The organism is Streptomyces sp. NPDC057702 (assembly GCF_042799315.1).
Lineage (GTDB): Bacteria > Actinomycetota > Actinomycetes > Streptomycetales > Streptomycetaceae > Streptomyces.
Genome location: NZ_JBHVJC010000008.1, coordinates 1 through 115,343, shown reverse-complemented (window position 1 = coordinate 115,343; position 115,343 = coordinate 1). Strand labels below are relative to the sequence as shown.

At 73.4% G+C, this 115,343-nt stretch carries 68 protein-coding genes, 1 rRNA gene, 1 pseudogene and 1 riboswitch (1 of these 71 running past the window's edge); of the genes and pseudogenes, 28 read left to right on the top strand and 42 right to left on the bottom strand.

Features of this window, described 5'->3' with window-relative positions; translation table 11 throughout:
• From ACFVFR_RS08095 to ACFVFR_RS08055, 9 genes and pseudogenes are all read left to right on the top strand, one after another.
• A protein-coding gene (locus ACFVFR_RS08095) for a type I polyketide synthase (RefSeq protein ID WP_383698855.1) crosses the window boundary here: on the top strand, positions 1–1,388 show its final stretch. It extends 3,994 nt beyond the left edge of the window; the window shows 1,388 of its 5,382 coding nt (coding positions 3,995–5,382); the start codon falls outside the window, past its left edge; it ends in the stop codon at positions 1,386–1,388.
• A gap of 46 nt (positions 1,389–1,434) precedes the next feature.
• A pseudogene (locus ACFVFR_RS08090) lies at positions 1,435–7,962 on the top strand (type I polyketide synthase); the annotation flags it as partial.
• Positions 7,963–7,987: 25 nt separating this feature from the next.
• On the top strand, positions 7,988–13,852 hold the full coding sequence (locus ACFVFR_RS08085) for a type I polyketide synthase (RefSeq protein WP_383698854.1): 5,865 nt from the start codon (positions 7,988–7,990) through the stop codon (positions 13,850–13,852).
• Positions 13,853–13,932: 80 nt separating this feature from the next.
• Positions 13,933–21,342: a type I polyketide synthase gene (locus tag ACFVFR_RS08080; RefSeq protein WP_383698853.1), complete on the top strand. Its 7,410-nt coding sequence runs from the start codon at positions 13,933–13,935 to the stop codon at positions 21,340–21,342.
• A 91-nt stretch (positions 21,343–21,433) separates the two neighbouring features.
• Complete coding sequence (locus ACFVFR_RS08075) at positions 21,434–22,123, top strand: class I SAM-dependent methyltransferase (RefSeq protein WP_383698852.1); 690 nt, start codon at positions 21,434–21,436, stop codon at positions 22,121–22,123.
• 128 nt (positions 22,124–22,251) lie between these two features.
• Entirely contained in the window at positions 22,252–22,764 is a 513-nt protein-coding gene (locus ACFVFR_RS08070; RefSeq protein ID WP_383698851.1) for an SRPBCC family protein, read from the top strand.
• A 98-nt stretch (positions 22,765–22,862) separates the two neighbouring features.
• Positions 22,863–24,704, top strand: coding sequence for an asparagine synthase (glutamine-hydrolyzing) (asnB, locus tag ACFVFR_RS08065; protein ID WP_383698850.1), 1,842 nt, complete (start codon positions 22,863–22,865; stop codon positions 24,702–24,704).
• Positions 24,705–24,717: 13 nt separating this feature from the next.
• On the top strand, positions 24,718–25,491 hold the full coding sequence (ubiG, locus tag ACFVFR_RS08060; RefSeq protein WP_383698849.1) for a bifunctional 2-polyprenyl-6-hydroxyphenol methylase/3-demethylubiquinol 3-O-methyltransferase UbiG: 774 nt from the start codon (positions 24,718–24,720) through the stop codon (positions 25,489–25,491).
• Between the two features lie 74 nt (positions 25,492–25,565).
• Entirely contained in the window at positions 25,566–27,314 is a 1,749-nt protein-coding gene (locus tag ACFVFR_RS08055; protein WP_383698848.1) for an FAD-dependent monooxygenase, read from the top strand.
• Positions 27,315–27,499: 185 nt separating this feature from the next.
• On the opposite strand, the gene ACFVFR_RS08050 is transcribed toward ACFVFR_RS08055, so the two are convergent.
• The 3 genes from ACFVFR_RS08050 to ACFVFR_RS08040 all read right to left on the bottom strand — a co-directional run bounded on the left by ACFVFR_RS08050 (position 27,500) and on the right by ACFVFR_RS08040 (position 30,108).
• Positions 27,500–28,855, bottom strand: coding sequence for a vanadium-dependent haloperoxidase (locus ACFVFR_RS08050; protein WP_383698847.1), 1,356 nt, complete (start codon positions 28,853–28,855; stop codon positions 27,500–27,502).
• 176 nt (positions 28,856–29,031) lie between these two features.
• Positions 29,032–29,616 (bottom strand): hypothetical protein, encoded by a 585-nt coding sequence (locus ACFVFR_RS08045; protein ID WP_383698846.1) that lies wholly within the window; start codon positions 29,614–29,616, stop codon positions 29,032–29,034.
• 9 nt (positions 29,617–29,625) lie between these two features.
• A complete protein-coding gene (locus ACFVFR_RS08040; protein WP_383698845.1) occupies positions 29,626–30,108 on the bottom strand; it encodes a papain-like cysteine protease family protein in 483 nt (160 codons plus the stop codon).
• A gap of 585 nt (positions 30,109–30,693) precedes the next feature.
• On the opposite strand from ACFVFR_RS08040, the gene ACFVFR_RS08035 reads away from it, so the two are divergent.
• Complete coding sequence (locus ACFVFR_RS08035; RefSeq protein WP_383698844.1) at positions 30,694–32,187, top strand: FAD/NAD(P)-binding protein; 1,494 nt, start codon at positions 30,694–30,696, stop codon at positions 32,185–32,187.
• A gap of 368 nt (positions 32,188–32,555) precedes the next feature.
• Complete coding sequence (locus ACFVFR_RS08030) at positions 32,556–33,110, top strand: hypothetical protein (RefSeq protein WP_383698843.1); 555 nt, start codon at positions 32,556–32,558, stop codon at positions 33,108–33,110.
• A gap of 74 nt (positions 33,111–33,184) precedes the next feature.
• Here ACFVFR_RS08030 and ACFVFR_RS08025 read toward each other — a convergent pair whose 3' ends face one another.
• The 16 genes from ACFVFR_RS08025 to eccD form a co-directional block, all read right to left on the bottom strand.
• Positions 33,185–34,093, bottom strand: a complete 909-nt coding sequence (locus ACFVFR_RS08025; protein ID WP_383698842.1) for a class I SAM-dependent methyltransferase — start codon at positions 34,091–34,093, stop codon at positions 33,185–33,187.
• Between the two features lie 197 nt (positions 34,094–34,290).
• The gene (locus ACFVFR_RS08020; protein WP_383698841.1) at positions 34,291–35,385 is read right to left on the bottom strand and encodes an NAD(P)-dependent alcohol dehydrogenase; all 1,095 of its coding nucleotides are present in this window, start codon (positions 35,383–35,385) and stop codon (positions 34,291–34,293) included.
• Positions 35,382–36,785 (bottom strand): aldehyde dehydrogenase family protein, encoded by a 1,404-nt coding sequence (locus ACFVFR_RS08015; protein ID WP_383698840.1) that lies wholly within the window; start codon positions 36,783–36,785, stop codon positions 35,382–35,384. Before ACFVFR_RS08015 ends, ACFVFR_RS08020 begins: the two co-directional genes overlap by 4 nt.
• Positions 36,786–36,793: 8 nt before the next feature.
• A complete protein-coding gene (locus ACFVFR_RS08010; RefSeq protein WP_383698839.1) occupies positions 36,794–37,546 on the bottom strand; it encodes a (5-formylfuran-3-yl)methyl phosphate synthase in 753 nt (250 codons plus the stop codon).
• A gap of 282 nt (positions 37,547–37,828) precedes the next feature.
• Positions 37,829–39,094: a ricin-type beta-trefoil lectin domain protein gene (locus ACFVFR_RS08005; protein ID WP_383698838.1), complete on the bottom strand. Its 1,266-nt coding sequence runs from the start codon at positions 39,092–39,094 to the stop codon at positions 37,829–37,831.
• 255 nt (positions 39,095–39,349) lie between these two features.
• Positions 39,350–40,522, bottom strand: a complete 1,173-nt coding sequence (locus ACFVFR_RS08000) for an RICIN domain-containing protein (protein ID WP_383698837.1) — start codon at positions 40,520–40,522, stop codon at positions 39,350–39,352.
• Positions 40,523–40,823: 301 nt separating this feature from the next.
• Positions 40,824–44,546 carry a hypothetical protein gene (locus ACFVFR_RS07995; protein WP_383698836.1) on the bottom strand — a complete coding sequence of 1,241 codons (3,723 nt, stop codon included), beginning with the start codon at positions 44,544–44,546 and terminating at the stop codon, positions 40,824–40,826.
• Positions 44,547–44,815: 269 nt separating this feature from the next.
• Positions 44,816–57,787, bottom strand: a complete 12,972-nt coding sequence (locus tag ACFVFR_RS07990) for a hypothetical protein (protein ID WP_383698835.1) — start codon at positions 57,785–57,787, stop codon at positions 44,816–44,818.
• A complete protein-coding gene (locus tag ACFVFR_RS07985; protein ID WP_383698834.1) occupies positions 57,788–58,150 on the bottom strand; it encodes a hypothetical protein in 363 nt (120 codons plus the stop codon). It abuts the gene before it with no gap.
• Positions 58,147–58,656 carry a YbaB/EbfC family nucleoid-associated protein gene (locus ACFVFR_RS07980; protein WP_383698833.1) on the bottom strand — a complete coding sequence of 170 codons (510 nt, stop codon included), beginning with the start codon at positions 58,654–58,656 and terminating at the stop codon, positions 58,147–58,149. The genes ACFVFR_RS07985 and ACFVFR_RS07980 overlap by 4 nt, the downstream gene beginning before the upstream one ends.
• Positions 58,653–62,030, bottom strand: a complete 3,378-nt coding sequence (locus tag ACFVFR_RS07975) for an AAWKG family protein (RefSeq protein WP_383698832.1) — start codon at positions 62,028–62,030, stop codon at positions 58,653–58,655. The genes ACFVFR_RS07980 and ACFVFR_RS07975 overlap by 4 nt, the downstream gene beginning before the upstream one ends.
• A gap of 2 nt (positions 62,031–62,032) precedes the next feature.
• On the bottom strand, positions 62,033–62,503 hold the full coding sequence (locus tag ACFVFR_RS07970) for a type VII secretion system-associated protein (RefSeq protein WP_383698831.1): 471 nt from the start codon (positions 62,501–62,503) through the stop codon (positions 62,033–62,035).
• Between the two features lie 91 nt (positions 62,504–62,594).
• Entirely contained in the window at positions 62,595–62,915 is a 321-nt protein-coding gene (locus tag ACFVFR_RS07965) for a WXG100 family type VII secretion target (RefSeq protein WP_383698830.1), read from the bottom strand.
• 100 nt (positions 62,916–63,015) lie between these two features.
• Positions 63,016–63,351 carry a hypothetical protein gene (locus ACFVFR_RS07960; RefSeq protein ID WP_383698829.1) on the bottom strand — a complete coding sequence of 112 codons (336 nt, stop codon included), beginning with the start codon at positions 63,349–63,351 and terminating at the stop codon, positions 63,016–63,018.
• 147 nt (positions 63,352–63,498) lie between these two features.
• Positions 63,499–64,995 carry a type VII secretion protein EccB gene (gene eccB, locus ACFVFR_RS07955; RefSeq protein ID WP_383698828.1) on the bottom strand — a complete coding sequence of 499 codons (1,497 nt, stop codon included), beginning with the start codon at positions 64,993–64,995 and terminating at the stop codon, positions 63,499–63,501.
• A 182-nt stretch (positions 64,996–65,177) separates the two neighbouring features.
• Positions 65,178–66,575, bottom strand: coding sequence for a type VII secretion integral membrane protein EccD (eccD, locus tag ACFVFR_RS07950; protein ID WP_383698827.1), 1,398 nt, complete (start codon positions 66,573–66,575; stop codon positions 65,178–65,180).
• Positions 66,576–66,959: 384 nt separating this feature from the next.
• Here eccD and eccCa point away from each other — a divergent pair, with 384 nt between their 5' ends.
• Entirely contained in the window at positions 66,960–70,925 is a 3,966-nt protein-coding gene (eccCa, locus tag ACFVFR_RS07945) for a type VII secretion protein EccCa (RefSeq protein ID WP_383698930.1), read from the top strand.
• Positions 70,926–71,062: 137 nt separating this feature from the next.
• Here eccCa and ACFVFR_RS07940 read toward each other — a convergent pair whose 3' ends face one another.
• Complete coding sequence (locus tag ACFVFR_RS07940; RefSeq protein ID WP_383698826.1) at positions 71,063–72,256, bottom strand: S8 family serine peptidase; 1,194 nt, start codon at positions 72,254–72,256, stop codon at positions 71,063–71,065.
• 187 nt (positions 72,257–72,443) lie between these two features.
• On the opposite strand from ACFVFR_RS07940, the gene ACFVFR_RS07935 reads away from it, so the two are divergent.
• The 6 genes from ACFVFR_RS07935 (at position 72,444) to ACFVFR_RS07910 (ending at position 80,815) form a co-directional block, all read left to right on the top strand.
• Complete coding sequence (locus tag ACFVFR_RS07935) at positions 72,444–75,731, top strand: right-handed parallel beta-helix repeat-containing protein (RefSeq protein ID WP_383698825.1); 3,288 nt, start codon at positions 72,444–72,446, stop codon at positions 75,729–75,731.
• 82 nt (positions 75,732–75,813) lie between these two features.
• Positions 75,814–76,539 carry a leucine-rich repeat domain-containing protein gene (locus ACFVFR_RS07930; protein ID WP_383698824.1) on the top strand — a complete coding sequence of 242 codons (726 nt, stop codon included), beginning with the start codon at positions 75,814–75,816 and terminating at the stop codon, positions 76,537–76,539.
• Between the two features lie 78 nt (positions 76,540–76,617).
• The gene (locus ACFVFR_RS07925; protein ID WP_383698823.1) at positions 76,618–76,947 is read left to right on the top strand and encodes a hypothetical protein; all 330 of its coding nucleotides are present in this window, start codon (positions 76,618–76,620) and stop codon (positions 76,945–76,947) included.
• Positions 76,948–77,086: 139 nt separating this feature from the next.
• A complete protein-coding gene (locus ACFVFR_RS07920) occupies positions 77,087–77,827 on the top strand; it encodes a class I SAM-dependent DNA methyltransferase (protein WP_383698822.1) in 741 nt (246 codons plus the stop codon).
• Positions 77,828–77,996: 169 nt separating this feature from the next.
• Positions 77,997–80,327 carry a prolyl oligopeptidase family serine peptidase gene (locus tag ACFVFR_RS07915; protein ID WP_383698821.1) on the top strand — a complete coding sequence of 777 codons (2,331 nt, stop codon included), beginning with the start codon at positions 77,997–77,999 and terminating at the stop codon, positions 80,325–80,327.
• Positions 80,328–80,389: 62 nt separating this feature from the next.
• Complete coding sequence (locus tag ACFVFR_RS07910) at positions 80,390–80,815, top strand: Rieske (2Fe-2S) protein (protein ID WP_383698820.1); 426 nt, start codon at positions 80,390–80,392, stop codon at positions 80,813–80,815.
• 830 nt (positions 80,816–81,645) lie between these two features.
• Here the strand turns inward: ACFVFR_RS07910 and ACFVFR_RS07905 are convergent.
• A complete protein-coding gene (locus tag ACFVFR_RS07905; RefSeq protein ID WP_383698819.1) occupies positions 81,646–82,563 on the bottom strand; it encodes a LysR family transcriptional regulator in 918 nt (305 codons plus the stop codon).
• A gap of 413 nt (positions 82,564–82,976) precedes the next feature.
• Between ACFVFR_RS07905 and ACFVFR_RS07900 the strand changes: the two genes are divergently transcribed.
• Entirely contained in the window at positions 82,977–84,077 is a 1,101-nt protein-coding gene (locus ACFVFR_RS07900; protein WP_383698929.1) for a DMT family transporter, read from the top strand.
• Here ACFVFR_RS07900 and ACFVFR_RS07895 read toward each other — a convergent pair.
• Positions 84,068–85,399 (bottom strand): aminotransferase class I/II-fold pyridoxal phosphate-dependent enzyme, encoded by a 1,332-nt coding sequence (locus tag ACFVFR_RS07895; RefSeq protein WP_383698818.1) that lies wholly within the window; start codon positions 85,397–85,399, stop codon positions 84,068–84,070. The two genes, ACFVFR_RS07900 and ACFVFR_RS07895, sit on opposite strands and share 10 nt — an antisense overlap.
• A 35-nt stretch (positions 85,400–85,434) precedes the next feature.
• On the opposite strand from ACFVFR_RS07895, the gene ACFVFR_RS07890 reads away from it, so the two are divergent.
• A complete protein-coding gene (locus ACFVFR_RS07890) occupies positions 85,435–86,205 on the top strand; it encodes a pyridoxamine 5'-phosphate oxidase family protein (RefSeq protein ID WP_383698817.1) in 771 nt (256 codons plus the stop codon).
• 133 nt (positions 86,206–86,338) lie between these two features.
• Here ACFVFR_RS07890 and ACFVFR_RS07885 read toward each other — a convergent pair whose 3' ends face one another.
• The 4 genes from ACFVFR_RS07885 to ACFVFR_RS07870 all read right to left on the bottom strand — a co-directional run bounded on the left by ACFVFR_RS07885 (position 86,339) and on the right by ACFVFR_RS07870 (position 90,104).
• A complete protein-coding gene (locus ACFVFR_RS07885; protein ID WP_383698816.1) occupies positions 86,339–87,313 on the bottom strand; it encodes a DMT family transporter in 975 nt (324 codons plus the stop codon).
• A 170-nt stretch (positions 87,314–87,483) separates the two neighbouring features.
• Entirely contained in the window at positions 87,484–88,545 is a 1,062-nt protein-coding gene (locus tag ACFVFR_RS07880; protein WP_383698815.1) for an EamA family transporter, read from the bottom strand.
• A 12-nt stretch (positions 88,546–88,557) separates the two neighbouring features.
• Positions 88,558–89,178, bottom strand: coding sequence for a peptidase (locus ACFVFR_RS07875; RefSeq protein WP_383698814.1), 621 nt, complete (start codon positions 89,176–89,178; stop codon positions 88,558–88,560).
• 323 nt (positions 89,179–89,501) lie between these two features.
• Entirely contained in the window at positions 89,502–90,104 is a 603-nt protein-coding gene (locus ACFVFR_RS07870) for a PadR family transcriptional regulator (protein ID WP_383698813.1), read from the bottom strand.
• Positions 90,105–90,416: 312 nt separating this feature from the next.
• Here ACFVFR_RS07870 and ACFVFR_RS07865 point away from each other — a divergent pair, with 312 nt between their 5' ends.
• Positions 90,417–91,394 (top strand): threonine/serine dehydratase, encoded by a 978-nt coding sequence (locus ACFVFR_RS07865; protein WP_383698812.1) that lies wholly within the window; start codon positions 90,417–90,419, stop codon positions 91,392–91,394.
• A 272-nt stretch (positions 91,395–91,666) separates the two neighbouring features.
• Entirely contained in the window at positions 91,667–92,089 is a 423-nt protein-coding gene (locus ACFVFR_RS07860) for a VOC family protein (protein WP_383698811.1), read from the top strand.
• 105 nt (positions 92,090–92,194) lie between these two features.
• Here ACFVFR_RS07860 and ACFVFR_RS07855 read toward each other — a convergent pair whose 3' ends face one another.
• Positions 92,195–93,199, bottom strand: a complete 1,005-nt coding sequence (locus tag ACFVFR_RS07855) for a MerR family transcriptional regulator (protein ID WP_383698810.1) — start codon at positions 93,197–93,199, stop codon at positions 92,195–92,197.
• Between the two features lie 6 nt (positions 93,200–93,205).
• Positions 93,206–93,892, bottom strand: coding sequence for a HEAT repeat domain-containing protein (locus ACFVFR_RS07850; protein ID WP_383698809.1), 687 nt, complete (start codon positions 93,890–93,892; stop codon positions 93,206–93,208).
• A gap of 527 nt (positions 93,893–94,419) precedes the next feature.
• Between ACFVFR_RS07850 and ACFVFR_RS07845 the strand changes: the two genes are divergently transcribed.
• The 3 genes from ACFVFR_RS07845 (at position 94,420) to ACFVFR_RS07835 (ending at position 96,604) form a co-directional block, all read left to right on the top strand.
• Positions 94,420–94,677, top strand: a complete 258-nt coding sequence (locus ACFVFR_RS07845; protein WP_383698808.1) for a hypothetical protein — start codon at positions 94,420–94,422, stop codon at positions 94,675–94,677.
• Positions 94,678–94,909: 232 nt separating this feature from the next.
• Complete coding sequence (locus ACFVFR_RS07840; protein WP_383698807.1) at positions 94,910–95,569, top strand: class I SAM-dependent methyltransferase; 660 nt, start codon at positions 94,910–94,912, stop codon at positions 95,567–95,569.
• A 189-nt stretch (positions 95,570–95,758) separates the two neighbouring features.
• A complete protein-coding gene (locus ACFVFR_RS07835) occupies positions 95,759–96,604 on the top strand; it encodes a PhzF family phenazine biosynthesis protein (protein WP_383698806.1) in 846 nt (281 codons plus the stop codon).
• Here the strand turns inward: ACFVFR_RS07835 and ACFVFR_RS07830 are convergent.
• Positions 96,582–97,379: a CPBP family intramembrane glutamic endopeptidase gene (locus ACFVFR_RS07830; RefSeq protein WP_383698928.1), complete on the bottom strand. Its 798-nt coding sequence runs from the start codon at positions 97,377–97,379 to the stop codon at positions 96,582–96,584. The two genes, ACFVFR_RS07835 and ACFVFR_RS07830, sit on opposite strands and share 23 nt — an antisense overlap.
• A gap of 409 nt (positions 97,380–97,788) precedes the next feature.
• On the bottom strand, positions 97,789–99,291 hold the full coding sequence (locus ACFVFR_RS07825; protein ID WP_383698805.1) for a glutamate-cysteine ligase family protein: 1,503 nt from the start codon (positions 99,289–99,291) through the stop codon (positions 97,789–97,791).
• A gap of 505 nt (positions 99,292–99,796) precedes the next feature.
• Here ACFVFR_RS07825 and ACFVFR_RS07820 point away from each other — a divergent pair.
• Together ACFVFR_RS07820 and ACFVFR_RS07815 are read left to right on the top strand one after the other, a co-directional pair.
• A complete protein-coding gene (locus tag ACFVFR_RS07820) occupies positions 99,797–100,393 on the top strand; it encodes a hypothetical protein (RefSeq protein ID WP_383698804.1) in 597 nt (198 codons plus the stop codon).
• A gap of 309 nt (positions 100,394–100,702) precedes the next feature.
• Positions 100,703–100,909, top strand: coding sequence for a DUF5999 family protein (locus ACFVFR_RS07815; protein ID WP_383698803.1), 207 nt, complete (start codon positions 100,703–100,705; stop codon positions 100,907–100,909).
• A 219-nt stretch (positions 100,910–101,128) separates the two neighbouring features.
• Here ACFVFR_RS07815 and gcvP read toward each other — a convergent pair whose 3' ends face one another.
• Positions 101,129–104,014: an aminomethyl-transferring glycine dehydrogenase gene (gene gcvP, locus ACFVFR_RS07810; RefSeq protein WP_383698802.1), complete on the bottom strand. Its 2,886-nt coding sequence runs from the start codon at positions 104,012–104,014 to the stop codon at positions 101,129–101,131.
• 184 nt (positions 104,015–104,198) lie between these two features.
• Positions 104,199–104,297, bottom strand: a riboswitch (glycine riboswitch).
• Between the two features lie 121 nt (positions 104,298–104,418).
• Between gcvP and ACFVFR_RS07805 the strand changes: the two genes are divergently transcribed.
• Positions 104,419–104,829 carry a PRC-barrel domain-containing protein gene (locus tag ACFVFR_RS07805; protein WP_383698801.1) on the top strand — a complete coding sequence of 137 codons (411 nt, stop codon included), beginning with the start codon at positions 104,419–104,421 and terminating at the stop codon, positions 104,827–104,829.
• Here the strand turns inward: ACFVFR_RS07805 and ACFVFR_RS07800 are convergent.
• The 11 genes from ACFVFR_RS07800 to rrf all read right to left on the bottom strand — a co-directional run.
• The gene (locus ACFVFR_RS07800; RefSeq protein WP_383698800.1) at positions 104,812–106,305 is read right to left on the bottom strand and encodes a DNA polymerase IV; all 1,494 of its coding nucleotides are present in this window, start codon (positions 106,303–106,305) and stop codon (positions 104,812–104,814) included. The genes ACFVFR_RS07805 and ACFVFR_RS07800 overlap by 18 nt on opposite strands.
• A 35-nt stretch (positions 106,306–106,340) precedes the next feature.
• Positions 106,341–106,955 carry a MerR family transcriptional regulator gene (locus ACFVFR_RS07795; RefSeq protein WP_383698799.1) on the bottom strand — a complete coding sequence of 205 codons (615 nt, stop codon included), beginning with the start codon at positions 106,953–106,955 and terminating at the stop codon, positions 106,341–106,343.
• Positions 106,956–107,123: 168 nt separating this feature from the next.
• Positions 107,124–107,597: a bifunctional nuclease family protein gene (locus tag ACFVFR_RS07790; protein ID WP_014044725.1), complete on the bottom strand. Its 474-nt coding sequence runs from the start codon at positions 107,595–107,597 to the stop codon at positions 107,124–107,126.
• A gap of 54 nt (positions 107,598–107,651) precedes the next feature.
• Positions 107,652–108,392 (bottom strand): MerR family transcriptional regulator, encoded by a 741-nt coding sequence (locus ACFVFR_RS07785; RefSeq protein ID WP_383698798.1) that lies wholly within the window; start codon positions 108,390–108,392, stop codon positions 107,652–107,654.
• A gap of 26 nt (positions 108,393–108,418) precedes the next feature.
• On the bottom strand, positions 108,419–109,228 hold the full coding sequence (locus tag ACFVFR_RS07780; protein ID WP_383698927.1) for an FHA domain-containing protein: 810 nt from the start codon (positions 109,226–109,228) through the stop codon (positions 108,419–108,421).
• A 151-nt stretch (positions 109,229–109,379) separates the two neighbouring features.
• Positions 109,380–110,396: a DUF881 domain-containing protein gene (locus ACFVFR_RS07775; protein WP_383698797.1), complete on the bottom strand. Its 1,017-nt coding sequence runs from the start codon at positions 110,394–110,396 to the stop codon at positions 109,380–109,382.
• A gap of 5 nt (positions 110,397–110,401) precedes the next feature.
• Positions 110,402–110,734, bottom strand: coding sequence for a small basic family protein (locus tag ACFVFR_RS07770; protein ID WP_176165418.1), 333 nt, complete (start codon positions 110,732–110,734; stop codon positions 110,402–110,404).
• On the bottom strand, positions 110,731–111,660 hold the full coding sequence (locus ACFVFR_RS07765) for a DUF881 domain-containing protein (protein WP_383698796.1): 930 nt from the start codon (positions 111,658–111,660) through the stop codon (positions 110,731–110,733). Before ACFVFR_RS07765 ends, ACFVFR_RS07770 begins: the two co-directional genes overlap by 4 nt.
• Positions 111,661–111,823: 163 nt before the next feature.
• Entirely contained in the window at positions 111,824–114,319 is a 2,496-nt protein-coding gene (locus ACFVFR_RS07760; RefSeq protein ID WP_383698795.1) for a sugar phosphate nucleotidyltransferase, read from the bottom strand.
• Positions 114,320–114,435: 116 nt separating this feature from the next.
• Positions 114,436–115,044, bottom strand: a complete 609-nt coding sequence (locus tag ACFVFR_RS07755; protein WP_383698794.1) for a CDP-alcohol phosphatidyltransferase family protein — start codon at positions 115,042–115,044, stop codon at positions 114,436–114,438.
• 201 nt (positions 115,045–115,245) lie between these two features.
• A 5S ribosomal RNA gene (rrf, locus tag ACFVFR_RS07750) occupies positions 115,246–115,343 on the bottom strand; the annotation flags it as partial.

Genomic DNA, 115,343 nt, shown 5'->3' with positions numbered 1-115,343 from the left:
TCAGCCGGCGCGGGGAGCGGGCACCCGGGGCGCCGGCCCTGGCGGCCGAGTTGGTCGCGCTGGGAGCGGAGGTCGCGTTCGCCGCGTGTGACGTGGCCGACCGGGACGCCCTGGCCGCCGTGGTGGGCGCGATGCCCGCCGGGCAGCAGCTGACGGGCGTGGTGCACGCGGCCGGCGTCGTCGACGACGGCTTGGTGGCGACGCTGACACCGGAGCGGTTCGCGGCGGTGGCGCGGCCCAAGCTGGACGCGGCCTGGCATCTGCACGAGCTGACGGCCGATCTGGACCTGCGCGAGTTCGTGCTGTTCTCCTCCGCCTCCGGACTCTTCGGGCCAGCGGGCCAGGCGGGTTACGCGGCGGCCAACGCCTGCCTGGACGCCCTCGCCCGACACCGCCGCGCCCAGGGCCTGCCGGGCCTGTCCCTGGCCTGGGGCCTGTGGGCTGAGCGCAGCGAGCTGACCGGCGGGTTGACCCAGCGCGAACTGGAGCGCATGGGCCGCGACGGGGTCCGGGCCCTGGCCACCGCGGACGCGCTCGACCTCTTCGACCGGGCCCGGCGAGTGAGCGACGAGCCGGTGCTGGTCCCGCTGCGCCTGGACGGCGAGCGACTTCGGGAGCGCGGCGCGAGCCGCCGGATCGCGCCGCTGCTGGCCGAGCTGGCCGCGTCGTTCACACCACCCGTGGCGACCGACCCGACCACCTTCGGCCCGACCACCACCAGCCCGGCCGTCGACCGCCCGGCCACTTCGGGTGCGGCCCCCTCCGACTCCACCGCGCCACCCACCGCGACAGCCCTACCGGCTGGGGACGCCGAACCCGCGCCACTCGTGGCCGGCGCCGCGCATCCCGCCGGGCACCGGTTGCGGGCCATGCCTGAGCAGGAGCGGCTACGGGCCCTGACCAGCCTGGTGCTCACCCAGGCGGCGGTGGCACTCGGCGAGGCGTCGGAAGGCGGGATCGACCCGGACCTCGGCTTCGTCGACCTGGGCTTCGACTCCCTGGCCAGCCTCGATCTCCAGGCGGCGCTGCACGAGGAGACCGGCGTGGAGCTGCCCAGCACGCTGATCTACGACCACCCCAACGCCACCGCGCTGGCCGCCCATCTGTGTGCCGAGCTGGGCGCGCGGCAGGACACCACCGAGGTCGCGCCGGCGCTGGCCGAACTGGATCGCCTGGAGGCGTTCCTCACGCCGTTCGCCGCCGACGCCGAGGCGCGCGGGTCGATCGCCCACCGGCTGCGCGACCTGCTGTCCCGCTGGGCGGACGCGCCACGGGAGACAACGGACAAGCCCGACCTGGCGGCGGCCAGCGATGACGAACTCTTCGCCGCTCTCGACCAGTTGCGCGGCTCCGACCGCGACACTCCCCCGAACCCGAACCGGCTTTAGGAGCAGGCGCAAAGTGTCACAGGAAGAGAAGTTTCGCGAGCATCTGCGCTGGGCCACGGCCGAACTCACCGAGTCCCGGCGGCGGGTGGCCGAGTTGGAGGAAGCCGACCGAGAGCCACTGGCCATCGTCGGGATGAGCTGCCGGTTCCCCGGTGGCGTCGACACCCCGGAGGAGCTGTGGGACCTGGTGTCCACGGGCCGGGACGCCATCGGCGTACCGCCGGCGGAGCGCGGCTGGCAGCTGGCGGACTTCTACGACCCGGACGGGGCGCGGCCCGGCACGTCGTACGTGTGTGAGGGTGGCTTCCTGGAGGGCGCGACCGGGTTCGACCCGGCGTTCTTCGACATCAGCCCACGCGAGGCGCTGGCGATGGACCCGCAGCAACGCCTGCTCCTGGAGACCGCGTGGGAGGCGTTCGAGCGGGCGGGCATCGTCCCGGCGACGCTGCGCGGCTCCCGGGTGGGTGTCTTCGCCGGGCTGATGTACCACGACTACGCCACGCGCCTGGGTGACGAGGTGGACGAGTCCGTCGCCGGGTTCCTGGGCAGCGGCACCGCTGCCAGCGTCGCCTCGGGCCGGGTCGCCTACGTGCTCGGTCTGGAGGGGCCGGCGGTCACGCTGGACACGGCGTGCTCGTCATCGCTGGTCGCGCTGCATCTGGCGGCACAGGCCGTACGCCGGGGTGACTGTGCCATGGCGCTGGCGGGCGGGGTGACGGTGATGGCCACGCCGACCACCTTCGTGGAGTTCAGCCGCCAGGGCGGCCTGGCCAGGGACGGCCGTTGCAAGTCGTTCGCGGCCTCGGCCGACGGCACCGCCTGGGGCGAGGGCGCGGGCATGCTGCTCATCGAGCGACTGTCTGACGCCCGCCGGGCGGGCCGCCCGGTGCTCGCCGTACTCCGTGGGTCGTCGGTCAACCAGGATGGTGCGAGCAGCGGCCTGTCCGCCCCCAACGGCCCCTCGCAACAGCGCGTCATCCGGCAGGCGCTCGACGCGGCCGGCCTCTCCCCCGACCTGGTCGACGCGGTGGAGGCGCACGGTACGGGTACGACGCTGGGTGACCCGATCGAGGCCCAGGCGCTGCTGGCCACCTACGGCCAGGGCCGGGCGGACGACCGGCCACTGTGGCTGGGCTCGCTGAAGTCCAACATCGGGCACACCCAGGCCGCCGCCGGGGTCGGCGGGGTCATCAAGATGGTGCAGGCCATGCGCCACGGCGTCCTGCCACCCACCCTGCACGTCGACCAACCCACACCCCACGTCGACTGGGCCAGCGGCGCCGTACGCCTGCTCACCGAAGAGCGGGAGTGGCCGGAGACCGGCCGTCCGCGCCGGGCCGGCGTCTCCTCGTTCGGCGTCAGCGGCACCAACGCCCACGTCATCCTGGAGCAGGCCCCGGACCGCGAAGCGGAGCCGGCAACGGAGCCGGCCGGTGCGCAGGCTCCTGAGCCGGATCGGCCCGTGGCCTGGCCGGTGTCCGCCCGCTCGGGCACGGCGCTGCGCGCCACCGCGAGCCGGCTGCGGGACGCCGTGGCGGCCCACCCGGAGTGGTCGCCGGCCGCCGTCGCGCACTCCCTGACGGCAGAACGCTCCACCTTCGAGCACCGCGCCGTCGTCCTCGGCACCGACCGTGCCGCACTCCTCACCGGCCTCGACGCGCTGGCTGAGGGGCGGGAGCACCCGGGTGTGGTGACGGGAGAGGGAAACCACGGCCGCCCCGTCTTCGTCTTCCCCGGCCAGGGCTCCCAGTGGACCGGCATGGCCACCGACCTCCTCGCCACCTCGACCGTCTTCCAACAGTCGATAGTCGAGTGCGAGAACGCCCTCACCCCTTATGTCGACTGGTCGTTGACGGATGTGCTCACCAGCGGCCAACCCATCGAACGCGTCGACATCCTCCAACCCGCACTCTTCGCCATCATGATCTCCCTCGCCAGAGTCTGGCAGTCCCTGGGCGTCCAACCCACCGCCGTCATCGGACACTCCCAAGGCGAAATCCCCGCAGCCGTCATCGCCGGCGCCCTCACCCTCAACGAAGGCGCCCGCATCACCGCCCTACGCAGCCAAGCCATCCACACCACCCTCACCGGCCACGGCACCATGGCCTCACTGTCGCTGACCGCCGAGGCGGCCCAACAACTCCCGGGAGCCTGGGGCGAGCAGCTCCACATCGCCGCGCACAACGGACCCCACACCACCGTCATCGCCGGCGACACCCAAGCCATCGAAACACTCCTCACCCACTGCGAAACACACGACATCCACGCACGACGCATCAACGTCGACTACGCCTCCCACACACCCCACGTCGAAACCATCCAGTCGCAGCTCACCCAGCAACTCGCGGGCCTGAAGCCCACGACGAGCGACATCCCCTTTTACTCCACCACCACCGGCCAATCCCTCGACACCACCCAACTCACAGCCGACTACTGGTACACCAACCTGCGCCAACCCGTCCTCCTCACCCACGCCACCACCACCGCACTCAACAACGCACACACCACCTTCATCGAAATCAGCCCCCACCCCATCCTCACCACCGCACTCCACAACATCACCGAACAAACCAACCAACCCACCACCATCACCGGAACCCTGCGCCGCGACCACGGCACCTGGCTCCAACTCCTCACCCACGCCGCCCACCTCCACACCCACAACACACCCATCAACTGGACCCATCCCGCCCCCGGCCCGATCCACCGGCATCTCGACCTTCCCACCTACCCCTTCCAACGCCAGCCGTACTGGTTGGCGGCCTCGGAGGCGGTCGGGGATGTGCGGTCGGCCGGGTTGGACGCGGCGGGGCATCCGTTGCTGGGTGGGGTGTTGTCGCTGGCGGGTGGGGGCGGTGACACGGTGCTGGTCGGCAGGGTGTCGGTGCGGTCGCAGCCGTGGTTGGCCGACCACGCGGTGTGGGGCACGGTGTTGGTGCCGGGTGCGGCGCTGGTGGAGTTGGCCGTCCGGGCGGGCGACCAGGTCGGGTGTGACGTACTGGAGGAGTTGACGCTCGCGGCGCCGCTGGTCGTCCCCGCCGGGGAGACTGTCCGGTTGCAGCTCACCGTGGGGGCGCCGGAGGAGGGTTCCGGGCGGCGGCCGTTGACGATTCACTCCCGGCCCGAGGAGGCCGAGGCCGATGCGGCGTGGACCCCGCATGCGACCGGCTTTGTCGGTACCGGTGCCGGGCGGCCGGACTGGGATCTGGCGCAGTGGCCGCCGGTCGGTGCGGAGGCGGTGGACCTGGCGGGGTTCTATCCACGGCTGGCCGCGAGCGGGCTCGGCTACGGGCCGGTGTTCCAAGGGGTGCGCGCCCTGTGGCGGCGGGGCGATGACCTGTTCGCCGAGGTGCGGCTGCCCGATGACCAGCGGGAGTCGGCGGGCGGGTTCGGTCTGCACCCGGCGTTGCTGGACGCCGCGTTGCACGGCGCCGCCGACCCCGACGCCCCGGTGCGGCTGCCGTTCGCGTGGAGCGGGGTGCGGCTCTACGCGTCCGGGGCCAGCGCGCTACGGGTGCGGCTGACGGGCGACGGCGCGGGGGGTCTGGCGCTCACGCTGGCCGACGCGGCCGGGGCCCCGGTGGCCGAGGTGGCCTCGCTGGTGGGCCGGGAGGTGACCGAGGAGCAGGTGCGGGCGGCCGGCGTCGATGACCGGGACGCCGCGCTGTGGGTGGACTGGGTGGAGCCGGGTGTGTCAGGTGACACGTCCGAGTCCGGCTCCCCGTGGGCCCTGGTCGGCCCGGACGACCTGGCGCTGGGTGGGGCCCCCGCCGTGGGGCCGGCGCCTGCCGCGTACGCCGATCTGGCCGCGCTGGCCGACTCCGGTGCGGTGCCGGACACGGTGTTGGTGACGTGCGTTGGCTCGGGGGTCGCCGACGCGGGCCTGCCCGACGCGGTGGGGGACGCGGTCGAGCGGGTGTTGGGCCTGGCGCGGGCGTGGCTGGCCGACGAGCGGTTCACCGGCAGGCTGGTGGTGGTGACGCGGGGCGCGGTGGCGGCCGGTGGTGGCGAGCCGGTGCGGGATCTGGCGCACGCGCCGGTGTGGGGGTTGCTGCGGTCGGCACAGACGGAGAACCCGGACCGGTTCGTGCTCGCCGACCTGGACGGGCACGAGGCGTCGCGGGCGGCGCTCGCCGGTGCGCTCGCCTCGGGTGAGCCGCAGTTCGCGCTGCGGGCCGGGCGGCTGTTGGTACCCCGTCTGGTGCGGGACGCCGCCGGGGAGGCGTTGGTGCCCCCGGCGGACGGGGAGCCCTGGCGGCTGGACACCCGGGGCAAGGGCACCCTGGAGAACCTGGCGCTGGTGCCCTACCCGGAGGCCGCCGCGCCGCTGGCGCCCGGGCAGGTGCGGATGGCGGTGCGCGCGGCGGGGATGAACTTCCGGGACGTGCTGTTGGGCCTGGGCATGGTCGATCAGGACGTGATGGGTGGCGAGGCGGCGGGCGTCGTCCTGGAGGTGGCGCCCGATGTGCGGGACCTGTCGCCCGGTGACCGGGTGATGGGCATGGTGCCCGGTTCGTTCGGGCCGGTCGCGGTCGTGGACCGGCGGCTGCTCGTCGCTCTGCCCGCGCGGTGGTCGTACACCGAGGGCGCGTCCGTGCCCATCGCGTTCCTCACGGCCTACTACGGCCTGGTGGAGCTGGCCGGGCTGCGGGCGGGTGAGTCCGTGCTGGTCCACGCGGCGACCGGAGGTGTGGGGCTGGCCGCGCTGCAACTCGCGCGCCACCTGGGTGCCGAGGTGTTCACGACGGCGAGCCCCGCCAAGTGGCCGACGCTGCGGGCCCTGGGCGTGCCGGACGAGCGGATCGCGTCCTCGCGGTCACTGGACTTCGAGGAGCGCACGCGCGCCGCGTCCGGCGGTGTGGACGTGGTGCTGAACTCGCTGGCCAACGCGTACGTGGATGCCTCGCTGCGGCTGCTGAGGGAGGGTGGTCGGTTCGTGGAGATGGGCAAGACCGATGTGCGCGACGCCGCGCGGGTCGCGGCGGACCATCCGGGCCGGTCCTACCTCTGGTTCGACCTGATCGACGCCGGATACGAGCGGATCGGGCGGATGATGGGCGCGCTGATGCCGCTCTTCGAGGCGGGCGCCCTGCGGCCGTTGCCGACGGTCACCTGGGACGTGCGGCGCGGGTTGGACGCGTTCCGCTTCATGAGTCAGGCCCGGCACATCGGCAAGGTGGTCCTGACCATGCCGCCCGCGCCCACCAAGCGGGACGGGACGGTGGTGGTCACCGGTGGTACCGGCGTCCTGGGCGCCCTCATCGCCCGCCACCTGGTCACCCACCACCACGTACGCCACCTCCTCCTCCTCTCCCGACGCGGACCACAAGCACCCAACGCCACCCAACTCCACCACGAACTCACCCAACTCGGCGCCACCACCACCATCACCGCCTGCGACACCAGCAACCCCCACCAACTCACCACCGCCCTCGCATCCATCCCACCCCAACACCCCCTCACCGGCATCATCCACACCGCCGGCGTACTCAACGACGCCCTCCTCACCAACCTCACACCCCAACACACCCACACCGTCCTCCAACCCAAAACCCACACCGCCTGGCACCTCCACCAACTCACCCAACACCACCACCTCGACTTCTTCGTCCTGTTCTCCTCGTCGGCCGCCGTCCTGGGTGGGCCGGGGCAGGGCAACTACGCGGCGGGGAACGCCTTCCTGGACGCGCTGGCGCAACACCGGCGTGACCAGGGGCTGCCGGGTGTGTCGGTGGCGTGGGGGCTGTGGGAGCGGGAGAGCGGGATGACGGGGCACCTGGGCGCCGCCGATCTGACCCGGCTGCGTCGGGCCGGGACGACGCCGCTCACCGACGCCGTGGGGCTCGACCACTTCAGCGCGGCGCTGCGGGCCGACCGGGCCGCGCTGGTGGCGATGGGGTTCGACGCGCGTGCGGCCCGCGAGGCACTCGGGGCGCAGCGCGTGCCGCCGCTGCTGCGGCAGTTGGTGGGCGCGCCCGCGCGGCGGGTGGCCGTCTCCGGGGCGGAGGCGGCGGACGGGGCTCAGGCGCTGGTCCGCCGGCTGGCGGCGGTGCCCGAGGCCGAGCGCGGCCGGTTGCTGCTGGGGCTGGTGCGGGAGCAGACCGCACTCGTGCTGAGTTACGCCTCCGGTGGGGAGGTCGGCCCCGAGCAGGCGTTCAAGCAGCTCGGTGTGGACTCGTTGACGGCGGTGGAGCTGCGTAACCGGCTGGGCGCGGCCACCGGTCTGCGGCTGCCCGCCACGCTCGTCTTCGACCACCCCACGCCGGCCGCGCTGGCCGGGCGGTTGCGTGCGGAGCTGACCGAGGCGCTGGGCGAGCCGGCCGAGGCGGCTGGCGCGGGGGCCGGTGTGGACGCGGTCGACGACGCGGAGATCCGCCGGTTGCTGACCAGCCTCGCGCCGGCCCGACTGCGCGCGGCCGGGCTGCTCGGTGCCCTGCTGGAACTGGCCACGGCCGACCCCGCGCCACCGGTGGACGGATCGGCGGACGGTGTGGCGGCGGACGACCTGGAGTCGATCGACGCGATGGACGCCGACGACCTCATCGGCCTGGCCTTCGGCAGTACCGACCTCTGATCGCGTTCGGACGGTGGAGAAGACGATGACCGCACCACAGACACCCGCTTCACACGAACGCGTCCTGGAGGCGCTGCGGCACTCGGTGAAGGAGAACAAGCGCCTCGAACTGCGCAACCGCGAGCTGACCGAGGCGCGGCACGAGCCGATCGCGATCGTCGGCATGGCCTGCCGCTTCCCCGGCGGCGTGCGCTCGCCCGAGGACTTCTGGCAGTTGCTGAGCGAGGGCCGGGACGCCGTGAGCGAGTTCCCGGCCGAGCGCGGCTGGGACGTCGAGGAGTTGTACGACCCGGACCCGGACCGGCCGGGCCACAGCTACGTGCGGCACGGGGCGTTCCTGCGGGACGCGGAGCGCTTCGACGCCGCGTTCTTCGGGATCAGCCCGCGCGAGGCGCTGGCGATGGACCCGCAGCAACGGCTGCTCCTGGAGACCGCGTGGGAGGTCTTCGAGCGGTCCGGCATCGACCCCGCGTCGGTGCGCGGCAGCCGCACGGGGGTGTTCGTCGGGGCGTCCCCGCTGGGGTACGGGGCCGGCTCGCAGGCCGCTTCGGAGGGTGCGGAGGGCTATCTGCTGACGGGGACGACGGTCAGTGTCGCCTCCGGGCGGCTGGCCTACGCCTTCGGTCTCGAGGGTCCCGCGATGACCGTGGACACCGCGTGCTCCTCGTCGCTGGTGACGCTGCATCTGGCGGCCCAGGCGCTGCGGGCGGGCGAGTGCACGGCGGCGCTGGTGGGTGGGGCCGCGGTGATGGCGGCGCCGCACATGTTCGTGGAGTTCAGCCGGCAGCGCGGGCTGGCGCCGGACGGCCGTTGCAAGGCGTTCGCCAGTGCGGCCGACGGCACGTCCTGGGGCGAGGGGGTCGGGCTGCTGTTGGTCATGCGGCTCGCGGAGGCCCGTCGCGCGGGCCACCGGGTGCTCGCCGTGCTGCGGGGCAGTGCCGTCAACCAGGACGGCGCGTCCAACGGGCTCACCGCGCCCAGTGGTCCGGCGCAGCAGCGGGTCATCCGCCAGGCGCTAGCCGACGCACGCCTGAGCCCCGACGAGGTGGACGCCGTCGAAGCCCACGGCACCGGCACCCGCCTCGGCGACCCCATCGAAGCCCAAGCACTCCTCGCCACCTACGGCCACAACCGACCCACCGACCACCCCCTGTGGCTGGGGTCGGTGAAGTCCAACATCGGGCACACCCAGTTGGCCGCCGGGGTCGCGGGGATCATCAAGACCGTGCTGGCGATGCGGCACGGTGTGCTGCCGCGCACCCTGCACGTGGACACCCCGGCCGCGCGGGTGGACTGGTCGCGGGGCGCGGTGGAGCTGCTCACCGAGGCGCGGCCGTGGCCGACGACCGACCGGCCCCGCCGGGCCGGCGTCTCCTCCTTCGGCATCAGCGGCACCAACGCCCACGTCATCCTCGAAGCGGGGGACCCGGCCGACGGGGACGCGGGCGAGCCGGCCACCGGTCCGGCCGTCACCGGTGCCGGTGTCACACGGCGCGCGGCACTCGCGGACCCCGCGACGGCCGTCACCCCCTGGCCGCTGTCCGCCGCCAGCGCCGAGGCGCTGCGCGCACAGGCCCGTCGGGTGCGGGAGGCCGTCGCCGCGCGTCCGGACTGGGAGCCGGCCGAGGTGGCCTGGTCGCTGGCCACCACCCGGGCCGACCTCGCCCAGCGGGCCGTCGTCGTGGGCACCGGGCGTACGGAGTTGCTCGCCGGGCTCGACGCGCTGGCCCGGGGGGACGCCGCCGCGCACACCGTGCTGGGCGAGGCGACACGCGGTGGCGGCCTCGCGTTCCTGTTCACCGGGCAGGGTTCCCAACGAGCGGGCGCCGGACGGGAGTTGTACCACTCCTTTCCGGTCTTCGCCGAGGCGTTGGACGGGGTCTGCGCCCTGCTGACCGAGCGGACCGGGCTGCCGCTGCGCGAGGCCCTGTTGGCCGACGAGGGCTCGGCCGCCTATCCGGAGCAGACACGACTGCTGCGGCAGACGGCCTGGGCGCAGTGCGCGCTGTTCGCCCTGGAGGTGGCCCTGTTTCGGCTGGTGGAGTCCTGGGGGGTGCGCCCGGACTTCCTGCTCGGCCACTCGGTGGGCGAGCTGGCCGCCGCGCACGTGGCCGGGGTGTTCTCGCTGGAGGACGCGGTGACGGCGGTGGCGGCGCGGGGTCGTCTGATGCAGGAGCTGCCGTCCGGCGGGCTGATGGTGGCCGTGGAGGCCACCGAGGAGGAGGTGGCGACCCTCCTCGCGGAGGGCGACGGGACGGCGGGCATCGCCGCGGTCAACGGTCCGACCTCGGTGGTCGTGTCGGGTGACGCGAGCGGGGTGCGGCAGGTCGCTGACGCGCTGCGCGAGCGGGGCCGGCGCACCAAGGAGCTGAGTGTCAGCCACGCCTTCCACTCGCCGCACATGGACGGCATGGTGGCCGCGTTCCGCGCGGTGATGTCGACGCTGACGGCACACGAGCCGACCGTGCCGCTGATCTCCAACGTGACCGGGGTACCGGTCACCGCGGAGCAGATCCGCTCGGCCGACTACTGGGCGCGCCACGCCCGGGCCGCCGTGCGCTTCCACGACGGCGTCCGCCACCTCACCGGGCAGGGTGTGCGCACCTTCCTGGAGCTCGGGCCCGACAGCGTGCTGTGCGCGATGGCCCGCGACAGCGCCCTGGACGCGCTGGACGCGAGCGCCGACGAGGTCGCCGCGGTGTCGCTGCTGCGCGCCGGCCGGCCGGAGTCGGCGACGGCGCTGTCCGCCCTGGCCACGCTGCACGTGCGCGGACTCGGGTGCGACTGGCGGGCCTGCCTCGGCGACGTCGCCGCGCGTGTCGAGCCGGCGGTACGGGTGGAGCTGCCCACCTACCCCTTCCAGGGCGAGCGCTACTGGCTGCCCCCGCACTCGACCGCCGCCGAACCCGCCGACCTGGGTCTGGACGCCGCCGGGCATCCGCTGCTGGCCGCCGCGCTGGCTCCGGCCGACGGTGACGGCCTGCTACTGACCGGCCGGCTGTCGGTCCGTACGCATCCGTGGCTGGCCGACCACGTCGTCCTGGACACGGTCGTCGTGCCGGGCACCGCCTACCTCGAACTGGCTCTGTACGCGGGACAGTTGACGGGTTGCCCGGGCGTCGACGAGCTGGACCAGGAGAGTCCGCTGATCCTGCCGGCGGACGGCGCGGTGCGGGTGCAGCTCAGTGTGGGCGCGCCCGACGGGGACGGTCGACGGTCGCTGGCCGTGTTCTCCCGTCCGGACGGCGACGACAGTGGGCCCTGGACCCGGCACGCGAGTGGCTTGCTGGCCGCCGCGAGCGCGACCCGGGCCACGGCCGACTCCGCCGGGCTCGACGGGGCCTGGCCGCCGCCGGGCGCCGTGCCCGTGGACATCGCCGACTTCTACCGGACGGTGGCCCTGGACGGGTTCAGCTACGGGCCCTCCTTCCGGGGCCTGCGGGCCGTGTGGCACGCGGGCGAGACCGTCTACGGCGAGGTGGAGCTGCCCGAGGCGCACCGGGCGGAGGCCGCCCACTACGGCGTACACCCCGCCCTGTTGGACGCCGCGCTGCACGCGGGTCTGGTGGGCAACACCGGCGACCAGGTGCTCCTGCCCTTCGCCTGGAACGGTGTACAACGCGCGCGCACCGGTGCCGCCCGGCTGCGCGTACGCCTGACCCCCGTCGGGCCGGACGCGATGTCACTGCTGGTGACCGACGAGGGCGGCGCGCTCGTCGTGGCGGTGGCGGCGCTGCGGGCGCGCCCGGTGTCCCTGGCACAGTTGCGGGCCGCGGCCGGCACCCCCGCCGGGGACGCGTTGTTCCGCGTCGAGTGGACCGCCACCGGGGCGGACGGTGCCGGGCCGGACGTCGCGGACGGGGCGAGTGCGTCGGACTGGGCGCGGGTCGGACCCTACGACCCGCTGGTGGACGCGGTGTCCGAGGAGGCCGGCACCCCGCTCGATCGCTATCCCAGCCTGGCCGCCCTCGCGGAGGCCGTGGCCGAGGGCCGACCGCTGCCGACGACCGTCCTCCTGACCTGCCCGCCCACCGCCGCCGACACCGGCCCCCACGCGGAAGGCACCCTCGCCGTGGACACCCCCGCGGCGGCCCCGGCCGACGCCGGCACACCCAGCGCGGACGTGGTGGACGTAACCCCGTTCACCCCGGCCACCCCCGGCAGGGCCGCTCCCGAGCCCGGCGTTCCCGGGGCGGCCAGGGAGGCGGTGGAGTGGGTCCGTGGCGCGCTCGTCGCCTGGGTGCGGGACACGCTCTTCGCCGACTCCCGACTGGTCGTCCTCACGCGCGACGCGGTGGCCACCGGGCGGGGCGAGGACGTGCCCAACCTGACCCAGGCGCCCGTGTGGGGCCTGGTGCGGGCGGCCCAGGCCGAGCATCCGGGCCGCTTCGTCCTGCTCGACCTCGGCGCGGGCGCGGCCGTCCGCCCCGCGCTGCGCCTGGCCGCCGCCTCCGACGAGCCCCAGCTCGCCGCGCGGCCCGCCGGCCCGCTGGCACCACGGCTGGTCCGGGTGCGGGCCGCCGTCGCGGACCCCGCGTCCGGGCCGCCACGCCTGGGAGACCGCGCCGGGACGGTCCTCGTCACCGGCGGCACGGGCGCCCTCGGCTCGCTGCTCGCCCGCCACCTGGTCGCCGAGCACGGCGTACGGCATCTGCTGCTGCTCACCCGGCGTGGCCCACAAGCCCCCGGGGCCGAGCACCTGACGGCCGAGCTCACCGCCGCCGGGGCGCGGGTGACGGTGGCCGGTTGTGACGCCTCGGACCGCGCGGCGCTGGCCGACGTGTTGGCCGCGATCCCGGCGGAGCGTCCGCTGACCGCGGTCATCCACGCGGCCGGGGTCGTGGACGACGGGGCCCTGGCGGCGCTCACGGGCGAGCGCTTCGACGCCGTGCTGCGGCCGAAGGCCGACGCGGCCTGGTGGCTGCACGACCTCACCCGGGACCTGGAGCTGGACGCGTTCGTCCTGTTCTCCTCGGCGGCTGCCACCCTCGGCGGTGCCGGGCAGGGCAACTACACCGCCGCGAACTCCTTCCTGGACGCCCTGGCCCAGCACCGTGCCGCCCACGGTCTGCGTGCCCTCTCGCTGGCCTGGGGGCCGTGGGAGCAGCGGGCGGGTATGGCGGGCGCGCTGGACGAGGCGGCCCAGCGCCGCATGCGCCGCTCCGGCGTCCTCTCGCTCGCGCCCTCCGACGGGCTCGCCCTCTTCGACACCGCGCTGGCCGGGGACGAGCCGACGCTCCTCCCGGTCCGGCTGAACCTCGCCGCGCTGCGCGGCGCGGCCGACGCCGTGCCACCGCTGCTACGCACCCTGACGGGCTCCCCCACCACACCGGGTGCCGCGACCGACGGCGTGTCGGCCACCGCCGAGTGGCACGAGCGACTGGCCACGGTGGCCGACGAGGAGCGCGAACGCGTCCTGCTCGACCTGGTGCGCGGCACGGTGGCCGCCGTGCTCGGCCACCCGGACGCGACCGCGGTACCGGGCGAACGGGCCTTCAACGACCTCGGGTTCGACTCGCTGACCGCCGTGGAACTACGCAACCGGATCGCCACCCGCACCGGGCTGCGCCTCCCGGCCACGCTGGTCTTCGACCACCCCACGTCCCGCTCGCTGGCCCGCTACCTGGACGGCGCGCTCCCCCGGGAGGGGGCGGCCGACACCGAGCCGGTACTGGCCGAACTCGACCGGTTCGAGGCCGCGCTGGCCACCATCACGCCCGACCACCCGGACCATCCACGGATCGCCACCCGACTGCGCGCCGTCCTGGCCCGCTGGGACAGCGACCGACCGGCCCCCGACGACGCCGCCACCACGGGCGGTGGGCTCGCGGACGACGCGGCCGACGACGAGGTCTTCGACTTCATCACCAACGAACTCGGGATCTCCTGACCGGCCCGAAGCCGCCTCAACCCACCGAATCCCACGCCTTCTCCTGTCCCTCCCGACCTTTCCGAAAGGGTGGCGCCGCCGTGGCGAGCGAGACCGAGGAAAAGCTCCGCTACTTCCTCAAGCGGGTGTCGACCGACCTCCAGGAGACGCGCCGCCGCGTCCAGGAACTGGAGTCCGTCGAGGGCGAGCCGATCGCCGTCGTGGGCATGGCCTGCCGCTACCCCGGCGGCGCCGACACCACGGAGAAGCTGTGGCGCCTCCTCGCGGAGGGCCGGGACACCGCGACCCCCTTCCCCACCGACCGGGGCTGGGACGTGGAGGGGCTGTACGACCCCGATCCGGACCAGCCCGGCACGACGTACGGGCGCGAGGGTTGCTTCATCGACGACGCGGGCCACTTCGACGCGGGCTTCTTCGGTATCGGTCCGCGCGAGGCGCTGTCCATGGACCCGCAGCAGCGACTCCTGCTGGAGACCACCTGGGAGACGTTCGAGCGGGCCGGCATCGACCCGGTCACGCTGCGCGGCAGCAAGACCGGCGTGTTCATGGGCACCGGCCAGCAGGACTACGCCTCACTCGTCCAGCGGGCCACCGAGAACCTGGAGGGCTACCTGCTGTCGGGCGGCGCGGCCAGTGTCATCTCCGGGCGGCTGTCGTACGTGTTCGGGTTGGAGGGCCCGGCCATCACGGTGGACACCGCCTGCTCCTCCTCCCTGGTCGCCCTCCACCTCGCCGCCCAGTCACTGCGACGCGGCGAAAGCACCCTGGCCCTGGCCGGCGGAGCCGCCATCATGGCCGCACCCGGCATGTTCATCGAATTCAGCCGACAACGCGGCCTCTCCCCCGACGGCCGCTGCAAAGCCTTCGCCGCCACCGCCAACGGCACCGGCTGGGGCGAGGGCGTCGGCGTACTCCTCCTCGAACGCCTCACCGACGCACAACACAACGGACACCACGTGTTGGCCGTGGTGCGCGGCTCGGCCGTCAACCAGGACGGCGCCTCCAACGGGCTCACCGCGCCCAACGGCCCGGCACAGCAGCGCGTCATCTGGCAGGCCCTCAGCAACGCCAGGCTCAGCACCGACGACATCGACGCGGTGGAGGCCCACGGCACCGGCACCACCCTGGGCGACCCCATCGAAGCCCAGGCACTCCTGGCCACCTACGGTCAGGACCGGCCCGCTGACCGGCCGTTGTGGCTGGGTTCCGTCAAGTCGAACATCGGTCACACCCAGGCCGCCGCCGGCGTCGCCGGGGTCATCAAGATGATCCTCGCGCTACGCCACGGCGTGCTGCCCAAGACCCTGCACGTGGACGAGCCCACGCCGCACGTCGACTGGGACTCCGGCGCCGTACGCCTCCTGACCGAACAACGCACATGGCCCCACACCGAACACCCCCGCCGAGCCGGCGTCTCCTCCTTCGGCGCCAGCGGCACCAACGCCCACGTCATCCTGGAACAAGCCCCGGAGCCGACCCCGGAGCCCGCCGACGCGTCCGCGACGACCGGCGACGACTACGGCGCGCCGGTGGAGACGGGCGTCGTACCCGTCGTCCTCTCCGCGCGTGGCCGCCGCGCCCTCCGCGCCCAGGCCGCGCGACTCGCCACATACATCGAAGAGCACCCCGACGCCACCCCGCACGCCATCGCCCACACCCTGCTGACAGCACGAGCCACTCTCGAACACCGTGCCGTGCTGCTGGCCCACGACCGTGACCACCTACTGGACGCGCTGCGGGCCCTGGCCAAGGGTGACGAACACCCCAACGTCATCACCGGCAACACCGACCACGCCAAGCCTGTCTTCGTCTTCCCCGGCCAAGGCTCCCAATGGACCGGCATGGCCACCGAACTCCTCGCCACCTCAACCGTCTTCCAACAGTCAATAACCGAGTGCGAGAACGCCCTCACCCCCTACGTCGACTGGTCGTTGACCGACGTACTCACCAGCGGCCAACCCATCGAACGCGTCGACATCGTCCAACCCGCACTCTTCGCCATCATGATCTCCCTGGCCAAGGTGTGGCAGTCACTGGGTGTCCAACCCACCGCCGTCATCGGACACTCCCAAGGCGAAATCCCCGCAGCCGTCATCGCCGGCGCCCTCACCCTCAACGAAGGGGCTCGGGTCACCGCCCTGCGCAGTCAGGCCATCCACACCACCCTCACCGGGCACGGCGCCATGGCCTCACTGTCTCTCACGCCTGAAGCCGCCCAACAACTCCCGGGAGCCTGGGGCGAGCAGCTTCACATCGCCGCGCACAACGGACCTCATAACACCGTCATCGCCGGCGACACCCAAGCCATCGAAACACTCCTCACCCACTGCGAGGAGCGGGAGATCCGCGCCCGCCGTATCAACGTGGACTACGCCTCCCACAGCCCCCACGTCGAAGCCATCAGCGAACACCTCGCCGCCGCGCTAGGAGACCTCAAGCCCACCCCGAGCGACATCCCCTTCTACTCCACCACCACCGGCCAATCCCTCGACACCACCCAACTCACCGCCCACTACTGGTACACCAACCTGCGCCAACCCGTCCTCCTCACCCACGCCACCACCACCGCACTGGACAACACACACACCACCTTCATCGAAATCAGCCCCCACCCCATCCTCACCACCGCACTCCACAACATCACCGAACAAACCGCCACCAGCGCCGAACCCACCGAACCCGCCACCATCACCGGAACCCTCCGACGCGACCACGGCACCTGGACCCAACTCCTCACCCACGCCGCCCACCTCCACACCCACAACACACCCATCAACTGGGACACCCTGCTCCCCGCGAACCCGCCACGCCTCGACCTTCCCACCTACCCCTTCCAGCGGCGGCGCTACTGGGTGGACGCGCGAGCGGTGGACGTCTCGCCGTTGGTCGCACAGGGTGACGACGCGGTGGAGACTGACGCGCCGGGGGCGGAGTTGCGGCGGGAGTTGGCTGACCGGTCCGAGGGCGAACGGGAACGGCTGTTGCTGGACCTGGTGCGTACGCACGCCGTCGTGGTCCTCGGGCTGGACGAGCCGTTGGAGGCGGGGCGGTCGTTCAGCGAGCTGGGCTTCGTCTCGCTCACCGCCGTCGAGCTGCGCAATCGCCTGAACGCGGCGGCCGGTGTGCGGCTGCCGGCCACCGTGGTCTTCGACCATCCGACGCCGGAGGCGCTCAGCCTCCGGTTGCGAGACGCGTTGACGGGTTCCGAGGGGCGGGCGCCGGTGCCGGTGCCGGTGGCTCGGGCGGTGTCCGGGGTCGACGACGATCCGATCGCGATCGTGTCGATGGCCTGCCGCTTCCCTGGCGGCGTGGGCAGCCCGGAGGACCTGTGGCGGCTGGTCGCCGACGGTACGGACGCCATCTCGGTCTTTCCCGGGGACCGGGGGTGGGACGTGGACGGGATCTACGACGCCGATCCGGCGCGCGGTGGCCGTACGTACACCCGGGAGGGCGGGTTCCTCGCCGACGCCTCCGCGTTCGACGCGGCGTTCTTCGGGATCGGGCCGCGCGAGGCGCTGGCCATGGACCCGCAGCAGCGGTTGCTGCTGGAGACGGCGTGGGAGGCGTTCGAGCGGGCGGGCATCGACCCGACGGGCACGCGGGGCAGCCGTACCGGTGTCTTCGCGGGCTCCAGCGGCCAGGACTACCCGCACCTGCTGCTCGGCGCCTCGGACGAGATCGAGGGCTATCTGATGACCGGCAACGCCGCCAGCGTGCTGTCCGGCCGGCTGGCGTACGCCTTCGGGCTGGAGGGGCCGGCCGTCACCGTGGACACGGCGTGCTCGTCGTCGCTGGTCGCACTGCATCTGGCGTGCCAGTCGCTGCGGTCGGGCGAGAGCGAGCTGGCCCTGGCCGGTGGCGTGACCGTGCTGTCCACGCCGCAGGCGTTCGTCAGTTTCAGCCGGCAGCGCGGGCTCGCGCCGGACGGGCGGTGCAAGGCGTTCTCCAGCGCCGCCGACGGCACGTCCTGGGGCGAGGGCGTCGGACTGCTGCTGTTGGAGCGGCTGTCCGACGCGCGGCGCAACGGCCATCCGGTGCTGGCCACGGTGCGGGGCAGCGCCACCAACCAGGACGGTGCGAGCAACGGCCTGTCCGCGCCCAACGGCCCCTCCCAGCAGCGGGTCATCCGCCAGGCGCTCGCCAACGCCCACCTGGCCCCGACGGAGGTGGACGCGGTCGAGGCGCACGGCACGGGCACGCCGCTGGGCGACCCGATCGAGGCGCAGGCCCTGCTCGACACGTACGGCAGGGACCGGCCCGCCGGTCAGCCGCTGTGGCTGGGCTCGGTGAAGTCCAACATCGGGCACACGGCGGCGGCGGCCGGGGTCGCCGGGCTGATCAAGATGGTGAAGGCGATGGAACACGGGGTGCTGCCACGGACCCTGCACCTGGGCGAACCCACCCCGCACGTGGAATGGGACGCCGAGCGGGTGGCCCTGCTCGCCGAACCGGTGACCTGGCCGGACACCGGTCGGCCGCGCCGCGCCGGGGTGTCCGCCTTCGGTATCAGCGGCACCAACGCGCACGTGCTCATCGAGCAGGCGCCGCCCGAGCCCGTGGCGCGGCCGGTCAGGCCGGAGCCGGGCTCGGCGGGCCCGCGTCCGGTGGGTGCCCCGGGCGCGGAAGGGTCACGGGGTGCGGGGGACGCGGGCGCCGGTTCGGCCGTCGCCGCTCCGCCGGTGGTGGTGTGGCCGCTGTCCGCCCGTGGTGAGCGGGGGTTGCGCGCGCAGGCCGCGCGGCTGCGGGAGCACCTGGCCGAGCGGCCCGAGCTGGACCCGGTGGACGTCGCTCGCGCGTTGGCCGCCTCGCGGGCCGGGCTCTCGCACCGCGCGGTGGTCCTCGCCGGCGGCCAGGGCGCCGACGGCGGGCGCGACGGTCTCCTCGCGGGGCTCGACGCGCTGGCGGCGGGCGCGAGCGCGCCGGGGGTGGTGCGGGGCGCGGTCACCGGCGGCCGGACGGCGTTCCTCTTCCCCGGTCAGGGCAGCCAGCGGCCCGGGATGGGACGCGGGTTGTACGAGGCGTTCCCGGTCTTCGCGCGGGCGCTGGAGGAGATGTGCGGGCTGCTGGACGAGCACGCGGACGATCCGGGCCGGCCCGGCCTGTTGTCGGTGCTGTTCGCGGCGGAGGGCACCGCGAACGCCCGGCTGTTGGACGAGACGACGTACACCCAGCCGGGGCTGTTCGCGGTGGGGGTCGCCGCGTACCGGCTGTTGGAGTCCTTCGGCGTCGCGCCGGACTGTGTCGGTGGGCACTCCGTCGGGGAGTTGGCCGCCGCGCACGTGGCCGGGGTGTGGTCGGCCGACGACGCCTGCCGCCTGGTGGCGGCCCGGGCCCGACTGCTCCAGGCGACGCCCGAGGGTGGTGCGATGACGGCTGTCGAGGCGACCGAGGACGAGGTGCTGCCGCTGGTGGCCCGGGACGCGGAGCGGGTTTCGGTCGCGGCCGTCAACGGGCCTCGGAGCGTCGTGGTCTCCGGGGTCGCCGAGGCGGTCGCCCGGATCGCCGCCGTCTTCGCCGACCAGGGGCGCCGGACCAAGGAGCTGCGGGTGGCCAGGGCCTTCCACTCGCCGCTGACGGACGGTGTGTTGGCGGAGTTCGGCGAGGTCGCCGCCGCGTTGGCGTACCGCACGCCGCGTCTGCCGGTGCTGTCCAACGTGAGCGGCGCGCTGGCCGGCGCCCAGGAGCTGAGCACGCCGGAGTACTGGGTGCGGCATGTGCGCGCGGCGGTGCGGTTCCACGACGGGGCCCGGCAGCTGGCCGCCGACGGGATCACCACCGTGCTCGAACTGGGCCCGGGCGGGGTGCTGTCGGCGCTGGTCCGCGACGTGCCGGTGGAGCGGGGCGGGTCCATGGCGGCGGTGCCGCTGCTGCGGCGTGGGCGGCCGGAACCGGAGAGCGCCCTGGCGGCGCTCGCCCACGCGTACGCCCACGGGACGCCGGTGGACTGGGACGCGGTGCTGGGTGGTGCGGGCACGCGCCGGGTCGAGCTGCCGACGTACGCGTTCCAGCGGCGGCGGTTCTGGCCGGCCGGCCCCAAGGCCCCGGCTGGCGCACTCGCCGGCGCGGCCGGCGCGGCGGTGGCCGCGCCGGCGGATAGCGAGGCGGCTGACGACGGGCCGGCCGTGCTGGGGGCGCGGCTGGCGGGCCTGGACGGGGCCGGGCGTCGGGCGCGGCTGCGGGCGCTGGTGGCCGCCCAGGTGGCGGCCGTGCTCGGGCACGAGGCGACCGACGAGGTCGAGGCCGCGCTCGGCCTGCCGGAGCTGGGCATCGACTCGCTCGCCGCCACCGAACTGCGGGACGGTCTGCGCCGGACGACGGGGGTGGCCTTGTCGAGCACCGCCGTCTTCGAACACCCCACCCTGGACGACCTGGCGGCACACCTGCTCGCCGGCTGGGAAGCGCTGGCCCCCACGGCGGCCCCCGAGCCGGCGGCGGGCGGCGCGCCGGAGCCCGGCGCGCCCCGGGCCGAGGAGCCGCCGCCCGAGGAGCCGATCGCCGCGGCGCGGGTGGCCGGGACCGGCCCAGCCACCCCGGGTCCCGACGTCGTCGCGCCCCACGCCCTCGGGGAACCGCCCGTCACGCCCCGCGCGGCCACCACACGCCCCGACCCCGTCGGGCAGGCCCCGTCCGTCGCGCGGGTGTCCGCCCCGGGGTCCGAGTCGGTGGGTCTGCTGGGCTCGCTGGCCGTCCGCGCCGCCCGGGCGGGGCACTTCGCGGAGTTCGACGTCTTCCTGCGCGAGGCGGCCCGGTTCCGGGAGACCTTCGCCGCGCCGTCCGAGCTGACCCGGCACGCCGCGCCGGTGCGGCTCGCGCGCGGGCCGGCCCTGCCACGGCTGGTCTGCTTCCCGTCCTTCGCCGGCAGGTCGGGCGCCCACCAGTACGCCCGGCTGGCCTCGGCCGCCCGGGGCGAGCGGGACCTGTGGGCGGTGCCGGCGCCGGGCTTCGTCGAGGGGGAGGCTCTCCCCGCCGACCTGGACGCGCTGGTGGACCTGCACGCGGCGGACGTCGCGCGCCTTGCGGGTGACGCCCCGTTCGCCCTGCTGGGGCACTCCGCGGGCGGCTGGGTCGCGCATGCCGTGGCCGAACGCCTGGAACGGCTGGGCACCCCGCCGCTCGGCCTGGTGCTGCTGGACAGCTACCCGCCCGACAGCCCGGTGCTCCCCCGCATCCAGGCGGTGCTCGGCACCGGCCTCGCGGCGAGCGGGGACGGGCCCGCCCCGGCCGGCATGGCGCTCGACGACGTCTGCCTCACGGCGATGGGCGGCTACGGCCACCTGTTCGCCGACTGGCGTCCGCGCCCCCTGGCCACCCCCGTACTCCAGGTCCGGGCCACCGACCCGCTGCCCGGCTTCCCCGCCGCCGACTGGCAGCCGACCTGGCCGGCCGCGCACACCGCCCTGCGGGTGCCGGGCGACCACTTCACCGTGCTCGGCGACCACGCCGAGACCACACTGCGGGCCGTCAGCGACCACCTCGGCGGGGCGTCCTGACCCCGCCACGACCCGGCCGCGCCCCCGCGTCTTCCCGTACGACCACGACCGTGCCCACCATCTCACCGACCGCAATCGAGGGTGACCAGCAATGACCAGCACACACGACCACCAGTCCGGCCCGGTCGACCAGGACGTCCTGGACGGCCAGGCCGCGTACCACCCGCGGGCCCTCGCGTTCTACGACCTGGTGGTGTTCCGTGGCAGCGCCCCGCTCTTCTGGCGCTGCTCCCCGCGCAACTTCCTCCGGATGTACGCCACCAGCGTCGGGGCCAAGCACCTGGAGCTCGGGGTGGGCACCGGCTACCTGCTGACCCGCACCCGCTTCCCGGTCTCCAACCCGAAGATCACGCTGGCCGACCTCAACCCCAGCACGCTGGACTTCACCGCGCGGCGGCTGGCGTTCTACGAGACCGACAAGGTCGTCGCCAACGCGCTGGAGCCGCTGCCGGTGCCGGCGGAGAGCCACGACTCGGCCGCCCTCAGCTTCCTGTTGCACTGCGTGCCGGGCAGCCTGCGAGACAAGGGGGTGGCCATCCGGCACGCCGCGGCCGCGGTCCGGCCCGGCGGCACGGTCTTCGGCAGCACCATCCTGTACTCGGGGGTTCCGGTGTCCCGGGCGGGGCGCTGGCTGATGGACAACCTCAACGACAAGGGCGTCTTCCACAACTCCGAGGACGACCTGGAAGACCTGCGGGACCAGTTGAAGCAGAACTTCGACGACTTCGACCTGGTGACGCGCGGCAGCGTCGCGCTCTTCCGGGGACGTAAGCCCGCGTGAGACAAGCCGCCCACCGCGCCAACCTGCCGCGCGGCCTGACCGCGCCACCGCGCCCGCCCCACTCCCGTCGTGCCGACGCCACGGGCGCACCGCACAGCCACTCCTCGCACAGAAAAGGACCCGCCCCCATGGCCGCACGCTGGTATCCGATCGAGGAGGCCGACGACGCCCTGTTCGCCACGGCCCCGCTCTACCACGCCCGTTCGGTGGAGGTGCCCTACTCGGCACAGGAGACCTGGGAGGCGCTGACCGGGGACGGCGTGTCGAGCTGGACCAAGGGCATGAAGCGGCTGACGTGGACCTCGCCCCGGCCGTTCGGTGTCGGGACCACGCGCGAGATCGAGATGGGTGGCGACTTCGCCCTGCGCGAGCGCTTCTTCCGCTGGGAGGAGGGCTACCGCAAGACGTTCAGCGGAGTGGCGGGTACGCGGCCGATCTTCCGGCGGCTGGTGGAGGACTACGTGGTGGAACCGACCGCGTACGGCGCCCGGTTCAGCTGGCGCTGGGCGGCCGAGCTGAACCGGCCCTGGTCGCTCTTCGGACCGGCCCTGGACCGGCTCTCCTTCGCCCCGGTGGGGCGCTCCCACATCGACGGTCTGCCCGGCTACATGGCCACCCAACGGGCTACCGCGCACCGCTGAGGGGCGGGCGCGGCCGCCCGCCGCGCCCCTGGCCTGCCCCTTCCCGGCCATCGAAGAACCGCCACAGGCAAGAGAACCAGGCACGAGAAAGAGGACGTATGTGTGGGATCACCGGGTGGATCGCCTTCCGGCGGGACCTGAGTGCTGAAGCGGCCACGTTGGACGCGATGACGGACACCATGCTGTGCCGGGGCCCGGACGCCGAAGGCACCTGGCTGTCGCGCTCGGCCGCGCTCGGGCACCGTCGGCTGTCCGTCATCGACCTGGCGGGCGGCGCCCAGCCCATGGTCGAGCAGACCCCGGACGGCCCGGTGGTCCTGACGTACAGCGGTGAGGCGTACAACTTCGTCGAGCTACGGGACGAACTGCGCCGCCGTGGGCACGCGTTCCGCACCGCCAGCGACACCGAGGTGGTGTTGCGCGGCTACCTGGAGTGGGGCGAGGACGTCGCGGACCGGCTCACCGGCATGTACGCGCTGGGCATCTGGGACGGCCGCTCGGACAGGCTGGTGCTGCTGCGCGACCGGCTCGGCATCAAGCCGCTGTACTACCACGAGACCGAGGACGGGGTGATCTTCGGCTCGGAGGCCAAGGCCATCCTGGCCCACCCCGAGGTCGAGCCGGTGGTGGACACCGACGGCATGCGCGAGCTGTTCGCGTTCGTCAAGGAGCCGGGGCGCTCGGTGTGGGCCGGCCTGCGTGAGGTCAGGCCCGGGGCGCTGGTGGTGCTGGACCGCTCGGGCCTGCGCGAGCGGACGTACTGGCGGCTGGAGGCCGCCGAGCACCGCGACGACACCGAGACCACGGTACGGCGCGTGCGCGAACTCCTCGAGGACAGCGTCCGGCACCAGGTGGTGGCCGACGTGCCGCAGTGCGTGCTGCTCTCCGGCGGGTTGGACTCCAGCGCGCTGACCGCGCTCGCGGGGCGGCACCTGGCCGAGCGGGGCGAGCGGACCCGTACGTTCACCGTCGACTTCGAGCAGCCCGAGGCGTTCCGGCCCGACGAGCTGCGTGGCTCGCAGGACGCGCCGTTCGCCCGCGAGGTGGTCCAGCACGTGGGCACCGAGCACCACGACATCCGGCTGGACCACCAGGAGTTGGCCAACCCGGAGGTGCGGCGGGCCACGGTCAGCGCCCGGGATCTGCCGTTCGGCTTCGGCGAGGCGGACAACTCGCTGTACCTGCTGTTCAAGGCGGTGCGCGAGCACTCGACGGTGGCGCTGTCAGGCGAGTCGGCCGACGAGATCTTCGGCGGCTACCCGTGGTTCCACCACCCGACGGTGCAGCAGGCCGCCATGTTCCCGTGGGTGACGGCCTCCGGCCTGAGCCCCAAGTCCCACCCCACCAAGCTGATCAGCCCCGACCTGCTCGTCGGCACCCTGGACGTGCCCGGCTACTGGAAGCAGCGGTACGAGCAGTCGGTGGCCGAGATCCCGGTGGTGCCGGGCGAGGACGCGCACGAGCGGCGGATGCGCGAGTTCAGCTACGTGCACCTGACGAGCCTGCTGGGGATGCTCCTGGACCGCAAGGACCGGATGAGCATGGCGGTCGGGCTTGAGGTGCGGGTGCCGATCTGCGACCACCGCCTGGTGGAGTACGTGTACAACACGCCCTGGTCGATGAAGACGTTCGACGGGCGCGAGAAGAGCCTGCTGCGCGCGGCCGTCCAGGACGTCCTGCCGCGTTCGGTGGTGGAGCGGGTCAAGGCGCTCTACCCGCACACCCAGGAACTGCGGTACGTCAGCGAACTCCAGCGCCAGGTGGACGCGTTGCTGACCGACGACCACCGCGCCGTGGAGTTCTTCGACCGGGACGCCCTGACCAAGGCCGCCCGGGGCCTGCCCGAGGCCGTCGAGGCCGACGAGCGCGAGGCGTTCGAGCGCGTGCTCGACCTGGCCGTCTGGCTCGATGTCCGCCGTCCGACCATCAAGCTCTCCTGAGGAGCCAGCGACCATGCCAGTCGACAACGACGTGTACAACCACCTCTCGTGGTGGGACGACAACCAGCCCTTCGCCACCCTGGAGGCGTTCACCCCGCCCCGGTTCGACTACTTCCACGAGGTGCTGACCAGCCGGCTCGGCATCGACCTGACCGGTCAGCGGATGCTCGACATCGGGTGCGGTGGCGGGCTGCTGGCCGAGCGGTTCGCGCACACGGGCGCCCGGGTCACCGGTGTGGACCCCTCGGGCCCCTCGCTGGAGGCAGCCGCCGCACACGCCCGCGCCGAGGGTCTTGGCATCCACTACCAGGAGGGGTTCGCGGAGAAACTGGACTTCCCCGACGCCTCCTTCGACCTGGTGTACTGCTGCGACACCCTGGAGCACGTCTCGGACACCAGCCAGGCGGTCAGCGAGGCCGTACGCGTGCTCAAGCCCGGCGGCTACTACCTGTACGACACGATCAACCGCACCTTCCGCTCCAAGCTCGGCATGATCAAGATGGCGCAGGACTGGAAGTCCGTCCGCTTCGCCCCCAAGGACCTGCACGACTGGAACGGCTTCATCAAGCCCGCCGAGCTGCACGCCCTCTTCCGCACGCACGGCCTGCACAACGAGGACCTGGTCGGCTTCGCCTCCAGCCGGCCCCCGCTGGAGCTGCTGCGCGCGATGCGCAGCCGGGCCCGTGGCGAGATCACCTACGGCGAGCTGGGCCGCAGGTTCCAGCTCAAGGTGGCCAAGGACACCTCGGTCATCTACGGCGGCTACGCCCGGAAGGTCGCCCGGTGAACGCCACGGACCAGGCCATAGCGGGTACCCCCGCCGCACACCCAGCCCGCCCCACGTCACAGGAGGCTCCCAGCGTGCACGTACCGGTACTGATCGTGGGCAACGGCCCGGCCGGCCTGACGGCCTCGCTGGCGCTGTCGCGCTACGGCATTCGGCATCTGGTGGTCGGCAGGTACGAGACGAACGCGAACACCCCGCGCGCGCACCTGCTCAACCAGCGCACCGGTGAGATCCTGCGCGACCTCGGTGTCGAGGAGGCGGTGTTGGCCGCGGCGACGCCGAGCCCGCTGCTGGCCAACCACGTCTTCATGTCCACCTTCGCCGGCCCGGAGGTCAGCCGGCTCGACGCGTACGGCAACGGACCGGACCGCGTCGGCGACTACCGTGCCGCCAGCCCCAGTCAGATGTGCAACCTTCCGCAGCACCTGCTGGAGCCGATCCTGGTCCGCGAGGCCGAGCGGGCGCACGTCGGGGAGCTGCGGTTCGGGCAGGAGTTCCTGCGCCTGACCCAGGACGCGGACGGGGTCACCGCGGTGATCGCCGACCGGCGCACCGGGCAGGAGTACGAGGTGCGCTGCGACTACCTGATCGGCGCGGACGGTGCCAACAGCCGGGTGATGGAACAGGCCGGGCTGACCGTCGAGGGGCAGACCGGGCTGGCGAAGGTGGCGTCCATCTGGTTCGAGGCGGACCTGTCCCGCTACTGCGAGGACCGCCCCGCGATCCTCTACATGGGCGCCGTACCGGGCAACCCGCCCGAGGACGGCCGGGTCTTCGTCAGCATCAGGCCCTGGAACGAGTGGGTCTACCTGCGCTTCTTCGGTCCCGACGAGGAGTTCGACCCGAACGACCACGAGGAGGTGCTGGCCCACATCCGCGAGAGCGTCGGCGACCCCTCGGTCGACATCACGATCAAGCACATCTCGCCGTGGGAGGTCAACGCGGTCGTCGCCCCCCGGTACGCGTCGGGGCGGGTGTTCTGCGTCGGTGACGCGGTGCACCAGATGCCTCCCACCAACGGTCTGGGCCTGAACTCGGCGGTCGCCGACGCGTTCAACCTGTGCTGGAAACTGCGGCTGGTGCTGGAGGGGACCGCCGGGCCCGAGCTGCTCGACACCTACCACAGCGAGCGGCTGCCGGTGGGCGGTCAGATCGTCGACCGGGCGGTGCGCAGCATGCTGGACTTCCTCGGCATTCCGGCGGCGCTGGGCTTCACGGCCGGGCAGAGCGCCTCGGAGCAGTCCGCGCTGCTGCGCGGCCTGACCGACGACACGCCGGAGGCGGACCAGCGCAGGGCGGCCCTGGCCGCCGCGACCGACCGGATCAACTACCAGGTCAACGCGCACGGGGTGGAGATCGGCTACCGCTACCGGTCCGGTGCCCGGGTGGACGACGGCACGCCGGAACCCGTGCAGGACACCGACCCCGAGCTGTACTACCAGGCCACCACCTGGCCCGGGGCCCGCCTCCCGCACGCCTGGCTGGAGGACGGCCGGCGCCGGGTCTCCACCCTGGACGTGGTCGGTCGGGGCCGGTTCACGCTGCTCACCGGGCGCGGCGGCCAGGCGTGGCACGAGGCGGCCCGCGAGACCGCCCGGCTGACCGGGGTCACCGTCACGGTCCGCACGGTCGGCGCGGCGGAGGGGCTGCGCGACCCGTACGGCACCTGGGAGCGCCAGCGCGAGGTCGAGTCCGACGGCTGTGTCCTGGTCCGCCCCGACGGGCACGTCGCCTGGCGCGCCCAGACCAGCGAGGCGTCCACGGAGCTCCCCAAGGTCCTGGCCCACCTCCTGGGCACACCCTCGGAGCGGGCCAGTCGCTGACCGAGCCCACCGCCCCGACCGGCGGCCACGGGCCCACGGGGGGGAGGCCACCGCTTGGTGGTCCACCCCCGTGGGTGTGCCCCCGTGGGCGTGCCCCCGTGGCGTGGTGTGAGCTGATGGCCGGGAGCGGCCGGTGGGCGCGCGTCGTGGCGGGGGGGGCGGGGGCCCGGGCCAGGAGAACCGGGTCAGAGGTAGCTGGCGGTGACGTTGCGGGCGACGTTCTCGCCGGTGCTCAGGCCCTGTTCGGCGTCCCAGCGGTAGTGGACGCCGAGGTAGAGGCGGCTGATGGCGTTCTCGTTGGTGGCGGCCGAGAGCGTGTTGAACCGGCGGGTGACGGCGCCGCCGTCGGTGGTGGCGCTGAAGGCGATGGCGTCGGTCCCGAAGTAGGTCGTGAGCACGCCTCCCCAGGCGCCGGCGAACGTGGCGTGGCCCGAGACGTAGGCGGGGAAGGCGGGCGTGAAGCTGGAGCCGTCCAGGTAGGAGGAGAGCGGGCGCCACGCGGGGTCGGGTGTCGTGGCCGGGTTGCCGTCGTTGTCGGCGAGGTTGATCGCGGACACCGGCCGCCACAGGTCGATCGGCGCGTTGTACTTGGCGTCCCAGGCGACGACCGCGGCGTCGGCCAGGGCGATCGACAGCACGGCGAAGAGCCGCGCGTTCTGGGTGGGGGTCAGCGCCTTCTTGCGGGCGATGATGCGGGCGTGCTGGTAGAGCTGGGAGGTCGGCTTGTAGGTGCCGTCGAGGTCGTTGGCCCAGAAGCGGCCGATGTCGCTCTGTTCCGGGGTCCGCACCACCGTGGTGACCGCCGTGCTGGAGTGCCCGCCGAACACGCGCACCTCGTTGACCTGGTCCGCGTACGGGCCGCTGCGTAACAGGTCCTGGTAGGTGGCGAAGCCACCGGGCGGGCCGGGCCGGAACTGCCCGGGGGTGGACTCGCCGAAGGGGGTCACCCGGCCCCAGTGCGGTGTGACGGCCGGGCCCGAGCCGGTCTCGCGCCAGGCCCCGGGCACGCCGTCGGGGGTGTAGGTCACCGTGGCCGTCGATCCGTCGTTGGCCCGGGCCTGGACCAGTGCCTGTGCCGCCGCCCGGCCCACGGCCGCGCCCTTGTCCTTCTCCGTCTGGGAGCTGGTGTCCTGGGAGAGGGCGAAGCCGTAGTTCCCGTCGAAGGAACCGGAGGGGTAGAGGGCGCGCAGCGCGGTGTACGCGGCGGTGGCGATGGCGGCGTTCAGCGAGGCGGTGCCGAGCACCGGCTGCCTGGCCAGGTAGGGGCGGCCGATGGGCACGATCGAGTTCGCCGCGTCGTACATCGCCAGGTGGGTGATGGCCGCCGCTCGGGCCGCCGGGCCGGGCGCCCCGCCGGTGTCCTTGACGGCGCCTTCGAGGATCTTGCCCCAGTACAGGACGGGCTCGTAGGGAGCGTCGGCCGCGCGGGCCGGGCGCGGGCCGAGCGTCAGCGCGGTGGCGGCCCCGGCGGTCAGGCCGAGGAGAACGGTACGGCGGCGCGGCGCGGCGCCGCCCGCTCTGCCGGCGGCGGATCTGGACACGGTGAACTCCCCCTCTGGGTCTGCGGATCGAGAGGGATGCTCGCGCGCGCTCTCGCGGCTGTCAACGGCGCCCGGAGCTGGCCGGACAGCGCGCGTCGGGGTGTTCGCGGGACCCGGTGGCATCCCGTCCGTCCCACCCGTCCCGGTGGGTTCCCGTGTCCCCTGGGCCCCAGTGGCTAGCCGCCCCGTGCGTCGTCGGTGATCGGCTCCGGCAGGGCCGCGGCCAGCGTGGTCAGGGTGGGCAGGAGGGTGTCGGCCCGGTAGAGGCGTCCGGCGTCGATGCCCTCGGGGGCGGGGTCGGCCGGTATCAGGCGGTCCTCGCCGGTGGTGGCGCGCAGCCACACCGCGATCAGGTGCAGGGCCGGGACGTGCAGCAGTCGCGACTCGGCGTCCACCTCGCGCTCGGCGCCTTCCGCGACGCGCAGGGCCTGGGCGATGCCGGCCACGAACGGCCCGTAGTTCACCTGGCCGAGGACGTGGGTGCCGTCCGGCTCGGGCTGGGTGTCGGCCAGGGCGACGTCCTCGTCGCCCAGCTCGACCACGTACCGCCACAGGACCGGTCGGGCGGCGGCCAGCCCGGCGTCACCGAGCAGTTCGGCGCGCCCCAGTTGGTAGAGCTCCCGGGGGCGGGTGAGGTCGAGATCGGTGCCGCTCCGGGCGCGTGCGAAGGGTGGGATCACCCCGCTGTCCACGAGTCTGTCGATGCCCTCCCGGGCGGCCGTTCGCGATGCCGCTGGGGGTTGTGGGGCGTGGAGTGCCATGTCGCCTCCTCAGCGAGCGGTCGTGAAGTAGGAGTGGGTCCAGGTTCCCGATCCCTGGTAGCGGGTGCGGAGAACGCTGTAGAGAATGGCGGCCGAGCCGTAGATCGGGTCGTCGACGAAGACGACGCCCACCGACTCCCCGTAGCCGACGATGGCCAGGAAGTGCCCGCTGCCGTCGCTCCACCGGACGCGGAGGCAGAGCGGATGGTTACGGACGATCTCGGTCACCGCGTCCGACTCCGGGACGGACGCGTTGACCATGCGGTCGAAGCAGTTGACGATGGTCAGCGGCCGGTCGAGCACGCTGGTCACGTTGCACGGGTCGCCCGCGGGGGAACCGCAGCAGTCGCCGCGGTTGAGGTTGGAGTTCGCCACCCGGCACTGGGTCCAGGGTGTGGACCCGTTGTAGAAGGTCGCGGCGCTGGCCGCGACGGCGGCCCAGCACCAGTTGCTCTTGACCTGCTTTTGCATGGTGAAGGGGAGAGTGGTCACCTTCCGCCTCCTTCCGTCCGGCGGCACGGCGTGTCGCACGACGTGCTGGCGGGACCGGCCCGGCGGAGAACGCGCCCGAGGCGTCAGGGCGGATCCCGTTCACACGGGTGGGCGCGGGAATCGCGGAAGCGCGTGGCGGGGTTCTTAACTCGTCCCGTCGCGGACCGGCCGGTCACGGGATGGCGGGCCGCGGTTCGGCGCCCGGTGGGGCCGCGTCCGGGCGGCGGCCGACGAGCCGAGCGGCTCGTCGCCGGCGCCGGGCAGTCCTCTACTCCAGGATGGAGGACACCCCCGGAACGGACAAGTCGGAAGCGGTACCCGGCTTCGCGCGCTCCGTTGCCCCGCACCGCGCGGGCGGCCCTCTTTCGCGCGGGACGGGAGGCGGTCAGGGTGGGTCCGTGCGGCGGGGCGGGCCCGCGAGGCGGAGGTGGTGGGCCGGGACCTGTGCGGTGAGCGAGGCGGCGGTGGTAGGCGGACGGGAAGGGAGGCCCGGTGGACACGGAGGCGGAAGCGGTGGCGGGGGCTGTGCGGGGTGCGCCGTCCGGTGCGCGGTGGAGCGGGGCGCGAGGCTCGGACGGGCGCGACGTGGTGATCGTCGGTGGTGGGGCGGCCGGGAGCAGTGTGCTGGTGCAACTGGTGGACGCGCTCACGCGCCCCGCCGGTACGGGCGCGGGGGAAGCGCCCGCCGTACGGTCGGTGCGGGTGGTGGACCCGCGCCCGTCGGGGTGGGGGCTGGCCTTCGGTGACAGCGACCCGCTGCTGATGTGCAACAGCGCGGTGGACCTCAACTCCGTGCGGGCTCGGTGCCCGGAGGACTTCGCCGACCACCTTCGCCAGCGCGGCTGGGCGGGGCGGGGCGAGGAGTGCGTGCCCAGGTCGTGGATGGCCGAGTACTGCCGGACCCGCTCGGCCCAGGCCGGCGAGCGGGCCGCCGCGCACGGCGTCACCGTGGACCACGTGGCGGCCACGGCGCGCGCGGTGGAGGTGACGGCGCACGGCTACCGCGTACGGCTGGCCGACGGTCGGTACCTGCCGGCCGACGACGTGGTGCTCTGCACGGGAGTGCACCAGCCTCGCGTCCCGGACGGCTTCGCAGCCTGGCAGCGCCACGCCCGCTATCTGGACAGCCCCTATCCCAGCGCTCGGCTGCGTCGCGCGCTGGGCCGGCGTCCCGGGCGGGTGCTGGTGCTGGGGACGCACCAAAGCGCCGTCGACGCGGCGTTGTTGCTGTGTCGCGACGGGCACCGAACCACCCTCACCTCGCCCTCAGGTCAACTCCCCGCCGTGCGGGCCTCGTTGGCCGCGCCGCCACACGCCCTCCCGGCGTTGGACCGCCTCGCCCGGCTCGACCCCGCCGACCCGTGGCTGGAGGACCGGATAGTACGGCACACGGTCGAGGCGGTCCGGTCGGTCGCGCCGCTGCCGCTGCGTCGGCAGACGTCCACGGCCGACGATCCCGTGCGACGGTTGCGCGAGGAGACGGCGCTGGCCGAGGCCGGCGCCTGCCACTGGGCGCGGGCGTGTGCCCCCCTCATCGACGCCGCCATCGCGCTGGGCGACACCCTGTCCACCGAGCGCACCCACGCGCTGCTGTCCCGCTTCGCGCCGTTCGTCAACCGCTACGTCACGGCCCTGGCGCTGGTCAACGCCCGCCGGCTGGTGACCCACCTGGACCGTGGGACGCTGCGCGTGGCCACCGGGTACCCGTGCGACGTCTCCTTCGTGGACGGGCGGTGGCGGGTGCGGTGGCCCGACGCGGGCGTGCGGGAGTTCGATCACGTCGTCAACGCCACCGGCTTCCGCCCGCCCGAGCTGTTCTGGGATCGCGCGGGGCGGAGCCTGTACCTGGCGGAGCCGCCGCCGGACGCCGCCGCCGTCGACCACCTGGCGGCCGACCTACGCGTCCGCACCGGTCCGGCGGCGGCGCCCGAGCGGGTCTGGGTGGTGGGGGTGGGCACCCATCTGCGGATTCCCTTCGCCAACCACCTGCACCACGTCGTGAGCCAGGCGGGCGAGGTCGCCGACCGCCTGGCGCTACCCGCCGAGGAGCCGACGGAAGCCGGCCCCCACGGGTCCTGACCCGCCGTACGCGAAGCGGCCCGGCCCGGTGGCGGGCTCGCGGCGCGCGGCGGTGTCGTCGGGCGCGCGTACCGGGAGCGGACGTGGTCGTGGCGGACGCCGGCGTGCCGGTGCGGGGGGCGCAGCCTGGTTCCGTCCCGTCCGTCCCGCCACTCACCCCCTGTCGGCGGCCCGTTGTTCGCGGTACGGAACGGGCGTGCCGAACAACCCGTCGCCTGCTGGACTCGGTGGTGTCGCACCGACGGCAGCGGATGTGCGCGCTCGCGGCGCTGTCGTCGACACCGGCGTGTGGGGAGCCCCGGAGTGCCGAGCGTGAGGGTGTGCGGGCGCGTTCGCGGCCCCCCAGCCCGTCCAACGAGAGGGTCATCATGAACTACGGGAAACACTGTGCCGTCACGCTCGCCGCAGCCGCGTTCCTGGCCGCCGGCGCCGTGACCACCAGCTCCGCGACGGCGACACCCGCCGCCGGGCAGCGCGGAGCCCTCGCCTCCTTCGAACACCGGCAGATCGACCTCTCGCGGGGCTGGGGCGAGGCCCGGGCCTGTGGCGTGTGGCGGACGCGCGACGGCGTGGCCTGCTTCCGCACGGTCGCCGAACTCGACCGGCACGCCGCCCTGGTGGAGCGGGGCGCCGACAGGGCGGACCCGCGCGCCCGCTGCGCGTCGCCGCTGCAGTTGGGGCAGGACGAGAACATGAAGGGGCGCGTTCTGCGCTTCTACGACCGTGGGTCCTGGCAGAACCTCGGAGCCTACGGTTTCAACGACGAGACGTCCGCGTACCGCACCGGAGCCTGCACCGCCCACCTGGCCAGGGACGCCAACGGCGGCGGCAACTGGTACCCGGGCTACACCGGCCCCAACCACACCGAGATCCGCCTGCTCAGCGGCTGGAACGACGAGATCACCTCGCTCAAGATCGACTAGCTCGCGCGGCACGGGCGGGCCGGCTCCGGCCGGTCCGCCCGTGTGGCCCTGTCGGGCCCGGCCCGTCGAGGCCGTCAGGGTCGGGGCTTGTGGGCGAAGACCCAGCGGTTGCCCTCCAGGGCGTCGTTCGGCTCGGGCAGCGGGCCGCGTCCGTGCAGGCGCGTGAAGTCGAAGGGGGAACGGGTCTCGGTCGACCAGCCCCGGTCCGCCAGGCGACCCGCCGAGTCGGGGCGTGGCTGGTGGTTGAACAGGCTGAGCAGGTCGATGCCCAGTTGCTGTCGTGTCGCGGTGTAGAGCGCGCTGTCGCGGTACGCCCACAGGTCCTTCTCGACCTTGATCTCGAACGCCAGCGCGCTGCCCGGCGCGCTGAGCCGCTCCACCGTGTCCATCAGATAGGTCTCGGCGGCGCTGGGCAGGTAGAAGAGCAGCCCCTCGGCCAGCCAGGAGGTGGGGGCGTGCGGGTCGAAGCCGGCGTCGATCAGCGCGCTGACCCAGTCGGCGCGCAGGTCGACTGGGACCGGTACGCGGGTCGCCCTGGCGGCGGTCGGCATGCCCGCCAGCACCTTGTGCTTGAACTCCAGCACCCCCGCCCGGTCGATCTCGAAGACCACGCGGTCCTCGGGCCAGTCGAGCCGGTACGCCCGCGAGTCCAACCCCGCGCCCAGCAGCACCACCTGGCGGGCGCCGCCCGCGCGCGTCGAGCGCAGGAGGTGGTCGTCCAGGACCCGGGTGCGTAGGCCGAAGTAGCGGGCGAACCGCCCCCACAGCGGGTTCAGGTCACCCTCGGGAACCTGGCGCGGGCGGACCGGCCAGCCGGCGGAGGCCGGCGCCGCGCGTACGAAGTACTCCGCGTAGGTGTCCCGGGCCAGGCTGTCGGGGCGGTGGGTTTCCATCGCCCGTGCCGCGGCGACCAACAGGGCGGTCAGGCCCACGCCTTCGGCCACCCCTTCCATGTCGGCGTCGCGCTGTGCTGTGTCGACCACGTGAGCTCCCTTGGCGCGTAGAGATGGCGAACGGCGAGGAGTACGAGACGGCGGGGCGTGGGGGACGACGGGGCGCACGGGGCGGTGCCGCGTGCGCGGCGGGCGGCCCGGGGCGCCCCACTCCGTGTGCCGCCCCGGCCGTGGTGCTCCGGGTCCTGGTGTGCTCGCGGCGCCCCCTCCGTGGGGCGCCGCGAACCTCACGGGACCAGGACGGGTTTGACCACGCGACCGGCCTCGCAGTCGCGTTCGGCCTCGTTGATGTCGGCGAGCGGGTACGTGCGGATGAGTTGGTCGAAGGGGAAGCGGCCGGCCTGCCACAGCCCGATCAGCCGTGGGACCAGCAGTCCGGGCACCGCGTCCCCCTCGCAGATGTGGGAGATCCGCCGGCCACGGTCCAGGGTGCCCACGTCGAGCGGGAGTGTCGTGTGCAGCCGGGCCACCAGGCCGAGGTGGCCTCTGGGGCGCAGGGCCCGCAGGGCCTCGTTGACCAGCGGGGCGGAGCCCGTGGTGTCCAACGCGAACCGCGCCCCGCCGTCGGTCAGTCGCCGTACGCGGTCGGCGAGTCCGGCCTGGGCGGCGTGCAGCGGGATCGCGCCGAACCCTTCGGCCAGGGCCAGTCGTCGCGGGTGCCGGTCGACGGCCACGACCACCGCGCCGGCGGCGGTGGCCGCCATCACCGAGGCCAGCCCCACCGCGCCGGCGCCGTAGACGACCAGGGTGTCGCCGGGGCCCGCGCCGAAGGAGTGGAGGACCGCGCCGGCGCCGGTGAGGAAGCCGCAGCCGAGCGGCCCCAGCAGTTCGAGGGGCAACGAGGGGTCGACCCGGACGGCGTTGCGGGCCGGGACCAGCGCGTACGCGGCGAACGAGGACTGGCCGAACCAGCGGGGCGCCAGGGCGCCGCCGGCCGCGTCGGTGAACCGTTCCGCGCCCGCCGTGCGCCCACCGAAGAGGTTGAGTGAGGCGAAGGAGTCGCAGTAGGCGGGGGCGGCAGCCGCGCAGCTCTGGCAGTGCCCGCAGGAGTCGAAGCTCAGCACGACGTGGTCGCCGACGCTCAGGCCGGTGTCCGCGCCGCCCGTCTCCACCACGACGCCGGCGCCCTCGTGGCCGAGCACCGCGGGCAGCGGCGAACGGCCGGCCGACCGGCGGATCGCCAGGTCGGTCCGGCACATCCCACAGCCCGCGATCTCGACGAGGATCTCGCCGTCCGCCGGCCCCGCCGTGAGCGCCACCTCCTCGACGGTGAACCGGCTCTCGTACGAGCGGAGCACCGCCGCCTCGAACCTCCTGCTCACTCCGCCTCCGGCCGGTGGGTGACGAACGGCTGGAGGTTCCCGTACAGCGCCCAGGGTCCGCCGGCGACGCCGACGCCGCTGTCCTTGGTGCCCGCGAAGGGCTGGGCGAGGGAGAGTTCGGCGTGGTGGTTGATCCACGCCGTCCCGCACTCCAGTCGGTCGGCCACCGCCTCGGCCCGGTCGACGTCGGTGCCCCACACCGAGCCGCCCAGTCCGAAGTCGGTGGCGTTGGCCGCCGCCACGGCCTCGTCGAGCCGGTCGTACGCCAGCACCGGCAGCACGGGGCCGAACTGTTCCTCGCAGACGACCGCGCTGGCGGCGGGGACGTCGGCCAGGATCGTCGGGGCGAAGAAGTAGCCCGGCCGGTCCAGGCGGCGGCCGCCGGTGGCCACCCGGGCACCGTCGGCCAGGGCCGTGGCCGTGTAGCGCTCGACCCGCTCCAGTTGGGCGGCGTTGTTGACCGGCCCCAGTCGCGTGCGCGGGTCGAGCCCGGGCCCCACGACGAGGGACCTCGCCCGCTCCGCGAGGGCCTCGACCACCTGGGGGTAGAGCCGGGCCGGGGCGTAGACGCGCTTGACGGCCATGCAGACCTGGCCGCAGTTGCGAAAGGCCGCCCAGAACAGCCGGTCCGCGATCTCCTCCACGTCCACGTCGTCGAGCAGGATGGCGGCGTCGTTGCCGCCGAGCTCCAGGGTGGTGCGGGCCAGCGAGGCCGCCGCGCCGGCGGCGACGTCCCGCCCGGTAGGCACCGAACCGGTGAAGGTCACGTGGCGGATGCCCGGGTGCGCGACGAGGCGGGCACCGAGGGGTTCGCGGCCGGTGACCACGGTCAGCACGTCCGGGGGCAGGGCGGCGGCCATGACCGAGCCCAGCAGCCGAGTGGCCAGCGGCGTGAACGGCGAGGGCTTGAGCACCACGGTGTTGCCGGCGGCGAGCGCGGGGGCGAACTTGGCCGCCGCCAGTTGCAGGGGGAAGTTCCACGGGACGATGCCGGCGGTGGGCCCGAGCGAGCGCCAGCGGACCCGGCTGCGCACCGGCCGGCCGTCGGCGATCGGCTGCGTCCCCGGGTCCAGGGCGGCGAAGTAGCGCAGGCGGGCCGCCACGCGGGCGATCTCCGCGTGCGATTCGGCCAGGGGCTTGCCCTGTTCGCGGGTGAGGAGCGGGGCCAGGTCGGGACCGGCCGCCTCCACGGCGTCGGCCGCCGCACGCATCGCGTCGGAGCGGGCCGCCGGGTCGGAACGCCAGGGACGCCAGGCCCGGTGGGACCGGTCGATCACCGCGTCCAGCTCGTCCGGCGACTGGTCGGGGGCCTGGTCGAACGCCTCACCGGTCGCCGGGTCGAGGACGGTGAGGTGGCCCTCGCGGGCCCGGGCCGTGGCGGAGGGCTGATGTGTCAGCATGGCGGCGATCAGCTCGCCGGCGCGACGGCGGCGTGCTCCCGGGCATGGCGCTCCATCTCCGCCCGGAAGTCGGCCACCAGCTGTGGCCGAATCCTTCCCGCGTCGCGGTCACCTCCCTCACAGACCGCGCCGCGCACGCCGACGATGTCCGTACCCATGCCGGTCAACGTGCCCAGGTCCACCGCCTTGACGCTGCCGGCCAGCGCGGCGAGCAGGCCGGCCGCGTGGGCCAGGCGGACGAACTCCGCGCACGCCTCGGGCGGCACGTGGTCGAACAGCCGCGACCCGTCCTTGATCGCGGTGTCGAGCATCGCCGCGTCGGCACCCGAGCGGCGGGCGATGTCGGGTATCGCGAGCGGGTTGACGCAGCCGATCCGGTGGGCGTCCGCGTACCCCGAGGCGACGACGAACGCGTCCGGCCGATGGTCCTTCACGGCCCGCACGACCCCGCGCATGACCTCGATGCCCTGGTCGGGGGTAGTACAGCCGTAGAGGCCGACCTTGATGTACGTGGCCCCGGAGACGACCGCGCCCAGCGCCGCCTGGGCCACCGTGCCCGGCTTGTACGGCACGTCGCCCACGGTGGCCGAGACCGGCTTGTCGGCCGGGACGACGGTGCGGATCTCCCGGATGACCCACGGGTAGTTCGCGCCCAGCGAGCCCTCGTCGGGCTTCTTCACGTCGACGATGTCAAGGTGCTCCGCCGCCCGCGCGCAGACGCGAGCCTCTTCGACGCTGTCCGGAGACACGAGAAGTAACAACCCCAACCACCTCCACATGGGCCCGTCCGCCGCCACGGACGGACGGGCGCGGACACGTGTGCGACACACGCGCCACACATCTTCCCCACATGTCCGCCGTTGGCGGCAGGGCGCACACATCACCCGTCAGAGTGTCACCGCTGCTTCCCTGCGCCCCCCGCGCACCCTGGGCAGCACGGGCCGGTTGATGGTGGCCCGCCGAGCGACGGGCGTGCGGGCGACGGCGGGGCGGGCGACCGGCGGCGGGGCGGGCCGCCCGGGCGGCGGGCGGGAGTTCGCGCTCTAGCGCCAGGTCCAGGTCTGGTTCGCGTTTCCGGTGCAGGAGAACAGGACGGTCCGGGTGCCGTTCTCCGTCCCGCCGAGGGCGGCGTCCACGCACTTGTTCGCGATCCCGGCCACCAGGTCGTCGGAGCCGTTCAGGTGGAACTGCTGCGCCGGGTTCCCGCTGCATACCGCGACCTGTATGGACGTCATGTCCTGGGTGGAGGCCCAGGCCACGTCCATGCACAGGCCCACGGAGCGGATGGTGCCGTCCTGTCGCACGTCCCAGTGCTGGGCGGCGGAGCCGTCGCAGGTCCAGAGTTGGAGCTGCGTGCCGTCCGTGCCCTGCCCGGCGCTCAGGCACTTCCCCGACTTGGCGTTCACCAGTGCCCGGCCGGGATAGGTCGTGCGTGCCTTCGACTCGCGCGGTCGTGGCGGAGGCGCCGGGTGGGCGGTGGTCGGCTTGGCCGTGGTGGGTTCGGCGCGCGGGGGTCGGGCGGGCGACTCGGTAGCGGGCGGCGGCGTCGGGCTCTGTTCGCGCGGGCTCGCGGACGCGCTGGGAGGCGTGGTCGGTCGGGGGGAGGTGGAGCGCGAGGGGCGGGCGGACGGTGAGGGAGTCACCGAGGGGGACGCGGAGGTGTACGCGCCGGGCCCACCTGGCGGCAGGTCGTCCAGGACCGTGTCGGGCGTGGGGCTCCGCTCCACCACCGTGACGGATTCGCTGTCCTTGTCGTCGGACGCCACCAGGAAGGGGACGGCGATCAGCAGCGCGCCCACGATGGCGGCGGCGGCCAGCATGGGCTTGCGCGGCCGGCCGGGCGCGGCCGAGCCCGCCGCGTCCTGCGGCGACGCGCCGTCGTGGCCCGTCACGGCCACGGCGACCTCGGCCGACCCCTCACCGACCGGCCGCGCGGCGGCGGTAGCCGCACCGGTGGCGGGGGCGGTCGCGGCAGCGGGGGCGCCGGCAGCGGCGGGGGTGGTCGCGGCAGCGGCGGAGGCCGCGTCGGCTGGCGGCGTGGCGGACGGCTTCCCCGCGCGCGGGGCGTTGTGGGCCGGGGCCAGGGCGCTGTTCGGCCCCTCGGGTATGCCCGGCAGCGCCACCGCCTGGCGTACCGGCGCGGGGCCGCCGGCCGAGGGGGCCGTGGCCCCGCCCGGCTGTTCGGGCCCCCGCGCCTCGTCGGCTCCCGCCGGCTTCGGTGCCACGGCCGGCGCGGCGGGGGACGCGGCCGGGGGCGGGGTGGGCTTGGGGGTTCGCGGCGGGGTGTCGGGCGTGTGCTGGGCGGACATCGGGCCTCCGTGGGGGTGCGGTGGGCGCCCCCGTGTGACGTGTTGGGTGTCCGGCGCGGCGGTTCGGCCGGGGTGGGCGGTTCGGGCGGGGCCCGCCCCGCCCGGGTGGGGTCGGCCGGTCGCGCGGGGCGGTGGTCGGACAGGGCGGTGGCGGTTCGCGGGCCGGCGTGCCGGCTTCGTGGGGCGAGCCCGTCGGGCCTACGCGGGGGCCGGTGGGCCCCCGCTCGGCGCGGGCTCACACGAGGGATGGCGGGCTCACGCGAAGGACCACAGGTGGTCGTCCCTGAGGTCGCACTCGAAGATCGTCAGCCGGGCGTCCCTGCCGCCCGAACCGTAGAAGCCGCCCACGTCGAGGCACATGTTGCGGCTGGCGCGGTTGCGTATCCAGAACGCGCCGTCGGCCTTCTTGTCGAGGTACCACATCTGGTTGTCGTGGGGCCCGGGGTTGCAGTGCCACTGGTAGACCGGGGTGCGGCTGGGCTTGGCGCCGTAGTCGGGCAGGTCCAGGCAGTAGCCGTCCCCGCTGTTGCGGATGGTGAACAGGTCGGCGCCGCCGGGTCCGCCGTCCCGCTGCCCGACGACCAGGTCCCAGCGTTGGTTGTCGCGGTCGGAGCCGTCGCAAGTGAACTGGTTGACCGGCCCGTTCAGCGTGCCCATGCCGTAGCCGGGGACGTCGGCGCACATGCGCGTCATCGTGTTCTTCAGCACCACGCCCTTGACGGTGTCGAAGTTCGGCCCCTGGGGCAGGCCCGTCCCCCGGTGGACTCGCGGGGACTTCTTCGGGCGCGGCGTCGAGGAGGGTTTGGCACGCGGGCCCGGGGTGGTGTGCGGCTCGGCTCGCTCACGCGTGGCGGGCTGGTGGTGGGGCTGCTCGGGCCGGATCGTGGGCGAGGTGGGCGGGGTACTCCGCTCCGCGCGTGGCGGGCTCGACGCGCGCGTGGCCTTCGGCGAGGGAGCGGCGGAGGGCGAGGCCGGGGCGTACCCGCCGGGGTGCTGGCGGTCGGGGCCCTCGTCCCGCAGCACCGTGTCGGACGCGTCGCGCGCCACCGCCACGGAATCCGCCTTCTTGTCGTCCTCCCCCAGTCCGAGGAACAGCAGCGGCAGGCCGATCAGGACCGTCCCGGCGATCGCCGCTCCGGCGAGCAGTTGCCTGTGCGGGCGGCCGGTGGGCGACGCGCCGGCCGCCACCGTCGCCGCGAGCGGCTCGGCGGGAGCGCCACCGGCCGTGGCCGAGGCAGTGGACGACGAGGTGGTGACAGGCGATGCCGTGGTGGACGAGTCGGCGGTGGCCGGCGTGCCGTCGGGCACGGCCGGTCGCTCGACCGCGCCGGCCGTCGGCGCGGCGGACGTCGTCGCACCTGTCGTCGACGCGGCGGCCGGGGCGGCGGTCGGGGCGTGGGCCTCGTCACCACCGGGCCGCCCGGTCACCGCGTCTCGGCCGGCGCTCGCGGCGCCGGGCACCTCGGGGCCAGGAGTCGGGCCGGTGCTGGTGGGCGCGCTCGGCGGCCGGCGGCCGGGGGTGGCGTCGGCAGTGGCTGACGCCCTCGTCGGGGGCGGAGCGGCGCGTGGGGTGAGGGCGGCTCCGCCCTCACCTGGCACCGACGGCAGGGCGGTGGCCCGACGTACGGCCGGACGCGGTGGCGTGGGCGGCGCCTCGCCGTGGGCCCGTGGCTCGTCCGGCGGTTCCTGGGCCGGGGGTTGCTGGTGACGCGGCATCGCGGGGGTCTCCTCAGTCGCTAGTGCGGCCGATCGGCCCCGTGCAGCGGTCGGGCCACGCCGGGCCCGCCGCCGGGGACCGGCGCAGCATCTCGTCAAGCCGCCCGAGCGCGGCACGGTCGTGGTCGTCCAGCGGGCCGCCCGCCACGGTCGTGGCCGTGGCGGGGAGCGGTAGTTCGCGCAGCAGGACCAGCGGCGCGCCCTGCCCCGGCGCGCCGGGCCGCACCTCCAGCACGCGAAAGGCCGTGCCGGGCGAGAAGACGATCTCCTCCCGCGCTCCGGACACCCGTGCTCCGGGCGTGTCGGCGAGTTGGCGTACGCGCCGGCCGGTGACCGACCAGATCGCGTAGCGCGGCCCGTCGGCCCCTCCCCCGCCACCCTCCGCCGCGAGGCCGCTGACCGGCGCGGGGTCGCGCAACACGGCGCCCGGCACAGGGGGGTGGCCCCCTTCGGCCGGGGACGGGGCGCCACGTACGACGACCCCCCGGAAGGAGGGCAGGCGCCGCAGCCCGGAGGCGACGCACGCGGCGTACGGCAGCAGGCGCGCGTCGCCCGCGCGCAGCCCGTGGCGGAGGGCCGCGTGGTTCAACTCGGCGGATTCCGTGTGCAGATAGAGCCGCAGCGCGATCAGGTCGGCGCGGGCGGCCACCTGTTCGTGCCCGCGCAGCGCGGGCATCCGCATGAGCGTACGGGCCACCGCCGACCCGAGCCGTTCCCACACCGGCTCCGCGAGCGCGCGGAACGCCGCCCGCTCCGTCTCGGTGCTGACGTGGCCGGGCGGGAACGGGACCGACGGCAGGACGTACGTGGGCGCCGTCGGCACCGAGACGCCCTCCGGGCCCGACGTGTCAGGCGACGGCCCGGCACCGGACACACCGTGGGCCGCCGGCCCGGCATCGTGCGCGGGCTGGGAGTGCGGCGCGGCCTCGGACGGCCCCGCCCCGCCGCAGCCGTCGGGCCCCTCGGGAGCGATCCGTGGTGCGGGGGCGGCCCCCGGGTCGGAAGGCGTCACGGTGGTACGGACCGGCCCCGGGGGGCCCACGGGCGCGGGCGTGTGCCCCACCCCGGCCGGACGCGCGGGCAGGGGTGGTTCGGGGGGCTCGGCGTTCGCCGGTAGCGGGGCCGGGGCCGGGGCGAGCGGGGCAAAAGCCAGCGGGTCCACGCCGCTCGCCAGCGGTACCCCGCCCACCAGGGAAGGGCGCACCGGGGGCCCCGGAACGGGCGGGCCGTCCTCGCCCGACGGGTCACGCGGCGCGCCGCGAGCGGTGGTCGGTGCCGGGTCGTCGCGACCCGGGGGCGGCACACTCGCCGTCCGCGCTCCCTGTGCCGTCGGCGCGGAGTCGGCCGCCGTGGTCGGATGCGGTTCGGGGGCGGAGTGGGGCGGCGGGGCGACGGCACCCGCGTCAGCGGCGGCACGCGGCGCGGCGGCGGGCACCTGGGTCGAGGCGGCGGCCGGGGCCTCGGAAACGTCCGAGGAAGCCGGGGCCTCGGAAGCGTTCGAGGTCGCCGAAGTCGGCGTTTCCATCGACCCGCCCCGTGGCGTGGGCGACACAGCGAGCGGTGCCTTCACTCCGGCGGGCTCCGCCGGCTCCGCGCCGGTGGCGGAGTCGGTGGCGGCCAGCGCCTCCGACGTCGCGCTGGCCGTCGGCGTCGAGGCCAGCTCCGGCAGGGAAGCGAGCGCCGGCACGGGGTCGGGCCGCCGTGTGGACCGGCCGGCCTCCGGTACGACTTCGGGTCCCGACCCGGCCACCGGTACCGGGGCCGGCACCGACACACGGCCGGACTCCGACACCGGACCGGACGCCGCCGCGACATCGGGCACCGCCACCGGAGGACCGGGCGCCAGCACGCGATCGGACACCGCCCCAGGCTCGGGCAGCGCCCCGAACGTCGCTCCCGACACCGGCCCACGCTCGGGCACCGGCGCAAGCGTGCCCCCCGAGACCGACCCAAGGTCAGCCGCCGGCCCAGGTGTTGGTCCGGGCGCCAGCCCGCCGCCGGGCACCGCCCCAGACCGCGCCCCCGACACCGACCCACGGTCAGCCACCGGGTCAGACCCCGCCTCCGAGCCGCCCTCCCCCGGTCCCGGGGCCACCGGGCCGTGCCCCGACACAGCGCGCGCCGCGGGCACGGGCGCGGCCTCCGACGCGGCACGGGGCGCCGACGCCGGGCCGGCGCCCGCCGCGAGAGCGTCGGACTCCGTCGCGGCGTCAGGCCCCGGCCCGGACCCGACCTCCGAGACGCGCTCCGGCCTGACGGCACCGCCCGACGCGGGAGCGTCCTTTCGCGCTTGGGTCGCGGCCCGCGTGGCGGGACCGGGCGTCAGGCGTACGCCGCGAAGGGCGTGGCGGCCCGCGAGGCGGCGCAGTTCCTGCCCGCCGTCCGCGCAGACGCCGTGCACCCGCACCCGGGCGCGGGTGCGGACCTCGGTCCCGAGGGCGCCGAGCAGCCGGTCCAGTTCGGGCCACAGCGTGTCCGCGAGCGTCTCGCCCGGGCGACCGACCTCGATCAACGGGCCGTCCGGCGAGACCGGTCGCACGGTGGCCGCAGGGTGCTCGCCGTCGGCCTCGCCCACCCACAGGCCCGCGCGCGTGGCGGTGACCTGCCAGGGGGCGGCGAGCAGCACCGTCGCCTCCGCCGCGCCGGCGGGGCCCGACACCGGCAGGTTCCAGGTGAGCGGGCGCGACTCTGGCGGCGCGGCGTCCGGCGTGTGGCGCGGGCGGCAGGCCACCGCGTCCACGTAGGGCTGCCAGCGCGGTACGCCGGCGGCGTCGGTGAAGGTGGCGCGTACGGTGCCGCCGGCCAGCAGCGGCGGGCCCGAGTGCACCACGGTCTCCGCGCCGAGTTCGTCGGCGACCGCCTGGCCGGCCGCGAGCGCGTCCCCGCGCCCACCGGGAGCGATCCCCACCCCGGCCCGACCCGAGGGCGCGATCGCGGCGACCGCCTCGGCCACCTCCCGTGGCGGAACGTCCTCGCCGCCGGGCACCCCCACCAGCACCAGCGGTGCGCGGGAGGCGACCGGAACCGCGTAACACAGGTCGCCGGGCCGGGGCGCGGGGGCGGACGTCGGTCGTATCAGCAGGCCAGCGGGGATCTGCTCCACCCGGTAGCCGCCCCGAGTGCGCGCGGGCACGTCCGTGAGCGAACGTTGCCAGTCCGGGGCGGGCTGGCGCGGCCCCAGCGGCAGGGGGTCGGCTCCGGGGCGAAACCGCCACCAGCCGCGCGCGGCGTGGGGTGTGTCCTCGCCGGCCGGGACGAAGAGCCCGCCGCCCGGCACGACCACCACCAGTCCGTCGGGGGCGATCACCTCCATGTCCCAGGAGTCGGCGACGCGGCGCGCGATCGCCGGGCGGTCCGGGTGGTCGGCGCCGACGCCGGACATGACGAGCCTGACGGTGGTGGTGCCCTCCTCGCGCAGCGCGTCCAACAGGGTCGCCAGGCGCGGCCACAGGGCCGGGGCGGTCGTGGCGTCGGCTCCGGCGACGACGGTGACGGTGTGGTCGTCGTCGGCGGCCGTCACCGAGCGCGTCAGGTCCTCGATGTCGGCGGGGCCGAGCGTGTCGTCCGTGGGCAGCCGGAGCAGGACGAGGCCGCCGAACTCCTCGACGGCGAACGTCTCCTGTCCCCCGTCGGCCCCCGGCGCGGCGGCGGGCTCGGGCGCGCCGGCCCCCCGGTCGGGTGCGGCGGTGGCGCGGCGACGCGTGAGGCCCCGACGCCCCAGGACCCACCGGCTCACCAGCGGGCTCCGGACTTGCTCATACGAACCTCGTCTACCGAGAGAAACGGTCCAGCGTGCCGTGCGGATCGTAATTCACGACCATGGCATCGAACCGTTGAGGGGCGATTTCTCCGCTGCGTTGATTCCCTCGAAATCGTAGCCGTCCGAGCCTTTGCGCCGCATCGCGAACTCACGGTGTGAGCAGGGCTTTTGGCGTGTGAACAGCGAGCCAACGAATAGCGTGATCCACGAGCGGAGCGGGGTCCGCGCATTCTCTGCCCCATTTCCTAGCCCGTTGGTCCCGGGAGCGTGAACCGCGTGCCGTCGAAGAACAGCCGTACCGTCGGAGCGGAGCGCGGCCCAAGGCGCCGGGTCGGCTCCCCCGACGCCTCGACCTCCCAGGCCACGCCGAGCGCGGTGGCCGCCGCCAACAGCGCCGCGTCGAGGTCCGCCCGGGACGGCGCACCCCACCGGAGTACCAGCCACAGCCGTTGCTCCGGCGTCAGCTCCAGCTCGGCCACCTCCAACGAGCCGCCGAGCAGGACGGCCTGGGCCTCCTGTCCGGCGGTCAACTCGACGCCCACGGCTCGCAGGTCAGTGATCGACGCCTGCCCCGGAGTCGATCCGACGCCGCCCGCACGCACGTCAGCGCCCACCCCGGCGTCGCCGCCCCGCTCCAGCGCGTCCAGGAGCGCCCGGGCGAACAGGTCGGCCGTGACGGCGGAAGAGGGTGTCGTCGCGGGTGTCGCGGGCGGGAGTGTCGTGGCGGGCGCCGTGGGGGCGGGCGCCGGCACGGGCGCCTTGGGGGTGGGAGGCGGTGCCTGCGCGGGTGCCGTGGGCGCGGCGGTCGGCGGGGGCTGGGGCGGGGCGGGGGCTGGGGGTGGCGGGGCGGCCGTCTTGAGCTGGTCCGGCACGACCTCGACGCCCAGTCGCGCGCTGAACAGGCTCGCCACGTTCGCCAGCCAGCCCGCCGCCGTCGCCGCGTCCAACCCAGGGCGCACCGCGTCGCTCATGTAGCGCCCGGACTTGTCGTTGACCGTCCACCGCCCCAGGTCGGCGTTCCACCGGAACTCGCCCGACACCCGACTCGCCCCCGACAGCGTCCGGCCGTCGGCGTCGAACTCCGTCGCGACGCCCGTGTGGCCGAGCCCGGTCAGACTCGCGCGCAGGGACTCGGCCGTCAGCTCGGGGTCCTTCGCCCGCATTCCCGCCAGCAACGCCTCGAACTGCTCGTCCGGGATGATCGCGGCCGGCTCCTCACTGCCCAGCAACACCCGCCCCTCACCCGTCACGGTGTAGAGCCACACCGCGTCCTTGGCGTCGGTGACCAGCAGTGCCGGGGGGATGCCATCCAGTGGCACCCACAGCGGGTTCAGCCGGATGTCACCGCTCCCGCCGTCGTCGCGTTCCTCGGGTTTGACTCGCTTGGGCGGTACCGGGTCGCCGAAGGCGCGCAGGTCGCGCGGGTCGGCGGAGCTGCCGGCGTAGTGGTTCAGGCCGCTGTGGTGTACCTCGATGACGCGGGGCGCGGTGGCGCGCCCCCGCCGTGCCGTGTCCTGGACCCGCCCGTTGCGCGCGATCTCGATCCGCGCGTCGAGGGCGTACGCCAGCAGCTCCGGGAGCACCTCGCCGTACGCGGGCATCCCCCGCTGCCCCCAGTTCTCGACCGCTTCCAGGGCGTCCGCCAGCTCCGTGGGGTCCAGCGGCGCCCGGCTCGCGGCGTACCGCCCGGTCAGCTCGGCGAGCAGCTCCGCGTCCGCGCGCCCGGCCAGTTCCGCGTCCGTCGCGCCGTGGTGGCGGAGCAGGTCGCGCAGCGCGGGGGCGTCCAGCGTGGCCGCCCGGTCCGCGAAGTGCCCGGCCGTCGCGGCACGAAGCTGTGCGATGGCCCGCGGGGACGGCCGGCCGCCACTGGCCCGCAACCGGTCGGCGACGAGAGTACGCAGCGCGGCGACGGCGGAGGCGGCGGCAGCGGTCGAGATCGTCGGGGCGCCCTCGGGGTCGGGAGGCTGCGCGGCCAGGGCTGTGAGGTCCGCGCGGACGGTGGCGGGGTCGGCGAGCCAGGCGTACGCGTCCGGGTGGGTCGTGGCCAGGCCGGGAAGGCTGGCGCGCACGTGTTCCGGGTCGCTGGCCAACAGGGCGTAGAGCAGGCGTTCCCCGGGGCCCGGCACCGGCACCGGTCGCCCCCGTGCCGGTGTGCTGCCCAACGGGTGCCCCGGCCGCTTGTCCCGGTCCGGGTCGGGCTTGTCGCGGTCCGAACCAGGCCCGCCCCGGTCCCGTTCGGGCTTCTCCCGGTCCGGGTCGGGCTCCTCGTGCCCGCTCTCCTTCGCCCGCGTACGGTCCGGGTCGGCGGGCTCCGAGCCGGTGAGGTCCGGTCCGGTGCGGCTCCGCGCGATGTCCCCGGGCGCGTCCGAGCGCGTGCCGGCCGGGACGGCCGGGGCCGTGGGCGGCGTGGGGGCCGTCGAGGTGGGGGCGGCGTTGCCGGCGGCGGACGTGAGCGGGGTGGACGTCCCGCCCCTGACCACGGGGTGCGCCGGCGGCATGGCACGGGTGGGGGACGCGGCGGCCGGCGCGTGGAGCGCGGTCGCGGGCGGCTTCGGCGGCCCGCTCGACGACGGTGTCTTCGCCGTCCCCTCGACGGACTTCCCGGTCGACTTCTCGGCGGGCGTCCCGGTCGACGTCGTGGCCACGGGCGGCGTGGCGGGTGGCGGGGGCGGCGGCGCGGCCGGGGGGTCGCTCTTCGCCCGGGGGGCGGGCGGGGCCGGTGGGAGGGGCGGCAGCGGGGGCGGGTCGCTGTCCAGGGGCCGCGCGAACCGGAAGCGCCAGTCGCTGAGGTCGAGCACGAGATGGGGGCGCGGCCCCGGCGTCTCGTCCAGCAACTCCCGCAGTCGCGCGGCGCCGGGCCGCTCTCCGGTCCCGAAGCGCTGGAAGCGGCCGTCGGCCCCGACCACGGTGATGTCCGCGCCGAAGGTTCTGGCGGCCAGCAGGGGCAGCAGGTCGGCCGCCGCGTGGTTCCAACCGCGCTCGCCGGGCGCGTCACCGGGCCGGGTGAGCTGGGCGAATCCGAGCCTGGCCCGGGTGGCGGCGTCCGGCGTCACGGAGTGCGGCACCAGCCCGCCCAGCGCGTCGAACTCCCGGCGCGCGGCGGAGGCCGCGACACCCGCGCGGGGCGGCCCACCGGGGCCGTCCAGGTCGAGGCCGGCGCCCGTGGCCTCCGCGTCGGTGAAGGTGTCCGTCACGTCCGGCGCGAGGGCCTCCAGGAGGTCCACGTTGGCCGGCTGAGTGAGCTGGGTCGCCAACAGGGAGCGCAGCCGTGCCACGGCGACCGGCCGGTCGGTGCGGTCCACGCCCGCCTCGGCGAGCGCCCCGGGCGCGAGGTGGGCCAGCCCTTCGGTGAGCGCGTGGAAGAAGCCGTCACCGTCGGGGGGCGTCCCCGTGTCCGGTGGTAGCGCGTAGCGGGTGCGGCCGGACGGCGAGGCCAGCAGTGTCCCGCCGGGCCCGGTGGTCCGGGTGTAGGCGCGCGGGGCGGCGGCCGGGGCCCGCGCGGGCGCGGCCGGGGCCGTGAACGTGACGGCGGGCGGCTCGGCCAGGTCACCCAGGCGGGCGCGGCCCTCCTCGGTCGCCGCCTCCTGGTGCCAGCGGGTGAGCTGGTCCGCCCCGGCCCGTACGTCGTGGAAAGCGGTCGCCGCGTCCTCGGCCGCCCGGCGCAGCGTGGCGAGTTCGGCGCGCAGCCCCTCGTACGCGGCGTGGGCCCGGTCGGCGCGGCCGGTGGCCCGGGTGAGCCGCAGCGTGGCGTCGGCCTCGGCGTGCAGCGATGGGGCCGCCGCCGTGTCCGCCGCCGTCTTGGCCTCGCGCGCGGCGGCGACCCGGGCGGCGGCGGCCTGGGCCAGGGTCGCGGCGGCGCGCTCGGCGGCGGTCAGCGCGGCGCGGGCGGCGGCGACCTGGTCCCGCAGGAGTTCGGCCCAACCGTCGTGGGCGACCTCGCCCGGGTCCATCCCGTCGAGGGCGTCCAGCGCCTCGCGCGCGGCCCGCGCCTCCCGCCGCCCGGCCGCCAGGTCCGCCCGCTCCTCGGCCAGGGCGCGCGTCACGGCCTCGTCGGCCGAGGCGACGGCGGCGCGCTCGACCGTCGCGGGCGGTGCCAGGGCGCGAAGGTCCGCGCGAGCCTCCTCCAGGGCCCTGTCGGCGGCGTCCAGTTCGGTGAAGAGGGGTCCGGCCTGGCGGCGACGCGTGAGGTAGGCGACGTCGGCCGCGACCCATGCCTTGCCGGCCTTGCCCACGGCGTCCCAGGCCGCGCCCGCGACGGCGGGGAAGTTCCGGTCGGTGATCAGGCCGAGGTCCCGGGCCACGTCGTCGCGTATCCAGGTCAGGGCGTAGGTCTGCGACAGCGCGGCCCCGGGGCCCGGCCGGACGTGGCCGAAGGTGCCCGCGGCGGTCCTGGCGGACACCTTCAGGGGGCTGCGGTGGACGTGAGCGACGCTGATCCAGGTGGTGGGGACGGCGAACAGGAACACCCGGCCGGTCTTCGGCTTGACGTTGAGCGAGGTGACCTGGTCGGCGGCGGCCGGGACGCCCCCGCCGTCGCCGGCGTAGGGGCCGGTGCCGGCCAGGCCGAACTGGTTGAGGCCGGTCTGGGGGGAGCTGATCCACAGGCCGGCGCCCAGGGCCGAGTCCTGGATGTCCTCCTGGCCGACCGCGGTGCCCACGGCCTGGCCAAAGCGGTGGAGGACCTCCATCTTCATGCCGTCGGCGACCGTCAGCAGCAGGGCCTGGCTGAAGTCGGGGCGCGCGTGCAGGTCGAGTTGGGCGGTGTGGCTACCGACCGGGCCGCGCTCGGTCGTCGCGGGCAGCCGGTAGGCGTCGGGCGTCACGGCCTGGTGGTATCCGGCCGCCAGCCCCGACTCGCTCGTGCCGTCCTCGATGACCTGCGCGGAGCCGGCGCCCACCCGGGTGAGGGTGGTGTTCTGGGCCCGGTTCAGGTCGCTGACGGCGATCTCCTGACCGGGGGTGGCCGAGCGGCCGAACGTGCCGTCGGCCGTCGCGATGGCGAACTGGCTGGCGGCCAGCACGTGTTCGTAGCCGACCATGCCCCGGACGTCGTAGCCGCCGGCGGGAAAGGTGAAGGGGCGCGGGGAGCCGTCGGCGTGGCGTACGTCGGGTCCCAGGTCGCGGGGGCCGAGGCCGGTCCGTGGCGGGGTGAGGTCCGTCAGCCGGGGCGGCGCGAGCCGGGGGTCCACGGCGGGCGCGCCGGGGCCGGGTTCCGGGCGCATGAGGCTCAGCGGGATCTCCTCGTACTGCGTGCCCGCGTCCTCCTCCACGGTCAGCCTCAGCCTGCCGGTGAACCGGTCGCGGCGGCCGGTCGCCCGCCGGGGCGGCGTGCCCTCGTCCGAGCCCTGGGGGGCGGGTGCGGTGGTGGCCGGCCGGTCGTCCATCTCCAGGGTGATCCGCAGCCGGTAGGGGGTGGCGGTCCTGGCGTAGGGCTCGGTGGTCGCCGTTCGGTAGACCGTCTGGGTGGTGAGCGAGTGGCTGGCCGCGACGGTCTTGCGGCTGCCCCCGCTCTCGGTCCAGGTGGGGCCCGCGGCGGCGGCGCGCGGGTCGCCGGTGCGCACCCCCTCGCTGACCAGGTAGCCGACATCGCGGCCCCGGACGGACTCCGCGCCCTCCTGCACGGTCTCGGTCAGGCTACGGTCCTCCTCCAGCTCCGTGCTGTGGTCCAGCATCTCCACCGTGGGCGTGCCGGGGACGAGTTGGACCCGCACCCGCACGTGGCGGGTACCGATGTGCACGTACCGCCAGCCCCAGCCCCGGGTCCGCACCGGTGCCGAGGTCCCGGCGCCCGCCATGGCCTTGCCGAAGGAGCGCTGGACGCGGGAGGTGACCAGGGTGCGGACCAGTTCGCGCCCCGTGGCGTCCAGGTCGAGCGTGGCGACCTGCTCCTGGAAGGCGGCCAGGGCCGCGGTCGCGTCGAGCGCGTTGACGGGGTACGTGCCGAAGCTGAAGCCCCGCAGCCAGGGTTGTGGCGACCAGGGTGTGTCGGTGTAGGTGGGGACCCCACCCAGGCCGTCGTCGATGATCCCGAGTTGGTAGGCGTTCTTCTCCGGCACGTGCGCCAGCCAGCCGCCGGGCACCCGCGTCATCTGGCCGGCGGCGCCGGCCAGGAACCGGGGTACCAGGGCACGGCCCGCCGCGCCCTCGCCGAGCAGGCTCGACGCCAGCGCCATCCAGTGCTCGACCGTGCCGGTGACCAGCACCTGACGGCCGAACCCCTTGCGGTTGAGGTCGGCGGCCACGACCTTGACGACGGCCTTGCTCTGGGAGGCGGCCGTGGACCAGGGGTTGGCGACCAGGCCGTAGCTGCCCAGCAGGCCGGGCCCCGCCCCGTGCGAGCGGGCGTAGACCAACTGACCGCCGAGGCTGAAGGTGTGGGTTCTGCTGAGCTTGCCGGACGTCTGGCCGGTGCCGCCGAGGATCATCTCGGAGTCCATCGGCACCGCCGGGGTCAGCGCCTGGATGTCGTCCACGACCGTCAGATGGCGGAAGGTGGCCCACAGGGGCCGCCCCGGGCCCTTGCCCATCAGCCCGCTGGCGCTCCAGCCGAGCGGGCCCGAGGTCTGGTCGAAGTTGGCCGTCGCGTACTGCGGTTGCAGGGCGCGCAACACCGCTTCCCGAGTGGGCGCGCCCTCCTCGGTGAGCTGCCAGGCGCCGCCGGAGGCGGTCCGCAGCAGCTCGCCCAGGCTGGCCAGCAGGGCGGGTGGCACGAGCACGTCGACGGTGTGGAAGGGATGGTTGAGCAGGTCGCGGAAGAGTCGCGAGCCGCGCTCGGCGGGCGGGGTCGGGGTGGAGGAGGTGCCCGTGGGGCCGTGCGGGGCGGACATCGCCGCCCCGTCGGTCGCCTCGGACACGTCGGTGACGTCGACCACCTCGGTGACGGCGGTCGTCTCGGTGGCGGCGGTGGTGCGGGGTGCCCCGGTTGCCGCCGGAGTCGCGAGGTCCTCGGTACGGACGAGGCGGCCGGGCCGGGAGAGGTCACCGATGGCCAGGGCGCGGGCCCGCCGTGGGACCAGGGCCCGGGTGGACAGCGGGTCGCCCAGCGCGCGGTAGGGGTTGGTCGCCCCCGGCGCGTGCGGGTCGCGGGAGGGCGCGTGGGCCGCGGGGATGCTCAGGAGCACCTGCCCCGTGCGGGGGCCGCCGCGCACGGGGCGCCCGTCGACACCCAGCCCGACCAGCACGTCCTCGGGCTGGCTGAAGACGAAGGGCTGCGTGCCGAGCAGGCCCAGGGTCGCCGTGCCACGCACCAGGCCACGGAAGCGCCAGTAGCCGCCACGGGTGACCGTCAGGGCCAGGTCGTAGCGGTAGAGGTGGGAGGGGCCGGTACTCACCGCGATCGGCTCGGTGCCGACGGCGCCGCCGAACCCGCTCTCGCGGTCCGACTGCCGCCCCCAGCGCGCGCCGACCGCGAAGGTGCCCGCGTTGTGGGGGGCGCCCAGGTCACCGACCGCGGGGTCGCGGATGGCGAACTGGCCGTCGACGCCGCCGTCCGCGACGCGCTTGGCGCCCTTCTGCCCGTCGACCCGTTCGGTGCCCACGGTGCTGAAGCGCAGCTTGACGTCCTTCTGGGTGCCCACGAAGCGCCGGTTGGTCAGCTCGCCGCGCACCCGGATGTAGCGGTGCCCCTGACCGATCCGGCCGGGCTCGGTCAGCCGCACCCGGACGCCCGTCGTCGTCAGGGCCTGCAGACCGCCGCCCGCCAGGTACTGGTAGGAGAGCGTGTTGAGTACTTCGAGAGTGTTGGCCAGGGCCGTCTGGTACGCGGCGTCGTCGCGCCAGCGCGGGGCCCTCGGGCGGTCGAGCGAGAGCGGGCCGGACGGGGTGAACAGGTCCCTGGCCCGGTCGCGCAGGCTGGATGGCGCCGGCGGGGTCAGCTCGCTCAGCGGCGCGACCAGCCCCGGGTACTCCGCCGCGACGGCCTCCAGCACATCGTCGACGAAGGTGTCCAGGAAGGTGGGGGCGGGACCGCCGGCGATGCCACGGGTACGCCGGCCGTCGTCGAAGGTGACCTCCTCCAACCGGTGCATACCGAGGGTGGGCGGGCGGTGCTGGGTCAGATAGGCGGGCGCGAACGGCTCGGGCGCCCCGTGGCGCAGCGCCATCGTCGTCGCGTCGTCCCACCCGGCCAGCCGGCGCGCCTCGGCGCGGGTGATCCGCTCCAGGCTCCAGGTGGGGAACCGCTGGCGTGGCACGCCGCTGCCCACCCGCCCCACGTACACGGTGCGGGTGACCAGGTAGAGGCCGGTGGGGTCGCCCTTGATCTGCCCCGCCGACTTCATCGCGCCCGAGCCGCCGAGCCCGACCGAACGCGAGACGGAGAACAGGTAGCGGAAGGCGGGGCCGAACTGGGCCCGCAGGTTGATCGCCGGGTCGCCCAGGTCGAAGAAGTTGAACGCGGGTCCGACGACGCCGTCGATGCCCAGCGCCGCCGTCCTGGCCAGGCTGCGCTCGTTGCGTACGGCGGAGACGTTGATGTCCCGCACCTCGGCGTCGGACGTCTCCCCGATGAGGATCGCCTGGCCGGGCAGGACGTCGACCACGAACGCGCCCAGCGGCCGGCGCTGCTTGTCATCGCTGAACAGGGGCGCGGTGGTGACCCGGCCGCTGCTCAGGGCCCGGCCCAGGCGCTGGAAGCTCCCGGAGGAGAAGAACGCGTCGAGCTCGCGGTAGGCGGTGCTGTCGGGGGCCGCGCCGAGCTGGCCGGCCGCCCAGTCGCGGATCGGCTCCACCGACCCGGCGTCCTCGGTGCGCGCGAGCCGGGGGGCCGCGTCGCGGTCCAGGGTGATGTGCCGGGGAATGCGGCCGGGCTCGCGGTGGGCCGTGGCGTGGTCCGCGAGGCGTACCCGCAACCCGTTGCGCACGGCGAAGCCGAAGACGGCGGCGGCGGGTGGCGTGGTCACTCCCGGGGCCCGCCGGCGCGGCACGGTCTGCCCGTCCGCGTCGCTGACGCGCAGTTCGACGTACACATCGTCCAGGTGGGTGTGCGAGCCGTCGAGCGCGCGGGTCTCCGTCTGGTTGCTGCTCTGGTCGCTCTGGTTGTACCCGACCTTGGTGGTGAAGGCCGCTCGCAGGCCGACGCGGCCGAAGGCGCTGACGCCCGCCGCGCCCACCGGGCCCAGCGGGCCGGAGAAGCCGACCTGGAAGACGGACTGCATGACCTTGCTCTGCCCCGTGGTGCTGCCGGCCCGGTCCATGGCGTCCACCTTGGCCGGGGAGCCGTGCGCGTCGGCGAAGCGCCGCCACTGGCCGTACTGCCGGGCCGTGACCCACAGCAGCCTGCTCTCGCCGCGCTCGGTCAGGTACGCGAACGGCCGGCCCGTGCTGACGGTGAAGCCGCGCGGCTCGTGGTGCAACGCCCATGTCACGGCAGCGATGAGGCCCGTGGGGGGCAGGGGGACGCGCGGGGTGCTCCCGCGCTGGCCGAGCCCCTCCCGACGGAGCACCGTATCGATCTCGTGCACCACCTGGTCCACGCCCCGCAGCGTGACGTCGGCGTGTCCGAAGGCGGTGGAGCTGCTGAGCAGCTGAGCCACCACCTGGGGAGGAAGGTCACGCAACTGGCCCAGCAGTGCCGGGAGTTCGTCGATGTAGGCGGGCATGCGACTGCCGTCCGCGAACTCCGCCGACGCCCGGGGCCCGGCCGGCGGCGGGGTGGCGTGGCGGTCCAGGGTCGGCGGATGCGTGACGTCGAGAGTGGCGCCGGTCCATCGGGTCGTACCGACCGCGCGCCTGCCGTCGTTCGTGCCCCCGTCCCGGCCACCGGCCCCACCGTCGGTCGTGCCGCCCACGCGGGTGATGCCGGTCTGGCCGCTGGTCTGCCCGGTCGTGCTGGTCTGGCCGGCGGTGCTGGTCTGGCTGGTGGTCTGCCGGGGTGTGGTGGTCTCGCCGGTCTGGCCGGTGGTCTGCGGCTTCGCCGACCGTGGCGCCTTCGCGGGGGGTTGGCGCCGGTCGGTCGTCTCCGACGTCGTCCGTGTGGTCTCGGCCGGGTCCGGGGCGGGCCGCGGGGTGGCCGTCCTCGTCCGGGAGGCCGGGACGGGGGGCGGGGTGGCCGGGGGTGGCTCCACCCGCGTGGTGGTCGGGGTGTCGGGCCGCTGGGGCGGGGTGCCGGTGGGCCTGGTCGGCAGGGGCGCTCGCGCTTCGGCGCCGGGCTGCCCGCCGACGGTCGTCAGCGGCGTGGCGGGGCGGACGGCCGGAGCCGGGTCGAGGTCCGGGGTCGTGGCGTTCCGGGCGTCGGGCCCCCGGGCGCCCCCGGGCCTGCCGGGCGCGATCTCGCCGATGTGCGCCGCGAGCAGCCGCAGGTGCCGATCGCGTAGTCCGCCCCGGGTCAGGCCCTCGGGCGCGGCACCATGGTAGTTCCCGAGCAGGCTGCCCTGGATGTCGGGGCGGTGCGGCGCGTACGCGTCGGGTGACTCGTCGCGCAGCCCGAGTTGGTGCGCGATCTCGTGGACGTAGTCGATGGGGCCGGCGTCGGCCCACCAGGCCGTCCGGGTCATCGGCTGGTCCCGCTCGACGAACCGCACGTTCAGGGCCAACGGGTGCGGATCGCTGTCCACCTGCTCCACGGTCACGTGCAGCAGGTCGCCGTTGGGCAGCCGGTGACCGGGCGCGTTCAGCAGTTCCGCGACCCCGCCACGTACCGCGTCCCACACGCCCGGCGGCAGCGGGCGCCCCCCGGTGGCCACCTTGACCGTCAGGTCGGTGACCCACCGCCCCTCGTACGAGAGCCGGCGCGCCTCGAACTTCGACCGGACCACGAACCGCGTGTCACGTTCGGGGTGTTGGGGGTCGGGTGGGGTGGAGACCGGGTCCACCCAGGTGTGCGAGCGGGTGACCGGTGTGACGCCGGCCCGCGCCGCCTGCCAGTCCGGCCCCGCCAGCACCGGGGGCCCGGCCCCCGCGTCCGGACGGGCGACCGGCGGCGTGTCGACACCGGAGGCCGGGTCGGGTCGCGTGTCGGACGCCGGGGAGTCCGGCCGCGTGTCCGCCCCGGCGAGGGCCGCAGGCCGTTGGTCGGTACCGGCGCCAACACCGGTGTCGGTGCCGACGTCGGAGACGACACCCGTGTCGGCGGTGACGGGGGTGCCCCCTGGCCTGGCTCCGGCTCCGGGCCTGGTGCGCGTGTCGGGGGTGGCCGCCGGGTCGGGCGTGACCCCGGCCTCCGGGAGGTCCCGGGTATCGGGCGCGGCTGTGGGGTCCGTGGCGTTCGCCGTGTCGGGCAGGGCGCGCGGCGTGTCCGTCTCGGTGCGCTGGGGGGTGGGGGCCCCGGGCCGCGCGGCGGGCTGCGCGGTGTGGGCCGGGCCGCCGCCGGCCTGCGGCTGGGTGCCGGCGGGGGCGCCGGGGCCGGTGCCCACGGGCATCTCGCCTTCCGCGTCGGCCGGGCTGGGCCGGCCCGCGCCCGGCGTGTGGCCGGTGGCCTCGCCCGCCGGGTCGGCCAGAGACGCGTTCGGCTGGTGGGGCGGAGTGCCCGCGAGGCCGTCATCGGTCACCGCGTCGTCGGTGAGCAGGTCGTCGGTGAGCGCGGTGTCCTCCTCCGGCAGGTCGTCGGCGCTCGCCTCCGGCAGGCCGTCCACGGGCGTACGCGAGGTGGTCGGCGCTACGGCGGCGGGGCCGCCCGGCGGGGAGGAGTGCGCGGGGCCGGACACGCTCGCCGGTGGCGAGGACGGCGAGGAGAGAGGCAAGGAGCCCGGCAGGGGGGAGGACGTCAGCGGGCCCGGCAGGGTGGACGTCGCGGGGTCGGGCAGCGACGCGGGCAGCGGGCTGACCGTGGGTGGGCTCACCACGCCGGGGGCGAGCGCGTGCGGTGGGAGCGCCTGGGGTGATGGGGCGGTCGAGCGCGGGACGGGGGTGGTCAGCGGCGTCTGGGGCGCGGGAGGCGTCGACGTGCCTGCCGGTGGGGGCGAGGTGGTGCCAGGTGTCGGCGCGCCCGTGGTGGTCGGCCGGGTCGGTGTGGGCACGCCGCCGGGCAGCGGCGGTCCCTGCGTCACGGGCGCGGTGAGCGGCGGCGGCGCGGACAGCGGGGGCGGCGCGGACACCGGCGGCGGGGTCACGGACGGCGTGGTCGTCGGCGTGGTGGCGTCGACGTCCTGCGGCGGCGGTGCCACCGGTGGCGGGGTGGGCACCGGCGGCAGGGGGCGCGGGCCGGGGCCGCTGGTGGTGGGCACGGGGCCCGGCCCGCCGGTCAGCCCCCGGTCGCCGCCGCTGTCGGGCGGGGGAAGGGTGTTGAGGTCGGTGAACGTGTTCGGGTTCGTGAACCACTTGCTGTTCAACCAGGTGCCAAGTCCCCCGACGCCACGCTCGGCGTACATGCCGAAGATGCCGCTGGTTCCCGCGCCGACCAGCGTCTCCCACTTGAATTCCCACTTGCCGTCGAACAACCCGCCCACGAGTACCTCGGCGACGGATTCGCTGACGCCCGAAATCAGGAACACCGCGGGCACGTTGTAGAGGTCGTTCAGGGACTTCCCCAGGAAGGGGTTGTTCTTGAGGAAGGTGTCGAAGTCGCCGAAGCCGTTCTTGAGCCAGTTGCGGAAGATGTTGGACAGCCCGCCGAGACCGCTGGCGAACAGTCCGGTGAGCGCGCCGAACGCCGCCGCCTTGCCGACGTCGCCCCAGTCGATGCCGGGGGGCTTACGGCCGGGCGGGTTGAAGGCGATCTGCGCGAGCTTGACGGCGAGGGTCTGGAACGCCTCCTCGAACGCCTCGCTGAGGGTGGGCGCGACGTGCGTCATCCGCAGCAGGCGGTCGATGACGATGAGGATCGCCAACCGGCTTCTGGCCCTGGCCAGGGCCATCTGCGACAGGGAGGTGCCTCCGGTGAACACCGCCAGCGCCGCCAGGATCGCCAGCTCGATGAGGAGCATGACGATCTCGGCGATGATCTCCCACTTCGCCTCCTGGATCTTCATCGAGTAGTCGATCTGGCCGTTGGCCATGTCGTCGAGCTGGTCGACCAGTTGCTGGAGGTGGTTGACCCCGCCGTCGTCCGTCAGCAGCGTCAGGCCCTTGACGTAGCGCTCGCCCACCGCGGGCGGCAGCGTGCTGCCCGCCTCCTGGATGGAGTGCTGAATGGCGTCCCGCAGTTCGAGGACGCGTTTGCCCAGTCCGAGGTAGAGGTCGCGGCTTTCCCACGCCAGGTTCTCCCGGGCCTGCAAGGGCATTTCGCCGAGCAGGATCCAGAGCATCTTCCTGACGTCCTCGGGAAAATTGATCTCCTGCACTCAGCGTTTCCCGCCACCGGTGCCGCCCACCGCGTCGTCCGTGCGCCGCTGGTGGCTTTGGATACGCTCCAACGTGTCGCTCTGGGTGCCCTCGATGTTGTGGAGATTGGCCAACGTCGCCGACACCAGGGCGTCCAGAGCCTGGTGGAGCGCACCGGTGATCCTGACGCAGTAGGCGTTGTTCTCCTCGTACCGGGGCCGGACCTCGTGCGCGAAGTCGTCCGTCCAGCCGGGCCATTCGGTGTAGTCGTTCTCGTTCTCGTTGAAGTCCGTGCCCAGCTTCCTGGCCAGGACCGGGAGCTGCTTCATTCCCTCGATGCTGCGCCGCAGCGCTGCCGGATTCGCCTCGTAGACACCGCTCATCTCTGGTGCCGTCCTCTCCCCCGGTGCGGGCCCTCGTCCGTGTCCTCGTGGATCTCGTCGCGGAGGCGGTCGCTCGCGGAGCGGTGGCCGCCCGCCCCGTCGTCGCCGCTGAGCGCGGAGCCGAAGATCCGCTGCCAGTCGACGTCGATGCCACCGAACTCCGGTACGTCACCGCTCGGGCGGGTCAGCGGCGCGAACGTCTCCATCACCCGGTGCGCCATCTGCGCGCGGCCCTGGTTCGCGGCCTCCAGGACCGAGGCGGCCAACTGCGTGGCGTTCATCGACCGGTACCTGCCGTCCAGGAACGTCAGCCCCACCAGCTCCCCGCTCGGGCCGACGGTGACCTCCACCGCGCGGTCGCGGGAGCGCACGGTGAGCGAGGCGTGTCGCAGTTCGTCCTCCGCCCGCTGGGCCGCGGCGCGTACGGCGTCCAGCTCGGCCATGGCCTGGGCCAGCCGCCGCTCCATCGGCTCGCCGGGGCCCGGCGTCGCCGCCGTCGGGCTCATCGGCCGATCACGGCGGGCGCCCCACCCTCGTCGGTGCCCCACACGTCCTCGTCCTCCTCCACCCAGGCGTCCCGCGCGCGGTCCCCGCTCTGGGTCTGGGGGTGCCCGGAGCCGCCGGGACCCGCCGACGGCAGGTAGGGCGTGCCGCCGGTGGTGCTGGTCCTGGGCCGGCCAGCCCCACCCTCGTCGTAGCGTCGCCCGGAGCCGGGCGCGCCCGGCCCGCCACGGGCGTGACGGCTGAGCCCCCGGTCGCCGTCGATCACGTTGCGGACCCGCTCGGAGGCGGACTGGCCGCCACCGCCCTGCCCCGCGCCACCCATCGGCATGCCACCCATGGGCATGCCACCCATCGGCGCACCGCCGCCGGGCGCACCGCCCCCGCTGCCCGGGAGCGTCCCGGTGTTGAGAGGGATGCCGCCGTCCGTGGTGCGCGCGTCCGGTCCGCCGCCGGTGCTGGCGCTCGCCAGGGCGCGGTCGTACGGGGACTCGTACGGCGCGGCGTCGTACAGCTCCTCCTCGTAGGACGGCGCTCCGTAGGGCGGGGTGGAGGAGCCGGAGCCAGGTCGGGAGTCCGGGCCGCCGGGGTTGAGCTGGCCCGTGCTGGTCGTGCCGTCCGGGTGCGTGTACGTGGTGCGCCCGGTCTCCGGGTCGAGTACGGAGCGGCTGCCGTCGGGGTAGTCGGTGACCACCCTGCCGTCCGGGTCCAGGCGCGAGGTGCTGCCGTCGGGGTTGGGCAGGGTGTCGCCGCTGTTCAGCGGGCCGGAGACGGGAGTGCCGTCGGGGCGGGTGACCGTCGCGGTGTGGGTGTCGGGGTCGATGGTGGTGCGGGTGCCGTCGGGGTAGTCGGTGACCACCCTGCCGTGCGAGTCCACGTGGGAGACGCCGGCGTCCGGGGCGAACGGGCCGTCGCTGGGCACCACGGGGCCGGTGATGGTCCGTGGGGTCAGCGAGGACAGGTCGTCGTTGAGGATGCCCTCCCGTTCGTGCCGGTAGGTCTCCTCCACCTCCTTCCGTCGGGTCTCCTGCTCGGCCCGCGACTCCTCCTGACGTTGCTGGGCCTCCTGCTCCCGCTCCTCCTGCTTGGCCCGCTGCTCCTGTTCCTTCCGCTCCTGTTTGGCTTCCTGCTCGGCCTGCTTGGCCTCCTGCTCGCCCCGCAGCTCCTCCTGACGCTGAAGAGCCTCCTTCTCCTTCTGCTCCTGTTTGGCTTCCTGCTCGGCCTGCTTGGCCTCCTGCTCGCCCCGCAGCTCCTCCTGACGCTGAAGGACCTCCTTCTCCTTCTGTTCCTGCTTGGCCTCCTGTTCCTGTTCCTTCTGCTCCTGCCTGGCCTCCTGCTCGGCCTGCTTGCGTTCCTGTTCCTTCTGCTGCTCGGCCTGCTTCCGCTCCTGCTCGGCCTCCTTCGCGGCCTGTTTGGCCTCCTGCTCCTTCTCCTTCTGCTCCTGTTCCTTCTTCGCGCGTTCCTGCTCGGCCTTTGCCTGGTTGATCTGCGTAATCTGCAACTGCTCTTGTCGTGCCCGCTCGGCCTCCTGCTTCTGTTCGGCCTCGCGCTGCTTGCCTTCCTGCTCCTTCTCCTTCTGCTCCTGCTTGGCTTCCTGTTCCTGCCGCTGCTGTTCCTGCTTGGCTTCCTGCTCGGCTTGCTTGGCCTCCTGCTTCGCCTGGTGTTCGGCCTGCTTCTGCTCCTGCTCGGCTTCCTTCGCGGCCTGTTTGGCCTCCTGTTCCTTCTCTTTCTGTTCCTGCTTGGCCTCCTGCTCGGCCTGCTTGGCCTCCTGTTCCTTCTCCTTGGCCTCCTGTTCGGCCTTGGCCTGCTTCTCCTTCTCGGCCTGCTCGCGGTCCCGTCGGGCCTGCTCCTCCTTGGCCTGTCGGTCGCGCCGGGCCTGTTCCTCCTTGGCCTCGCGCTCCTTGCGTTCGGCCTCCGCCTTGGCTTCGCGCTCCTTACGCTCGGCCTCGGCCTTGGCCTCCCGCTCCTTCCGCTCGGCCTCCGCCTTCGCGGCGGCGGCTGCCGCGGCGGCGGCAGCGGCCTGCTCCTTCTGCCACTTGATGAAGTCGGCGTTGGCCTTGGCCGCGTCCGCCGCCGCCTTGTCGGCGGTCTCCTTGGCCACGTCGGCCTCGTCCTTGGCGTTCGCCCCGGCCAGGTCGCCGTCCCCGCGCGACCTGATCGTGCCCAGGTCGAAGACCTGCGAGCCCCAACTGTTACCGATGATCCGCAGCGCCTCGTCCGCCGGCTTGACGAGGTGGTCGATGACGGACCGCTGCCAGTCCACGATCGCCCGCTCGCCGACCGCCTTCCAGGTGGACAGCTCCTTCAGGGGGCCGTAGTCGTGGGGCTTGCCCAGCTCGTGGGCCTTCTCGCTGAAGTGCTCCAGGGTGTGGTAGGTGGTGTAGTAGCTCGTGTACGCGCCGACACCGGACGAGTTCGTCTTGTACGTGATCTTCCTGATGTTGTTCTGCCACACGTGGTCGGTGATGCGTGACAGCAGGTCATGGAGCCACCGCAGGGGGTTGCCCATCTCCAGTTCCCACGTCATCCAGTGCCGGTGCAGGGTGACCACGGCGTCCCGGAAGTCCGTCTTGGCCTGCCGGATCTCGTCACCCTGCCGGGACCTGAGGGTGCCCTTGGGGCGCATGTCCTTGGCGTAGCCGTCGTACCGCTTGCCGAGCGTGTGGATCAGCTGCCAGAAGACGCCGGCCGCCTGGCCCCGCCAGGCGGCGTTCTTCTCGATGCCCACCCGACGCTGCCATTCCGCCAGTTCGTCCTTGCGGTTGACGAAGAACTGGGCGACCCGGTCGAAGGCGTCGGCGGCGGTGTCGAAGGAGGCCAGCGAGACGGCCTGGTCGTTGGAGACGTCCTTGCCGTTCCACGCGAAGCCGTGCGTGCCGGTCTTCTGGTAGAGCAGCGCTTCCAGTGCCCGGCCGGTGCCGTACGCGTACTGCGTCAGGGGCTCGGTGGTCCAGGTCGCCTTGTCCCCGCTCAGCCCGAGGTGTTTCTCGTACTGGCTCTTGAACTCCCCGCCCTCGACCACGCCACCGGCGGGCGGGCCGTCGTTGCTCTTGTTGCCCAGCAGGGTGAACCGCGCCTTGTACATCGACACCTGTGAGCCCGTGCCGCCGCCGTCGCCCGTGGTGTAGAAGGGGATGACGAAGTCGGTGTTCTCGATGCGCCAACCGGCGTTCTCGACCATCCAGTTGAGGTCGTCCACGTCCACGTAGGTGACCGACTTCTGCTTGGTCACCTCCACCTTCATCTGGGGGATGCCGTCGTTGCCCGTCAGGTTCTGGAAGAGGGTGTCCCGCTTGGGGGCGTCGTAGCCGGTGAAGAGCTTGACGGCCGTCTGCCACGAGTCGTTGGCGGCGGTGAGGTGATCCGGTGCGTCCGCCATGGTCAGTCCTTGTCCTTGCCGCCGGACCCGCTGCCTCCGTCGCCGAGAAGGTCGTCGACGTCCTCGAAGATGTCCAGGAACTTCTCGGCCTCGATCTTCTCCAGGTTCTCGCCCTGAGTCTTGAGAAGGTCCTCCAGGGTGTCCGTGATCCCGGCGTCGATGGCCTCGAAGAGAAGCTTCTGATCAGCGAAGATCTTGACGATGACCTTGATCATCTCGGTCACGCCGGACTGCAGGAGGTCGCCGTTGGTCCCGGTGCCCTCACCGGCCATGCCACCGATCGACAGCGGCAGCAGGATGCCGGCGGGCACGTCCTTGGAGCGCGTGCCGCCCTTGATCAGGTTGGCCAGGGCGGGCGCGTACTCCCCGTCGCCCTGGATCTTCTTGATCTCGCCCAGGAACTTCTGCACGTCCTGGGTCTGGAAGTTCGTCAGCCAGGTCTTGTCGAGGTTGACGGGCGGCTTGTCCGCCATGCGGGGTCACTCCTTGTCGCGTCCGCGAAGGGGAGGAACGGCCGCCGCGCGCCGGGCGCGGCAGCCGTCCGGTGTGCCGTGCGCCGAGGCGTCACCGGCCGACGCGGACGCCCTCCCAGAGCTGGGTCAGGGACTTCTCGCTGTACTGGTAGCCCTCCGACACGTCCGTCAGCAGCGCGGAGTGGCTGGCGAGCAGGCTCTTCATGGCCTCGACCGCCTGGTTCCAGGACGCCTGCTTCTGGCTGTAGACGGCCCGGTCCTCACCCTCCCAGGACTCCTTGAGCGCCTGGAGTTCGGCGTCCAGGTTCACCAGGATGCTGGCGATCGCCTTGGTCTGCTGCACCATGTCGTCGGCGGCGTTGGACATGTGGGCGTAGTCGACGTAGATGTGGCCGTCGGTGAAGTCGCTCATCGTGGTTCTCGTCTCTCGGGTGGGTCGGCTGGCGGCGAACGCGGGAGCTCGCGCGCCGGGTCGCCAGGCGACACCGGCGCGGCGGAACGGGAGCGGCGACTTAGCCCTTGAGGGCGTCGAAGACCGACTGCGACTGGTTGTACGCCTGGTGGATCGACTCGTTGGAGGACTGCTGCGTCACACCCTGCTGCCGCAGCGTCTCGGTGAGAGTGTTGATCATGTCGCGGACGTTGACCGAGATGACCTCGGCCTGGTCGTCCCACTGGCGCAGCAGTTCCTGGTACGCCCTGCCGTCCGAACCCTTCAGCCCGGAGGCCAGGTTGAACTTCATGTTCTCCACGTCGCGCCGACAGTTCTGGACGCCGGTGAACGCCTGCTCAAGGGCCTGGATGCCGTTCTGGGTCGCGCGTGCTTCTGACTGCTGCATGCCCGCCATGGACGTGCACCTCCTGGGTCGCGCCGGATCACTCGGGAGCTCAACGTAAACAGCGGTTTATTCGACCTGCAACGAATTCAGTCCAACTTTTGCACTACATGTCAATACCGCCGAACTGGCTTACTTCTACGACTTCTTGATGTAACCTCAGCGCTTCTTGTCAGCCGACTGGCTCGTCCTTCCGGACGGATGGCGTACCGGTTCACAGCCGGTCGCCGTCGTCGGGCCGTGGCCCGTGGACGCGGCCTGGGGGCTGAGGTCGGGGCCGGTCGGCAGCATCGCCAGCAGCGGCGCCGGCAGTCGGCGCGCCTGCCTGGCCGTGTACCCCAGGGCCGTCATGGTCTGCTCCGAGGCCACCCGGTACTTCATGCCGGTGTCCGTGACCAGGTAGACGGTGTCGCCCACCTCCCCGCCGCCGGCGCCCAGCGCGTGCACCAGGACGCCACCCCCGGGGCGTACCACGACCCGGCCCACCGGGGTGCAGGCCGGTGTGAAGTTCTCGGGCGGCGGCTGGGCCGCCGGGCCCAGCCCGGCCTGCCCGACCAGGGCGACGCTGACCCGGGTGCCCGCGCCGCTGGCCTCGACGCGGGCACAGGGCACCTGGCCGCGCTCGACGGACATCGCCCTGGGCGGCGTGTCCGGCAGCACCCGCGCGGCCTGAACGTCGCCGCGCCGGTCGGCCGGTGCCTGGTGTCCGCGCAGCACGTCCGCGCCGAGCACGGCCGCCGAGGCCGTGCCCGCGTACACCGTCCGCCGGGTCCGCGGGTCGCCGAGGACCAGAGCCGCGGTGGTGGCCGTGACGGGGCCCAGGCCCTCGCGCCGCAGCAGGTAGTAGCGGCCGGCGGAGCCGGGGACGGTGATGCGGAAGACCTCGCCGACGCGGGTCTCGCGACCCCCCAGGCGCGGGCCCCGGCTCCCGCGTCCGGGCACCTCGGGCGGGGCCAGGTCAGGCCCGGACGGAAGGGAGTTCAGGAACGCCGCGGCCACCGGCACGGGAGGTGTCGAGCCGTAGCCGAGCGCCTCGGTGGCCCCCGCGCGCTCGGCCAGCCGCAGCTTGCTGCCGCGCCACACCAGGTAGGTCGCCCGGTCGGGCCCGCGCACCAGCAGGCCCTGCCCGGCGGGCAGGCTCGCGCCGTCGGCGGCCACCCCCACCGCGAGCGTGGTGCCGGCGGAGCTGGTGGCGGTCGCCGAGCACACCTGCCAGGGCCCGGTGTCCAGGGCGCCGCCCGGGGGCAGCGCCTCGGGTGCCCCGCTGATCCCGACCGGGGCGCCGTGCGGAGTGTCCGCCAGCGAGGCGCCGCGCACGGTGGCGGTTTTCATCTCGGCGCCGGCCAGCAGGCGGGCCGAGGTGTAGTTGCGCACCGGGCGCAGCCGGCCGTCCAGGTAGAGGTAGCGGGAGCCGGTCGACTTGTCGATGACCAGCGTGCGCGCCTCCTTCCAGGAGTCCTTGGTGCCGGGCTTGAGCAGTCCGAAGACGAACGCCCCGGCCGAGAGGAGCACCGCGATCACCACGCCCAGGGCGATGCCCCGGTTGGTGCGGCCCTGGGGGCTCTCCGGGGCGTCCGGGTCGCCGCGCAGCATGCCGGAGGTCAGCCGCCCCATGACGAACATGTGCGCCTGGACCTGGTCGCGCGTGGACTGCACGGCGGGTACTCCTTCTCGTCAGCGGCGGCGACGACGCCCGGGGACGCGACGGGATCGACGGGTCCGGCGGGCTCGACGGGTTCAGCGAGTGCGGCGGGAGCGGGACGGGGACGGGGCGGCGGGGCCACCGAAGACGGCGGCGGCGGGGCCCGGGGGCGGGGCGGGCGCGGCGGTCGGTGGCGTCAGCCGCGCAGCGAGCGCAGGGCGCCGTAGACGCCGAGCACCCACAGGGTCAGCGGGAGCATGCTGATCGCCACGGCCGAGTGCAGGATCTCCGCGCCCCGCGCCCAGTACGGCACGATCCGTCGGCCCGGCACCGTCCACGAGGCGATGGCCAGCACCGCCGTGAGGGCCAACAGCGCGCTCACGGTCAGCAGCCGGGTCTGCGGCGCGCCGTCCCGGGCCGCGTCGTGGACCAGCGCCAGCGCCCCCCAGGCCGCGGGGGCGACGAGGAACAGCCGCTGCCAGACCTGGCCCAGGCCCCTGGAGTGCAGCAGCAACAGCGTGATCAGAGCGGCCGACAGGATGGTGGCCGGCAGCCCGCCGTGCGCGACGAGCAGGGTGAGACTGGCGGCGCAGACCAGCCCGACGGCCCCGTACAGCGAGGTCATCCAGCCGTCCGCGAGCACCGCGCGGCTGGTGACCAGCGCGGTCGGGTGCGGCTCGATGCCCTCCTGGAGCTGGCGCGCGTTGGTGGGCAGCGGGGGCATCCGCAGCCCGGACATCCGGAAGGACAGCGGGGGGACGAAGGCGCCGAGGACGACGGCGGCCAGCGCGGCGACCGAGGCGGCCTGACCGGGCGCCAGGTCGGCCGCGGTGATCAGGACGCCGGTGAGCGCGCCGAAGGTGGCGACGACGGCCAGACACAGGAAGAGCGCCGCGAAGGAGGCCACCGCGGCCAGCGCGAGGACGGCGCCGCCCGCGCCGGCGGCGGAGGCGGCCAACACCCGGGGCCCGAGCACCTCGTCGTGCGCCCCGCCCAGCTCGCCCGCCGTCAACAGCCAGCCGGCCAGCGCCAGATACGGGCCGACCATGCAACCCAGGGCCGCGGCGGCGCCCGCGTCACCCACGGCGCGGCTGGCGGCGGCCGACCCGGCCAGCAGCAGCGCCCCGGCCACGGCGGCGCACAGCACGCGCGGGGTGGTGGCACCGCCGGGCAGGGCGAGCACCAGCAGCCCGGTCACCAGGACGGCGACGGTCAGCCCGCGCAGCAGCCGACGGCCCGCCTCGGGGCTCCAGTTGTAGGGGCGCCCGCGCATGGTGGTGGCGATGCCGTCCACCAGGTCGTCCAGATGGACCTCGGGCAACGCCTCGGTGCGGGCCCTGAGGTAGAGGGTCTCGCCGTCGCGCAGCCCCAGGGAGTCCAGGGTGCGTTCCTCGTCCAGGGGCGCGTCGCCCAGGCGTTGCAGGACCCAGCCCCCGTGTTCGATGCCGGCCTCCTCCAGGTCGTCCCCGGCGTACCCGAGGATGGCCGGCAGCAGGTCGGCGACGGGGACGTCGGCGGGGACGGCGAGGTCGATGCTCTTGGCGGGTGCGCGCACCGTCAGGCGACAGAGTCCGGCCACCTGGTTGTCAGTCATGGAGCTGGGTCACGCCTCTCGGGATGCTGCGGCGGGCGGGTACGTGCGGAGTCTGGCGCAGGGCACCACGCGCGGTGACCCGGTTCCCGCGACGGAGGCACGTTCGTGCCAAGTTCGTTCCTGGCGCTCCGTTCCGACGGATCGTAATATCAGCCGCCTGCCGGACAGGAGATCCGGCAGCCGAAAACCACCGCATCCCCGGCAGCGTTCGCCGCATCCACCCGGCTTGTTCGCCGTCCGTACATCTGGCGCGTGCCGGGCCCGTTGCCCGCGCGAGCTTCAGTTTCCTTGATCCAGTACGTCGGCGGGGTCGACCCGGCGCGCCCCGGCCACCCTCTCCCCTCGTCCGTACGCCCGTCCCGATAAGGAGCTCGTCTCGTGAGTGTGGTCCTCTTCCGCAGGCCGGCGCGCAGGCGCGGCCCGGAGATGCCCGAGGGCGAGGTGAGCCTCCAGGAGCCGCCCGCGCTGCCTGAGGTGGTGCCGGACAGCTCCGCCGTGTGGACGTATCTGCCCATGGCGTTGATGTCCGTGTCCATGATGCTGATGTTCATGCGCCCCGGGATGGCCCGTGGCAGCGGCGGCTTCATCTACCTGGCACTGGGCCTGATGGTGGTCTCGGCCGGCGCGATGATGCTGGGGCAGGCCATGCGCCGCAGCAGCGAGCGCAAGCAGCGGCTCAAGGGCGAACGCCGGGACTACCTGCGCTATCTCACCCAGACCCGGCGCAAGGTCCGCGCGGCCGTGCGCGACCAGCAGCGGGCGCTGGCCTGGCGGCATCCGGACCCCGCCGGGCTGTGGTCGCTGGTCGGCTCGACGCGGCTGTGGGAACGCCGGCCGCAGGACGAGGACTTCGGCGAGGTCCGGGTGGCCGTCGGGGAGCAGAAGCTGGGCCTGCGGCTGACACCGCTGTCCACCAGCCCCGTGGAGGACCTGGAACCACTGTCGGCGCACGCGCTGCGCAGCTTCATCCGCGCCTACGCCACCGTGCCCGACCAGCCCATCGCCATCGACCTGCGGGCCTGGGCGCGGGTGCTCTTCCGAGGCGACGAGGAGCGCGTACGCGCGCTGGCCCGTGCCCTGGTCGCACACCTGGCCACCTTCCACTCCCCCGACGACGTGTGGGTGGCGCTGTGCGTCTCCGACGAGCGGCGGCCCGACTGGGAGTGGACGAAGTGGCTGCCGCACAGCCTGCACCCGCAGGAGAGCGACGGGGCGGGCCCGGCCCGGATGATCGGCTCGGCCTTCAACGAGCTGGAGGACCTGCTGGGCGCGGAGTTCCTGGAGCGCCCGCCCTTCGAGCCGGAGGCGGCCACCGGCCGCGAGGAACCGTTCACCGTGATCGTGGTGGACGGCGGCACCGTCCCCGGCGGCCACCGGCTGGACGGCCCGGGGCTGCGCAACACGGTCGTACTGGACCTCGGCGGGGCGCTGACCTGGCGGCCCGGCCGGTCCACGCTGCGGTTCGAGGTGAGCGGGGAGGACCTCGCCCTGGTGCGCACCGACCGCGAACGCAAGGAGCGAAGCACCCGGCTCGGCCGCCCCGACGGCCTGGGCACCGGCGGCGCCCTGGCGCTGGCCAAGCGACTGGCCCCGTACCGCATGGGCCTGGGCACCGACGACACCGAGCCGTTGGCCAGCGACGTGGAGCTGTCCGCGCTGCTCGGCATACCCGACCTGTTCCGGCACGACCCGGCCGCGCTGTGGCAACGCGCCACCGGGCCCAGCCGGTTGCGGGTGCCGATCGCGGTCGGCGCGGACGGCACCCCGGTCGAGCTGGACATCAAGGAGTCGGCCCAAGGCGGTACGGGGCCGCACGGCATGCTCATCGGCGCGACCGGCTCCGGCAAGAGCGAGCTGCTGCGCACCCTGGTGCTCGGGCTCGCGCTGACCAACTCCTCCGAGACGCTCAACTTCGTGTTGGTCGACTTCAAGGGCGGTGCCACCTTCCTGGGCCTGGACACCCTGCCGCACACCTCGGCCGTCATCACCAACCTCGCCGGGGAGGCCGCGCTGGTCTCGCGCATGCAGGACGCGCTGCACGGCGAACTCGTCCGGCGCCAGGAGCTGCTGCGCGCCGCGGGCAACTACACCTCGGCCCTGGACTACGAGAAGGCGCGCGCCGCGGGGACCGTCCTGGAGCCGCTGCCGAGCCTGTTCGTCGTGGTGGACGAGTTCAGCGAACTCCTGGCCGCACACCGGGAGTTCATGGAGTTGTTCGTCATGATCGGCCGGCTGGGGCGCAGCCTGGGTGTCCATCTGCTGCTGGCCTCGCAGCGGCTGGACGAGGGCCGCATGCACCAGTTGGAGAGCCACCTGTCCTACCGGATCGGGCTGCGCACCTTCTCCGCCATGGAGAGCCGGGGCGTGCTCGGCGTGCCCGACGCGTACCAGTTGCCCTCGCAGCCCGGTAGCGGCTTCCTGAAGTCGGGCGTCGAGGCGCTGACCCGCTTCCGCGCCGCGTACGTCTCGGGCCCCTACCGGCAGCGGCGGGGCAGCGCCCACCAGGCGCGCGTGGCCAGCCAGACGGTGCCGTGGACGACGGGGTACGTGGTGCCCCGTCACCTGCCCGCCCCCGAACCGGAGCCGGAGACGGACGAGGGCGGCCAGACGCTGCTGTCGGTGGCCGTCGAGCGGCTCCAGGGCGCCGGGCCCCCCGCCCACCAGGTGTGGCTGCCGCCGCTGGACCTGCCGTCCACGCTGGACCAGGTACTGCCGCCGCTGACGCCCGACCCGGAGCTGGGGCTGACCACGGTCGGCTGGAGCGGGCGGGGCGGGCTGCGGGTGCCGATCGGCATCATCGACCGGCCCTTCGACCAGTTGCGCGACCTGTTGGAGATCGACCTGACCGGCGCGGGCGGGCACATCGCCATCGCGGGCGGCCCGCAGAGCGGCAAGAGCACCACGGTCCGTACGATCCTGACCGCGCTCGCCCTCACCCACACCCCGCGCGAGGTGCAGTTCTTCTGCCTGGACTTCGGCGGCGGCACGCTGGCCGGCCTGACGGGGCTGCCGCACATGAGCGGGGTCGCGGCCCGGCTGGACGGCGAGCGCGTGGGCCGTACGATCGCCGAGGTCAACACGCTGCTCGCGGCCCGCGAGCGCTTCTTCCTGGACCACGGTGTCGACTCCATGGCCACCTTCCGGCGCCGGCGCGCGGCCGGCGAGTTCCCCGAGGAGCGGCACGGCGACGTCTTCCTGGTCATCGACGGCTGGGCCACCGTGCGCCAGGACTACGACCGGCACATCGCCACGTTCAACGCGATCGCCGCGCGCGGCCTCAACTACGGCATCCACCTGATCGTCACCACCGCCCGCTGGGTCGAGCTGTCGTCCGCCGTACGCGACCAGGCCGCCAGCCACCTGGAGCTGCGCATGGGCGACCCCATGGACTCCGAGATCGACATGCGCCGCGCCGCGACCGTCCCCCGGCTGCCCGGCCGGGGCCTGACCCGGGACGGGAAGCTGCACTACCTGGGCGCGCTGCCGCGCATCGACGGCGTGGAACGCGCGGAGGACCTCACCGACGGAGTGGCCGCGCTGGTGGCCGCCGTCAGCGAGAGCTGGCCCGGCCAGGCGGCGCCGCCGGTGCGGATGCTGCCGACCGTCCTGCCCGTGACCCAGCTCCCGGCGCCGGACGGCCACCTGCGGGTGCCACTGGGCCTGGAGGAGGACGAGCTGTCGGTCGTCCGACACGACTTCGCCGAGCACCCGCACATGATCGTGGTCGGTGACACGGAGAGCGGCAAGACCAACCTGCTGCGGCTGACCGCGCGGGCCGTCATGGAGCGGTACTCCCCCGCCGAGGCGCGGATCATGGTCGTGGACTACCGCCGCGAGCTGGTGGAAGCGGTACCGGACGCGTACCGGCTCGGCCACGCGGTCTCCATCGACGCGCTGCGCGACCTGGTCGACGGGGCGGCGCGAGCGGTGCGCACCCGGGTGCCGGGCCCGGAGATCTCGCCCGCGCGGATGCGGCTGTGCGACTGGTGGACGGGGCCTCGGCTGTTCGTCCTCGTCGACGACTACGACATGCTCGGCACCGGCCCGATGAACGCGCCCTTCGACCCCCTCCTGGACCATCTGGCCCTCGGCTACGAGGTGGGGCTGCACCTGGTCGTGGCGCGCTCGGCCGCCGGCGCGGGCCGCAGCCTGGGCGGCGACCACCTGCTGCGCCGGCTCCAGGAGGTCAACACGCCGGGCCTGTTGCTCTCGTGCCCGCCCTCCGAAGGCTACGTCTTCGGCAGCACCAAGGGCCGCATCCTGCCGCCGGGTCGGGGCACGCGGATCGCGCGCCGCAAGACCGTCCGCGTCCAGACCGCGCTGCTCGACCCGGCCGGGCGGCCGGACTGACCCGCCTCGGAGCCGACCAGACGACCGGGGCCGCGTACCGCCCGGCCCCGGTTCCCCGCCCCGCGACACGGCCGAGGTGCCACCGGCGCCCGCGCGGGCGCCACGCGGCGCCCCGGCCGTGGCCGGGCGCGGGTGCGCTAGCCGCCCTCCGGGCGCCAGCCGCGCGCCCGGCCACGCGGGATGACGGCCAGCAGGGCCCCGGTGACGAGCACCAGACCGCCGGCCACCCCGGCGACGAGCAGGGCCCGGTCCCGCGACGTGGTGGAGCCGGGGTCCGGCATCCGGGCGGGTGCCGGGCGCGGCGCGGCGCCCCGCTCCTGGCCCAGGACGGCGGTCATCGCCGCGTACGGGTCCAGGCGCGGTGGCGAGGCGGGGTAGGCCGCCGCCGTGAGCTGCCGCGCGACCTGTGGGGCGCTCAGTCCGGGGCGCTGGGCCCGCACCAGGGCCGCCGCCCCCGCCACCTGCGCCGCGGCCAGGGACGCCCCCGAGCCGAGGAAGTGCCCCGAGCCACCGGGCCCGACGCCCACCACCATCTCCCCCGGCGCCACGAGGTCCAGGCGGGCGACCCGTGGGGGCGCCGGGGCCCGGGTCGGGGAACTGGTGGCGGGGCCGTAGCCGCCCACGGCCAGCGCGCCCGGCGCGGCGGCGGGCCAGTACCACGGCTGCTCCGGGGCGGGCTCCTGCCGCGCGCCGGGCGCGCGGGGCACCGGGTCGGGTACGGCGGGGGCGACCACCAGGGCGTCGTGCCGGCCCGCGTAGGCGACGGCCGAGGTCAGCTCCGCGCGCCCGTCGGTCAGCGCGTGCCCCACGTAGATGACGCGGGCCCCGCCGTCGGCCGCCGCGCGAATGCCGTCGGCCACCCGCCGCGCCGAGGGCACGCCCCGCGCGTCCGTGCCGCGCACGGCCAGGACGCGCGAGCGCGGCGCCACCCCGGCCGGGCCCACCCCCTCCAGTCGGGCGCCGGCGATCAGCCCGGCCGCGAAGCTCCCGTGCCCCACACAGTCCTCGTCGGCCCCGTCGATCCCGCGCACCCGGCCGGCCAGCGCCGCGACGTTTGACCCCACCCCGGTGTCCACCACGGCCACGGTCACCCCCTCGCCCTGCGACAGCGACCAGGCGCGCGGCAGCCCGAGGGCGCCAACGGTCCACGGCCGGGCCTCGGCGCGGGTGGTGGAGGGGCGTACGCACGACTCGCCGGGGGCCAGGGTGGTGCGCAGGACGGGCAGTTCCACGGGCTCGGCCGCCAGGGCCCGGGGGCCGGCGGTGGTCAGCAGCGCGGCGAGCGCCAGCGCTCCCGCTCCTCGGACACGGTGTCTACGGGCGCGTCGCATGATCCGCATAGTATGCAGTCAGGGTGGGGGCGCGGCGATGCTCACCGCACGTCAACTCGCCGAATGTGCACGTGAGATGAGACTCCCGGTCGCCCAGCGTTCACCGGGGCACCACCGGTGTTCCACCGGCCGCTCCGCCTCGGGGCGAAAGGATCGGCGTCGGCGGCGACTACGAGAAGGGGCGAGCGTGTCACGGCAGTTGCTCACGGTGGACGCGGGACAACCCGAGGGTTTCCGGACGATCGGGGAGGCCCTGGCCAAGGCGCGTACGGGCGCGGTGATCCGCGTCCGACCCGGCCGGTACCCGGAGAACATCACGGTACGCAACCGGGTCACCATCGTCGCCGAGGGCGAGCGGGGCAGTGTCGAGATCTGCCCGCACCGGGGCACCGCGCTGGTCCTGGTCGCGGACGCGGTGATGCTCACCGACCTGACGCTGCGCGGTGGCGGCGAGGACCTGCCCGTGGTGGACGCGCCGCGCGGGCAGGTCGCCATGGACGGCTGCACGGTGGTCGGCACCGGGTGGACGGCCGTCCTGGCACGCGAGTCGGGCGCGGTCGCCATGCGCGACTGCCGGGTGAGCAACCCGGTCGGCGCGGGCATCGTGGACACCGCCGACACCGGCAGTGTCATCGCCGACTGCGTCGTGGAGAACCTCGGCACCTCGGGCATCGTCCTCAGCGAACAGGCCCGTACGACCGTGCGCGGCTGCCGGGTGCGGGACGCGCGCGGCAACGGCATCCTGGCCAGCGGCGAGGCGCGCGGGCTGGTCGAGGACTGCGACGTGTCCGGCGCGGAGAAGCCCGCCGTCGCCCTGGAGGGCAGCAGCGGCACCCACGTGCTGCGCACCACCGTCCACGACACGGCCGTCGGCGTCTACGTGACCAGCTCCTCCCGTCCCGTCCTGGAGGAGGTCACGGTCACCGACACCACCGGGCCCGGCTTCGCGCTCGCCTCCGGCGCCGACCCCGAGGTGCTGCGCTGTCACACCCGCCGCACCCGGGGCAACGGACTGGCCGTCACCGAGCGCTCCCGTGGGACCTTCCGCACGTGTTCCTTCGACGCGTCGGCGGGCCCCGCCATCCGGGTGCTGGGCTCCAGCACGCCGACGCTGACCGACACCACGGTGCGGGACTGCGCGGACACCACCGGCGCCGTGCTCGTCGAGGACGGCGCCCTCGCCGAGTTCGACCGCCTGGAGGTGACGGACGCGGCCGGCAGCGCACTGCTCGTCCGCACCGGCGCCAGGCCGCTGGTGCGCCACGCCCGGCTGCTCACCCCGCGCGGGCACGGCCTGGAGGTCGTCGAGGACGGCCAGGGCCAGTTCCTGGGGTGCGCCGTCGAGGGCGCGGGCGGCGCGGGCGTACGGATCGCCTCCGGCGCGCGCCCCGAACTGCGCGACACCAGCGTCAGCGGCGCCGCCGAGGCGGGCGTGCACGCCGCCGCCGACGCGCTGGGCACGCTGCGCGACTGCCACGTGCACGCCGCCTCCGCCTCCGGGATCGTCGTGGACGACGGCGCCGACCTGACCGTGCTCCGCACCCAGGTCACCGACTCCGGCGCGCACGGCGTACTCCTCGCCCAGGGCGCGCGGGCCGCGCTCAGCGCCTGCCAGGTCAACGGTGCGGCGGGCGACGGCATCCGCGTCGACAGCGCCGAGCCCGTCTCCGTGAGCGGCTGTGTGGTGCGGGACAACCGGGGCGCCGGGCTGCGCCAGACCCGGGCCGGGGACCGGCTGACGGTGGCGGACCTGACCAGCGCCGGCAACGCCGTCCCCGACGCCTGGGGCGAGGACGTGGCCGAGGGCACGGCGGGTGGCGCGGGCCGCGCGGGGGCGCCCGCGCCCCAGGGGCCGCTGGAGGAGTTGGAGGCCCTGATCGGGCTGGCCGACGTCAAGGACCAGGTCCGCACCCTGGTCAATCTCAACCAGCTCGCCGCCCGTCGCGCCCGGCTCGGCATGCCGGCCCCGCCGATGAGCCGCCACCTGGTCTTCTCGGGCCCACCCGGCACCGGCAAGACGACGGTGGCCCGGCTGTACGGCGGCATCCTGGCCGAACTGGGCGTCCTGCGCTCCGGCCACCTGGTGGAGGTCTCCCGGGCCGACCTGGTGGCACAGATCATCGGCGGTACGGCCATCAAGACCACCGAGGCGTTCACCGAGGCGCTGGGCGGTGTCCTCTTCGTCGACGAGGCGTACACGCTGCTCTCCGACGGCAAGGGCTCGGGGGCCGACTTCGGCAGGGAGGCGGTCGACACGCTGCTGAAGCTGATGGAGGACCACCGCGAGGACGTCGTGGTCATCGCCGCCGGCTACACCGACGAGATGGGGTCCTTCCTCGCCTCCAACCCGGGCCTGGCCTCCCGCTTCACGCGCACCATCGAGTTCGCCAACTACTCGGTGGACGAACTGGTCACCATCACCGGGTCGATGTGCGAGGCACACCGGTACGAACTGGACCCGAGCACCCTGGACGCGCTGGCCGCGCACTACGCGCGCATGCCGCGCGACGCCACGTTCGGCAACGGGCGGGCCGCCCGGCGGGTCTTCGAGGAGATGGTGGACCGCCAGGCGTCCCGGCTCGCCTCGCTGCCCGACCCCGCCGAAAGCGATCTGACGCTGTTGCTGCCGCAGGACGTGGCGCCACCGGCGCCGGACACGGCGGCGAGCGGGGACAGCTCCGAGGAACTGCTGGCCAGGCTGCACGCGATGGTGGGCCTGAGCGCCGTCAAGCGCGAGGTGACCGACCTGGTCTCGCTGCTCGCCGCGTCCCGACAACGCGAGGCCGCCGGTCTGCCAGCGCCCAGGATCAGCCACCACCTGGTCTTCTCGGGCCCACCCGGCACCGGCAAGACGACGGTGGCCCGGCTGTACGCGGGACTGCTGCACTCCCTGGGTGTGCTGGCCACGGGGCAGCTCGTGGAGGTGGCGCGCGCCGACCTGGTGGGCCGGTACGTGGGCCACACCGCGCGGCTGACCCGGGAGGTGTTCGAAAGCGCCCTGGGCGGCGTGCTGTTCATCGACGAGGCGTACACCCTCACCCCCGAGGGCGCGACGTCCGACTTCGGCAAGGAGGCCGTGGAGACGCTGCTGAAGCTGATGGAGGACCACCGCGACGAGGTCGTGGTCATCGCCGCCGGGTACACCGCGGAGATGGGCCGCTTCCTCGCCTCCAACCCCGGCCTGGCCTCCCGCTTCTCGCGCACCGTGGAGTTCGAGCACTACACGACGGACGAGTTGGTCGGCATCCTGAGCCGGCAGGCGGCGGACTCCGGGTACGACTACGCGCCCCGGACGCTGGCGACCCTGCGCGCGTACGTGGACGCCATCCCGCGCGACGACTCCTTCGGCAACGCCCGCACGGCCCGTGGCCTCCTCGACACCATGATGACCCGGCAGGCCCGCCGCCTGGCCACCATCCCCGCCCCGGAGGTAGCCGACCTGCGCCTGCTCCTGCCGGAGGACCTGCCGGGCTAGGAGGGGAGCCGGGCCCGGCGCCGCTGGCCGCGCGTGGCCGGTGGGCGCGCCGGGGCGGCATCGGGCAGCGACGACGAGGGGGATGACCGTGACCGACACGCTCAACCTGTGGCGACACCGGCTCGGGGCGGTGCCCGACGAGGTGTGGGAGCGCACCGGATTGAGCGTGCTGATCCTGGCGGACAACGGGCTCACGTCCCTCTCCCCGCGGGTCGGGCGGATGCGCGGGCTGACCACGCTGGATCTCGGGCACAACGCGCTCACCTCGGTGCCTTCGGAGCTGGGCCGGCTGACCGGACTCAGCGGCTGTCTCTACCTGCACGACAACCGGCTGGAACGGCTACCGGACACGTTGGGCGGCCTGACTCGACTGCGCTACCTCAACGTCGGCGAGAACGCCCTGACCGCCCTGCCGGCGACGATCGGTTCCCTGGCCGGCCTCGTCGAGCTCCGCGCCCAGCACAACCGGCTCACCACACTCCCGGCCACCATCGGCCGGCTCCGCGCGCTGCGCGAGCTGTGGCTGCGTGGCAACGCGCTCACCGCCCTGCCGTCGACCGTCGCCGACCTGCGCGCACTGCGCCATCTGGACCTGCGCGAGAACGCCCTCTCCGAGCTGCCCCCGCCGCTGGCCGGCCTTCCCCTGCTACGCCACCTCGACCTGCGCGGCAACCGGTTGACCGGCCTGCCGGACTGGGTCACCCGCATGCCCGCCCTGGAGAAGCTGGACCTGCGATGGAACGCTGTCGACCCGTGGTCGCCGCTGGTGGCCGCGTTGGAAGACCGGGGCTGCGTCGTCCTGGCGTAGGGGACGTGCCGTGGGTCGCGCGCAGGAGGCTCACCCGGGCGCGCGCCGGCTCGCGTGGGTGGCCGACTCGGTGGGGACGTGGCCCGGCTGTGGGCGACGCGTCTGGACACGCGGGTGCGGCGCGCGATCGAGGACGAGGTGGTGCGGGCGGACCACGGGGCGCGGCTCGACCACGGCGTCACCGGCTACGGCCTCGGCCACTGTCGGGCCGACGTACGGGTCGCGCTGCCCTGGCACCTCGCCACGCCGCTGGCGTCGCGCGTCACGGGCATCACGGGCGTCACGGACGTCACGGACGTCACGGACGTCACGGGCGTCATGGGCGTCCAACGTCACGGTCACCGCCGGCCGGCCCGGCTGCCGATCGTCGCGCGCCGCCTGCCGGCCATCGACGACTGGGACGCCTGACACCTCCGACAGCCGCCCGCGCCCGGTCCGGCGACCCGCCCCGGCTGCCCGCGCGCTCGGGTGCCGGCCGCGCCGAACCCGACCGTGCGCGGGGGAAATTCACGCGCGCCGACGGGATCGCGCGCGCTACGGTCCGCCCATGCCTGACGCGGACGGATACTTCGGTGAAGACGTGGCCGCCTCCTACGACGCGTCGTCGGCCGAGAGGTTCGAGCCGACGGTCGTGGACCCGACGGTCGACCTGCTCGCGGAGCTCGCAGGGGAGGGCAGGGCCCTCGAACTCGGCGTCGGCACCGGCCGGATCGCCCTGCCGCTGGCCCGGCGCGGGGTGCCGGTGCACGGCATCGACATCTCCCGCGCCATGACGTCCCGGCTCGCCGCCAAGCCGGGCGGCGACGCCGTCGAGGTGACCATCGGCGACTTCGCCACCACGCGCGTGGCGGGCTCCTTCTCCCTGGCGTACCTGGTCTTCAACACGATCAACAACCTGACCACGCAGGAGGCCCAGGTGGCCTGCTTCCGCAACGCCGCCGCCCATCTGGCGCCGGGTGGCCGCTTCGTGATCGAGGTCGGGGTGCCGGAGCTGCGTCGGCTGCCGCCGGGTCAGGAGGCCGTGCCGTTCCTCATCAGCCCCACCCGGTGGGGCTTCGACACCTACGACGTCGTCACACAGGCCATGAGCTCGCACTACGTCACCATCCGGGACGGGCAGGCCCAGTACCGTTCCTTCCCGTTCCGCTACGTGTGGCCGTCCGAGCTGGACCTGATGGCACAACTCGCCGGCCTGCGACTGCGCGACCGCTGGGCGGACTGGTCACGGGCGCCGTTCACCAGCGAGAGCGAACAGCACGTCTCGGTCTGGGAGAAGCCGACCGTTTGACCGACGCCCCGGACCAACGCCGCCCCCGGCCACGGAGGTGGCGGAACCGGCCACACCGGGCGAGGCGGGCCGGGGCGGCACCCGGGAAGCGCGCGCGGGAGAGCCGGGGCGGGGAGGTGACGGGGCACGCGGGGGCCAGGGCGGGCGTACCCCCTGTCAGAGTGTCGACATGAACGACATCGCGGCCTTCCCCGCCCAGTACGCCCGTACCCGCCGCTTCGCGCTCGGTGTTCCCCAACGGTTCGCCGTCTCCGAGGACGGCCGCCGCGTCTTCTTCGTCCGCTCGGCCAGCGGGAGCGATCCGACCAGCTCGTTGTGGGTGTGGGAGGACGGCGCGGAGCGCGTGCTCGCCGACCCGCGCGCGCTCACCGGCGCGGGAGGCGCCGTCCCCACGGCGGAGCGACTGCGCCGCGAACGGGCCCGGGAGCACTCCGAGGGCGTGGTGTCCTACAGCGTCGACCGTCGCGGACGCGTGGCCGCCTTCGCGCTGGGCGGCGCGCTGTGGGCGGTGCGCACCGACGGCGCCCCCTTCCCCGTGACCGCCGCCGGCCCGGTCGTCGACCCGCGCGTCTCCCCCGACGGGCGGCGTATCGGCTACGTCAGCGAGAACGCGCTGCACGTCGTGGAGTTGACCGCCCCGCACGACCCCACGAGCGAGCGGGCCACGGCGGGCCCGGCCGGCGCGCGCGGCCGTGGGCGCGGCGACGGGCGCGAGGTGGGCACGGAGCGCCCGCTGCTCGCACCGGAGGGCCCGGAGGTCAGCTACGGGTTGCCCGAGTACGTCGCCGCCGAGTCGATGGGCCGCGACCGTGGCTTCTGGTGGGCCCCGGACGGGCGCTCCCTGCTCGTGGCGCGCGTGGACGTCAGCCCCGTGCGCCGCCTGTTCATCGGCGACGCGGCACGTCCGCGCCAACGGCCGCGCGCGCTGCGCTACCCGTCGGCGGGCACCGCCAACGCGGACGTGTCGCTGCACCTCGTCAGCCTCGACGGCGCGCGCATCGAGATCCGCTGGGATCGGACCGCGTTCGAGTACCTGGTCACCGCGGGGTGGGAGGGTGGCCACGCGGACGGCGCCCACCTGCTGCCTCCCACCTCGGCGAACGCGTCCACGGCGGCGCCGCGCGACGCGACGGCACATCCCGTACTGACCGTGCAGAGCCGTGACCAGCGCACCCTGCGCGTCCTCACGGCCGACCCGTGCACCGGCGCTACCCACGTCCTGCACGAGCGGCGCGACCCGGCGTGGGTGGAGATCGTGCCCGGCCTGCCGGCCCGCACCGCCTCCGGCGCCCGGGTCTGGCCCTGGGAGAGCGCCGACACCCGGGGCCTGCGCGTGGTCCACGCCGAGAGCGGCGTAACGCACGCCACGGCGCGCGACGCGCACGACACCGCGCACGGCCCGCGGCGGGCGGGGAGCGAGGGCCGGCCGAGCGACGCGGGCGGGCGGACGTTCGAGACGCCCGAGGGCCTTCAGGTCGAGGCGGTACTGGGCGTCGACGGGGAGCACGTGGTGTTCGCCGCGAGCACCGAACCCACCGAGCGGCACATATGGTCGTACGCGCCGGACACGGGCCCGCGCCGGTTGAGTCAGGACTCCGGAGTACACGACGCGGTGTGCGGCGGCGGCACGGTGGTCCTCGACAGCCGCACGCCCGAGGGCGCCACGGTCACCGTGCTACGCGACGGGGTGCCGGTCGGCCGGATCGGCTCGCGCGCCGAACGGCCCGTGCTGACGCCGCGCCCCACCCTGCTGCGCCTGGGCCGACGGGCGCTGCGCAGCGCCCTGTACCTGCCCTCGTGGCACACCCCGGGACAGGGCAGGCTGCCGGTTCTGCTCGACCCGTACGGCGGGCCCGCGCTCAGCCTCGTACGAAACTGCCGTCCCTGGTGGACCCACGTGTCCCAGTGGTTCGCCGAGCAGGGGTTCGCCGTGCTGGTCACCGACGGCCGGGGCACACCGGGGCGCGGCCCGGCGTGGGAGAAGGCCATTTACGGCGACCTGCTCACCCCCGTCCTGGACGACCAGGTCGAGGCCCTGCACGCGGCAGCCGCCGACCACCCCAGCCTGGACCTGGACCGGGTGGCCATCCGTGGCTGGTCGTTCGGCGGCTACCTGGCGGCCGGCGCCGTGCTGCACCGGCCGGAGGTCTTCCACGCCGCCGTCGCCGGCGCCGCCCCCGCCGACCAGCGGCTGTACGACACGCACTGGAAGGAACGGTTCCTGGGCCATCCGGACGAGAACCCGGCGGCCTACGACGCGTCCTCGCTCATCGGCCACGGCCATCTGCTACGCCGCCCGCTGCTGCTGATCCACGGGCTCGCGGACGACAACGTCCTGGCCGCGCACACCCTGCGCTTCTCGGCGGAACTGCTGTCCTCCGGACGGCCACACACGGTGCTGCCGCTCCCGGGATCGACCCACCTTCCCGTGGACAATGCGGTCACCGAACACCTTCTGCGGTTCCAGGTCGACTTTCTCCACCGGTCCCTCGGCTCCTGAACGCCGGGTTCCGCTCGTCCACACGGAACCTCCGCAGGACCTTCAGGCCGGGAGGCAGCACCATGGCACGACCGACGAGAGCCCGCCCGCAGGCGACCCGACGCACGGTGGTGGCCGCCGTCGGGGTGGCCGGGTTGGCCGCCGTGCTCGCGGCGTGCGGCGACGACAAGGGGGACGGCTCGGAGGGCGGGTCGGCGGCACCACGCACCCTGGGCAAGGCGTCCGAGATCCCGCGCGGTGGCGGCGTCATCTTCAAGAAGGCCAAGGTCGTGGTGACCCAACCGACGGCCGGCACCTACAAGGCGTTCACGTCAATCTGCACGCACAACGGCTGCCCGGTCGCGAGCGTGGCCAACGGCACCATCAACTGCGACTGCCACGGCAGCAAGTTCGACATCACCGACGGCAGCGTCAAGGCCGGCCCGGCCCGACGCCCACTGAAGGCGAAGAAGGTGACCGTCTCGGCCGACACCCTCACCCTGCACTGACCTCACCCACCGCACGTCCAACACCACCACTACATCGGCTACCCCATCCCCCGCCCCACCCCCGCCGCCGAGCCCCGCCCCCACGCCAGCCGCCCCACGACGCCCCCGCCCCGACCGGCCCGGCCAAGCGCGCCAGCGACCATGCCGGGCCCCGGCCGCCCGCACGACCGGTCACCACAGCGTCGTCACGACGCCGGAAGGCGCCGCCGACACCGAAACGGGCCGGCTACCATCCCGACGACGACCGGCGAAGCCGACCGGGCGCACCACAGGCACCACGCCGGACGAGCCACCCACGAGACGACGAGGCAGCGCTCCCGCGCGTCCACGAGCCGCTGAGCAGCCGAGCCAGGAGGTGGCAGGTCAGCAGGTCAGCAGGTCAGCAGGTCAGCAGGTCAGCAGGTCAGCAGGTCAGCAGGTCAGCAGGTCAGCAGGTCAGCAGGTCAGCAGGTCAAGGCAAGCGGAGGTGCGAGGCCGTGGCAACAGTGCCCGCTACGGCCTCGTCCGTCCGCGCCCCGCGCCACCTGGCCGTTCGCCCGCCACCCAGCACCGACCCGGGGTATCGCGAGGCGAGGGGGCGGGGCGACTCCGAACCCGCCCGGAGTCGACCACCGCCGCTGGTCACCGGGCCGGCGGAGATGCGCGGTCCCACGCGGAACACCGTCCCGGACGGACGCACCTCGCTCCCGGCCAGCCCCCACCGCGACGGATACGCGCCCGGCGCGGCCCCGTCGTCTCGCCCCGCCGCATCTCCTCCCCCCGGTACTCCCGTGCTCCGACGCCAGTACCCCTCGCCAGCGGCTACCCGGCCGCGCCCCGCGAAGCGGCGCCTACCCCTCCTCCGCTTCGGCGAGTTCGATCGCGGCCACCCGCAACATGTCCACCGCCGCCCGAATCGACGGGCGTCGATCGGCGTCCGCTCGCCAGACGGCGTAGATGTGCCGCCGCATCGTGTGCCGGACCGGCACCACCCGCACCCCGTCCGGAATCGGCCCCCGCCCCAGGCGCGGTGCGACGGCGACACCGAGCCCCGCGGCGATCAGGGCGAGTTGGGTGTGGTGCTCCTCCGCCATGTGACAGATCCGGGGTTCGATGCCCGCTCCGCGCAGCGTGAGCATCAGCCAGTCGTGACAGAACTCCCCCTTGGGCCAGGAAACCCACTCGTCGTCCGCGAACTCCTCCAGGTCCACTTCGCTCCGGTCGGCGAGCGGGTGCGCGGCCGGCATCGCCACATCGGCGACATCGTCCAGCAGCGGCGCCTTGACCAGCCCGTCGGGCACGGGGAGAGGCTTGTTGTACCAGTCGAGCACCACCGCCAGGTCCACGTCTCCCCGTACCACTGCCGGAATCGCCTCGCCAGGCTCCATCTCCCGCAGTCGGGCGCGGAGTTGCGGGTGCTCCCCGCGCAACCGGGCCAGCGCCGTCGGGAACAGCCCACGCGCCGCGGTCGGGAAGGCCCCCAACGCCAACTCGCCCACGGCCCGCCCACGCTGCGCCTCCAGATCGGCCTGGGCCAGCTCGACCTGGGACAGGATGCGCGAGGCGTGGTCGGCCAGCAGACGACCGGCGTCGGTCAACCGCACTCCCCTGCCGTTCTTGGCCAGGAGCTGCTGCCCCGTCTCCCGTTCCAGCTTGGCCAGTTGCTGCGACACGGCGGAGGTGGTCACGTGCAACCCGTCGGCAGCGGCACTGACGGAGCCGTGACGCGCTACGGCGTAGAGCGTCCGCAGGCGGTCCAAGTTCAACATGTAAGCAATGCTACGCAGAGGGGGTCACATAATCTCGATTGTTCTAACTCATCTCGGCCGCCATCGTGAGAACCATGCCCACCCCCGCCACCCCAGGCACCTCCGCCACCTCTCCCCCGATCGCCGCCCCACCCCACCCCGAGGCCACGGAACCCGGCACCTCCCAGCCAACCGCCCTCCAGCTCAACGACCCCGCCCCCCGCCACTCCACGCCCCACGGGAGCCCCCCGGACGAGCCCGACCCCGAGGCTGTCAGCACCCCGGCCCCCGGGCACGCGACCGCAAGGCTCACGGCCACCGAAGCCGCACCCTCCACCCCCAGCACCCAGGCCACCCCACCCGCCGCCACACAGGCGCCGCCCCTTCCACCTCTCACCGGCGAGACGCGGAGCACCTCGCCCACGCATCCAGCCCTGGCCGCATCCCCAGCCCCGCCGCCGACCACAGCCACGGCTCCGGCCACGCCGCCTCGGACCGCGCTGCCGTCTGGAGCCACCGCGCGAGCTCGGGCCGTCGCGTCGGTCACCGACCGCGAGGCACCCTCCGCGACCCGTCGCACTACGGCCCACCCGCCCGCGCCGGACGGACGCAAGCGCGCCCTACCGCACTGGCGGCTGCGGTTCGCCGTCCTCTGCCTCATCTGGGGCTTCAGCTTTCTCTTCATCAAGGTCGGCACCGAGGGCTTCGCCCCGCTGTACGTGACCTTCGGGCGTCTCCTGTTCGGCACGCTCGTCCTGCTCGCCGTCCTGGTCGTCAAGCGGGAGCGGCTGCCGCGCGGTGGCCGCACCTGGGCCCACCTGGCCGTGGCGGCGTTTCTGCTCAACGCCTTTCCGTTCTCGCTGTTCGCCTACGCCGAGCTGCACATCTCCACCACGCTGGCCGGCATCTGCAACGCCACCACACCCCTGTGGGGCATGCTCCTCTCGCTCGTCGCCCTGTCCGAGGACCGGCCTTCCCGCCGCCGCATCGCCGGGCTGGGCCTGGGGTTCATCGGTGTACTGATCGTGCTCGGTGCCTGGCAGGGCTTCTCGGGCCAGGACCCGGCCGGCACCGCGATGGCCCTGATCGCCGCGCTCAGCTACGCCACCGGCTGGATCTACGTGCGCCGGACCCTGGCGCACATCCCGCACTCCCACCTCTCCATGGCCGGCGGTCAGCTCCTGCTCGGCACCGCACAACTCGGCCTGGTCGCCCCCTTCTTCGCCGCCACCCCCGACTCCCTGCCGCTGCTTCCCCTGTTGTCCGTGCTGGCCCTGGGCACCCTGGGCACGGGATTCGCCTTCCTCCTCCAGTACGGCCTGGTCGCCGAGATCGGGCCCACGACGGCGACCATGGTCACCTACTTCACCCCGGCGGTCGCCACGGCCTCGGGCGTACTACTCCTCGGCGAGACACTCACCTGGAACACTCCGGTCGGCGCGGCCATCGTGCTCGCGGGGGCCGCGCTGACCCAACGGAAGCCGCGCCCCTCTCCCACCGCGCGGCAGCCCGGCGAGACCCCGCCTCAGCCGTAACGCCCCACGAGTGCCGGGCGTATCGCCGCCGCGACGGTGTCGGCCAGCGCCTCGACCTCCTCGACGCCGATCGCCGATATGGTCAGCCGTATGCCCTGCGGGGAGGCCATCCGAAAGCGCGCCCCCGGAGCGGCGGCCCAACCCGCGTGCAGCATGCGCGAGACCGCGCCGGTCTCGTCGGGCACCGGCACCCACACGTTCATCCCACTGCGCCCGTACGCCTCGATGCCCCGCTCGGCCAGCGCCGCGATCAGCGCGTCGCGGCGCTCGCCATAGGACGCGGCGACCCGCGCCGGCTGAACGGCCTCGGTCTGCCACAGCCGCACCACCGCGTCCTGCAACAGATGGCTGACCCAGCCGGGGCCCAGCCGCGCGCGACCGCCCACCCGGTCCACCGTGACGGGGTCGCCGGCGAGCACGGCCAACCGCAGATCCGGACCCAGCGCCTTGGCCGTCGAGCGGATCAGCACCCAGTGACTGGTCGTCCCGGCCAGCGTGTGCAGCGGCAGATCGACGATGTCATGGCCGTGGTCGTCCTCGATCAGCAACAGACCCGGCTGGTCGGCCAACAGGGCGCGCAGCTCACGGCTGCGCTCGGCGCCGATCGCCGCACCCGTCGGGTTCTGCGCCCGGCTGGTCACTATCAGGGCCCTCGCGCCCCGCCGCACCGCCCGTTCGACCTGGTCGGGCAGCGGGCCGTCGTCATCGAGCGCCACCGGCTCGGGGCGCAGGCCGAGCGCCGGAATCAGGTCGAGCAGACTGCCCCACCCCGGGTCCTCGACGGCCACCACGTCGCCCGGCCGCAGATGCGCCGCGAGCACGCGCTCGATCCCGTCGAGCGCGCCCGAGACGACGGTGATCGGCCCCTGTGGCACCCCGTCGGCACGCAGGGCCTCCCGCGCCAGCCGCGCGAGCTCGGCCGAGACCAGGGGCGCCCCGTAGAGCACCGGCCGCTCCTCGTACCGCGCCGCCGCCGACGCCAGGGCGTCGCCCAGCGAGGGCAGCAGCGCCGGGTCCGGATTCCCCGTCGCGAGGTCGCGCACCCCCTCGGGAACGTCGAAGCCGATCATCTCCCGGGCCGTGCTCGACGGACGGGAGCGCACCCGACTCCCCCGCCGACCGGCCGTCTCGATGACCCCACGATCGCGCAGCGAACGATAGGCCGCCGCCACCGTGTTGGGATTCACGCCCAGCTCCACCGCCAACTCCCGCATGGGTGGCAGCAGTTCACCTGGGGCGAGGCCGCCCAACCCGACGGCCCGCTCCACACTGGCGGCAATATCAGCAGCGCGCCGCCCTTCGATCCGATACTCTCCTAGCACAAAGAAGAGTATGCACTAATACAAAGGAGAAGGCAATGGCCGCCGCGGAATCCGCCTCCACCTTCACCCCTGCGTCGGAGGCTGACAAGACCGCCGAGGACGCGGCCCCCGCCGCGTACGGGCCCACCAGCCGCACCGTCACCTCCAGGGACCGCGACCACGCCGCCTACGACCGGGATCTGGTCCATTCGCTGCTCGACCAGTCCTACGTCTGCCACCTCGGGTTCGTCAGGGACGGCGCCCCGATCGTGCTGCCGACCCTCTACGCCCGCGTGGGCGAGCGGTTGTACGTGCACGGTTCCACCGGTTCGCGTCCGTTGCGTATGGCCGGTGCGAACGGATCGGCGACCGGCGGCGACGGCGCGACCGAGGACGACGCGCGGCCGGCGGGACTGCCCGTGTGTCTGACCGTCACGCACGTGGACGGGGTGGTGCTGGCGCGCTCGGCCTTCCACCACGCCATCAACTACCGCTCCGTGGTGGTGCACGGCGTCGCCCACCAGGTCACCGACCCGGACGAGCGCACCGAGGCCCTCGACGCCCTGGTCGATCACGTCGTGCCGGGCCGTGCCGCGGATTGTCGCCCGGGCAACACCAAGGAGCTGGCCGCCACCGCTGTCCTGCGCCTGGACCTCACGGAGGCTTCGGCGAAGTGGCGCGTCGGCGGCCCCAACGACGAGCCCGAGGACCTCGAACTGCCGTACTGGGCCGGAGTGCTGCCCGTGGCTCCCCAGTACGGTGCGCCGATCCCCTCCGACGACCTCGACCCCGCCATCCCCCTCCCCGACTACCTCGCCGGCCGCTGACCCCGTACGCGATGCGACGTCGCGCCTCAGCGACCGACCCGGGCCCGGGCCAGGTCCGCACCCGGCCCGGGCCCGGGCACCGAGGCGTACCCGAACCCGAGCGGCCCGGTGCCGCGGCGATCCGGCCGCCAGGTCAGCCGACCGGAGCCGAGTCCGTCCCGGTAGCGGGGGCACTGCGTGCCTCGGCCAGCGCCAGCGCCGCGACGGCGCACAGCAGCACGGCGGTGCCCAGCACCGTCGCCGCCGTCAGCCGCTCGTCGAGCAGCGCGACAGCGATGACCGCGGCCGTGACCGGCTCGATCAGCGTGATCACCGAGACCGTGGTGGCGCGGACGACGGCCAGGCCCGTGAAGTACAGACCGTAGGCGAGCGCCGTGGGCACCGCGGCGACGTAGGCGAGCAGAGTCACCGTCTGCCCCAGCTGGTGGGCCTGCGGCAGCGGCCCTTCCGCGACGGCGAACGGCAGCAGGCACCCGGTGCACACGGCGAACGAGGTCACGGTGGTGACGTAGGGGTCCGCGCCCGTGCCCGCGTGGCCCAGATAGCGGGTGTAGACGGTGATGGTGGCGTAGCCAGCCGCCGAGAGCAGCGCGAGCCCGACCCCCGCCGGGCGTACCGTGCCGGTCCCCTCGCTGCCGAACACCAGGACCGACAGGCCGACCAGCGCTCCGACGACGGCGCACACACCACCGAGGCCGAGCCGTTCACCGACGGTGACCCGGCCGGCCAGCGCCACCATGACCGGGGCCGCGCCCAGCGTGACGACGGTACCCACGGCCAGGCCGGTGGCGTCGACCGCCTCGAAGTAGGCGGCCTGGAAGACGGTCAGCCCCAGCCCCGTGACCACGACGCGCAGCGTGCGGTCGCGGCGCGAGAGAACGGAGCGGGGACGGGGCGTACGACGGCGACGGGCGCGCAGCAGTACGACGGGGAGCATGAGGGCGAAGCCGCCGAGCGTACGCCAGAAGGTGAGGGCGAGGGGGCCCAGGCCGCTGGTGTCGTAGAGCAGTGAGGCCGCCGCGCCGGCGGTGCCCCAGGTGGTGGCGGCGAAGGTGATGTAGGCCAGCCCGCGCCCGACGGGCAGGGCGGAGTGCACAGGAGTGAGCACGAAGGTTCTCCCACGGAAGACAGCCCACTGGGGGCTGATGTCGGTCACGTCGTCCGTGTGCGGGCAGCGTCAACCTGTCCGAGGTGCGCCCTCGAACTCAGTCTTCCGGTGAGAGCCGCCCGCCCTAGCGGGCAGGAGGCGGCAGCACAGTCATCGGCATGATCAGCACACTAGGTGGTCCGCGAGCCGCCGGACAACTCCGTGTCGGCACCCGGCTCCGGGCCGGCCTGTGCCCGCTCGGAGCCGGCGCCAGCCGCCGGCTCCGGGCTGTCCGCGCTGGTCACAGCGGTGGGCGGCGAGCCGGTGATCGGCGCCGTGGCGGCACGCCGGGGTGTGGATGTCTGCGCGATGAACGCGCCGCCGAGCACCACGAGGCCACCGAGCACCTGCGGCGCCGCCAGCCGCTCCCCCAGCAGCACCCAGGCCAGCAGCGTCGCCACCACGGCTTCCAGGAACGCGACGACCCCCGCCACCGGCGGTGAGAGGTGTCGTACGGCCAGCACTCCGGTGAGGTAGGCGATGACGGTGGCCACGACCACGACCCAGACCAGGAGCAGCACGGCCGGGACGCGTGTGCCGTTCATGTCCGCCCGTCCGCCGAGGACCGACCAGGCCATGCCCCAGGGCCGGGCGATCACGGTGAGCGCGAGTGCCCCGACCAGCAGTCCGTAGGCGACCACGCCCAACGGCTCGACCGGTTCCGCCGCGTCGCCACCGTGGTCGGACAGCAGGAAGTAGCCGACCTGGCAGCACGCGGCGCCCAGGCCCAGAAGCAGCCCGAGGGCGTCGAAGCTGAGCCCGGCCCACAGCTCGACCACACAGGCCAGCCCGCCGACGGCCAGCACGACGCCCACGGCCGCGGCACGGCTGACCGGACGTCGCTGCACGAAGCGCACCCAGCCGAGCAGCAGAGCGGGCCCCAGGTACTCGATGAGCAGCGCCACTCCCACCGGGATGCGCGAGATCGCGGCGAAGTAGCACGCCTGCACGCCCGCGACGGCCAACAGGCCGAATCCGACGAGCAGTGCCGGCCGTCGCACCAGCAATGTCCGATGGTGCCAGGCGACGGGCAGCAGGAGCAGCGCGGCGCCGGCGGCCCGCAGCCAGGTCACGTGGAGCGGGTCGAGCCCCGCTTCGATGAGCGGCTTGGCGGCGACGCCGGAGCTGCCGAAGGTGAGCGCCGACACCAGCGCGAGTCCGAGCCCGGCGCCACGCCCCTGGGACAGGTGCATCGGCCCATCATGTCAGTCCCCGTCAGGACCGTCATGCTGATCACTCCTGGCAGCCTCGATCGCCAACCGGGCCGATTCGGCGGCCAACCGCAGCGCCAGCACCTCCAGGTCCACCCCGGCTCCGTGCAGCACTGCCACCGCACGACACTCGCGGTCGTCGGTGAGCGCGGCGAAGAGGTCGAACCCCTGGGCCAGCCTGGCACCACGCGCCGTGGCCCGGTCACCGGCCCGGGCCACGGCCGCCGCGACGGCCGGCGACCACGAGGCGCGGCCGGTACGCGCCACCGGCACGGCACCGGAGTCCTCCACGGTGCCGTGCCAGTTCAGGCCGTAGCCGATGGTCCGCTGCGCCAGATAGCTCAGCACGCGCGCCATCTGGGGCGGGCCTCCCTCGAAGGCAGCCGCCGCGCACGGAACGCTTTCCAGCACGGTGTGCAGCAGATGAGCGGTGTCGATGTGTCGATTGCCGTCGCGATACGCGCGCCGTCGGGCGGCGGCGATCACCGCCGTCAGCTCGTCACCCAGGACGACCGTCGAGCCGAGAGCGTCCACGCCGACGTCGGCACCGCCCGCACCGGCCGGGCCCGCGACACGGGCGGGCTCGCGGAGGCCGCCCGGAGCGACCGATTCCACCTGGCCGGAAAGGGGAGTACGACTTTGCACCCTCTCACCACATCAGCCCCGGTAGCCCGAAGCATCCACGCAGGGGAGCATTTGGCCCTCCCACGCTGGTTGGGCACGCAGGGCCACGACCTCCTCCTTGCGGAGGAGAACCGGCGCACTCCCGCAGCGGGCGAGCCACGCCCCACGGGCCCCACGGCGGGCGCCGCCCGGCGACTCGCCGTACGCCCGCGGCCACGACCGTCGTCCGCGTCCCCGTCAGCCACGCCCGAGCCGCCGATCCGCCGCGACCCGCCGGAGCGGCGACACCGCGCGGACCGGGCGCTGCCGGAGGTTCAGTCCTCGTCGGCGAGGATCAGATACAGCCTCTTACGCGCATCGCCGATCACGGCGAGCGCCTTGGCCTGCTGCTCCTTGGTACCGGTCTTCCAGACCTGGGCCAGCGCCTCCATGACGCCCACGCCGGCCTGCCTGATCTCCTGCGCCGTCTCCCAGTCCACGCCGCGCCCCGCTTCCTCCCACGGAGCCCGCGGCCCCGCCTCGGCTTCGGTGCGCCCCTCCTCGGTGAGCGTGAACAGCTTCTTGCCGCCCTCGCTGACGCTGCTGATCAGCCCCTCGTCCTCCAGCATCTGAAGCGTGGGGTAGACGGAGCCGGGGCTGGGACGCCAGGCGCCGCCGCTGCGCTCGCCGATCTCCTGGATCATCTCGTAGCCGTGCATCGGCCGATCACGCAGCAACGCCAGGATCGACGCCCTGACGTCCCCTCGCCGCGCCCTGCCACGCGGCCCTCCCCGCCCCCGACCGCCGAACGGCGGCCCCCCGAAAGGCGGGCCGAACGGGCCGAAGGCCGCACGCCGCCCCTCACCCTCTCCCCAGCCGTGCCCGACCCCACGTTCGCCGCGCCCACGTCCATGACCGTGACCGAATCCGTATCCCATGATCGTGATCCTTCTGCTCGTTTCCGACATCCCCTGACTCATCGCGATCAACGCCAACGTCTCATCGTCAACCGATCGCGATGCTTCAACGATATATCGCAACCGCTCGCTCGACAAGCACATTCGACAGGCGGACGCCAGCACGTGACCGCGATCTCGGATGGAGTGCCACGGCGGTTGGGGAGCCGGCGCGCGTCTCGGCGGAGGCGGGACCATTCGCGTGTGTGCCACCGGGTACGCGCCGATGGCTTGCCCAGCGGGCCGTGACCAGGGCTCGTGAAGTCCCTACCAGCGGCGCTAGGCTGCCGTGCCATGCAAGAGACGCGCCTCGACACCGCTCGGATCCGAGCGGCTCGCCGGGTGATCGACCCGATGTTTCTCGACACCCCGCTGTATCGCTGCGAGGCGCTGGAGCCTCAGCTCGGATGCGCGGTGAGCATCAAGCTCGAAACGGCGAACCCGGTCCGCAGCTTCAAGGCCCGCGGCACCGAGGTGGTCGCGAGCCAACTCGCCGACGCCGGTTCGCGAGCCGTGGTGTGCGCGAGCGCGGGCAACCTCGGCCAGGCTCTCGCCTGGTCCGGTCGCGGCCGGGAACTCGATGTCACCGTCGTGGCGTCACGCTTCGCGACGCGGGCCAAACTCGACCGCATCCGCGCGCTGGACGCCAGACTGGAACTGGTGGACGGCGACCACGAGATGGCACGCGAGCGGGCCGCGGCCATCGCGCTGCGCGACGGCGTTCGGTTGGTCGAGGACAGCCTGGACATCGAGACCTGCGAGGGCGCGGCGACCATCGGCCTGGAACTGGTGGAGACCGCGCCGGCCTTCGACGCCGTCCTGATCGCTCTCGGCGGCGGGGCGCTGGCCACCGGCGTGGGGCATGTGATCAAGGCGCTGGCCCCCGAGGTCGAGGTGATATGCGTCCAGCCGTTGGGCGCGCCGGCGCTCACCCGCTCGTGGCGCCAACAGCGCGTCGTCACCACCGACACCACCGACACCATCGCCGACGGCGTCGCCGCCCGGTATCCCATCCCGGCCGTGCTGGACGACCTTCTCCTGGTCGCCGACGACGCCGTCCTGGTCCGGGAGGCGTCGATCGTCACCGGTATGCGGATGCTCCTCGGCCAGGCCGGCCTCGTCGTCGAGCCGTCGGGCGCGCTCGGCCTGGCGGCGATCCTCGAAGACCGGGACCGTTTCGCCGGCCGACACGTGGCCACCATCGTCTGCGGCAGCAATGTCGACATGGACGCGTATCACCGCTGGATCGGCGCACCCGTCGACAGGCCGTGACGGATACCGACCGGGCCCCTCGATCGACCGTCGGTCGCGGGCTGGTCGAGGTAGGGGCCCGTCTTCCGTGGCTGGTCCGATGCCGACTGCGGCGCCGCGTCGGCGTAGGGAGAGCTCGGCTGCTGTCCGGCGGGCGTTGCTCGACACACCGGACCCGACGCCCTGACCGCGAACACGCGACAGGGTGGCCGATGGTCACCAGCTCCCCCGCCGCGCCCCGCTCGCGCCGGCGCCCTGGCCTTCGGCGCGCCCCGCGCCGCTACAGTGAGCCGATGGCATTGATCAGGCAGTTCCAGGTCGCCTTCGACTGCGCGGACCCCGAGCGCGTCGCCCGCTTCTGGTGCGAGGCACTGGGATACGTCATACCGCCGGAGGAGGCGTACGCCACCGAGGACGACGGCTCGCGGCCGTCCGAGCCGCAGGACCGGGCGGCCTGCGTCGACCCCTCGGGAGCGGGCCCCCGGCTCTACTTCCAGCGCGTACCGGAGGGCAAGATCGCCAAGAACCGCGTACATCTCGACGTACGGGTTGGTACGGGGCTCGTGGGAGAGGAGCGCCTCGCCACCCTGGAGGCCGAGTGCGCGCGGCTGGTCGCGCTCGGAGCGGTGCGCGCCTACCTCCTGCCCGCCGACAGCGAGAACGAGTCGTGCATCGGGATGCGGGACATCGAGGACAACGAGTTCTGCCTCTGCTGACGCGGTTCTCGCCCGATCTGGCAGCGAATACACACGCGTATCCGCATATCCGGAGTCGGCACAGGAACCGCCCCCACGGGCCGGGGTGGAAAAGGCACCGCCCCGTCAGCGCGCGTCGCGCAATCCGCGAATGTAGCCGGCGGTCAGCGCGACGGCACGGTCCTGGTCGTGGGACAGACCCGCCAACGCGCGGGAGGCCACGGCTCCCGGAATGTCCGCGAGTGCCTGCGTCAGGCGGCGGCGCACGGATGATTCACCGGCACCGTGCGCCAGGCGTTCCACGAGCCTGGTAGCGATCTGATCCGCCCGTACGGGGTCGCTCGCCAGCACACTCAACGCGTCGGCCGCCTCCACGTCGTGCACCGCCGCGGCGATCATGTCGACAAGTACCGGGGCCGCGTCGGCCATTCCGCGCGTTCCGAGTGCCAGTGCCGCGTACCGACGGATCACGACGTCGACATGCCCGAGGGCATTCCGGAGCAACGCGGTCGCCTTTTCACCCGGCATTTCCACAAGGACCCGCACAGCACGTTCTCGCACCTCGCCCGTCGGAGCGTGAAGGGCCTCCGCGAGGGGCGCCATCGCGGAATCACCGGACTGCGCCAGAGCCCAGCGCAAGGCCCCGGCGACGTTCGGGTCCGCCTCCCCCAACACCGCCTCGACCAGGGCCTCCGTCGATCCGGGAGCCTCCTCGACCGAGGCCAGGGCCGCGCGCTGACGCGTCCCGGCGCGGGTGGACCCCAGCGCCTGGAGAAGGGCGACCGCCTGGAGGACGTCCTGCCAGCCGGCGGGTTCCGCGGCGTCGATCCGGCGCAGCCGTGTCAGTAGGTCCGTCTCCCGCGCGAGGCGTTCGCGCGTCTGGTGAATGAGGTCGGCGACGAGTTCCGAGGGCCTGAATTCGGGGTCGTCCAACGCACGCCCGACATCACGCAGCGACATCCCCAACGACCGCAGACTCTCGACGTGGAAGATCCGCCGAATGTCCGCGCCGGAGTACTCGCGATATCCGGCATGGGTACGCCCCGTCGGCCGGACCAGGCCCAGCGACTCGTAGTGTCTGAGCATGCGGGCACTGACCCCGGCCCGTCGCGCCACCTCACCGATCAACACCGCTCGTCAGCCCTCCGGCATTTCCGTCCTCGGACGTGTCGCTCCCAAAGCCACCACACGCTTCGCCTCCTCCACCGCCCACGCGTATCCGGCATCCGGATTCCGCCAGAGCCGCTCCGTGGCGACAGCGTGCTGACGAGCGGGGGAATCGGCCCCTGCCATCGCGACACGCAAGAGGGGCGCGGCCACCTCACCGAGCGCGATTATCGCCCGACTCAGACTCAACCGCGTCTCCCTCTCGCCGCGCCCGAGTTGTGTCGCCAATACGGCGGCCAGCGCGGTCCTCTCGCGCTCAGGCGCGAGCACGACCGCGGTGCGCCAGGCGGTCCGCGCCACCTCGTCGTCGGTGTCGGTCAGCAGGTCCCGCGTGATCGCCGGCCATGCTCGCCGATCGCCGATCTTGGACAGGGTGTGCAACGCCTGAGCGCGCGCCCGCGCCCGCTCCGAGCGCACTTCGGCAACCAGCCGTGGGACCGTCAGCGACGGCGCGTGACGGGTAAGTGCCCAGGTGAGCATGTCGCGTACGGAGAACTCGGGCTCGATCGCGCACCGTTCGACGAGCGGGTCGACGCATCGCGGGTCCGGGCTCGTGCCGATCGCGAGCGCGGCTCGTAGCCGGACCGACGGGCTGGCGCTCGCCAACCCCTGAAGGGCTCGCGCCGTAGGCGTGTCCTGTCGTGGCATCGTGGTCATCGGGGCCACCTCCTTGCCCGCAGTCAAGGGCTTGTCATCGTGTCAAGGTCAAGCCGAAGGTCGAATGGGGCGCCGATGTGCTCCGCGAGCCGGGCCCACTCCCGTGCGCGCGGCGTGGGGGACGTACGCGTCGTGTGGGGCGCACGGGGCGCCGTCCCGCACCGCGCACCGCCGTCAGCCTTCAGTCCGGGACAGGGGCCTTTGGACCCTTCTCGTCTCTTCCCCCACAGGGTTGGATCATGGTGAGGTTCCGTCCTGGGCCTCGCCCCTCGACGGTTGGCCCCTGGTTCAAGGATGTGTATGCGCGCGTCGCGCCGAAGCCTCTCCCGGCCCCTGGCCACGGGCCGTGTCCCCGTACCAGTGGCTGCCGCGCCGCCGCGCACGGCGCCCCCCACCCGGTCCGCTCTCGTCGTGCCCGGCTCACCCCGCCGACGCCCGCCGACAGGGGCACACCTGGTGCGGGTCGGCGGTCGCCCCCGGGGTGACGTGTTCGTCGCGGCTGCGGGCCACCTGGCCAGGGGGACCTCATGACCCGACCGCCCGCACGGGACCCGCGCAGGCTGCTCGGGTTCGCTGGAGACCCCCGACCCGGTGGCCGCGCAGCCGCCGTGACCGACATCGCCGCGGCCGTGGTCTCGGTGCTTCTGGTGACCGTGGTGGTCACGCTGCTGTCCCTGCCGGGCTGGCTCGGCCCCTTGTTCGGCGGGTGCGTGGCGGTACTGACACTGCAGAACCGCTGGGGCAGCCGGCTGTACGCCGCCCGGCGGCGCGACCCGAACCCGTAGGCGGACGGCGGCCAGACAGGCGGGGCGCGCGGTCCGTGCTCCACGCCCTGTCGCTGGGTCGCAGCGCCGTCGTCTACGGCCTCGACGCGCGCCACTCGTCGCCCGAGCCTCGCCGTCCGGCCCCGCCACACACCTCTCACCCAGCGATCGAGCCGGCGGCGAACGCGTCGCCGAACCGGCCCCGGACCGACCCGCCGGCCGATTGTCAGTGGTCTCCCCTACAGTCGCTCACGTGACCGAAGCTTCCTATCTCGCTGCCGTGCGGGACTCGTACGACACCGTCGCCGTCGCCTACGCGGAACTCGTCAGACACCCGCGCGAGTTGGACCCGCTGTCCCGCGCGATGCTGTCCGCGTTCGCCGAGGTCATACGGTCCGCCGAGCGCGGGCCGGTAGCGGATCTGGGATGTGGCCCCGGCAAGGTCACGGCACACCTGGCGGGCCTCGGGCTGTCCGCGTACGGCGTCGACCTCTCCCCGCAGATGGTCACGTTGGCCCGCCGGGCGCATCCGCGTCTGCGCTTCGCGGTCGGATCGATGACGGCACTGCCGATCGGCACCGCCACGCTCGGCGGTGCCCTGGCCTACTACGCCACCCATCACACGCCGCCGGACCTGCTGCCGGTCGTCTTCGCCGAGTTCCAGCGCACGTTGGCACCCGGGGGCCAGCTGATGCTGGCCGGTTACGTGGGAGCGGACGAGTGCATACGCCCTACGCGGGCCTACGGTGGCCATCCGGTGTCCTACGCGTCCCACCTGGTGCCGGCCGAGCGCGTCGCCGGGCTGTTGGAGCGGGCCGGCCTCACCGTCACCGCCCGTCTGGTGCAGGAGCCCGCCCCGGGTTCGACCAGAGCGGTCGCCACCTTCTTCGCGACCAAGCCCGAACGCCCGTAGACGGGCACCGCCACACCTCTTCTCCGCCCACGCTCAGCGCCGGGCGCACCACGCCCCCAGGCCGCGCCTCCACCCGGGCTCGCCCTCACGTAAGGCTCTCCTCCCACCACCTCCTCTCCCGTCGCGCCCAGGCCACTCGCGCCGCATTGGCCTTGGTCGGCGTCGGGGCTGGCCACCTAGGGTCGATCCATGCGTATGCGTATCGTCGACGCCTTCACGGACCGCCCCTTCGCCGGCAACCCGGCCGCGGTCGTCCTGCTCCCCTCGGGCCCGTTCCCGGATGACCGCTGGCTCGGTCAGGTGGCCGCCGAGATCAACCTGTCGGAGACCGCCTTCGCTCATCCGCTCCCCGAGGCACCGGACGCCGACTGGGCGTTGCGCTGGTTCACCCCGACCACCGAGGTCGCCATGTGCGGACACGCGACGCTGGCCACCGCCCATGTCCTGCACACGACCGGGGCCATCACCGGACCGGTCCGCTTCGCCACCCACAGCGGGATACTCACCGCGACCCCGGATGCGGCCACCGACGGCCCGTCACCCGCCGCCATCACACTCGACTTTCCCACCGCGCCCCTCACCCCGGTGGCGGTCCCTGCCGAGGTCGGCGCCGCGCTCGGCGCGACGGTCCTGGCCTGCCACGACACGGGGCCACAGGTCGGTGACCTGCTGGTGGAACTCGCGGACGAGGCCACCGTGCGCGCGCTGAGCCCGGACCTGGCGGCGGTGGCCCGGCTCCCCCACCGAGGCGTGATCGTGACCGCGCCCGCCCGGGTTCCGGGCGATCACGACTTCGTGTCGCGCTTCTTCGGGCCCTCGGCCGGTATCGACGAGGACCCGGTGACCGGAAGCGCCCACACGGCCCTGGCACCGCTGTGGGCGCCCCGCCTCGGCCGCACCGAACTGACCGGGCTTCAGGTCTCGGCCCGCGGCGGTCGCGTGCGGGTCCGGCTGCGCGGCGCCCGTACGCTCCTGACCGGCGAGGCCGTCACCGTCCTCGACGGGGAGCTGCTCACTGCTCCGGCAGCCAGCTGACCTTGCCCTCAAGGAGTCCGTAGCCACCGAAGGCCACGATGTCGATGAGCGCGTGAGCGGCGACGAGCGGACCCACCCGCCCCCACTTCCGATACAGCAGCACGAAGATCACGCCCATCACCAGGTTGCCGAAGAACCCGCCGATGCCCTGGTACAGGTGGTACGAGCCGCGCAGCACCGCGCTCGCGGCGAGTGCCGCCATCGGCCCCCACTCCAACTGCCTCAGTCGCGACAGCAGGTACCCGACCACGATCACTTCCTCGAGCACCGCGTTCTGCACGGCGGAGGCGACGAGCACCGGGTACTTCCACCACACGTCCGGCAGCGACTCGGGCACCACGGTCAGGTTCGCCCCCGCGGCGCGCGCTCCGATGTAGAGCAGCAACCCCGAGCCACCGATGCACGCCGCGACCACGGCCCCCCACCCCAGGTCGAAGCGGGGCGCCCGCAGGTCGAAGCCGATCGCGCGCAACCCCGAGCCCTCCCGCAGCAGCAGGTGGGCCACGAGCGCGACGGGCACCAGCGCGGTCGTGATCCCGAAGAGCTGCCAGGCCAGATCGAGCCAGGGGCGTCCGGGCGCGGCGGAGGTGTTGAGGTTGGCGGTCTGGTCGCTGAGCCCCCCGGGTTCGGTGGCCGAACCGATGAAGTCGATCAGCGCGGACAGCCCACTGGCCCCCAGGGACACGGCCAACACCAGCAGCACCTCGGTGCCCAGGACGCGCCGCGAGAGCCCGTCCGGTGCGGGGCCGGTCACCTCACGCGCCTGCGACCGCACCACTGCCCTGCCTCCAAGGTTCGACCAGCCAAAACAGCGCGATGCTCCCACGCCCGCGACGCGGGGCATCCCACCCGGAGGTCTTAGCTTGCCTGACGCCCACACCCGGCACGACACAGGGGCCCACGCCTTCGGACCTGGCCGATCACTCGCGATCGGCGCACCCGACACCCCGAGGTCGTACGCCGGCGCCGGCCGTCACCGGGCACACCCCACCAGCGGCCGGCCCGCGCCCCGCGGCGAACCCCGGGGCCACCGGCACGCCGCCCCGCCCCAGGCCGCCGACCCCGGCGCACCCGTCGGACGCTCACCCGTCAGTGGCTCGGCCGTCAGTGGCTCGGCCGCACCCGGGTTGCGAGGCCGGGCGCGGCCGAGGAGCGCGGTCAGCCCCTGAGGGAGGCGGCCCCCGTCAGTCGCCGACCCCCACGGGCCAGGTGTGCACCGGGTGCCCCGTACGCATCAGCGCGCAGTAGCGGCGGGTCATGGCGGCCAGCGCGTCCTCCCTGGCCAGGCCGGCGTCCAGGGCGCGATGGTAGGTGGCCGTCTGCCAGGAGGCGCCGTTGGCCCGCCGGCGACAGCGTTCGGCGATCACCCCGAGGTAGCGATCCCGGTCGGCGGGTTCCACGCCCCAGGCGTCGAGGCCGGCCGCCGCCAGCGGCAGCAGTTCCTCCTGGACCAGCCGTGCGGCCGGTACGCGCGCCACCGAGCCGGAGCGCCCCGGGCGGGGCCAGTGCAGGTCCGCCTCGATGCCGTCGCGGCAGGCGGCGTCGAAGTTGTCCGCGGCCAGCGCGAACGGTAGCCGCCGCCACACCGGCCGCGACTGGTCGGCCAGGGCCCTGACGAGGCCGTAGTAGAAGGCCGTATTGGCCATGACGTCGGTGACGGTCGGCCCCGCCGGCAGCACCCGGTTCTCCACCCGCAGGTGCGGTACGCCCTCGGTCACGGCGTACACCGGCCGGTTCCAGCGGTAGATGGTGCCGTTGTGCAGCGTCAGTTCGGCCAGTTCGGGGACGCCGCCGCCGTCGAGCACCTTCAGCGGGTCCTCGTCTCCGCTGATCGGCAGCAGGGGCGGGAAGTAGCGGAGGTTCTCCTCGAAGAGGTCCTGTGCAGAATCGATCCAGCGCTCTCCGAACCAGGTGCGGGGGCGTACGCCCTGCGCGGTGAACTCCGGCGGTCTGGTGTCGGTGGACTGCACGAACAGCGGCGGCCTCGACTCGTGCCACAGCTCCCGGCCGAAGAGGAACGGCGAGTTGGCCCCCAGCGCTATCTGCACCGCCGCCACGGCCTGCGCCGCGTTCCACACGTCGGCGAACCTGCTCGGCGTCACCTGAAGGTGTAACTGCACCGAGGTGCAGGCGGCCTCCGGCGCTATCGAGGCCGACGTGCAGGTCAGCCGCTCCACTCCGGCGATGTCGATGGTGAAGTCCTCGCCCCGGGCGGCGAGCATCTCGTCGTTGAGCAGCCGGTACCGGTCGGCCCGCGAGAGACTCGCCGGCACCAGGTCGTGCGCGGTCAGGGTGGGCAGGATGCCGATCATGACGACGCCGGCGGCGACCTCACCGGCTTTTCTGTCGGCATAGGCGAGGACGGTACGCAATTCCTCCGACAACTGGTCAAAAACCCGCCCGTGCACGCGGTGCGGGACGATGTTCACCTCAAGGTTGCACTGGCCGAGCTCCGTCTGGAAATCCCCGCTCGCGATACGTTCCAATACCTCGTCGTTCAACATCCTCGGCATGCCGTCGGAACCTGCGAGATTCAGCTCGATCTCCAGGCCCATGAGGTTCTTGGGGCGCGCGAATCGCTTCTCTTTCAGCAGTCGGGCGAAAGCTTCAAGGCATTGCCCGAGCTTTTCGCGGTGTCGCTGTCGATCGGAGAGGTCGAACCGGCCTGCCACGACCTTCTCACCCATAGAAGCGTCCCTCCTAGACGGGGTCACGGCCGCGCCAGCCGCCCGGGGCCCGGCTCGGGTGCGAAGGCCGCGATGAGTCACGGTCGATGATGCCCAGGCAGTGTGATCGATAACGCCCCGTCCAGGCTGTGGGACGACTAAGCTCCCGATATCGAACTCACCGGCACATCGGGACGCCCCACGTCGGCCTAGCACCTCGGCTCCCATTTCGAAGCAGAAAAGACAGGCGAGTTTCGGCCTTTTACCTCCGGCATAAAAGCCACGGTCAGCCTCACGGCGGACGACACAGAAACGGATCAACCATCCCAACACAAGGTCCGAATAGGGCCTTGTCGAGTTGACCGCGAGAGTTCCGGTAAAGGCAAAGGGAACACTTGTCGTATAAACTCGCCCATCGAGGCGGAGAGTGGCGACCCGGCAATCGGTTCCGGCCCACCTCCGACCCCACGCACAGACAGTGCCGTCCGCATCCCCCGTAGCACCTGTCTCGAAGTGAGAGGCGACTATGCCGCTGCATGTCTCCCCAGCCCCGGCACCCGCGTTACGCGGCGTCCTCGCGGCCCTTGGCTCCCCCACCGCCGTTCACGAGGCCCGCACCCCGGCCCTGCGTTCCGAACCGGGACCGCTCGCCGCCGAGCACCCGCTCCCGCTCCACGTCCTGGACCGCGTGTCACCGCGCGACGGACGGGCGGCGACGCCCACCACTCGGCTCGTCGGCTGGCGCTTTCTGATCGCGGGCTCGGGTCACGCCGTCGCCGCCGCCGAGGCGATGCTCACGCCTGACGGCTGGGCCTTCTCGCATTTCTGCGAGGGGCCCTACGTCGCCTCGACCGAACGGTCCCTGCGGCACGCGGAAGCCCTGCCCGCCGCGTACCAGCCCAGGCTGCTGTCCGTGCCCGAGCTGTACATGCTCACCCTGTGGCTGCACCGCGACACGACGGCCCAGCCGGATGCCGGTCACCCGGCGCCGACCGACCTGCTGGTGCCGCTCGCTCCCGCGCCGCCCGGCATCGCGCCGAACCGGCCGCACCAGGTCAACGACCTGCTGCCGCTCCTGACCCTCCGGCTGGCCCCGAGCCCCCTTCTGGGGTCGCCCGCCTGACCTTCGGGAACCGCCCGTGACGCCCCGCGACACCTCGTCGCGGGGCGCACTGCTGCCGGCGTCCGGCGCGTTCCCCCGAAGGGACTAGTGCATGCCGGCTACCACAAACCACCCGTCGGGGTGGTTCATGCCATGACAACCATCCCGATGGGTGAGGCGTCTTCCACCAGAGACAAGCGCTGCCGCTAAATGCCTGCGAAAACACGCTCGCAGGGCAAGACTGAGACCAATCAACAGTTACGGGGGGCGGCAATGGACACCGCACCGAGCCGCAGGACAGCTACCACACCACAGCGAAAGTTCCCTTCCATGTGCCAGCACCAACCACCGTGCCCGACAGCCGAATCCGCTGACCGGGAGGCGGCCCATCTCGTGGCCCACCACCCCGAGCAGGGCTGGAGTCTGCTGTGCAACGGGGTCCTGCTCTTCGAGGACACCGGAGAGCTGTTGCCCAACGGGCAGGTCATCGACCCGCACCGACCCCTCAGCTCCGAGCACGTCGCCACCGCCGCCTGACCCGCGCCGTCGACGCGGGCACCGGCCGACAGGCACATCGTCGCCGTACGACACGAGCCGTGAACACGCGGCGGGCCGTACGGCGACCCGCCGCGGCACCATCCGCGTAGGGCACCAACGCACCACGCGCGCGGCACGACACAGCAGGGGCCGGCCCGGCGTCTCCGCCGAACCGGCCCCCTCGCATGTCACCGACGTGGACGCACCACGCCGGGCCCGCTAGCTCTCGTAGCTCTCCGGCGGCGGGCAGGAGCAGACCAGGTTGCGGTCGCCGAAGGCGCCGTCGATCCGGCGCACCGGCGGCCAGTACTTGTCCGCGGCCGACACACCGGCCGGGAAGACCGCCTCGTCCCTGCCGTACGCGTGATCCCACGCGCCGCCGATCGTGGCCGCCGTGTGCGGCGCGTTACGCAGCGGGTTGTCCTCCGCCGACCACTCGCCCGAACCGACCTTGGCGATCTCCCCGCGAATGGCGATCATCGCCGCGCAGAACCGGTCGATCTCGGCCAGGTCCTCGCTCTCCGTGGGCTCGATCATGAGCGTTCCGGCGACGGGGAAGGACATCGTCGGCGCGTGGAACCCGTAGTCGATCAGGCGCTTGGCGACGTCGTCGACGCTGACACCCGTCTCCTTGGTCAGCTCCCGCAGGTCGATGATGCACTCGTGGGCCACGAGCCCGGCCGGGCCCGTGTACAGCACCGGGTAGTGCGGTTCGAGCCGCTTGGCGATGTAGTTGGCGTTGAGCACCGCGACCTGGGTGGCACGACGCAGCCCCTCGGCGCCCATCAGGCGCACGTACGCCCAGGAGATGGGCAGGATGCCGGCCGAGCCCCAGGGAGCCGCGGAGACCGGGCCCACACCCGTCTTCGGGCCGGCCTCGGGCTGGAGCGGGTGGTTGGGCAGGTGCGGCGCCAGGTGCGCGCGGACACCGATCGGGCCCACGCCGGGGCCGCCGCCGCCGTGCGGGATGCAGAAGGTCTTGTGCAGGTTCAGGTGCGAGACATCGCCACCGAAGTGCCCCGGCTTCGCCAGGCCCACCAGCGCGTTGAGGTTGGCGCCGTCGACGTACACCTGACCGCCCGCGTCGTGCACGGCGGCGCAGATGTCGCTGATGTGCTCCTCGAACACACCGTGCGTGGACGGGTAGGTGACCATGAGCACGGCCAGTTCGTCGCTGTGCTTGTCGATCTTGGCGCGCAGGTCCTCCGTGTCCACCTCACCGTTCTCGCTCGTCTTGACCACGACGACCTTCATCCCGGCCATCACGGCGCTCGCGGCGTTGGTGCCGTGCGCCGAGGAGGGGATCAGGCACACGGTGCGCTGCTCGTCGCCGTTGGCGCGGTGGTAGGCGCGTACGGCCAGCAGACCCGCCAGCTCGCCCTGCGAACCGGCGTTGGGCTGGAGGGAGACCTTGTCGTAGCCGGTGACCTCGGCGAGCCGGTCCTCCAGCTCCCTGATCAGGGTCAGGTAACCCTGCGCCTGCTCGATGGGCGCGAACGGGTGCAGACCGCCGAACTCCGGCCAGGTCACCGGCTCCATCTCGGTGGTCGCGTTCAGCTTCATGGTGCACGAGCCGAGCGGGATCATGCCGCGGTCCAGCGCGTAGTCCCGATCGGCGAGCTTGCGCAGGTAGCGCAGCATCGCGGTCTCGGAACGGTGCTGGTGGAAGACCGGGTGGGTGAGGTAGTTGCTGGTACGCACCAGCGACTCGGGCAGCGCGTCGACGACGGTGGCGTCCAGCGCGTCCACGTCGGCGTCGATGCCGAACGCGCCCCACACGGCGGTGAGCTGCGCCCGGCCCGTGGTCTCGTCACACGCGATGCCGACCTGGTCGGCGTCGACGAGCCGCAGGTTGATGCCGGCCTCGCGAGCGGCGGCCACCACCTCGGCGGCCCGGCCCGGCACCCGCGCGGTCAGCGTGTCGAAGTACGCCTCGTGCACCAGCTCGACCCCGCCGGTCCGCAGCCCCGCGGCGAGCACCGTGGCGTAGCGGTGGGTACGTCGGGCGATGGCGGCCAGGCCGTCGGGGCCGTGGTAGACGGCGTACATCCCGGCCATCACGGCGAGCAGGACCTGAGCGGTGCAGATGTTGCTGGTGGCCTTCTCGCGGCGGATGTGCTGCTCGCGGGTCTGGAGTGCCAGCCGGTACGCCTTGTCGCCGTCCGCGTCCACGGAGACGCCGACCAAGCGACCCGGCAGGTTGCGGACGAACTTGTCGTTGACGGCCATGAACCCGGCGTGCGGGCCGCCGAAGCCCAGCGGCACGCCGAAGCGCTGGGTGCTGCCGACGGCGATGTCGGCGCCGAGCTCGCTGGGCGAGGTCAGCACGGTCAGGGCGAGCAGGTCGGCGGCCACGGTGACGACCGCCCCGAGCTCGCGGGCCCGCTCGATGACGGCACGCGGGTCGTGCAGCGCGCCGGAGGCCCCCGGGTACTGGAGCAACAGGCCGAAGACGCCGCGCTCGGCGATCTCGTCCGGAATGCCGTCGGACAGGTCCGCGACGACGACCTCCACGCCCGTGGGCTCGGCGCGGGTCTGGATGACGGCGATGGTCTGCGGCAGGCAGTCGGCGTCGACGAGGAAGACGCCCTGCTTGACCTTGCCGACCCGCCGCGAGAGCGCCATGGCCTCCGCGGCGGCGGTGCCCTCGTCCAGGAGGGAGGAGCTGGCGGTGGGCAGCCCGGTCAGGTCCGAGACGACGGTCTGGAAGTTGATCAGCGCCTCGAGACGCCCCTGGGAGATCTCGGGCTGGTAGGGCGTGTACGCCGTGTACCAGGCCGGGTTCTCCATCACGTTGCGCAGGATCACCGGCGGTGTGAACGTGCCGTGGTAGCCGAGGCCGATCATGGGCGTGACGACCTCGTTGCGGTCGGCGAGCCCACGCAGCTCGGCGAGCACCTCGGCCTCGGTCCTGGCGTCGGGCAGACGCAGCGCCTCGGCGCTCTTGATCACGTCGGGCACGGCCGCGGCGGTGAGATCGTCCAGCGAGCCGAAACCGATCTGGGCGAGCATCTTGGCCTGCGCCTCACGGTCAGGCCCGATGTGACGCTCGTCGAAGGGCGTGCCGCGCTCCAACTCGGTCAGGGAGATGCGGTGTGCGGTCATCTGCGGAGGCCTCCTGGTCATGCGACCTTCGGGGGCACCAAGGCGCTGGTACCCATACGGCCTCCCCCTCTGTCATCTCAACCTGAGAGCTTCACCGGTCCGCGTAGCGATCCGGCTTGCACCGTCGGTGAGGAGGGGTTACGGCATGACGCCGGCCGTGACCCGCCCTGCTTTCCAGAGTGACCTCGTCCGTACGGTACGTGTGCCTGAGAGTTTCCGGGGAGGATTTGCTCCTTCGGCGCCCCCGCCAGCTTGCGACGGAGAGCTCTCCCGCACGGGGTCGACAGCCGTTCACCAGCCTACCAGCGGGGCTCTGAGCTGAACCCTCAAGTGGCCGGTCGGCTTGATCTGGCCTTACGTAGGTGTCTAGGGGGCAGGAATCACGTTTACGGAGGTGATGGACGGTGCGGATCGACACCGACCCTCGGCACTTGATAGGCCGCAAGGCGCTCGACCGCCACGGCACGAAGATCGGCACGGTGGACGAGGTCTACCTCGACGACGCGACGGGCGAACCCGAGTGGGCGGCCGTGCGCACCGGCCTCTTCGGCCGGGACGTGTTCGTCCCGCTGGAGCCGAGCGAGGTGGTCGACGAGGTACTTCGCATCCCCTTCGATCGCGCTCTGATCAGGGGAGCCCCCGACCTCGGTGTCGGCCGGCACCTCTCGCCCGAGCAGGAGGTCCAGCTCTACCGGCACTACGGGCTCGACACCTCGCGACGCGGTGACCACAGCGTTCCGCCGGACACCGGATTCGGACACATCGCCGGCTCCGGCGAGGGACAGGGACCCGACGCCTCAGCCCCCGAAAGCTGACGCCCGGGTGCCGGCCACCGGGTGGCCGCGGGTGTCGACGTGTACGACCGGGACTCCCGGCGACGGCACGGCGGTGGGTATCTCCGGGCGGATCAGCGGCAGCGGCTCGGCGGGCACCAGCGCCGGGTCGTCCACGGCGAACGTGCGCACCCGACCCGGCCGCGACCACGGCTGCTCGAACCGCACGGTCACCCGACCGACCCCGCTGCCCTGAATCCAGCCGGCGCCGTACTCCGTGTGCACCACATCGAGCCCCGGCATCCAACGTCGGGGCGGCTCGGGAGCTGACGGCTCCGGTACGGGGTCCTGTGGGGCGCTCTCCGGCCTGTCCGCGGCCTCCGGGCTCTCAGGACCCGCCGCCTCCCGCTGGGCCTGTCGCGCCCCGTCCAGCGCCTCACGCTCCGTGGCCGCCTGCGCGAACAGGTCCTCCTGCGTGTAGTCGGCCAGGCCCGTGACGCCGACGCCCAGGAGCCGCACGCCCTCGCTGGTCTCCACGCCGTCGATCAACCGCCGAGCCGCCTCCCGCACCACCGCGGGGTCGTCCGTGGGCCCGCGCAGGGTCTCGGATCGGGTGAGCGTCGAGAAGTCGTACCGCCGCACCTTCACCACGACCGTACGCCCCGACCTGCCGGCCCCGCGCAGCCGCTCGACGCACCGCTCCGCGAGCCGGGCCACCTCGTACTGCACCCGCGCGCGATCCGTCAGGTCCTCGTCGAAGGTGTCCTCCACCGACACCGACTTGGTCTCCTGATCGGCGACGACCGGGCGGTCGTCCCGACCGCTGGCCAGGGCGAACAGTGAGGCGCCGTGCGCCTTGCCGAGCAGCCTGACCAGCTCCGCCTCGCCCGCCTCGGTCGACTCGGCCACGGTGTGGATGCCCGCGCGCCGCAGCGCCTCGGCCGTCGCGGGACCCACGCCGGGAATGGCCCGCACCGACATCGGCCCGAGCAGCGTCAGCTCCGTGCCCGGCTCGATGACCACCATCCCGTCGGGCTTGGCCTGCTCCGAGGCGATCTTGGCCAGCATCTTGGACCCGGCCAGGCCCACCGACCCGGACAACCCCGTGGTCGCCACGATGTCGGCGCGCAACCGCTCCCCGACCCGCCGGGCGGCCTCCAGGGTCGGCTCCACACCACCGGCCTCCAGATCGACGAACGCCTCGTCCAAGCTGAGCGGCTCCACCAGCGGCGAGAGCTCCGTCAGCAGGCTCATCACCGCCTCACTGACCTGTCGGTACAGCGAGAAACGCGGGGTGAGGTAAGCGGCGTTCGGACACAGCCGGCGCGCCTGCGCCATCGCCATGGCCGAGTGCACCCCGAAGACACGTGCCTCGTACGAAGCCGTGGAGACGACGCCTCGCGGCCCAAGTCCCCCGACGATCACCGGTTTCCCGCGCAAACTGGGCTTGGACGCCTGCTCCGCCGACGCGTAGAAGGCATCCATGTCCAGATGCAGGATTGTTGGCGCACCCCTCACACCTCGATAGTGCCGTACGCCACTGACATTCGGGCTCAGACCGCGCGGTTGCGCCGCCTCGCCAACTCGTCGGCCGGATGGTGCCGGGGCAGCGTCTCGCCGGTGTCCACGCGCTCCCCGTGCAGGTGCGCGAGGGCCGACTCCACGTCCCGCCACACCACGCCCACCGCGATGCCGAACACGCCCTGGCCCCCCTGGAGCAGGTCCACGACCTCGTCGGGCGACGTGCACTCGTACACCGTCGCCCCATCGCTCATCAGCGTCATCTGCGCCAGGTCGGCGACGTCGCGCTGGCGCAGGTGCCGCACCGCGGTGCGGATGTTCTGCAGCGACACGCCGGTGTCGAGCAGCCGCTTGACGATCTTGAGCACGACGACGTCGCGAAAGCTGTAGAGCCGCTGGTTGCCGGAGCCGTAGCCCGGTCGCACGCTGGGCTCGACGAGCTCGGTACGGGCCCAGTAGTCGAGTTGTCGGTAGGTGATGCCCGCCGCCGCGCACGCCGTGGGTCCGCGGTAGCCGACGTCGTCGGACGCGGGCTCCCCGGGCGTCACGGCCCGTGCCGCGATCGGGTGCCCGGATGCCGATCCGGTCCCGCCTCCGTGAAGCGGATACGGACCGCCCGCCGCCGTGCCGTCGCCGGTGCTTCTCACGCCGACCTCCGTCCTTGACCTGCCTTCTCGACGGTAGGCAGTCACCTGGGGTGCGTCAACGATCGCCACACTCGGCACGCCGAGTGATAATCACCCTGGGAGTGGTTTCCCGTGACACTCTGCCGGGAAGAGCTGCCCGAATGCCCCGTCGCACCCGCCGTCAGCGACTCACTGACTGTTGGTGTCGAAGTCTTCCGGAGAGATCTGGTCGAGGAACTCACGGAACTTCTCGACCTCGTCCTCCTGCTCGTCCGGGATGGCGATGCCCGCGTCGTCCAACACACCGTCGCTGCCGTAGATCGGCGTTCCGGTGCGCAGGGCCAGCGCTATGGCGTCCGACGGCCGGGCGCTGACCTCCACCCCGCTGGCGAACACCAGCTCCGCGTAGAAGACACCCTCACGCAGGTCAGTGATGCGGACCTCGGTGAGTTCCTGTCCCACCGCCTCCAGGACGTCCTTGAAAAGGTCATGGGTCAGTGGTCGCGCGGGGGCCATGCCCTGCTGCGCGAAGGCGATGGCGGTCGCCTCTCCTGGCCCAATCCAGATGGGCAGGTACCGGTCGCCTCCTACTTCACGGAGAAGCACGATCGGCTGGTTGGAAGGCATTTCCACCCGGACACCCACGACGTCGAGCTCATTCACACAGCAACCCTAGGACCTGGCCGGCCGGTTTGGGTAGTCGGGCACCCACGGCACTCAGTGCAACCTGACCCGCAGCGCCGTTTCCACGAGCGCGGCGTGCAGGCGTACGGACAGTCCCGCCAGCTCCCGCGCGGTAGCCTCCGCATGGGCCCTGGTCTGCGGGTTTCGGTGTCGCCGCAGGGGTGCGACGAGCTGCTCGACCAGGCCGGCCTCTCGATCGGCAGCCGCTTTGATGGCCCGAAGATGGCGCGGTTCGAGGCCGGCCCTGCCAAGATCGGCGATGAGCTTGGCCACGGCGACCGCGCCCACGTCGTATCCGCCGTCCGAGGCGGCGGACAGCAGCCCGTACGACTCCCACTCGGTCAGCTCGGCCTCCCCCACCTCGGCGGCGGCCAGCAGCTCCGCCCGGCCGATACGGGCCGCCGTCGGCTCGTCCGCCGCCGGCGCCTCGCCGTCGAGCAGGTCGCGCGGCTGGGCAGGGGCGGGCAGCGGCACCTGCTCGCCGCGCTCCAGGGCGTCGAGATGCTCCCGGATGACCTTGAGCGGCAGGTAGTGGTCCCGCTGCGTACGCAGTACGTATCCGAGCCGCTCCACATCCGCCCGGGAGAACTTCCGGTACCCCGAGGGGGTGCGCTGCGGCTCGACCAGCCCCTCGGCCTCAAGGAAGCGGATCTTCGAGATCGTGACCTCGGGAAACTCGTCCCGAAGCAGGTTCAACACGGCGCCGATGCTCATCAGGCGACCGTCCGTGGGGGCGGTGCCGTGCCCGGCACCGCCCGACGGTGAGTGACGCATGAACCTTCCTCGGCTCCCGTGGTCGCTCAGATGCCGAATCCCCGCTGGCTGGCGTAGAAGACCAGCCGGTACTTACCGATCTGCACCTCGTCGCCGTTGTTGAGCAGCACCGCGTCGATGCGCTCACGATTGACGTAGGTGCCGTTGAGGCTGCCGACGTCAGCGACGGAGAAACCGCCGTCGGAACCGCGACGGAACTCCACGTGCCGACGCGAGACCGTCACGTCGTCCAGGAAGATGTCGCTGTTCGGGTGACGCCCGGCCGTCGTCAGCTCGCTGTCCAGGAGGAAGCGGCTGCCCGAGTTCGGGCCGCGCCGCACCACCAGGAGGGCCGAGCCCGCCGGCAGCGCGTCCACCGCGGCCTGGGCCTCCGGTGTCAGCGAGGGCAGCGGGGTCTGGCCCGTGGTCTCGGAGTCGTACGCTTCCAGGCCCGAGATCGAGATCGTGGACGTGGTCTCCGAGGCTCGCTCGGGGGTCGCTCCCGCCCGCAGCGGCGTGCCGCAGTTGGAGCAGAACTTACTGGTCGCGCTGGCCTGATGCCCGCACCTAGGGCAAACCGGCACCCCGGACCCTCCACCCGCACTCGAGGCTGATCGTTCTCCGAAACCTATGGGCCCTGCTCCGGCGGGGTCAACAGACGACGCGCCGTGGCCACCGGGCTGGTCACCGACCTGATCCCGGAACAGCGGGCGCTCCTCCTGAGCCCCGCCACCTTCGGCAGCGCGACCTCGATGGCGGGCGGACCCGCCCTCCGGGCGCGCGCTCTTGCCGAACAACTTCGCAAACAACTTCACGGGCGATTCCCCTTGACTGAAACAGACCCGCCCGTGGGGCAGGACAAACCCTCAATACACACGCCGGCCGACCCGGACACCCTCACAACGTCCGTGACCACCAGACAGTTTCCCTCACGCACCCCGTATCTGGTGCGTCGACCCCCCGCTGAGGCACGCCCGCGGCACGGGTCCCCCATATACCCCTCGCTCCTCACGATGACGACCGAGCGTAGTCAGGCCGCTTCGCCGATCGCAAGGCGTCCACGACGATCTTCTCGTGTCGCTTGATTGACACGTTCGCGCGCTCCTTCTCCAGAGTCTGCACTACCCCACCAGGGATGTTGAGCGCGGGCTCAAGGTCCTCGGGCTTGCCGATGACCGTGAACTCGTAGGGCTGGTTCACCCGGTGGCCATCGATCTCGACGCCCTTGTCCGTGTCGGCGAAGTACGTGTTGGCCACCACGCGCACCTCGTTGATCTGGATGGCCTCGGCTCCCGCCGCCCGCAGCTCCTGGATCGCGTCGAGCAGCATGTCGGCCTCCACCGCGCCACGCGTGTCGTCTATGCGCAACGTGATACCGGGGCCCTGCGCCGCAACCGTACCCGCGAGCACGCCCAGTTGCTGTTCCTTGGCCCGGGTCTGCCGGCGGGCCTCCTCGGCCTGGTCCGAGCTGTTCTCCAGCTCGGTGCGCTGACCGACGAGACGCTGCTTCTCGTCTTCGAGGCGCTGGGTGCGATCGTCCAGCTCGTCCAGGATGCGCACCAGGTCCTCTTGGCGCGCCCCGCGCAGCACGCTGCTCTCGTTGGTCGAGCGCACCTGGATGGCCAGGCCGAGCCCGAGAACGCACAGCAGCAGCGCGACGGTGAGCTGGGGTCGGGTCACCCGAGGCGGCCACACGCTCGCCAGCAGCCGCTGACGTCCCGTCACGGACCCGTCCGGTACGGGAGGTTCGGGAAGCGGCTGGCGGTGCGTGGAGGAGCGGGGCGCGGGACGCTCGGCCGGCAGCTCGCGTCGCAGCCCGGCGAAGCGACGACCGGGCTCCTTACCGGCCCCCGTGTCCGTGTCCCTCGCGGGCGACCGCTCCGGACCCGTCTCCCCGCCCGTACCCTTCGGCTGCCCGGACTCCGCGCGCCGCTCGGGCCCGGTTCGCTTCTCGGGCCGCTCGGTCTCCTCGCGCCGTTCCTGGCGCGACGCCTCGGAGCCCTCGGGAATCTCGTCGTCGGACATCGCCCTCACGCCCTGAAGATGTGCCGCCGGATCGCGGCCGCGTTGGAGAAGATGCGAATGCCCAGCACCACCACGACACCGGTGGAGAGCTGCGCGCCGACGCCCAGTTTGTCGCCCAGGAACACGATCAGGGCGGCCACCACGACGTTGGAGAGGAACGATACGACGAAGACCTTGTCGTCGAAGATCCCGTCGAGCATCGCGCGAAAGCCACCGAAGACCGCGTCCAACGCGGCCACGACGGCGATCGGCAGGTAGGGCTCGACGGCGTTTGGTACCACGGGGCGGACCACGAGCCCGACCACGACTCCCACGACGAGGCCCAGTACGGCGATCAAGATGTGCCCTTTCCTGTGTCGGTGTCGTTCGATTTCGCGGCACCGGCATATGGCTCCGCGCTGCGCACGATGAGGCTTGGGGCGACCGGTAGGCGCACCTCGTCCTCGACGGAGGTCCGTACGCGAACGTCGTAGTTTTCCTTCAGTACCTTGAGGTACCGGCCGTCCGCGCTCTTCTCGAAGGTCGAGCGCAGCCGTTCCCCGTCGCCCACGGCGAGCACCGTATACGGCGGCACCAGTGGCCTGTTGTCGACCAGTATGGCGTCCCCCGCGGCCCTGATCGCCGAAAGGGCCGTCAGCCGCTGACCGTTGACCGCTATGGCCTCGGCTCCCGACTGCCACAGACCGTTGATGACGCGTTGCATGTCGCGGTCGCGTACCCGGCCGGTGTCGGAGAAGCCGTTACTCTCGCGCGGCCCGCCGCCCCCGCCGTCGGCTCCCTCGGCATCGTCGATGACCAGCTTGACTCCGGGGCCCTGGACCTCGGTTGCCCCGGCGAGCAGGGCCACCAGCTCGCCCTTGTCACCGCCGTGCTTCTCCAGGGCCGCGCGCTGCCGCTCGCCGACCTCGTCGCGCAGCGCGTCGACGTCGTCCTCCAGCGTGTCGGCCGTCGAGGTCTCCGACTCGATCCGGTCGATGAGTTCCTGGCGCTCCTTGGCGACGGTGGGCGCCGCTATCCGCGTCTCGGCCGCGCCGATGGTCACCACGATCGTGGTGAGGACCAGTCCGGCGGCCAGCCACAGCTTGGCGCTCACCGAACGCGGCAGCCCCTGCTTGCCCTCGGCCTCGCGCCGCGCCGCCGCCTCGGCGTACCCGTCGTCCAGGCTGTGATCCATCACGTTGGTCAACAGCGACATGGACGCATCGGGGCGCGGACGCTGTGACGCGGTGCTCCGAATGGGGGGCGGCTGCGGCATGCCGCACATCGTCGCACGTCGGGAGCGTCGTGACCCAATGGCCCCACCGGCGCGCCGGGCGGGGCCCGTGGGCGGTGGCGCACCGCGAGGACGGAGCCGGCTCCGGTCCGGCGCGGGCCCGGTGCGGGGCGCCCTCTCCCGCGCCCCGCACCGGGCCCACTACGCCACGGAATCAGCGGCCGGCGGTGTCCACGACGTGCGCCCACTCGTCGAGCAACGCCCCGGCGGACGCGTCGTCCGGGCCCTCCGCCCACAGGTGGGTGACGGCCTCGGCCGGGTCGGGCAGCACCATGACCCAGCGGCCGTCGGACTCCACGACGCGCACCCCGTCCGTGGTGTCCACCGACCGGTCCCCGGCTGCCTCCACCACCGTGCGCATCACCAGGCCCTTGACCGCCCACGGGGTGGCCAGGTCGCGACGCAGGACGTGGGCGCGCGGGATGCGTTCGTCGATCTGGCTCAGGGTCAGCTGCGTACGCGCCACCAGGCCGATCAGCCGGACGAAGGCGGCCGTGCCGTCGAAGACACTGCTGAACTCGGGAATGATGTACCCGCCACGCCCGTCGCCGCCGAAGATGGTGGTCTCCGCCCGTCCCACACGGGTCAGATCGTCCGGCGACGTGGTCGTCCAGTCCACCTGCGTGCCGTGGTACGCGGCGACCTGCTCCGCGATCCGGGTCGTGGTCACGGGCATCGCGACTCGTCCGCTGCGCCGCTCGGCCGCCACCAGGTCGAGCATGACCAGGAGCGCGCGGTCGTCCTCGACGATGCGTCCTCGTTCGTCCACGAGCGAAAGTCGCTCGCCGACGGGGTCGAACCGGACGCCGAAGGCCGCACGCGCGGAGGCCACGATCTCGCCGAGGCGCACCAGCCCGGACCGACGGGCATCGGCTGTCTCGGTGGGACGCGACTCGTCCAGGCCGGGGTTGATGGTGAGCGCGTCCACACCCAACCTGCCCAGGAGGCTGGGAAGGACGAGCCCCGCGCTGCCGTTGGAAGCGTCGACGACGATCTTCAGGCCGGCCTCTGCCACGCCGGTGGTGTCCACCGCGCGCAGCAGCGAGCCGGTGTACGAGTCGAAGACGCTGGCCGGGAAGCGCAGGTCGCCGATCTCGCCGGGAAAGGCCCGCCGGTACTCCTGACGTGCGTAGACCCGGTCCAGCTTGCGCTGCGCGGCCTGTGAGAGGTCCGCGCCCCGCTCGTCGATGAACATGATGTCCAGCGAGTCGGGCACGCCGGGGGTCGTACGGATCATGATCCCACCGGCGCTTCCCCGGGCCGTCTGCTGGCGAGCCACGGGCAACGGCACGTTCTCCAGGTCGCGCACGTCGATGGCGCTGGCCTGGAGCGCGGAGATGACCGCCCGCTTGAGGGCCCGCGCGCCACGCGAGTGGTCACGCGCCGTGGTGACGGTCGACCCCTTCTTCAGCGTCGTCGCGTAGGCCCCCGCCAGTCGTACGGCCAACTCGGGGGTGATCTCCACGTTGAGGATGCCGGAGACGCCACGCGCTCCGAACAGATGCGCCTGCCCGCGGGATTCCCAGATGACGGAGGTGTTGACGAATGCGCCGGCTTCGATCGTCTTGAACGGGTAGACGCGCACGTTTCCCTGGACGATGGATTCCTCACCGATGAGGCACTCGTCGCCGATCACCGCCCCGTCCTCGATACGGGCGGCTCGCATGATGTCGGTGTTCTTCCCGATGACACAGCCCCGCAGATTGCACTGCTGTCCCACGTAGACGTTGTCATGTACGACGGTCTTGTGCAGGAAGGCACCGCTCTTGACGACGACGTTGGAGCCGACGACGGTGTGTTCCCTGATCTCCGTGCCAGCTTCGACCTTGGCGTAGTCGCCGATGTACAGGGGGCCCCGGAGAACGGCGTCGGGGTGCACGTCGGCGCCTTCGGCGACCCATACGCCGGGCGAGATCTCGAAGCCGTCGATCTCGACGTCGACCTTGCCCTCCAGGACGTCGGCCTGCGCCTTCACGTAGCTTTCGTGCGTGCCCACGTCTTCCCAGTAGCCCTCGGCGACGTAGCCGTAGATGGGCTTGCCTTCCTTCATCAACTGCGGGAAGACGTCTCCGGACCAGTCCACGGAGGTGTCGGCCTCGACATAGTCGAAGACCTCGGGTTCCATGACGTAGATACCGGTGTTCACCGTGTCGGAAAAGACCTGACCCCAGGTGGGTTTCTCCAGGAACCGTTCCACCCGGCCGCTCTCGTCGACGATGGTGATGCCGAACTCCAACGGGTTGGGAACCCGAGTGAGGCAGACCGTGACGAGCGCGCCCTTTTCCTTGTGGAAGTTGATGAGCTCGGTCAGGTCAAAATCGGTGAGCGCATCGCCCGAGATCACGAGAAACGCGTCATCCTTCAGCGCTTCTTCCGCGTTCTTGACGCTTCCCGCAGTACCGAGCGGCTTTTCCTCGTTGGCATAGGTGAGCTCCATGCCGAGTTCTTCGCCATCACCGAAGTAGTTCCGTACCAGTGAGGCAAGAAACTGGACGGTCACCACGGTCTCGTTCAGACCGTGGCGCTTGAGCAGACGCAGCACGTGCTCCATGATGGGCCGATTGGCCACCGGCAGCAACGGCTTGGGCATGCTTGAAGTCATCGGCCGCAGGCGAGTTCCCTCGCCACCGGCCATCACGACGGCCTTCATGTCGGAAGCGTCCTCCTTGAAGAGACGACGGTCATGCCGACTTCGCCCGCCCAGATAGCCCACTGGATTTCACGTCAGGGCAATCCGGCCCTTACAGGGCTGGCGCATCAGCGAGCTCAGCCGGCTGCGGTGTCCGCCGTGACGAGTCGGCGAACCTGAACCACATACAGGATTCCTGCCCACCAGTAGAGGGTCGTACCCCAACCTGCGAACGCCCATCCGAAAACAGCAGCGAGCGTCGGCAGCCAGCCGCTTCCGTCGCTCAGAAGGAGGAGGGGGAATGCGTACATGAGGTTGAACGTCGCCGCTTTGCCGAGGAAGTTCACCTGCGGCGGCGGATAGCCGTGCCGACGCAGGATGCCGACCATCACCAGAAGGAGCAGTTCACGGGCGACCAGTATCGCGGTCAACCACAACGGCAGGATTTCCCGCCAGGTGAGACCGACGAGGGTCGAGAGGATATACAGCCGGTCGGCAGCGGGGTCGAGAAGTCGGCCGAGGTTGCTGATCTGGTTCCAGCGCCGCGCGAGTTTGCCGTCGAGATAGTCACTGACGCCGCTGAACGCGAGGACGAGCAACGCCCACCCATCGGCCTTGGGGCCTCCGAACTCGGGCAACAGGATGAGCCACAGGAACAGTGGAACGCCAACGAGGCGTGCCATGCTGAGGATGTTCGGGATGGTGAGCACGCGGTCGGTTTGGACGCGTGTCTCCTGGACCTCCACCCGGGGGCCTCCTGTGGAACGTGCCAATGATGCCCCCCGACTTTACCCGTACGCGGGGACATCTCGCGCACCAGGGGTGCGTGCGCACGCTTCAGTACGGCGGAGGCGTCGAAAGCGGGCTTCAGCACACTCTCGGCAAACGCGAAAAGGGCCTTGCCCAGGAGATCGGAATCTCCGGGCAAAGGCCTCTTCTCAAAGATTGTCCGGCGGCGTCCTACTCTCCCACAGGGTCCCCCCTGCAGTACCATCGGCGCTGAAAGGCTTAGCTTCCGGGTTCGGAATGAGACCGGGCGTTTCCC

Bases quoted from the DNA above. Each gene is read 5' to 3' on its own strand.
- ACFVFR_RS08085 (WP_383698854.1), top strand. From the start codon at position 7,988: ATGACCGCACCACAGACACCCGCTTCACACGAACGCGTCCTGGAGGCG.
- ACFVFR_RS08075 (WP_383698852.1), top strand. From the start codon at position 21,434: ATGACCAGCACACACGACCACCAGTCCGGCCCGGTCGACCAGGACGTC.
- ACFVFR_RS08070 (WP_383698851.1), top strand. From the start codon at position 22,252: ATGGCCGCACGCTGGTATCCGATCGAGGAGGCCGACGACGCCCTGTTC.
- asnB (WP_383698850.1), top strand. From the start codon at position 22,863: ATGTGTGGGATCACCGGGTGGATCGCCTTCCGGCGGGACCTGAGTGCT.
- ubiG (WP_383698849.1), top strand. From the start codon at position 24,718: ATGCCAGTCGACAACGACGTGTACAACCACCTCTCGTGGTGGGACGAC.
- ACFVFR_RS08045 (WP_383698846.1), bottom strand. From the start codon at position 29,616: ATGGCACTCCACGCCCCACAACCCCCAGCGGCATCGCGAACGGCCGCC.
- ACFVFR_RS08030 (WP_383698843.1), top strand. From the start codon at position 32,556: ATGAACTACGGGAAACACTGTGCCGTCACGCTCGCCGCAGCCGCGTTC.
- ACFVFR_RS08015 (WP_383698840.1), bottom strand. From the start codon at position 36,785: ATGCTGACACATCAGCCCTCCGCCACGGCCCGGGCCCGCGAGGGCCAC.
- ACFVFR_RS08005 (WP_383698838.1), bottom strand. From the start codon at position 39,094: ATGTCCGCCCAGCACACGCCCGACACCCCGCCGCGAACCCCCAAGCCC.
- ACFVFR_RS07985 (WP_383698834.1), bottom strand. From the start codon at position 58,150: ATGAGCGGTGTCTACGAGGCGAATCCGGCAGCGCTGCGGCGCAGCATC.
- ACFVFR_RS07980 (WP_383698833.1), bottom strand. From the start codon at position 58,656: ATGAGCCCGACGGCGGCGACGCCGGGCCCCGGCGAGCCGATGGAGCGG.
- ACFVFR_RS07975 (WP_383698832.1), bottom strand. From the start codon at position 62,030: ATGGCGGACGCACCGGATCACCTCACCGCCGCCAACGACTCGTGGCAG.
- ACFVFR_RS07970 (WP_383698831.1), bottom strand. From the start codon at position 62,503: ATGGCGGACAAGCCGCCCGTCAACCTCGACAAGACCTGGCTGACGAAC.
- ACFVFR_RS07965 (WP_383698830.1), bottom strand. From the start codon at position 62,915: ATGAGCGACTTCACCGACGGCCACATCTACGTCGACTACGCCCACATG.
- ACFVFR_RS07960 (WP_383698829.1), bottom strand. From the start codon at position 63,351: ATGGCGGGCATGCAGCAGTCAGAAGCACGCGCGACCCAGAACGGCATC.
- eccD (WP_383698827.1), bottom strand. From the start codon at position 66,575: ATGACTGACAACCAGGTGGCCGGACTCTGTCGCCTGACGGTGCGCGCA.
- ACFVFR_RS07940 (WP_383698826.1), bottom strand. From the start codon at position 72,256: ATGCGACGCGCCCGTAGACACCGTGTCCGAGGAGCGGGAGCGCTGGCG.
- ACFVFR_RS07930 (WP_383698824.1), top strand. From the start codon at position 75,814: ATGACCGTGACCGACACGCTCAACCTGTGGCGACACCGGCTCGGGGCG.
- ACFVFR_RS07920 (WP_383698822.1), top strand. From the start codon at position 77,087: ATGCCTGACGCGGACGGATACTTCGGTGAAGACGTGGCCGCCTCCTAC.
- ACFVFR_RS07915 (WP_383698821.1), top strand. From the start codon at position 77,997: ATGAACGACATCGCGGCCTTCCCCGCCCAGTACGCCCGTACCCGCCGC.
- ACFVFR_RS07910 (WP_383698820.1), top strand. From the start codon at position 80,390: ATGGCACGACCGACGAGAGCCCGCCCGCAGGCGACCCGACGCACGGTG.
- ACFVFR_RS07905 (WP_383698819.1), bottom strand. From the start codon at position 82,563: ATGTTGAACTTGGACCGCCTGCGGACGCTCTACGCCGTAGCGCGTCAC.
- ACFVFR_RS07890 (WP_383698817.1), top strand. From the start codon at position 85,435: ATGGCCGCCGCGGAATCCGCCTCCACCTTCACCCCTGCGTCGGAGGCT.
- ACFVFR_RS07880 (WP_383698815.1), bottom strand. From the start codon at position 88,545: ATGCACCTGTCCCAGGGGCGTGGCGCCGGGCTCGGACTCGCGCTGGTG.
- ACFVFR_RS07870 (WP_383698813.1), bottom strand. From the start codon at position 90,104: ATGGGATACGGATTCGGTCACGGTCATGGACGTGGGCGCGGCGAACGT.
- ACFVFR_RS07865 (WP_383698812.1), top strand. From the start codon at position 90,417: ATGCAAGAGACGCGCCTCGACACCGCTCGGATCCGAGCGGCTCGCCGG.
- ACFVFR_RS07860 (WP_383698811.1), top strand. From the start codon at position 91,667: ATGGCATTGATCAGGCAGTTCCAGGTCGCCTTCGACTGCGCGGACCCC.
- ACFVFR_RS07850 (WP_383698809.1), bottom strand. From the start codon at position 93,892: ATGACCACGATGCCACGACAGGACACGCCTACGGCGCGAGCCCTTCAG.
- ACFVFR_RS07845 (WP_383698808.1), top strand. From the start codon at position 94,420: ATGACCCGACCGCCCGCACGGGACCCGCGCAGGCTGCTCGGGTTCGCT.
- ACFVFR_RS07835 (WP_383698806.1), top strand. From the start codon at position 95,759: ATGCGTATGCGTATCGTCGACGCCTTCACGGACCGCCCCTTCGCCGGC.
- ACFVFR_RS07825 (WP_383698805.1), bottom strand. From the start codon at position 99,291: ATGGGTGAGAAGGTCGTGGCAGGCCGGTTCGACCTCTCCGATCGACAG.
- ACFVFR_RS07820 (WP_383698804.1), top strand. From the start codon at position 99,797: ATGCCGCTGCATGTCTCCCCAGCCCCGGCACCCGCGTTACGCGGCGTC.
- ACFVFR_RS07815 (WP_383698803.1), top strand. From the start codon at position 100,703: ATGTGCCAGCACCAACCACCGTGCCCGACAGCCGAATCCGCTGACCGG.
- gcvP (WP_383698802.1), bottom strand. From the start codon at position 104,014: ATGACCGCACACCGCATCTCCCTGACCGAGTTGGAGCGCGGCACGCCC.
- ACFVFR_RS07785 (WP_383698798.1), bottom strand. From the start codon at position 108,392: ATGCGTCACTCACCGTCGGGCGGTGCCGGGCACGGCACCGCCCCCACG.
- ACFVFR_RS07775 (WP_383698797.1), bottom strand. From the start codon at position 110,396: ATGTCCGACGACGAGATTCCCGAGGGCTCCGAGGCGTCGCGCCAGGAA.
- ACFVFR_RS07765 (WP_383698796.1), bottom strand. From the start codon at position 111,660: ATGTGCGGCATGCCGCAGCCGCCCCCCATTCGGAGCACCGCGTCACAG.
- ACFVFR_RS07760 (WP_383698795.1), bottom strand. From the start codon at position 114,319: ATGAAGGCCGTCGTGATGGCCGGTGGCGAGGGAACTCGCCTGCGGCCG.